This is a genomic window from Paenibacillus sp. FSL R5-0519 (genome assembly GCF_037974275.1).
In the GTDB taxonomy this organism is placed as follows: domain Bacteria; phylum Bacillota; class Bacilli; order Paenibacillales; family Paenibacillaceae; genus Paenibacillus.
In genome coordinates this window covers 2824145-2939487 of sequence record NZ_CP150234.1, presented here as the reverse complement: position 1 = coordinate 2939487, position 115343 = coordinate 2824145, and the positions used below count along the sequence as shown (strand labels likewise).

The 115343-nt window shown below is 45.6% G+C and carries 94 protein-coding genes, 1 pseudogene and 1 riboswitch (1 of these 96 cut by a window edge); of the genes and pseudogenes, 29 read left to right on the top strand and 66 right to left on the bottom strand.

Annotated features, from left to right (window positions below):
- Positions 1-22 precede the first annotated feature (22 nt).
- The gene (locus MKY73_RS13475; protein ID WP_339308019.1) at positions 23-373 is read left to right on the top strand and encodes a helix-turn-helix domain-containing protein; all 351 of its coding nucleotides are present in this window, start codon (positions 23-25) and stop codon (positions 371-373) included.
- A gap of 248 nt (positions 374-621) precedes the next feature.
- Here MKY73_RS13475 and MKY73_RS13470 read toward each other — a convergent pair whose 3' ends face one another.
- Positions 622-1128, bottom strand: a complete 507-nt coding sequence (locus MKY73_RS13470) for a TetR/AcrR family transcriptional regulator (RefSeq protein ID WP_339308017.1) — start codon at positions 1126-1128, stop codon at positions 622-624.
- A gap of 128 nt (positions 1129-1256) precedes the next feature.
- Here MKY73_RS13470 and MKY73_RS13465 point away from each other — a divergent pair, with 128 nt between their 5' ends.
- Positions 1257-1388: a hypothetical protein gene (locus MKY73_RS13465; protein WP_339308016.1), complete on the top strand. Its 132-nt coding sequence runs from the start codon at positions 1257-1259 to the stop codon at positions 1386-1388.
- Positions 1385-2377: an alpha/beta hydrolase gene (locus MKY73_RS13460; protein ID WP_339308015.1), complete on the top strand. Its 993-nt coding sequence runs from the start codon at positions 1385-1387 to the stop codon at positions 2375-2377. The genes MKY73_RS13465 and MKY73_RS13460 overlap by 4 nt, the downstream gene beginning before the upstream one ends.
- 78 nt (positions 2378-2455) lie before the next feature.
- Here MKY73_RS13460 and MKY73_RS13455 read toward each other — a convergent pair whose 3' ends face one another.
- Together MKY73_RS13455 and MKY73_RS13450 are read right to left on the bottom strand one after the other, a co-directional pair.
- Positions 2456-3538: a HAMP domain-containing sensor histidine kinase gene (locus MKY73_RS13455; protein WP_339308014.1), complete on the bottom strand. Its 1083-nt coding sequence runs from the start codon at positions 3536-3538 to the stop codon at positions 2456-2458.
- Positions 3531-4207, bottom strand: a pseudogene (locus MKY73_RS13450) (response regulator transcription factor). The gene MKY73_RS13455 and the pseudogene MKY73_RS13450 overlap by 8 nt, the downstream one beginning before the upstream one ends.
- 402 nt (positions 4208-4609) lie before the next feature.
- On the opposite strand from MKY73_RS13450, the gene MKY73_RS13445 reads away from it, so the two are divergent.
- Positions 4610-6229 carry a pectate lyase gene (locus MKY73_RS13445; protein ID WP_339308013.1) on the top strand — a complete coding sequence of 540 codons (1620 nt, stop codon included), beginning with the start codon at positions 4610-4612 and terminating at the stop codon, positions 6227-6229.
- Positions 6230-7021: 792 nt separating this feature from the next.
- On the opposite strand, the gene MKY73_RS13440 is transcribed toward MKY73_RS13445, so the two are convergent.
- The 3 genes from MKY73_RS13440 to MKY73_RS13430 all read right to left on the bottom strand — a co-directional run bounded on the left by MKY73_RS13440 (position 7022) and on the right by MKY73_RS13430 (position 8810).
- A complete protein-coding gene (locus tag MKY73_RS13440; RefSeq protein WP_339308012.1) occupies positions 7022-7873 on the bottom strand; it encodes an oxidoreductase in 852 nt (283 codons plus the stop codon).
- A gap of 82 nt (positions 7874-7955) precedes the next feature.
- A complete protein-coding gene (locus tag MKY73_RS13435) occupies positions 7956-8324 on the bottom strand; it encodes a MerR family transcriptional regulator (RefSeq protein ID WP_339308010.1) in 369 nt (122 codons plus the stop codon).
- A 96-nt stretch (positions 8325-8420) separates the two neighbouring features.
- Positions 8421-8810, bottom strand: coding sequence for a helix-turn-helix domain-containing protein (locus MKY73_RS13430; protein ID WP_339308008.1), 390 nt, complete (start codon positions 8808-8810; stop codon positions 8421-8423).
- Positions 8811-8975: 165 nt separating this feature from the next.
- On the opposite strand from MKY73_RS13430, the gene MKY73_RS13425 reads away from it, so the two are divergent.
- Positions 8976-9935 (top strand): nitronate monooxygenase, encoded by a 960-nt coding sequence (locus MKY73_RS13425; RefSeq protein WP_339308006.1) that lies wholly within the window; start codon positions 8976-8978, stop codon positions 9933-9935.
- Positions 9936-10015: 80 nt separating this feature from the next.
- Here the strand turns inward: MKY73_RS13425 and MKY73_RS13420 are convergent, their stop codons facing one another.
- Entirely contained in the window at positions 10016-10810 is a 795-nt protein-coding gene (locus MKY73_RS13420; RefSeq protein ID WP_339308004.1) for an AraC family transcriptional regulator, read from the bottom strand.
- Positions 10811-11028: 218 nt separating this feature from the next.
- On the opposite strand from MKY73_RS13420, the gene MKY73_RS13415 reads away from it, so the two are divergent.
- On the top strand, positions 11029-13269 hold the full coding sequence (locus tag MKY73_RS13415; protein ID WP_339308002.1) for an AraC family transcriptional regulator: 2241 nt from the start codon (positions 11029-11031) through the stop codon (positions 13267-13269).
- 127 nt (positions 13270-13396) lie between these two features.
- Here the strand turns inward: MKY73_RS13415 and MKY73_RS13410 are convergent, their stop codons facing one another.
- Positions 13397-14281 carry a carbohydrate ABC transporter permease gene (locus tag MKY73_RS13410; RefSeq protein WP_339308001.1) on the bottom strand — a complete coding sequence of 295 codons (885 nt, stop codon included), beginning with the start codon at positions 14279-14281 and terminating at the stop codon, positions 13397-13399.
- Between the two features lie 420 nt (positions 14282-14701).
- Between MKY73_RS13410 and MKY73_RS13405 the strand changes: the two genes are divergently transcribed.
- The 6 genes from MKY73_RS13405 to MKY73_RS13380 all read left to right on the top strand — a co-directional run bounded on the left by MKY73_RS13405 (position 14702) and on the right by MKY73_RS13380 (position 25930).
- Positions 14702-15559 carry an ABC transporter permease subunit gene (locus MKY73_RS13405; RefSeq protein WP_339308582.1) on the top strand — a complete coding sequence of 286 codons (858 nt, stop codon included), beginning with the start codon at positions 14702-14704 and terminating at the stop codon, positions 15557-15559.
- Between the two features lie 44 nt (positions 15560-15603).
- Positions 15604-17109, top strand: coding sequence for an extracellular solute-binding protein (locus MKY73_RS13400; RefSeq protein WP_339308000.1), 1506 nt, complete (start codon positions 15604-15606; stop codon positions 17107-17109).
- A gap of 33 nt (positions 17110-17142) precedes the next feature.
- Entirely contained in the window at positions 17143-18285 is a 1143-nt protein-coding gene (locus tag MKY73_RS13395; RefSeq protein ID WP_339307998.1) for a glycoside hydrolase family 88 protein, read from the top strand.
- Positions 18286-18518: 233 nt separating this feature from the next.
- Positions 18519-23603 carry a pectinesterase family protein gene (locus MKY73_RS13390; RefSeq protein ID WP_339308581.1) on the top strand — a complete coding sequence of 1695 codons (5085 nt, stop codon included), beginning with the start codon at positions 18519-18521 and terminating at the stop codon, positions 23601-23603.
- A gap of 34 nt (positions 23604-23637) precedes the next feature.
- A complete protein-coding gene (locus tag MKY73_RS13385) occupies positions 23638-25251 on the top strand; it encodes a glycoside hydrolase family 43 protein (protein ID WP_339307997.1) in 1614 nt (537 codons plus the stop codon).
- Positions 25252-25669: 418 nt separating this feature from the next.
- Positions 25670-25930 (top strand): hypothetical protein, encoded by a 261-nt coding sequence (locus tag MKY73_RS13380; RefSeq protein ID WP_339308580.1) that lies wholly within the window; start codon positions 25670-25672, stop codon positions 25928-25930.
- Positions 25931-26003: 73 nt separating this feature from the next.
- Here the strand turns inward: MKY73_RS13380 and MKY73_RS13375 are convergent, their stop codons facing one another.
- The 12 genes from MKY73_RS13375 to MKY73_RS13320 form a co-directional block, all read right to left on the bottom strand.
- Positions 26004-26402: an RDD family protein gene (locus MKY73_RS13375; RefSeq protein ID WP_339307996.1), complete on the bottom strand. Its 399-nt coding sequence runs from the start codon at positions 26400-26402 to the stop codon at positions 26004-26006.
- 281 nt (positions 26403-26683) lie between these two features.
- A complete protein-coding gene (locus MKY73_RS13370; RefSeq protein WP_339307994.1) occupies positions 26684-27127 on the bottom strand; it encodes a hypothetical protein in 444 nt (147 codons plus the stop codon).
- 365 nt (positions 27128-27492) lie between these two features.
- Positions 27493-30000, bottom strand: a complete 2508-nt coding sequence (locus MKY73_RS13365) for a WG repeat-containing protein (RefSeq protein WP_339307992.1) — start codon at positions 29998-30000, stop codon at positions 27493-27495.
- Between the two features lie 161 nt (positions 30001-30161).
- Positions 30162-31562, bottom strand: a complete 1401-nt coding sequence (locus MKY73_RS13360; protein ID WP_339307990.1) for a hypothetical protein — start codon at positions 31560-31562, stop codon at positions 30162-30164.
- A 13-nt stretch (positions 31563-31575) separates the two neighbouring features.
- Positions 31576-32118, bottom strand: coding sequence for a sigma-70 family RNA polymerase sigma factor (locus MKY73_RS13355; protein WP_339307989.1), 543 nt, complete (start codon positions 32116-32118; stop codon positions 31576-31578).
- Positions 32119-32342: 224 nt separating this feature from the next.
- The gene (locus MKY73_RS13350; protein ID WP_339307987.1) at positions 32343-32621 is read right to left on the bottom strand and encodes a hypothetical protein; all 279 of its coding nucleotides are present in this window, start codon (positions 32619-32621) and stop codon (positions 32343-32345) included.
- Positions 32608-34440 (bottom strand): hypothetical protein, encoded by a 1833-nt coding sequence (locus tag MKY73_RS13345; protein ID WP_339307986.1) that lies wholly within the window; start codon positions 34438-34440, stop codon positions 32608-32610. The genes MKY73_RS13350 and MKY73_RS13345 overlap by 14 nt, the downstream gene beginning before the upstream one ends.
- Before the next feature lie 4 nt (positions 34441-34444).
- Entirely contained in the window at positions 34445-37999 is a 3555-nt protein-coding gene (locus MKY73_RS13340) for a DUF4132 domain-containing protein (RefSeq protein WP_339307985.1), read from the bottom strand.
- Positions 38000-38018: 19 nt separating this feature from the next.
- Positions 38019-39242 (bottom strand): VWA domain-containing protein, encoded by a 1224-nt coding sequence (locus tag MKY73_RS13335; RefSeq protein ID WP_339307983.1) that lies wholly within the window; start codon positions 39240-39242, stop codon positions 38019-38021.
- Positions 39227-41704 carry a DUF5682 family protein gene (locus MKY73_RS13330; RefSeq protein WP_339307981.1) on the bottom strand — a complete coding sequence of 826 codons (2478 nt, stop codon included), beginning with the start codon at positions 41702-41704 and terminating at the stop codon, positions 39227-39229. Before MKY73_RS13330 ends, MKY73_RS13335 begins: the two co-directional genes overlap by 16 nt.
- Positions 41692-42792: an AAA family ATPase gene (locus tag MKY73_RS13325; RefSeq protein WP_339307979.1), complete on the bottom strand. Its 1101-nt coding sequence runs from the start codon at positions 42790-42792 to the stop codon at positions 41692-41694. Before MKY73_RS13325 ends, MKY73_RS13330 begins: the two co-directional genes overlap by 13 nt.
- A gap of 428 nt (positions 42793-43220) precedes the next feature.
- Positions 43221-44198 carry an aldo/keto reductase gene (locus tag MKY73_RS13320; protein WP_339308578.1) on the bottom strand — a complete coding sequence of 326 codons (978 nt, stop codon included), beginning with the start codon at positions 44196-44198 and terminating at the stop codon, positions 43221-43223.
- Positions 44199-44386: 188 nt separating this feature from the next.
- Here MKY73_RS13320 and MKY73_RS13315 point away from each other — a divergent pair, with 188 nt between their 5' ends.
- The 4 genes from MKY73_RS13315 (at position 44387) to MKY73_RS13300 (ending at position 47813) form a co-directional block, all read left to right on the top strand.
- Complete coding sequence (locus MKY73_RS13315) at positions 44387-45586, top strand: cytochrome P450 (RefSeq protein WP_339307978.1); 1200 nt, start codon at positions 44387-44389, stop codon at positions 45584-45586.
- Positions 45587-45626: 40 nt separating this feature from the next.
- Positions 45627-45974, top strand: a complete 348-nt coding sequence (locus MKY73_RS13310) for a ribosomal protein L7/L12 (RefSeq protein ID WP_339307977.1) — start codon at positions 45627-45629, stop codon at positions 45972-45974.
- 120 nt (positions 45975-46094) lie between these two features.
- Entirely contained in the window at positions 46095-46382 is a 288-nt protein-coding gene (locus MKY73_RS13305) for a metalloregulator ArsR/SmtB family transcription factor (protein ID WP_339308576.1), read from the top strand.
- Between the two features lie 246 nt (positions 46383-46628).
- Positions 46629-47813 carry an MFS transporter gene (locus MKY73_RS13300; protein WP_339307975.1) on the top strand — a complete coding sequence of 395 codons (1185 nt, stop codon included), beginning with the start codon at positions 46629-46631 and terminating at the stop codon, positions 47811-47813.
- Positions 47814-47932: 119 nt separating this feature from the next.
- Here MKY73_RS13300 and MKY73_RS13295 read toward each other — a convergent pair whose 3' ends face one another.
- The 9 genes from MKY73_RS13295 to MKY73_RS13255 all read right to left on the bottom strand — a co-directional run bounded on the left by MKY73_RS13295 (position 47933) and on the right by MKY73_RS13255 (position 58906).
- Positions 47933-48688: an SDR family NAD(P)-dependent oxidoreductase gene (locus tag MKY73_RS13295; protein WP_339307973.1), complete on the bottom strand. Its 756-nt coding sequence runs from the start codon at positions 48686-48688 to the stop codon at positions 47933-47935.
- Positions 48689-49010: 322 nt separating this feature from the next.
- A complete protein-coding gene (gene poxB, locus MKY73_RS13290; protein WP_339307972.1) occupies positions 49011-50738 on the bottom strand; it encodes a ubiquinone-dependent pyruvate dehydrogenase in 1728 nt (575 codons plus the stop codon).
- A gap of 490 nt (positions 50739-51228) precedes the next feature.
- The gene (locus tag MKY73_RS13285) at positions 51229-51990 is read right to left on the bottom strand and encodes an SDR family oxidoreductase (protein WP_339307971.1); all 762 of its coding nucleotides are present in this window, start codon (positions 51988-51990) and stop codon (positions 51229-51231) included.
- 150 nt (positions 51991-52140) lie between these two features.
- Complete coding sequence (locus MKY73_RS13280; RefSeq protein ID WP_339307970.1) at positions 52141-52446, bottom strand: Dabb family protein; 306 nt, start codon at positions 52444-52446, stop codon at positions 52141-52143.
- Between the two features lie 150 nt (positions 52447-52596).
- The gene (locus MKY73_RS13275; RefSeq protein WP_278294759.1) at positions 52597-52848 is read right to left on the bottom strand and encodes a type B 50S ribosomal protein L31; all 252 of its coding nucleotides are present in this window, start codon (positions 52846-52848) and stop codon (positions 52597-52599) included.
- 144 nt (positions 52849-52992) lie between these two features.
- On the bottom strand, positions 52993-53259 hold the full coding sequence (locus MKY73_RS13270; protein ID WP_026081056.1) for an HPr family phosphocarrier protein: 267 nt from the start codon (positions 53257-53259) through the stop codon (positions 52993-52995).
- A 165-nt stretch (positions 53260-53424) separates the two neighbouring features.
- Positions 53425-54492, bottom strand: coding sequence for an NAD(P)-dependent alcohol dehydrogenase (locus MKY73_RS13265; protein WP_339307969.1), 1068 nt, complete (start codon positions 54490-54492; stop codon positions 53425-53427).
- An 86-nt stretch (positions 54493-54578) separates the two neighbouring features.
- A complete protein-coding gene (locus MKY73_RS13260; protein WP_339307968.1) occupies positions 54579-56720 on the bottom strand; it encodes an alpha-glucuronidase family glycosyl hydrolase in 2142 nt (713 codons plus the stop codon).
- On the bottom strand, positions 56717-58906 hold the full coding sequence (locus MKY73_RS13255; protein WP_339307967.1) for a glycoside hydrolase family 52 protein: 2190 nt from the start codon (positions 58904-58906) through the stop codon (positions 56717-56719). Before MKY73_RS13255 ends, MKY73_RS13260 begins: the two co-directional genes overlap by 4 nt.
- A 219-nt stretch (positions 58907-59125) precedes the next feature.
- On the opposite strand from MKY73_RS13255, the gene MKY73_RS13250 reads away from it, so the two are divergent.
- Positions 59126-60037, top strand: a complete 912-nt coding sequence (locus MKY73_RS13250; RefSeq protein ID WP_339307966.1) for an AraC family transcriptional regulator — start codon at positions 59126-59128, stop codon at positions 60035-60037.
- A 30-nt stretch (positions 60038-60067) separates the two neighbouring features.
- On the opposite strand, the gene MKY73_RS13245 is transcribed toward MKY73_RS13250, so the two are convergent.
- Entirely contained in the window at positions 60068-61471 is a 1404-nt protein-coding gene (locus tag MKY73_RS13245) for an aldehyde dehydrogenase (RefSeq protein ID WP_339307964.1), read from the bottom strand.
- Between the two features lie 90 nt (positions 61472-61561).
- Positions 61562-61864, bottom strand: a complete 303-nt coding sequence (locus MKY73_RS13240; protein WP_076331658.1) for a metalloregulator ArsR/SmtB family transcription factor — start codon at positions 61862-61864, stop codon at positions 61562-61564.
- A 284-nt stretch (positions 61865-62148) separates the two neighbouring features.
- On the opposite strand from MKY73_RS13240, the gene MKY73_RS13235 reads away from it, so the two are divergent.
- The 5 genes from MKY73_RS13235 (at position 62149) to MKY73_RS13215 (ending at position 66131) form a co-directional block, all read left to right on the top strand.
- The gene (locus MKY73_RS13235; protein WP_339308575.1) at positions 62149-62823 is read left to right on the top strand and encodes a GntR family transcriptional regulator; all 675 of its coding nucleotides are present in this window, start codon (positions 62149-62151) and stop codon (positions 62821-62823) included.
- 40 nt (positions 62824-62863) lie between these two features.
- A complete protein-coding gene (uxuA, locus tag MKY73_RS13230; protein WP_036673719.1) occupies positions 62864-63931 on the top strand; it encodes a mannonate dehydratase in 1068 nt (355 codons plus the stop codon).
- Positions 63928-64791 carry an SDR family oxidoreductase gene (locus MKY73_RS13225; RefSeq protein WP_339307963.1) on the top strand — a complete coding sequence of 288 codons (864 nt, stop codon included), beginning with the start codon at positions 63928-63930 and terminating at the stop codon, positions 64789-64791. The genes uxuA and MKY73_RS13225 overlap by 4 nt, the downstream gene beginning before the upstream one ends.
- A 213-nt stretch (positions 64792-65004) precedes the next feature.
- The gene (locus MKY73_RS13220; RefSeq protein ID WP_339234224.1) at positions 65005-65733 is read left to right on the top strand and encodes a DUF421 domain-containing protein; all 729 of its coding nucleotides are present in this window, start codon (positions 65005-65007) and stop codon (positions 65731-65733) included.
- 26 nt (positions 65734-65759) lie between these two features.
- A complete protein-coding gene (locus MKY73_RS13215; RefSeq protein ID WP_339307962.1) occupies positions 65760-66131 on the top strand; it encodes a DUF4363 family protein in 372 nt (123 codons plus the stop codon).
- A 101-nt stretch (positions 66132-66232) separates the two neighbouring features.
- Here MKY73_RS13215 and MKY73_RS13210 read toward each other — a convergent pair whose 3' ends face one another.
- The 7 genes from MKY73_RS13210 to MKY73_RS13180 all read right to left on the bottom strand — a co-directional run bounded on the left by MKY73_RS13210 (position 66233) and on the right by MKY73_RS13180 (position 71754).
- The gene (locus MKY73_RS13210; RefSeq protein ID WP_339234226.1) at positions 66233-66934 is read right to left on the bottom strand and encodes a M50 family metallopeptidase; all 702 of its coding nucleotides are present in this window, start codon (positions 66932-66934) and stop codon (positions 66233-66235) included.
- Positions 66935-66977: 43 nt separating this feature from the next.
- Positions 66978-67460 carry a hypothetical protein gene (locus tag MKY73_RS13205; RefSeq protein ID WP_339307960.1) on the bottom strand — a complete coding sequence of 161 codons (483 nt, stop codon included), beginning with the start codon at positions 67458-67460 and terminating at the stop codon, positions 66978-66980.
- Between the two features lie 164 nt (positions 67461-67624).
- A complete protein-coding gene (locus MKY73_RS13200; protein ID WP_339307958.1) occupies positions 67625-68752 on the bottom strand; it encodes a zinc ABC transporter substrate-binding protein in 1128 nt (375 codons plus the stop codon).
- Positions 68739-69632, bottom strand: a complete 894-nt coding sequence (locus MKY73_RS13195; protein ID WP_339307956.1) for a metal ABC transporter permease — start codon at positions 69630-69632, stop codon at positions 68739-68741. Before MKY73_RS13195 ends, MKY73_RS13200 begins: the two co-directional genes overlap by 14 nt.
- Positions 69578-70285 carry a metal ABC transporter ATP-binding protein gene (locus MKY73_RS13190; RefSeq protein ID WP_339307954.1) on the bottom strand — a complete coding sequence of 236 codons (708 nt, stop codon included), beginning with the start codon at positions 70283-70285 and terminating at the stop codon, positions 69578-69580. The genes MKY73_RS13195 and MKY73_RS13190 overlap by 55 nt, the downstream gene beginning before the upstream one ends.
- Before the next feature lie 49 nt (positions 70286-70334).
- A complete protein-coding gene (gene rpmG / locus MKY73_RS13185) occupies positions 70335-70484 on the bottom strand; it encodes a 50S ribosomal protein L33 (RefSeq protein ID WP_036613813.1) in 150 nt (49 codons plus the stop codon).
- Positions 70485-70554: 70 nt separating this feature from the next.
- On the bottom strand, positions 70555-71754 hold the full coding sequence (locus MKY73_RS13180; RefSeq protein ID WP_339307952.1) for a GTP-binding protein: 1200 nt from the start codon (positions 71752-71754) through the stop codon (positions 70555-70557).
- A gap of 223 nt (positions 71755-71977) precedes the next feature.
- Here MKY73_RS13180 and MKY73_RS13175 point away from each other — a divergent pair, with 223 nt between their 5' ends.
- Together MKY73_RS13175 and MKY73_RS13170 are read left to right on the top strand one after the other, a co-directional pair.
- Entirely contained in the window at positions 71978-73018 is a 1041-nt protein-coding gene (locus MKY73_RS13175) for a permease (RefSeq protein WP_339307950.1), read from the top strand.
- Positions 73019-73100: 82 nt separating this feature from the next.
- A complete protein-coding gene (locus MKY73_RS13170; RefSeq protein ID WP_339307948.1) occupies positions 73101-74084 on the top strand; it encodes a TIGR03943 family protein in 984 nt (327 codons plus the stop codon).
- Between the two features lie 319 nt (positions 74085-74403).
- On the opposite strand, the gene MKY73_RS13165 is transcribed toward MKY73_RS13170, so the two are convergent.
- A complete protein-coding gene (locus tag MKY73_RS13165) occupies positions 74404-78495 on the bottom strand; it encodes an AAA domain-containing protein (RefSeq protein ID WP_339307946.1) in 4092 nt (1363 codons plus the stop codon).
- Between the two features lie 5 nt (positions 78496-78500).
- Positions 78501-78734: a hypothetical protein gene (locus MKY73_RS13160; RefSeq protein ID WP_339307944.1), complete on the bottom strand. Its 234-nt coding sequence runs from the start codon at positions 78732-78734 to the stop codon at positions 78501-78503.
- A 1045-nt stretch (positions 78735-79779) separates the two neighbouring features.
- On the opposite strand from MKY73_RS13160, the gene MKY73_RS13155 reads away from it, so the two are divergent.
- Positions 79780-81339: an IS1182 family transposase gene (locus MKY73_RS13155; RefSeq protein ID WP_339307942.1), complete on the top strand. Its 1560-nt coding sequence runs from the start codon at positions 79780-79782 to the stop codon at positions 81337-81339.
- A gap of 68 nt (positions 81340-81407) precedes the next feature.
- Positions 81408-81496: riboswitch (ZMP/ZTP riboswitch) on the bottom strand.
- Between the two features lie 3 nt (positions 81497-81499).
- On the opposite strand, the gene MKY73_RS13150 is transcribed toward MKY73_RS13155, so the two are convergent.
- From MKY73_RS13150 to MKY73_RS13125, 6 genes are all read right to left on the bottom strand, one after another.
- Positions 81500-82801, bottom strand: a complete 1302-nt coding sequence (locus tag MKY73_RS13150; protein ID WP_339307940.1) for a pyrimidine-nucleoside phosphorylase — start codon at positions 82799-82801, stop codon at positions 81500-81502.
- A gap of 510 nt (positions 82802-83311) precedes the next feature.
- Complete coding sequence (deoD, locus tag MKY73_RS13145) at positions 83312-84019, bottom strand: purine-nucleoside phosphorylase (protein ID WP_017688193.1); 708 nt, start codon at positions 84017-84019, stop codon at positions 83312-83314.
- 96 nt (positions 84020-84115) lie between these two features.
- Positions 84116-85294, bottom strand: coding sequence for a phosphopentomutase (gene deoB, locus MKY73_RS13140; RefSeq protein WP_017688192.1), 1179 nt, complete (start codon positions 85292-85294; stop codon positions 84116-84118).
- Positions 85295-85323: 29 nt separating this feature from the next.
- A complete protein-coding gene (locus tag MKY73_RS13135; protein WP_339307938.1) occupies positions 85324-86514 on the bottom strand; it encodes a NupC/NupG family nucleoside CNT transporter in 1191 nt (396 codons plus the stop codon).
- Between the two features lie 229 nt (positions 86515-86743).
- The gene (deoC, locus tag MKY73_RS13130) at positions 86744-87394 is read right to left on the bottom strand and encodes a deoxyribose-phosphate aldolase (protein ID WP_339308574.1); all 651 of its coding nucleotides are present in this window, start codon (positions 87392-87394) and stop codon (positions 86744-86746) included.
- Between the two features lie 214 nt (positions 87395-87608).
- The gene (locus MKY73_RS13125) at positions 87609-88547 is read right to left on the bottom strand and encodes a sugar-binding transcriptional regulator (protein WP_062836066.1); all 939 of its coding nucleotides are present in this window, start codon (positions 88545-88547) and stop codon (positions 87609-87611) included.
- Between the two features lie 234 nt (positions 88548-88781).
- Between MKY73_RS13125 and MKY73_RS13120 the strand changes: the two genes are divergently transcribed.
- Complete coding sequence (locus tag MKY73_RS13120) at positions 88782-89408, top strand: FMN-dependent NADH-azoreductase (RefSeq protein ID WP_339307937.1); 627 nt, start codon at positions 88782-88784, stop codon at positions 89406-89408.
- A gap of 153 nt (positions 89409-89561) precedes the next feature.
- Here the strand turns inward: MKY73_RS13120 and MKY73_RS13115 are convergent, their stop codons facing one another.
- The 13 genes from MKY73_RS13115 to MKY73_RS13055 form a co-directional block, all read right to left on the bottom strand.
- Complete coding sequence (locus MKY73_RS13115; protein ID WP_282321162.1) at positions 89562-89912, bottom strand: hypothetical protein; 351 nt, start codon at positions 89910-89912, stop codon at positions 89562-89564.
- Positions 89913-89997: 85 nt separating this feature from the next.
- Positions 89998-91185 (bottom strand): MFS transporter, encoded by a 1188-nt coding sequence (locus MKY73_RS13110; protein WP_339307935.1) that lies wholly within the window; start codon positions 91183-91185, stop codon positions 89998-90000.
- 82 nt (positions 91186-91267) lie between these two features.
- Positions 91268-92485 (bottom strand): Xaa-Pro peptidase family protein, encoded by a 1218-nt coding sequence (locus MKY73_RS13105; protein WP_339307934.1) that lies wholly within the window; start codon positions 92483-92485, stop codon positions 91268-91270.
- Positions 92478-93323 carry an ABC transporter permease subunit gene (locus tag MKY73_RS13100; protein WP_339307933.1) on the bottom strand — a complete coding sequence of 282 codons (846 nt, stop codon included), beginning with the start codon at positions 93321-93323 and terminating at the stop codon, positions 92478-92480. The genes MKY73_RS13105 and MKY73_RS13100 overlap by 8 nt, the downstream gene beginning before the upstream one ends.
- Complete coding sequence (locus tag MKY73_RS13095) at positions 93316-94233, bottom strand: ABC transporter permease (RefSeq protein WP_339307932.1); 918 nt, start codon at positions 94231-94233, stop codon at positions 93316-93318. Before MKY73_RS13095 ends, MKY73_RS13100 begins: the two co-directional genes overlap by 8 nt.
- Complete coding sequence (locus MKY73_RS13090; protein WP_339307931.1) at positions 94230-95360, bottom strand: ABC transporter ATP-binding protein; 1131 nt, start codon at positions 95358-95360, stop codon at positions 94230-94232. The genes MKY73_RS13095 and MKY73_RS13090 overlap by 4 nt, the downstream gene beginning before the upstream one ends.
- A 72-nt stretch (positions 95361-95432) precedes the next feature.
- Positions 95433-96566: an extracellular solute-binding protein gene (locus MKY73_RS13085; RefSeq protein WP_339307930.1), complete on the bottom strand. Its 1134-nt coding sequence runs from the start codon at positions 96564-96566 to the stop codon at positions 95433-95435.
- 68 nt (positions 96567-96634) lie between these two features.
- Positions 96635-98608 carry a hydantoinase B/oxoprolinase family protein gene (locus tag MKY73_RS13080; protein WP_339307928.1) on the bottom strand — a complete coding sequence of 658 codons (1974 nt, stop codon included), beginning with the start codon at positions 98606-98608 and terminating at the stop codon, positions 96635-96637.
- The gene (locus tag MKY73_RS13075) at positions 98605-100653 is read right to left on the bottom strand and encodes a hydantoinase/oxoprolinase family protein (RefSeq protein ID WP_339307927.1); all 2049 of its coding nucleotides are present in this window, start codon (positions 100651-100653) and stop codon (positions 98605-98607) included. The genes MKY73_RS13080 and MKY73_RS13075 overlap by 4 nt, the downstream gene beginning before the upstream one ends.
- Before the next feature lie 41 nt (positions 100654-100694).
- Entirely contained in the window at positions 100695-101423 is a 729-nt protein-coding gene (locus tag MKY73_RS13070) for an FCD domain-containing protein (RefSeq protein WP_339307926.1), read from the bottom strand.
- 293 nt (positions 101424-101716) lie between these two features.
- Complete coding sequence (locus MKY73_RS13065; protein ID WP_339307924.1) at positions 101717-102379, bottom strand: class II aldolase/adducin family protein; 663 nt, start codon at positions 102377-102379, stop codon at positions 101717-101719.
- Positions 102380-102451: 72 nt separating this feature from the next.
- On the bottom strand, positions 102452-103942 hold the full coding sequence (locus MKY73_RS13060) for a rhamnulokinase family protein (protein ID WP_339307923.1): 1491 nt from the start codon (positions 103940-103942) through the stop codon (positions 102452-102454).
- Between the two features lie 125 nt (positions 103943-104067).
- The gene (locus MKY73_RS13055; protein ID WP_339307922.1) at positions 104068-105858 is read right to left on the bottom strand and encodes an L-fucose isomerase; all 1791 of its coding nucleotides are present in this window, start codon (positions 105856-105858) and stop codon (positions 104068-104070) included.
- Between the two features lie 414 nt (positions 105859-106272).
- On the opposite strand from MKY73_RS13055, the gene MKY73_RS13050 reads away from it, so the two are divergent.
- Positions 106273-107286, top strand: a complete 1014-nt coding sequence (locus MKY73_RS13050; RefSeq protein ID WP_339307921.1) for a LacI family DNA-binding transcriptional regulator — start codon at positions 106273-106275, stop codon at positions 107284-107286.
- A gap of 321 nt (positions 107287-107607) precedes the next feature.
- Here MKY73_RS13050 and MKY73_RS13045 read toward each other — a convergent pair whose 3' ends face one another.
- The 3 genes from MKY73_RS13045 to MKY73_RS13035 are packed head-to-tail and all read right to left on the bottom strand — an operon-like array spanning position 107608 to position 110298.
- Entirely contained in the window at positions 107608-108501 is an 894-nt protein-coding gene (locus MKY73_RS13045; protein WP_339307919.1) for an NAD-dependent epimerase/dehydratase family protein, read from the bottom strand.
- A gap of 21 nt (positions 108502-108522) precedes the next feature.
- Entirely contained in the window at positions 108523-109287 is a 765-nt protein-coding gene (locus MKY73_RS13040) for an SAM-dependent methyltransferase (RefSeq protein WP_339307917.1), read from the bottom strand.
- A 30-nt stretch (positions 109288-109317) separates the two neighbouring features.
- Positions 109318-110298, bottom strand: a complete 981-nt coding sequence (locus MKY73_RS13035; protein WP_339307916.1) for a Gfo/Idh/MocA family oxidoreductase — start codon at positions 110296-110298, stop codon at positions 109318-109320.
- Positions 110299-110487: 189 nt separating this feature from the next.
- Here MKY73_RS13035 and MKY73_RS13030 point away from each other — a divergent pair, with 189 nt between their 5' ends.
- Together MKY73_RS13030 and MKY73_RS13025 are read left to right on the top strand one after the other, a co-directional pair.
- Positions 110488-111072: a bifunctional transcriptional activator/DNA repair enzyme AdaA gene (locus MKY73_RS13030; protein WP_339307915.1), complete on the top strand. Its 585-nt coding sequence runs from the start codon at positions 110488-110490 to the stop codon at positions 111070-111072.
- Positions 111069-111887 (top strand): radical SAM protein, encoded by an 819-nt coding sequence (locus MKY73_RS13025; RefSeq protein ID WP_339307914.1) that lies wholly within the window; start codon positions 111069-111071, stop codon positions 111885-111887. Before MKY73_RS13030 ends, MKY73_RS13025 begins: the two co-directional genes overlap by 4 nt.
- A gap of 169 nt (positions 111888-112056) precedes the next feature.
- Here the strand turns inward: MKY73_RS13025 and MKY73_RS13020 are convergent, their stop codons facing one another.
- From MKY73_RS13020 to MKY73_RS13005, 4 genes are all read right to left on the bottom strand, one after another.
- Positions 112057-113163: a Gfo/Idh/MocA family oxidoreductase gene (locus MKY73_RS13020; protein WP_339307913.1), complete on the bottom strand. Its 1107-nt coding sequence runs from the start codon at positions 113161-113163 to the stop codon at positions 112057-112059.
- A 95-nt stretch (positions 113164-113258) separates the two neighbouring features.
- Positions 113259-113984, bottom strand: coding sequence for a ThuA domain-containing protein (locus MKY73_RS13015; RefSeq protein WP_074095386.1), 726 nt, complete (start codon positions 113982-113984; stop codon positions 113259-113261).
- 79 nt (positions 113985-114063) lie between these two features.
- Positions 114064-115236 (bottom strand): Gfo/Idh/MocA family oxidoreductase, encoded by a 1173-nt coding sequence (locus tag MKY73_RS13010; RefSeq protein WP_339307912.1) that lies wholly within the window; start codon positions 115234-115236, stop codon positions 114064-114066.
- Between the two features lie 53 nt (positions 115237-115289).
- On the bottom strand, positions 115290-115343 hold the final stretch of the coding sequence (locus MKY73_RS13005; protein ID WP_339307910.1) for a LacI family DNA-binding transcriptional regulator. The gene runs 996 nt beyond the window's last position; the window shows 54 of its 1050 coding nt (coding positions 997-1050); its start codon lies off the right edge, out of view; its stop codon occupies positions 115290-115292.

Below are 115343 nucleotides of genomic sequence, written 5' to 3'. Positions count from 1 at the left end.
AGATACTATGGAGGTATGATGAATGAATACAGATATAAAAAATACGGATTCCAGGTGTCCGGTCGAGGCTACAGTAAGTCTGATTGAAGGTAAGTGGAAAATACTCATTCTTTACCAATTAAGTACACATGAAGTAAGAAGGTTCAATGAATTAATTAAAATTTTCCCAGATATTACGCACCGAACTCTGACCCGTCAATTACGTGAGCTAGAACAAGATGCCCTTGTACACAGGAAGGTGTATCCAGTAGTTCCTCCCAAAGTAGAGTATAGCTTAACAGATATCGGTAAGAGCCTTGTCCCCATTTTAATCCAATTACAAGATTGGGGTACCGACTACATGCTTAATCCCCAAGAACCAAATACAGACTAACTTGAGGCGACAGAGTCTTTTTTCTGCCTTAACGTATGAAATTTCGAATCCGTTGATCTAAAAAGATCAGCGGTTTTTTCTTTAATTGTTCATCAACAAAAGGCTAATATAGAATAACAAAAATTGAGCTTATTCGGGTAATAACCAGAATAGCTCTAAGTATATCTCTTAGGACTTAGGTAGCCAAAATAGGGACAACAAACCTATTTGAGATCCAATTCTCTTTTCTTATACAGTCGCTTAATCAGCTATTTCATTCCATGTGTGCTGAGAAGAATGCTCATGACTTCCGCAGATTCCTGCATTCCACGCGCGATCCATTCTTCAATCCACCCAAGCACCCCGCCTGCGACAAAGGACATTGTATAGGCCACCATATTATCTGTATCCTTAGGAGGGGCATTGAGTTCAAGATATGCTTCGCGAAAGAGGTAAAACAGATTCCTCTTTTCTAAGAGCAGAAATAGAGGAGCTCTACTCTTTAATTCGGCAAAGAGATTCCCGAAGAGTTCTGCATTGGAATCTGAATTTTTTGATTCCCATTCTACCTGCCAGTTCGACAACATGAATTTCAGATACTGGCGGAGAATATCATCCTTATCCGTATAATTGCGGTAAAACGAATTACGGCTGACCTCAGCCGTTGTTGTGATTTCGTGAATCGCTATTTCTGTTAATTCTCTTCTCTCCAGTAACTGAAGCAGGGCATCTGTAATCTGTTGTTTTACAAAACTGTTTCTGTCCTTATTTCCCATGATGGAACAATTCCTCCTTATTTGTACCATTTTTCTTGAAAGCTTGATTTGAGATCACGATGGATGGTACATTTGTCACACCAAAAATGGTATAAAAGTTACATTAAGAAGTCAAGGAGGAAAAACTGATGATGACAAAACAGAGATGGACCACTCTGGCAATCATAATTATTGTCGGCTTTGTTTTAGGAAGACTGACCGTCCGAGCTGTACTGAACTTTATGCTTGGAGGAACGTTATTTGGAGGTAATTTCCTATGAATCAAAAAAGTGAGACGCTAGAAAAGAGAGGAAAAAAAACTGTGAAGTTTGTATTTTTGTGTATATTGACATTCATTGTATCTTTCGCAGGATCTGTAGTCTTTAAGATGTCATACGAGCCAGCATCATTTAAGAAATATTCGGTTGCCTGGAATGAAGAAATCGGAACCGTGCATAAAGACCTTGCCTATGGTGAAGAGGACGCGCAGAAGTTTGATCTCTATGTACCAGCAGACAAGACAAAGAACAACTATGGTTTGGTAGTCTATCTTCATGCAGGTGGATTTACTGGCGGCGATAAAGCTGATGATGCAAAGATGTTACAATGGCTTGCTTCAAAAGGCTATGTCGCCGCCGGTATTAATTACACGTTATTCGGTGAAAATAATCCGGATGCGAACATTTATACACAGTCCATGGAGATCAAGGACAGCATGCCGTATGTAATTGAAGAAGCGAAGAAGCTCGGATACAATATCGATGAAATGGCAATTTCCGGTGGTTCTGCAGGAGGCACTCTGGCTCTTCTCTATGGCTATCGTGATGCGAATACTTCGCCGGTTCCTGTCCGTATGGTATTTGAGGCTGTAGGACCGTCGAGCTTTTATCCGGAAGACTGGAAGAGCTATGGCTTTGACCAGAACAAGGAAGGGGCAGCAAGCCTGTTCAGCGTAATGTCCGGCAAGCAGATCACACCGGAAATGTTCGGAACAGCAGCATACGATGAAACGATAAAGGATATCTCAGCACTTCAATGGGTAGATAAGAATACTGTACCTACAGTTATGGCATACGGAGCTCACGATAAATTCCAGCCGTATGATGGATCGGTTCGGCTCAATGATGCACTCAATCAGTATAATGTACCTCATGAATACAGCGTTTTAGAGCATTCCGGTCATGGATTGCAAAATGATAATAAAAAGTATTTGGAATATATGCAAAATGTAGAGACATATCTAGAAAAATATATGCCTGTTAAAAATTAAGTGCATATAATAAATATTAAAAAGATCAAACATGCTGGTTCCATACATTATGGAACCAGCATGTTTGATCTTTTTTTCTTAACTAACAGGAAGAGTTACTTCAAAAGTTGTACCTGTGTCATCAGAGCTCGCAACTTGAATCGTCCCACTATGCAGCAAAACAATCTTATGTGCAATACTCAGACCCAATCCATTACCCGGGGATGAATGAGAAGAATCTCCTTGATAGAATTTATCAAAAATGTTTTTTTGCTGACTTTTATTAATCTCTGGTCCATTGTTGTGAATCGTTATACTGACTTGTTGAACATTTAAGTCCATAACGATTGTGATCTCAGAATTTGAAGGTGAATACTTAATGGCATTGTCCAGAAGATTGATCCAAACTTGACTAAGCATGTCCTCATTTGCCGAAACAATCAGTTCAGAAGAATCAAATTGAAAGCTTATATGCTTTGCGGACCATTTCGGCTCCAACAATACAATCACCGTTCGGATGTGTTCAGTTAAGTTAAATGTCGTTTTCTCCGTAATGATGGCTTGGCTTTCGACCTTCGATAACTGAAGCACATTAGTAGCAAGTTCAGCCAACCGTTCAGATTCATTGATGATGATATCCAAATAATCATTACGTTCCTCATCGGTTAAGTTTTTCCTTTTCAGTACTTTTGCGTAGCCTCGTAAGGAAACAATCGGTGTTTTGAATTCATGCGAGAAATTATTAATGAAATCGGAACGTAACATTTCAAGACTACCGAGTTCTTCAGCCATGTGATTAAAACTTCTGTTCAGTTTTCTAAGCTCTTTCGGCCCTTTAAGCTGAATACGAACGGAAAAATTTCCTTTGGCCAATTCTTCAGAGGCACGTATGACTTTTCGAATCGGAGAGAGCGGTATTCGGCTGAAAATCAACGAGGCAAGGATACTGACGAGAATACTCACTATTCCAAAATATGTAATAAGAACCAAAGCACCACCTGAATCTGGATCTCCGGGTGGAGGAGAAGGGTACAGTCCGATATATACAAAAAATATGACGATGACCAACGAAAGAAAAATAGAGATGAGCAAAATAAATAACACAATGAACGTAAACACAAACGTTAGTCCAAATCCACGTAAAGATCTCTCTTTAATAAAATTCATTATTTTTCTACTCACTATGTTTTACCGCCTTATAGCCAATTCCTCGAATAGATATAATCTCAAATTCCGGATAATCGCCAAATCGCTTGCGTAAACGGTTAATGTGAACATTTAACGTGATATCGCTAGTTTCGGAGTCCATACCCCAAATTTCGTCCATTAATTGAATGCGGGTAAAAATTTTGTCCGGGTACGACAGTAATTTGTACATAAGTAAAATTCCTTCTGCGGCAGTGTCTGCACTATATTCTCTCTAGACACCGACAATTCATCGTATTGCAGAGTAACCCTACCTAGTTTAAGCATCCGTTCGTTCTGGATCTTGGCTCGTCGCAACAAAGCTTTCATTCGCAGAAGCATTTCGTCCTCGTCCACGGGTTTGACCATATAATCATCTGTACCTGCCATGAAGCCTCTACGTTTGTCAGCGGGTAGATGTTTGGCGCTAATCATCAGTATAGGGATATCATTTTTACCGTCACGGATCGTCTGAGCCAATTCGAATCCATCCATTTGGGGCATCATGATATCTAGAATAATTAAATCAATATGTTGCCTGTCCATTAATTCCAATGCCACGATGCCATTCTCCGCCAGAAACACCTCGTATCCTACAGATCCGATAATTGTTTTCATTAATTTGGCAGTATTATTATCGTCTTCTACAATGAGGATTTGAAACATTCCGCTCATTCCTTCCTGATATATCAGTAATAACTGAACTGCATTTTATCACAAATCAGTAAAAATAACCGAGTTCATAGTAAAAAGGACTCATCACATTCATGCAAATTTCAAGAATAATTGAAAACTTTTCATTCCAGCACTTATTTTGTTAGTTCTATAGATTGATACTGAATTATTCGACAATTTTCTTCTTTATTTATATGGTAAACCAACTGAGATTTGAATACATATTTTAGTTATATAGTACTATTTCGAGTCAAAAGGTATGCATTTTAGATCAGATATCATTCCAAAGGCACTGGCTCATTATGCAATATGCATACTATATTCCTATGGACAAAAAATGACAATATCATTAAATTGTTACTATTCTATTACTTTTGGAGGTTGATGATTAACATGAAACACCAGCGTTCGTTTTTACTCTTATGGATAGGTTGCTTATTCTTAAGTGCTGTATCGATACTGAGTTACGTCCCATTGAATACCGCTGAGGCTCTTGGTACCCAATCCGGTGAAAATTCAAGTGAAGTACAGTATCCTGTTCAAGAAGTATTAATTATGGGGGAAACAGACCGAAATTTAGCAATTCAGAATCATGACAACCGTCGCATACATACTGAATTTTCAACTGGTGAAAGTAATGAACGATGGAGACTATCAACTTCAGATGGTATCTATTTTCAGATCATTAACATGAAAACAAATAAACCGCTATCACAAAATGATCTGACGGACACAATTGTCCCGCATGATGCTACTCTCGCCGACACCAATGAAAATTCGCAATTATGGCAATTCGTTGGTGCAGATAAGGATGCCTATGGTGACTTTTACAACTACACCATTGTCAGTAAAAATGACTCCAACCTGGTTTTGACTGAAGAAAAATCTAACAACATGTTGACACTCTCCCATTACATAGGTTCAGCTAATCAGAAATGGAAACTCAACTCGTCTGGTATCGTTGGTTATGCAGGGTTTGTTGAACATAACGGCAAAATTAAAACAGGAACAATAGGTGGCTTACTTGGTGAGACAGTTGAAGTAAGGGACTACCCATCATTGAAAAAAGCACTGGATGATGATCTGCCAAGAACGATTATCGTAGCCGCTAATATTGATCTTGGTGTTGAGCCTGTGGTTACCAAAATAGGTTCAAACAAAACACTCATAGGTTCATATTCCACGCACACATTAACGAATCCTCGATTCATAACAGATGACCCGTATGGTGTGACAGGAGTAAGTAATAATATTATTTTGAAAAATCTTAGTATAGAAGTGGACAATCGTCCTGGTTTGATCAACCTCTCTGTATATGGTTCCAGAAATGTGTGGGTGGATCATTGTACGTTTAATTCCAATATGCCTGTTGACGTTAATGAAGTAGGTAAATATATTTGGGTAAATTACAGTGGAAATCAGGATTTAGATCCGGATTATTACACCATCTCCTATTCAAAATTCTCTAATCGCTACTGGGCTGTTACGTTTGGAGCAAATTCAATCGATCAAAATAATGCTACAGTTGCGTATAATTATTTTGACTCCTGTGTTCGAAGAACACCGGAAACGGGGAATGGCCGATTACATGCTTTAAATAACTTCATTGAGCGGGATCATATGTATGAAGATCGTCCCTATGCTGCAATTCTTGGCGCATATGAAGCACATACGTATTCTGAAGCAAACCGCTTTGAGAATTTCCACAAATTAAGTACCGGTTATTGGGATAAAGAGTTAATGTCAACCTATGTCATGGATGTAGATTCTTACACAGATAGTGGTGTAACATCGACAGCCACACCGTATCCATACAAAATGTATGCGACGGATGTAATCACATCGTATAATCCTTCTGTAGATTACAGCTATAAAGTCATCCAAGCTTATGACGGAGTAAATGGAAATGATGTGAAGAATTTTAATATGGCACACGCTGGCAGTATAAGCAGCTATAAGGATCTCAAGTACATTGAGTATCCCGAATTTGCTCATTACTTGCTGCAAAAATAAAATTAAGCGATATGCAGATATACTTTCTAGATGAGTATTACATGGAAAGGTCCTTATGCTAATAGAGATCTTTCTTTTTTTACCCTTTCGTTTATTTTCAGTTTGATGAATCCGCCATAGTACTTTAAGAGCCAAGGTCAACACGTATTGAATTGAATCAACTCTGAAGGAACATATAATGAAGCTTCCATTAATGGATATTAAAAATATCATATACGAGCGGTGAACATGTAATAGCCGTAAAGAGAGTAAGTGTGGATTTCCGTCAAAACGGCAATTATTCTCCAAATAACAGGAATTTTGAGCGAAAAAGAACGGATCAAAAGTTATTTAGATCACTATAATGATAAAAAATCAAATACAGATACTCGGATGGCTGCCGCTAAAAATCCGGTTGAAGCATTGCGTAATGATTAAATTGGATCTGGCATCGGGTTCAGTAAATGGGGAGTAGAGTAATGAAATTTATCAAATAGGATCTATTCTTCCTCGGACCGTTGGTTCTCAGCTTTATCATTATGAAGTGCATTCAAGTCGGGATATTTGTTCAGTATAAAAATATTTTTAATGCTAGAAGCTTAACCAAAATCGACAAGACAGTGAATTCCGGACTAATGAGGCTATACATTCCGAACGTTTCAGAGCACGCCAATGCCCATAATATACAGACAAATGGAAAGAGATACAGGGTAAATCATTAAAATATAAATCAGGAATGGCAGCATTCTGTTCATTTTTGAACAGAATGCTGCCATCTTGAATTTTTTAGCTGACTCCGGTGAATGTTGGTTTTTATTTGTTGTAATCAGCGTTTATCGTTGTTTCTTTCCATTCTTCTATGCTCTCAAGCATGTTATTAAATTTATAGGTTGCTGCATCATAGGCTTGTTGTCCAAGTAACAAACGAAGAGGTGGTTCTGTAGTTTCTACAACTTTAATAACGGCTTCAGCAGCCTTTAGAGGATCTCCAGCTTCTTGACCAGCACCTAGTTGAATACCTTGCAGCATCTGTCCAACAATGGATTCTTTAAGCTCAGGTATACTTGTCTCAGTTTTGGCAGAAGAACGGCCCCCCCAATCCGTGCGGAAGCTACTTGGCTCTATTAAAGTCACGTGAATATTAAAAGGCGCTAATTCTTGAGAGAGGCTCTCGGATATTCCCTCAACAGCATATTTTGTAGCATGATAATACCCGAGAGTTGGGAAGGAAGTTAAGCCGCCAATGGAAGAGAAGTTTATAATGTGTCCGTTTTTTTGAGAACGCATATGAGGGAGTACCGCATTCGTAACATGCATGAGCCCCCAGAAGTTAATCTCGAACATTTTACGTGTTTCTTCCTCTACACTTTCTTCAACAGAACTGAAATAACCGATACCTGCATTGTTCACGAGCACATCAATGCGATTAAACTTCTCTATTGTACGGTCAACCACATATCGAATCTGCTCCGAATTAGTAACGTCGAGTGGGAGAGCAAGCACATGATCTTCATGCCCAGCTGTAAGATCGGTTATCTGATCAACATTACGGGCTGTTACTACAACCTTATAACCTGCATCAATCGCTTGCTCCGCAATGTGTCGACCAAATCCGGTTGAACATCCTGTGATAAGCCATACTTTTGGTTCTGACAAAGTAATCACTCCTTCAAGTTGATAATCACACTTTACATCTTAAAGTTAACTTGAAGTCAATACTGATCTTAGATACTTCTTTTGCAGGAACTTATTTCATTTTCTTATACATCAAAACATCGTAGATCGCTATTTTGCGTATGATCTTCTCCAGATGGAATTGCGTCTGTGCTACTGTACGTTCCACTCTAGTTTTATGCATAAGCAAAAATTCTTTTCTGGCATCCAGAGAAGGATCGCCTTGTCGAATCAGCTCCGTGTAGGCCTTAATATCTTCAATAGACATTCCCGTATCTTTTAAAGCGATAACCAGTTCAAGCCACTCTAGAACTTCGTTCGAGTATTCTCTTCTACCTGAAGCATTCCGATCAACGTGTGGTAAGATTCCTTCTTGCTCATAATAGCGGAGGGTGGAGGGGCGTACACCTGTAATTTTCTCAATTTCACTAATACTATACATAATAAACGATCCTTTCCTTGTTAAAGTTAACTTGAACTTAATTGTACCTTTATTAAAAACTGAAAGCGAATTGAGTCTCATTACATCGTATGATTATTATTTCTTCTCAGTCGGATCAGTCGTATGTGTCTCTTTAATCTCCCCATGCTTCAGTCCAAACTTCTCCATCATATCTAAGATAGGCAGGAAATCCCGTCCTTTCTCTGACAGAGAATACTCTACGCGTGGTGGAACTTCTGGAAATACTTCTCTTGATATGAGCCCGTTTTCTTCTAACTCTCTCAATTGTTTCGTTAAAGAGCCTTGCGGTATATCATTCAGAAATGATCTGATCTCATGAAATCGTCGTGCTTGATCTTTCAAGAACCAGATAATGAGAAACTTCCAGCGTCCTGATAGTACGTGCTGAGTGTAAGCCATCCCAAAAATCATAGGGTAATCTTCCTTAAATTCTTCATGAAATCCATCCAAACATATCCGACTCATATATTTCTTCCTCTCACTGATCAATCTAATCGTCATATAGTACTATAAAAGTGACTATGTTCATTATTATTGCCTACTTCTCTAATATGAAGGTCTCATCTAGTATAGAAGACATTGAAGCGTTCCTCAATCAACACATCAAACATATATAAAGGAGCTTATCCAATGAATAAGATTACTGAGTTATTAAATATAGAATATCCCATTATGTCTGCGGCTATGAATTGGGTCACTTCAGCAGAGCTGGTAGCAGCTGTGTGTAATGCTGGAGGCATGGGGGTACTGGGGCCAAATGCAGGACAAACTCTTAATCCAACTAGTTTGGAAGAGTACGCTGACAACGTACGAAACGAGATTCGGAAAGTGAAGCTGTTAACGAATAAGAACTTTGCTGTAAATTATATTTTTCCGTTTGATGACAGTGGTACTCAACCGTTTACTACAATGCTTTTCAACATCCTGATCGAAGAAGAGGTGAAATATGTAGTAGCCATTGGAAACCAGATGATTGCAAGCGAAATGGTTAAGTTAAAAAAGCACGGCATCACGGTTCTGTATCGACCAATCACACCTACAGTTCAGAACATCAGAGAAGCAGAGAAACATGGAGCTGACGCTGTTATTGTCACCGGTAGCGAAGCAGGAGGTCATATTAGTCAGTACAATGTTAGTCTTTTTACCTTGCTACCCCAAGTAACCGAAGCTGTTAGTATACCTGTAATCGCGGCTGGCGGTATCATTGATGGACGAGGAGCTAAAGCAGCCTTCACGATGGGCGCACAAGGCGTGTATATGGGAACAAGATTCATAGCTACAGTGGAAAATCCCGCGAGTCAGGCGGCAAAACGCGCAATTGTTCAGGTCAACAGTGAAGAAATCATTGAACTTGAAGGAGTTCATGAGCGAACAATTCCAACACTAGGAGGAATAACAGCTTATCAGCTCATTAAGGAAGGGAAAGCTCAAGAGGCTGTTCCGTATCATAAAAACGGATATAAAGAAGCGCTCCTATTAGGGAACTTAGATCAAGGAACCATTAGTGTTTCTCCATCAGCAGGAGGAATCCACGAGATTCTGACTTGTCGGGAAGTTATAGACGACATTGTAAACCATATTAATCATTGACGAGTCATCGATAATTGACTTATTTCCATTTCTGGAGCCAGAGAGCCATTGTAGTCAATGGTACTCTGGTTATTCTTCATTCATTTCAGATAGTTACTAACATTGTTCTTAAAATCTCGTGGTGTCATGCCGTAAATCGCTTGGAACACCCGATTGAATGTACGCTGACTATCGAATCCTGCATTCATCCACACCGTTGTAAGTGATGCATCTGTTGTACGAATTAGCATGGAAGCATATTCTACCCGAAGCATCGATAGATAGTTTCGCAGGTTCATCTTGAACCGCTTAGAGAAAATGCGAGAAATATAATATTTACTTACGTTAAACTCGTAGGCAAGAGTGTCTAGGGTGATGGGCTCAGTGAAATGTGTTGCTAAGTATTCCATCAGCTTCTTGGATAAATCCTGTACGGGGAGTTGCTGTACTTGTTCAAATTCAATTTCGCGTAATAGATGTGCGATGATAATGTGAGTCCAACCAAGCTTAATGGCATAATCATCATCACGCTTCACTTTCTCAAAAGCGACAGCAACATCTTCATGAACATATGGTTTAGTGATAATGGGATTCTTGGGATGGAAGCGAGTCAGATCAGGAAACAGACCGCCTAAGAGCTTGGGATGCACAATAATCAACACCTCGTTCGTTGAGGAATGTCCAGTTGTTTCGTAACGGTGAACCATATCAGGGAATATCATTGCTGCGTCACCTTCGTGCAAATTATACGTTTGATCATTCACTTCAATCCGTTGAGACCCTGAAATAACATATAGAATTTCAAGATATCCATGCATATGTGGAGGGAATGAAATCTCCTTCAAATTCCGGATAACCGAAATTTCATCCTTACGAATCTCATAAAAAGGCAACATCCATCTTAACCTCCAGTGCAATTTTTGGCTAGTTTTAAATTCTTTATGTCTATATTCTTATTCATTGCCATGATAAACTCTAGTGTAACGAGATCTACCAAGGCTTACAGTTTTTATAGTGCAGAAAAATGCAAGCGATTACATATCTGCCGTGAAGGGTTTCATGACAAATGAACTCAGATCTGATGTACCAATTCAAACAGATGGAGGAGCAGGACATGCGAAAGAGTAAAACGTTTACGAATATCTTTGTCTCGATCCTACTCCTTAGCATTGGACTCGTTGTAGGTTTTGGGAGTTATATCTATGTTTCAACTACAAAATCTGTTATAGAGCGTGTAAGCGAAGGGCACCAAAGCTTAATTCTGCAGGTGAGAAATACACTGGAACAAAAAATTCAAACCATTGAATACGCATTCGCCACGTACAGCACAACGCCATCGTTTCGTAAGGTCATTAACAGTCCATTAAGCGGGCAAGATTATGAAGCTTACCGAGAACTCAATTCCCAGTTAGGGTATATTGCGACGATGGGGCTTGATGGCGTACAGTATTCGCTTGTGAGTCTGAAGCAGAATTGGAGCCTGTCTAACGGGTCGTTAAAAAGAATTACAGATGAAGAGAAGCAAAGGATGCAAGCCTTATTCGCTGACCCGGAAGGCAATAATCTCTATTGGACCAAAACAAAGGAAGGTCTTCGATTGCTACATGCTTTACCAATGTATTCGAAGGACAAGGAAGCCATTGCGATGTCGGACATTTCTTTGCGAACAATGAATCAATCCCTGCAGACGCAATCCGATGCTCCGATCTACATTTTGAACAAACAGGGTGAATTGCTCTACGCAGCTTTAACCGAACAAAGCCCTATATCTGCTGAGCAAATGAACTTAATCAGCAAAAAAATAGTTAGTGAGCCTCCTTCAGGACAGATTACAATTCCTGCTGCATCGGGTGATTCAATGATGGGCTTGTACGCCCGTTCTACTTATAATGGATGGACTTATATCACAATTCCCAACCAAAAAGAAGTCAGCATAGCTCTATCATCGACCCGCTTGGGTTTGATTGTAATGGGTGCCGTCATTATGGCTCTGATGATCATTCTTGCATACATTATAGCTTTGAGGCTTGCCAAGCCCGTTCTTCAAATTCAGCATAGTCTTGGTGGACGTGCTGAGAGAACGGTCAGGGACGAGGTCGGTTGGATCATTCAGTCGATCCATTCTATTGTTTCAGAGAAACAACATCTCGAACAACTTATCCACCTTGAAAAGCCTAAACTTGAAACACAATTCGTTCTAAATGTACTACAGAATAGGTTAACCAGGGAAGAGATCCATAGCTATCTCGAACGATTCGAATATACGAAGATACACAACGAGAAATATTCGACCATGTTGATTCAGATTGACCGTCCCGGGAAAGGCCCGCTGGCTGATAAAGATACACTGCTGTTGGCCGTTAATCAGTTAGTGCAGGAGATCATCCCCCCGTCCCAACGGATGTTACCCGTCGTGTTGAATGAACGGACACAAGCAACGATATTGTCCTTTGCTTCCAGTTCTTCCGACAATCGAGAAGTGATGATGCACTATGCCAAAAGAGTTATCCAATTGTCGCGAGAGTATTGGTCTGCTTCAGTCAGTGTGGGCTTCAGTGGTCCATATGGAGACCTGATGAATACACGAGAAGCCTGTGATATGAGTCTTGAAGCATTGTACCAGCGTCTTAAGCTAGGCAAAGAGTCCGTTATTTTCTATGAGGATATCATACGCGGTAGCAGCGGACCTACCTTACTTCACTACCCTACAGAATTGGAGAGTCGGCTGTTCGATGCCATACGTCTAGGAGACAGAGAAGAGGTGACGCGCACGTTATACCCGCTGTTAGCGGATATGATGAAACATAGCCTTAATCCAATGAATCTGGAGATCACATTGATTCGATTCGTGAACAATTTGATTCAGTTGGAGCAGCTCATTGGTACGGACGTGTTGCTTACACAGAGTAACGGCACATTGTATCATCGACTGCTGCACACGTTGAATCCGGAAGAAGTTGAGCACATTCTTGTTCACGAGGTCATCTATCCTATGGTAGATAGTATGCAGGAGAGAGCGAGTCAACAGTTCCGCACACTTGCAGATCGTATGGCGTCTATTGTACGCACGGAATACGATCAGGACTTGTCACTTGAATCCATAAGTGAACGATTGCATTATACGCCGAACTATCTAAGTAGCATTTTCCGTAAAGAGTACAATATGACCTTTAGCGAGTACTTAATGAATATCAGACTAGATGTAGCAAGGAAATGGTTGGTGGACACGAACATGCCCATCAAAGATATAGCCGAACGACTGGGATATCAGAATTCCCAGAACTTTATACGTACTTTTCGGAAAAAAGAGAATCTCACCCCTGGTGCATATCGAAGGTTGCGGATGGATAGCTGAGCATTCCCGTAAACGTTAGATTTATCTGGTAATCCGTAAGCACCTTCAAAATTAAACTCCATTCCATATAAGTGTATATCCCCTCAGGTTGATCCCGAGGGGATTTATTTTCAATATGTGGTTCAGCTCACCCTTTCACTGAACCAAGTAAAGCCCCTTTGGTAAAGTGCTTCTGCACGAAAGGATACGCAAGCAGCATCGGTACAGTAGCCACAACAATGACACTCATCTTAATGGTCTGAGATGGAGGAACAATGTCTACAACCGAGCTGTTGCCATCCATGCCACTGGATACAATGACAATCTGGCGGAGCAATACTTGCAGCGGCCACATGGTGGACTCGTTGAGATATAGGATCGCATTCATATACGTGTTCCAATAGGATACCCCGTAGAACAGAGATAAGGTAGCGATGGAAGGTAGAGCCAGCGGGATCATAATTTGCAGCAAAATGCGAAAGTCGTTGGCACCATCAATTTTGGCAGATTCCTCTAGACTATCCGGTAGCGCCTGGAAGAAATTGCGCATGATGATCAGATTGAATGCATTGATCGCAGTAGGGATAATCATGGACCAGTACGAGTCGATTAACCCAACAGCCTTCACAACCAGGAAGGTAGGAATCATCCCCCCGCTGAACAACATCGAGAAGACGACCAAGAAATTGATAAAGTTCCGTCCCATGAGATATCTCCTGGATAACCCGTAAGCCATAAGTGCCGTTAGCGTCATACTGACAACGGTTCCTGCCAGCGTGATGAAGATGGATACGCCGAGTCCTTTGAAGATGGTAGGTGTGGAGAAGATGTAACGATAAGCATCAAGTGAGAAGGAGGTCGGAAACAGAATAAACTTCTTCTGCACAATCTCCTGCGTGGAAGCGAAGGAACTGGCAACGACGTTTACGAAGGGTAAAAGACAGGCGAGAGAGAAAAGAAGCAAGAACGTATAATTCATTACATTGAATATGACGCCACCGAGTTGTTCCTTTTTAACATTGTGTTTGGACATCTGATATGTTCCTCCTTGTTAAGTAGTGATTCTTCCTTACCTTAACAAGCGAAGAATATTACGTACATAATCCTGACCTACTGACTTGAACTGGAACGTTATAGTGATGCAAAAGCATTGAAATTCCATGATAATCCATAGTACCAATAATAATCATGATCTACGATCTGCACCTGTTCATCTGGCCTCAAGCCGCGCTGCACGGGGAATCCTTCAACTACAATAGCTAATGATTATGTACGGAATCGCTTACATCTCATATGCTTAGGAAGCAATCAACTACACCATCCCAAACAAGGAGGTCAGCAAGCAGTGAGAGAATCTGAGCCCTCAGTCGTTTCGTTACAACACAAAGCACATCGGAATAAAGGATTAGGTCACTATTTGAGAAACGCTGCATCCAACAAGCTTCTTTATTTAATGATTCTTCCCGGTTTTATCTACTTTGTGATCTTCAAGTATTTTCCGATGGGCGGACTTATTATTTCATTTCAGGATTATCAGCCGTATCTAGGGATTAGAGATAGTCCATGGGTGGGTTTCAAACATTTTGTCCGTCTGTTCACGGAACCAACCTTCGCCATGCTACTTAGTAATACATTGATCTTGTTCGCGCTTGAATTAGTGATTTTCTTCCCGATTCCGATCATCCTTGCGCTCATGATGAATGAAGTACGACACAGATTATTCCGAAATTCTATCCAGACGATCGTGTATATTCCACATTTCATGTCATGGGTGATTATTGTCTCCATTACGTATGTATTTCTTAGTGTGGATGGGGGCGTCGTCAATGAAATTATAGCTGCATTTGGTGGTAGCAAGATCAGCTTCTTAACCTCTCCAGAATGGCTTCGTCCGATGTACATTTTGCAGATTATATGGAAGGAAGCCGGTTGGTCAACCATCATCTACCTCGCAGCCATTACCGTTGTAGATACCCAGCTGTATGAAGCTGCCGAGATGGACGGTGCGTCTAGATTGCGTAAAATGTGGCACGTAACGTTACCCGCAATTCGCCCGGTCATTATTACATTATTGATTCTCAAAATCGGAAACACGCTAGAACTTGGCTTTGAACATATGTACTTGCTATTGAATTCGCTTAACCGGGAGGTCGGTGAGATATTTGATACGTATATCTTCACGGCAGGTTTGAAGAATGGACAATTGAGCTTTAGTACAACGGTTGGGTTGTTCAAAGGTCTGGTAGGTTTGGTGCTGGTTATGTTCGCTAATCGTCTCGCCAAAAAATTAGGAGAAGACGGCGTGTACTAGTAGCTATCCAGAATGACGATAATTCGTGAAAAGGGGATTGAACGATGAGATCTAGAACTGCCAAATTGTTAGCGCTTACGTTAAGTGGAGCTTTACTGTTATCTGCCTGTGCGGGAGGAAGTGGGGATTCAGGAACCAATGCTGATGGCAAAACGACGATTAGTTGGTTGAATATCATGCATACCGCTTCACCACCTACGGATACCGTACTCAACAAAATTGAAGAGATTACGGATGTGGATATACAGTTTTCCTGGATTCCGGATGCTTCCAAGGAAGAACGGCTCAATACTTCACTTGCTTCCGGTTCTCTCGCTGACATCGTATCCTTGACGATTCTGGAGAATTCTTCCGTTCGCAATGCGCTCAAAGCAGGCGTCTTCTGGGAGATTGGACCGTATCTCGATGAATTCCCGAACCTGAAAAGCATATCTCAGGATATGCGCAATTCGGCATCCATTGAAGGAAAGTTATACGGTATTCCGATGCAAAAGCAGGTAGCGCGCAATGGTGTTATTTTACGTAAAGACTGGCTCGACAAGGTTGGTTTGCCTGTGCCCAAAACAACGGCAGAACTCATGGAAGTAGCAAAAGCATTTACAGAACAAGATCCCGATGGCAATGGCGTGAAAGACACAACCGGATTCATTGATCGCAGTGATTTGGTATTCGGTGCGTTTAAGACTCTAGGATCTTACTTTGGTACACCAAGTGGTTGGGCGATTAGTGAGGATGGCAAAGTGACACCTGAGTTTGAGTCCGAAGGTTATATTCAGGCGATGGATTATATGAAAGAGCTGTACACCAATGGATACATTAATCAGGATTTTGCCGTAACAGCCAAGAAGGATCAACAGGAAGGTTACGCACAGGGTAAGGCAGGGATCTATGTAGGAGCTCTATTTGATAGTAAAGGGCTGTTCAATCTTGCCAAAGGTGTCCAAGATGATATGGAGCTTGTCATGGTCAATGATATTACGTCCACAGGAAATGAGAGCGATCGAGCGATCTGGTCGACATCCAATGGTGTAGGTGGACTGCTTGCTTTTCCTAAATCGGAGGTCAAAGACGAAGCCGAGTTGAAACGTGTGCTGAAATTCATGGATGATCTGATGAGTGAAGAGGTATTTACCTTAATGACGTACGGTATCAAAGATGTACATTATAGCCTTGACGAGAACAATGGCGCCACTATTATCGATACCAAACTATGGGAACAAGAGGTACAACCGTTTTCTTCCTCTCGTCCTAACGAGAACGGGTATGCCATTATGGATGCTGACCCACTCCGTATTGAATCTACACGGTTAATTGAGGAAAATACAACCTTTGCCGTGCTGAACCCGGTGTATTCGCTGGAATCACCAACGTTCTCAGAACAAGGCTCTGAGTTGCAGAAGATCATCACGGATGCAACGTACAAGTATATCCTGGGTAAGTTGGATCGTGCAGGCTTCCAGAGTGCAATTGATACCTGGAGGAAGTCGGGCGGCGACAAAATCATTACCGAATACGAGGCAGCTCATCAAACCGTTTTAAACAATAAATAAACAGCAAATACGTGTGGAGGAGGAAATCTACAGATGCTTGAGAAGAAATCTGCTAAAGATCTATGGGCAGCCAAAACAGCCGCATCCATTATGGAGCGAACCCCTAAGCTGTATGAAGAGAATGGGCATCACGGCAAGTGGTCTTATGATTATGGGGTAGTGCTAAAAGGATTTGAACGGTTATGGCAAGCGACTGGTGATGAGCAATATGCACAATACATCCAGCACAATATGGATTATTTTATTCAAGGTGATGGATCGATTCGGGGATACCGGATGGAAGAACATAATATTGATCATTTGAATAACGGCAAGCTGATGTTCGGCCTGTATGACAGAACAGGGAACATAAAATATAAGCTTGCGACAGGTCTGTTACGTGAACAGCTTGTGACTCACCCGCGTACGTCAGAAGGAGCTTTCTGGCACAAGCAAGTATATCCCTATCAGATCTGGTTGGACGGTCTCTATATGGGCGCGCCTTTCTATCTGGAGTACTTGCTTCGCTGGGAGCCCGAAGAGGGCTTGTTGAACGATGTAACTAAGCAATTTATATTGTGTGCCCAACATACCCGAGACGATGCTACAGGACTGCTCTATCATGCTTGGGATGAACAACGCGTTCAGCCTTGGAGCCATTCAGTAACAGGACAATCACCCAACTTCTGGGGCAGATCTATCGGTTGGTTTGTTATGGCTTTAGTGGATGTTCTGGATTTATTACCAAGCCATCATCCCGATTATCGCAAGTTGGTTGATATCTTCACAGATACGATGACTGCGCTGCGCACTTATCAGGATACAGTTAGTGGGGTATGGTACCAGGTGGTGAATGAGGGAGGTCGCAAAGGAAATTACCTCGAAGCATCAGCATCCAGCATGATTGTCTACGCGATGGCCAAAGGGGTTCGCCTTGGATGGTTATCAGAGGAATGGGAACCAGTACTGCATCATGCTTATGCAGGATTAATCTCTGAATTCGTAATGGAAACCAATCAGGGCTGGGTGAATCTCTACAAAAACTGCCAGGTTGCAGGGCTCGGTGGAGATGCAAGGCGTGACGGAAGTTACGCGTATTATATAAGTGAACCGATTATAACGAATGATCAAAAAGGAATGGGCGCTTTCTTGCTCGCATGTACCGAATACGAGTACCTGCTGCATGCCAAAGTTTAATGAACTATGACCGAGACCCGTTGGATCGGAAACCTAGAACGTGATCGCAGGAAGAGTACGGATAGGTTTCGGATTACAACGGGTTTTCGCATCCTTAAGCTGATAACGCTTACATTATTTTGAGGAGGTGATGCCAGATCACAGATAGGTTTATTGCATAATATCTGGATTTCAGTGAGGTAACATTCTGCACAAGTACAAGTAAACCGAAGGAGGAAGATTCGTTGAAAAGAATGGTATCATTCGTATTGGTCGTTGCGATGTTATTCAGTTTGCTGCCAGGTATGGTTGCTGCAGAAGATGAAGCTGCTCCATTATTGCCCGCATTTCCCGGTGCTGAAGGCGGCGGTAAGTACGTGACAGGTGGTAGGGGAGGTTCAGTATATGAAGTGACCACCCTTGCGGATTCCGGCCCTGGATCACTTCGAGATGGCGTTAGTCACAGCGATACCACGGTAGTATTCAGAGTGGGGGGAACGATTCATCTGGAATCACCTCTGGCGATTACCGGTTCTAATATCACCATTGCCGGACAGACAGCTCCAGGAGAAGGAATCACTGTATCGGATTATTGGACTACTTTCCAAGCGGACAACATTATCATCAGGCATATGCGCTTCCGGCTCGGGGATAAACACCCAAGTGAGGATGATGTATTTGGTGGGCGATATCACAAAAACATTATGGTCGACCACTCTTCATTTACCTGGTCTGTTGATGAAGTGCTAAGTATGTACGCCAACGAGAATACAACTGTGCAGTGGTCTGTTATCGCGGAGAGCATGCTGATGACTACACATCAGAAGGGGCGGCATGGATACGCAGGCATCTGGGGCGGGAACAACACCTCCTTCCATCATAACATCATTGCTCATAACGTAAGCCGTAACCCGAGATTTGCAGGAGCTCCTGGTTTTAATACCGAGTCCTACAACAATATTGTCTATAATTGGGGGTTCTTCTCTGCTTATGGCGGTGAGGAAGGCAACTATAATCTAATGAATAACTACTATAAATACGGACCGAATACGTATCGTAACGCCCGGGATCAGATTTTCCTTGATGTTGCAACTGATACACGATTACATGTGAGTGGCAATGTCGTGGACAGTTATCCCGACGTCACAGCGGACAACTGGTTAGGTGTGGGAGAACTTGCGAATCCAGATTCCAAACTGCTCTCTCCTGTGCAGATGGCTAATCCCGCATCCATGGACGAAGCTGAAACAGCCTATGAGCAAGTTCTGGCAAAAGCAGGTGCAAGTCTGCCTAGACGTGACGCCATCGATGCCCGAATCGTGAATGACGTGAAGAATCGTACTGGACAACATATTAATTCACAAAAGGAAGTCGGGGGTTACCTTGAGTTCGAGGAGACTGCTTCAGTTCTGGTTGACTCGGATCATGACGGTATGCCTGACGAATGGGAGATTAGCAAGGGACTCGATCCTAATGATCCTGCTGACCGCAATGAAATACATGAATCAGGTTATACCTATCTCGAAGTATATTTGAACAGCATAGCTGGCAATGGATCTATGAATCCTACGGTTGAAATTCAATCACCTGCCAACCATACCGTTCAGACTGAAGGGTCTTCCGTTGAGATCACCGCTTCTGCCTCTGATGTTGATGGTAGCATTGCCAAAGTGGAATTTTACCAAAACGATGTGAAACTGGGGGAAGATGATACAGCGCCTTATACGTTCACATGGGGAGATGTGCAGGATGGCACGCATTATCTCACCGTGCGAGCGATTGATGACTCAGGGACTTCAACGCAGTCCAACAATGTCACGGTACACGTTCACAAGCAGAGTAGTATTTCCCCTTGGTCATCCAACGATATTGGAGAACCGGGCATTACGGGTCATACCCAATTGGGGGCTGACCATACTGACGTTACGGTAAAATCAGCTGGAGATATTAGTGGAGAGACGGATCATTTCCACTATGCTTACCAGACCTTAGAGGGTAATGGTGAGATTGTAGCTAGAGTTGATCAGGTGACAGCTACCGATAATGGAGCCCAAGCAGGTGTCATGATTCGTAAAAGCCTAGATGCGTCATCTCCGTTTATTGCCGCCATGGTCGCTTATGTGAAGGGAGGACAACAAGCGGTCAGCCTCGTTCGTGATGCAGCGGGCAACGAAGTTGTGCATCAGGAACGAGGCAGCATGGTCACACTTCCGTATTGGGTAAGGCTTGTACGACTCGGTGATCAAGTGACTTCACTCGTATCCAAGGACGGCTACGATTGGTTTGTTATTGATTCACAATCATTACCAGCTGACGAAACGGTCTACATCGGATTAGCAGCCGATGCTTCCAAACCGGATGATGAAGTTGATAAGCTCAATACATCAGTTTTCTCCAATGCATCTGTTCAGGAGTTGCCTACTGATTTCCCGACAGCACCTACTGAACTTATAGCTGAGCCAGACCTCAAGTCGATTCAGTTACATTGGGATGAAGTGCAAAGTGCGGACTCTTATTCGATATATAGAGCAGAGATTCCTGGTGGTCCATACACTCTGCAGCAAGAAGGGATTACGACCACCACCTACACAGATCCCAATCTTACTGTAGGTAAATCCTATTATTATGCAATGAAGGCTACGAATAATCATGGCACAAGCTTCTATTCCAATGAGGCTAGTGCAGCAGCGGAAGGAGAGCCAGAGACCATCTATTACATGGATGATGACTTTGAGGATAATGAGATCAATACAACACCAGCAAATTACATTGTACAACCTGACCCACAGACGAACGACCTTAAAGTCGTTGTTACCCCGATTCCCATAGGAACTACAGGAAACTCGTCTACTAAAGCACTCATGTTATATGACAATGGGGCTGGGATCGCCCAATTCGTAAGATCATTTCCACCACAGCGGGGAAGTTTTGTGTTTGAGGCTGATATCATGTCTCAAGGCTGGCCTGGCACATCAACCGTTCTGCAATTGCAAAATGGAACGGGCAGTCGCTCCGCACTCTCCATTGAGCTACGCAAACCTTCTGCTCCGGTAGCAGAGGATCAATATACGCTAATATACAAAAAAGACGGCAAAGATCACAAATTAATGGATGCACCGGTCAATAATCAATGGTACAACTTCAAGATCGTTGGCAATGTAGCCTCACAAAAAGCGGATATATACGTTGATGATGTGCGCGTCGCAGATGATGTGCCGTTCCAGGCCGATGTGACTGCCGAAGGTGTAGGACGAATGTTTGCCAGAACACCAGGCACGGGTAAAGGCACATTGTTCTATGACAATGTCAAACTCTATGTTGAACCTGTTAGTTCTCCTAAAGGTCTCCGTACCGAACCAGGCAATGGTATGGTGAGATTGCACTGGGAGGAAGCGGACGGAGCTTCTACGTACAATGTAAAGCGTAGTATCCAGTCCGCGAACGACTATGAATTGATTGCTACTGAATTAACGGAGACAACCTACATTGACGAAGAGGTCAACAATGGAACGACCTACACATATGTCGTGACGGCCGTTGGCCCTTTGGGCGAGAGCGGTAATTCCAATACGTCTTCAGTGACACCTTCAGAGGATGCTGTACGACCAGAAATGCCTGAGAATCTGATGGCTGTTGCGAGAAATGCACAGGCAGATTTAACGTGGGAAGAAGTTGAAGCAGCTAACTACTACACGGTAAAACGCAGTTTGCAGACTGAAGGCTCGTATACAACGGTGTCATCTCGTACGGCTGTTCCTACGTTTCGGGATGGGGGACTGGATAACGGTACGACCTACTATTACGTTGTGTCTGCGACTGGTATTGGAGGAGAGGGGGCAGATTCTACCCCTGTTGCTGTAACACCGACCATGGCTTTATCTACTCCCCAAGTCACAGTAGAGTCTCTTCCTGAATCCGTTTCAATCACGTGGGAAGCGATAGAAGGAGCTTCGACTTATGTGATCAAGCGTGCAACGTCCCTGACTGGAACTTATGATGTCATTGCTGATCAGGAATCTGGAACTTCCTACTTGGACACAGGACTCGTAAACGGTAAGCCCTATTATTATAAAGTGACCGCACTATCTCAAGGCACACGAAGCCTTGACTCCGCAGCCGCTGGCACACGACCAGCAGTGGATGATGGTAGACCTCAGACCCCGTTAGAGATTCGTGCCGAGCCAGGAGAGAGTGCAATCACTCTTGCTTGGCAAGAAGCCGAGGGGGCTGAGGAATATGCAGTGAAACGAAGTGAATCACCCGAAGGACCATTCGTTACTGTAGCTTCCAATGTAAATGATACTTCATTCTCTGATACACAGTTAATCAATGGCACCACCTATTATTATGTCATTACGGCATTAAATCAAGTTGGCGAGAGTATGTCATCCGCTCCAATATCTGAAATTCCTGCACCGGTTCTAACCGTGTCATCTGATGGAAGTGCACAATATGAACAGGTTCAGGAAGCTATTCATGCTGTTCCAGACAATAGCACGCTTCCTACCATCATACGAATCAAGGACGGAATTTACCGTGAGAAGCTGGACGTACCGTCCAGCAAAAAACATCTGCGTATCATTGGAGAGAGCCGGGAGGGCACTGTGCTGATCTACGGTGATTCTGCCAGCACATTGGATTCTTCCGGCAATGCACTCGGTACCTCTGGTAGCTATAGCTTCCGGGTGCAGACAAACGATTTTACAGCTGAGCATCTGACGATACAAAATGATGCTGGCGACAATGCAGGTCAAGCGGTTGCTCTGCTCGCTCGCGGCGATCGTTTGGTATTCCGGGACGTTAGCTTGAAAGGGTGGCAGGACACACTTTATGTGAATGATGGAAGGCAATATTATGTGGACAGTTATATTGAAGGTGATGTCGACTTTATATTTGGCAATGCAACGGCATTGTTTGAGAACAGCGTCATTCACAGTTTAAGCAATGGTTACGTTACTGCAGCATCCACTGCGGAAGAGAAGTCTGGTTATGTATTCCTGAATAGTCGCATTACTGGCGATTCAAGTCTTGCTGGTACCATACCTCTTGGCAGACCGTGGAGACCTTATGCCAATGTAGTCTATATCAACAGCTATATGGATAGTCACATTAGTGCATCTGGATGGAATAACTGGAGTAATCCGGATAATGAACGTACAGCACGTTTTGCCGAATTTGCCAGTTACGGGCCTGGAGCGAATCCCAAAGCACGTTTTAACTGGACGACTCAGTTGACGACGGAAGAGGCAGAGAAATATATGCCTGCCCAGCTCTTTGCCGGAGCGGATAATTGGAATCCGGCCGCAGAACTTTCACTCGTGCAAGAGAGCGCTGATTAATGATCCATAACATTTGAATGAAGGAGAACTTGACGTGAAAACATTTCGCAACCCCGTGTTGCCGGGATTCCATCCAGATCCGTCGGCCATTCGTGTAGGAGAAGACTATTATCTCGTTACGTCCAGTTTCGAATACTTTCCCGGCGTACCGTTATTCCACAGTAAAGATCTGGTTCATTGGCAACAGCTAGGTCATGTTCTTGACCGTACTTCACAGCTTAATTTGGATGGAATTATGCCTTCTCGGGGCATTTGGGCTCCAACAATTCGGTATTATAACGGCACATTCTATATGATTACTACATTCGTTGATAACGAAAAGAAGGAACATAACTTCTATGTAACCACTACTGATCCGTCAGGTGATTGGTCTGATCCCATCTGGTTGGACGATGCCCCAGGTATTGATCCATCCCTATTTTTCGACGAAGATGGCAGAGCGTATTATACAGGAAACCGGATTCCACCTGACGGTCAGGAATACCCCAAACATATGGATATCTGGCTTCAAGAAATTGATCTGGAGCAAGGCAAGCTCATCGGCGAAAAAGTAAGCATATGGCAGGGCGCGCTTAAGGTGGCTCATGCTCAGGAAGGACCGCATATCTATAAGAAGGATGATTGGTATTACTTGTTGATTGCGGAGGGGGGAACTGGACATACGCATGCCGTGACCATCGCGCGTAGCCGTAACATTACAGGTTCTTACGAGGGGCACCGATCCAATCCGATTTTGACGCATAGACATCTGGGAAGAACGTATCCGATTGTTAATGTAGGACATGCAGAACTGATTGAAACACAGCAAGGTGAGTGGTGGTTACTATGTCTGGCATCCAGAACAGCCGGAGGTTACTACCGAAATCTGGGGCGGGAAACATTCATGGCACCCGTAAAGTGGGAACAGGAATGGCCTGTTGTTAGTCCAGGAGTGGGCAGATTGGAGCTGGAAACGAGATCACCTAACTTGCCTGAAGTGCGGTGGCCAAGTGAACCGATTCGGGACGACTTCGAAGAGAGTTCTCTATCTCCTACATGGAATTTTCTGAGAACGCCGCGCGGAGAATTTTGGAGTATGACAGAACGACCTGGGCATTTGCGTCTGCGATTGAAGGAGGAGCAGCTGACGGAACTGAGCAATCCTGCTTTTGTTGGTCGGCGGCAGCAGCACCTGACGTTCAGTGCATCTACAAATATGGAGTTTAAGCCTCAAAATGAGGGTGAAACCGCAGGTCTGACCTTATTTCACAATCAGGATTATCACTTCCGAATGGAGCTGGGATTGGAGCAAGGAAAACCTGTTATTCGTCTTGTAAAGAGGGAGGTAGGGGTGGATAAACTTCTGATCTCTCATCCATGGAGCGATCCTCATATTCAATTCAAGGTTGTTGGACATGAACAGGAGTACAGCTTTTATTATCGTTCCAATGAGTGTGCTTCGTGGGGTGTGTTATTCGAAAAAGCCGATGGTCGATTGCTTAGTACTGATCGTGCTGGTGGTTTTACTGGAACCTACATTGGTCTTTATGGAAGTAAGCAAGCCAAACTAGATTTAAATGAAGCGTTAAATCAAGATGGCAACCATCATCATGATCTTTCATATGTTGATTTTGATTGGTTTGACTATAAAGAAATTGCAAAACAGTAGAAACTTCAATTAAGCGATCTAGAAGATGTTGGTCTGATAGAGATCAACTTGGATAAATTACCTTGGGTTGGGGAAAGACCCTCGTGTCGGACAGCGGGGGTCTTAAAATTGGTATTCCAACTATGCGTTTGTCGAGGGACAAGAACATAGTCCGATTGCCGATTAGGCGTATATCTAACTAGCTTTTTAAACTACGTGTTTAGAGTAACTCCTATCGTTCTATGGTAAAATTAGATTGGGAAAGACGAAATATTATCTACATTAATTATATAGAAAGTGAAGGAGATCGCTAATCTCATGAGTAATGATCCTAATAATTATAAATTTTCAAAAGTTAATTCCCATAGGAAATGCAGACATAAAAGTGTATAGAGAAGCCTTAGACTTTGTATTTGACGAACCCAATGGTTAAAGAAATATAGCTATAACAGGTGCTTACAGTGCCGGAAAAAGCAGCGTTATTGAGACATACAAGAAAGAGAGAAGTAATCATAAATTTCTACATATCTCACTCGCTCACTTTGAAAAAACGAATGTAGTTAAAGACGGGAACGAAGATGGAAATACGATAAAAGATTCAGAATTAGAGGGAAAGAAAATAAATCAGTTAATTCATCAAATTCCATCTGAGAAGACTTATACATATGTACAAAATACGAGTTTTGTGAAACAGTACTAATGATTAAAAGCTGCACAGTTGATTTAAACCCTGTACAGCCATTTCTTCAATTCTTTATAGTTCTCCGATTTTTTTAATCCCAGACTACTTCTGTTCCTGCAATAAAATCATGAATCGCACGTCGATCCTCACGCAAACCAACCATAAAAGCACTCACAATAACTCCGATACCCAAAGTTATTACATACACGAGTCCAGCCACAACAACTCGCATTAGCATTGTACCAATTTTGGGCGGTTCGTGTGTATCGTAGCTACGGATTCGAATTCCACATATACGTTTTCCAATGGTTCGACCATACCAGTAAACTGGTAATAAAATTGAGTATAACGCACTAAGTAGTTTCGCAATCGGCTCATCCGCATCAAAGTTGCCGGTAAGAACACCCGCAATAATCACTAAAGGAATTGAAATAATAAGACTATCCAGAATGCTTGCTCCTAATCTAATCCAAAAACCTGCTTTATACAAAATACTTTCCTCCAAACTAAAATTTTAAACTAAGCGGCTAAATTTCTTCATAAACTCCCTTCATTAGAAAACATCTAAATTTATGTACACAACTCAAATAGTATAACACCTATTTACGATATAACTCCTATTTTTCTCATTTACCTTTGTGAATTTTATTACAAACTATTAAATTTCATAACTGATGTCGTCCATGTAGCTTCTGTCTCATAATAACAAAATAATAATTATGTAAACCAAGTAAGGATATCTAACAGAAGTTAAGTACTATTCTGTTCACTCTACATCTGCCCTCTTCGCCAAACCTTATACTCCACAATGGCATAAATTACACCGGCGATGGCAAAGATCCAGACAGATGTCATTCGATTAAGTTCATATCCATTAACGAAATATGGATTGTACATTTGATTAAAAACCCACAACCCTCCCCAACCAAACCCAATCATATATATGATAGTTCTCACTGTAAGAGAGCGTACACATTTCCACATCAGCCATGAGATCGGGCTTAGAATCACAACATAAAAAGCGAGTATATATTGACCGAACCCAAGCATAAGCGACAAAATATATATCAGGACTCCTAGATTACGTAACCCGTAGTACTCTGTTGTTGTTATTTGATACCCTTCAATCCTTTCAAGAACGATAAGTGCTGTGAAAAAAATTCCGATAAATATAAGTCCTAATACCACAAATCGTTGAATCGCGTTCACCAACATCTGATCACCACCTCAATGTATAAACGCAGCCGGAACCGCTCAAATTACATGATTTCGAACAAACAACACAAACAAACAAGCGGCGACTTGTTTCTATTAACGTGAACTCATAGCGATGGCTCTGATTCAACTACTTTTGTTCTTCTAGAATCATCGTACCCATGCAAAAGAAGTGTTGTGGGAGAAATTGTTTTTACTTGTATAGATAAATATGACTTTTCTATTCTCTAACTCCCGCAATATCTTTCATTTAATATAGATAAATATGAGAATTGGCTACTTACATCATTAATCAGTAAAAGCCGCCATCGTTGATGGCGACAGAGTTCAATCGATCATGGTGGGTCATGCAATTAGAATGGCACTCAACTATGAAAAGCTCTCCAGAACGAACCTCCTGTATTAATGATATCTTTGATCTGCACAAAAGGAATCGTAAACGTTGGAAATCCCGCCGCATACGGTGCAATATCATATGGATTGAAATAAAGATGCAACGCATCCGCTGTAACAAAAAACTGCTGATCCGCACTAATACCCTTGTAAGTGTCTGGAAACACATAAGAGTATTGAGGATCATTTTTGATCTGATCCCCCACAATCTGGCTTAACACTTTGACATAGTCACTATTCGGTTTAAATAAATCTTTCAGCTCATACAACTGACCGTTCGTCAGATTAATAATCGCATAGATCATCGTAGGCATACCATGCGCTGCACCAGCCGGGTAGTTATAACCTGTGAGTTGCAATTGCAATAATTGCTGCTGATAGAACGTGATATCAAAATCCCCTGTATACGTGTAATCTAGCTGCTGATCGGCAGGAATCGGTTTAACCTGAGAGAGCTCCTTCAACTTGGCATTCAGCGCAAGTTGCTCCGCTTGGTTCGTGAATCCTTCCACTTGCGGATAATATACGAGATAGTCCCTGTTCGGTTTGTACTTCTCTTCGCGTACACGGTACGGCGGATGAAGTGGAACGATTGTATTTTGCCGCCAGATGATCTGTCCTGCCCGGTTCACATAAGATAAGCGCTGGTCTACATAGGCTTTAATCAGATCTGGTGCCACGACCTCCAGCGTACCCGAACCTTCTACATAAGGATACCCAGCGGCAGGCCTACCACTCAGATCCAGCAGATAGGTCTGTCTTCCGTCAGAAGCTGATGCAAGACCGTTTGTATAATTGCCTACATCACGATAGAAGAACTCCGTAAGCCTTCTACCGTTCGTCTCTGCAATCGCATATACAGAGCCAATATAAGGCTGCTCCGAATTAATGGCTTGCCCGAGCGCGTAACGATGCTCACCTAGTTCACGGATGTCATTATAAGCGGGTTGAATGATAAATGATCCTTGCGTATTAATGACACCATAGTTCGATTTGTAATCCTCCGCTGTATTGACAATCGCTTGCCCGCCACTAAAAGGAAATGCCGATGAAAACTTGGGCTGAATGCGAATATTCCCCCGTTCGTCGATATACCCATATTTGCCAGAAGCCTCTTTTTGAAAAGCAAGCAGTCCATCCCCCAGTGGTCCCACATAGGCATAGGGATAAGTAGCGAGTCGTTGTCCATTGCGATTAATAAGCGCATATTCATTATCTTTGATCTGCACAACCGCTTTGCCATCTTGAAAATCATTCCCTGATGTGAACTGTGCCGGTATCACCTCATTGCCCGAAGCATCCAGATAACCATACAGACTCACCGTTCCATCTGTCTGACCAGGGTTGGAATCGTAAAACAACGCTCGGCCGTCCTTCATATTCGAGATATACGGGTATGCCCGTTTGGTCAGAACTGTGCCTTGTTCATTAATCATCTTAAATCCTTGAGAATCAATGGTTATCGCCCGTTCTTCAGAAAAGGAATTGATGGAATCGTATACAGGTTGAACGACATACTGCCCCTGAAGATTAATTACGCCAGCATGACCATCCTTCACAACCACAGCCAATCCATTGGGCTGGAACGCTTGCGCGTCATCCAGAACTGGCTCAAGCCGAATGTGACCTTGGGCATCCATATATCCCCAACGCGTCCCATTCGTGGTTCGAACGGAGATGGGGTATAACCATGTTGTTACCCGAGCATGGCTTATGGGGACCATCGCCTGCTTAATTTTCTTTTCCAGTTCCTGTAGTACTTCCCTGGAAGGATACGCTTCCGGGAAACGGAGTGCCTTCTGAACTGAAACGAGTCCTGCCGGATACTGACCTGCATGGTACTGAGCATCCGCAAGGTAATACCAGTAGAAGATATAATCAGGGTATTGTTGGGTTAGTTGCTCGTAATATTGCACCACTTTGGGATAATAGGCTACATATACGTCCGGTGCAGGAACCCATTTCCCATTCTGCCATCGGATAATCTCCGCACGATAAGCTTCACCTGTGTCATGTATCCAGAGTGCAATCTCCACCTTGCCATCTCGACCATGTGAACCAGGCATATCTATAATCTCCGCATAGCTATAATATAGATCGTCAGGCGCCAGATCTTTGAGCCCTGATTCAGTCCACTCATATACGGCCAGCTTAGACCAGATCGATCCAATCCGCCAACCAATGATGAGATTGTTCCTTGCCGTTGAAGTTACAGGGGCAGCAGTCATTAAAGTCACCCCATAACCCAATCCCTTAATTAGTGCCATCTTGATCCAATGCCCTTGAACAAATTTCAGAATGAGCAAATACAGCTCACCATTCAACTGATAGACTGCAGCAATCTCCGGCATACCGTCACCGGTAAGATCTGCCGCATAGATTGCTTGATGTTGAACAGGTTTATCAATAGTGACGACCGTTGCACCAGCCGGAATATGTTGATTCACAATCTGCGTTAACAGCGGTTCGCTCATGGACATCTCAGTTTCCTCCCTTATGACCGCATTCGCCTAATGGTATGCGTCATAAATCGGGATATGACATGTAATTCATTTTATATAAGTTGGACTTAAAAATATTCACACTTACAACTCCGGTGACAAAACCGCCTTCCGATCACTGCTATCCACTTTTAAATTATTTATCTATCTTGCAAAGTCACTTTCTTTCCATTGAGTAACAGGTAGCTCACATCGTTCACCGGAATGGTCTTAGGGGATATCCACTTAATGAGATCCTGATCAAGCTGGAGGAAACCGGATTTGCCAGTCAACTTGGTACCATCCTTCAGGTGAACTTCAATACTCAGATTCTCCATGTGAATCTTGCTGAGTGCCTCACCTGTAAGTGTGACGCCAACCGAGGAAAGAGTTACATTTGCCTGTGAGGCTCCATTTGCATCAAGCTGAATGTTTCCTTTTTTACTCAAAGCATTTTGACCCAGGTTGAAAGTAGTTTTCCAATTCCCTTGTACAACTTCACTAATGCTCGTAAAGCTACCTTGAAGTCTCAACGGATCTAATTTGTCAACAGCGGACAGATCATACACATACTCAATGTAATCCCCACCAATGTCTACTCCATTTTTCATGAATCTCCCGTAGCTAATGGAATATTGGGGAATATCGAGCTTTTGACCTTGCTCATCCGTGAAGTAGAAATATCCATGATTATATTCGCCAATCTCATTATCTGGATTAATCTGAATGTGTAACTTGCCATCCACAAAACCCATATTGGAAATATGCATCCATGCGATGCCCTCAATAGGGATATTCGTTACATCCTGATGCAATACCGGAATTGGATCGGTTTCCATCTGAATATCGGTTTTACCTCCCAAGCCACTTATACGATCTTGATTCAGAATATCATAGTCATTAATTTTCTTATCTTGTAACAATCGATCCCAGTCTACTTGGACATTGTAACCATCTTGACGAGAGGTACCTGACATCAGCGTATTTACCTGAACTGTAATTCGATTTTTGCTGACTTTTCCTTGAATGAGGAATCGGACAATAGCCGTTTTATTAGCATCATCGTAATGAATAATCTGAGCGTTGTTTGCATTACCTCCGGTTACCCTGTAATCATATACATCCAATGTATCGTCAATGCGATGACCCGTCAGATCTGATAATGAAACATAGATTTCCGTTGTATCTCCGTCTCTGACAGCACCTATAACCTCCATTCGAATCCCTTGATCTTCACTCACCTGATGAACAGGCTGAAGAATGCCAATCCGATCTGCACCTAGAAAATGAAGAATAGAAGGCAGATCAATGATGCCCACAGATGCAGCTGCACCTGTAACAAGAAATAACGATAACGCAGCGGTTACAGGAATATAGATGGCTTTGCGATACTTTCTTCCCCTATTCATGGACTTCTTAGTCTGTGCAGATGGAGCGGATGGATATAATGATGAATCTGATCTCGTAACGGTTGGTGGTTCATTCATCGCCAATTTATCATAGAACAACTTTTTAATATTAAAGAGGTTCTGCTCAGTGAATTCTTTCTCGGATTTTCGCATTTGATCGCCTCCTTTATTTCCTGTTCATCCACCATGTCCTCAATCGTTGCCTGGAGCGATAAAGCTTGTTATGGACTTGCCTAACGTGTAGGGACAATGCTTCCGATATCTCATGGGGTCTCTGTCCTTCGTAAAACCGACGTTTCATAATCTCCCGTTCCGGTTCTGGAAAAGATTCAATCATGTGATTAAGTTCCGTATATGTCTCTTTACTGATCATCTGAACCAACAAATCATCCGTTTGCACCGAATGAATCTCCTCTACATATGTAAGCTCAGTTCTTCGATTAAGTTTCCGGTAGCGATCAATCGCTTTATGTTTTGTGATCGTTGCAAGGTGATTTTTCAAGCTACTTCGCCCAGATTGGAATGCATCCGGATTCTGCCAAAAAGCAAAAAATGTATCTGCTACGCATTCTTCAATCTCTTCTGCCGATGCATGATGTAGGATAGAATGAGCAATCTTCCATAACAAACCTGCGTAGTGGTTCATCACCCATTCCATGGCTTCAGGATCACGATTCACTACTACCTTCCGTATCTGTTCTTCTTCCACGATTATATACCCCTCCCTTCCATGCGCATATGAGTAACAAATGCTGGTGTTGATCCGTGCTTCCTACTTATATTCGTTTGAGAAATGACTTTTACTTACTCCACGATAAAAAAAGATTTGCAGTGACCTTGTGGCCTTCTGCAAATCTTCTTATTTCTATGCTATATCTTATTTTCTACATCATATCACTTCATGTGCCTTCGCTTCGCGGTTATTATCCAGTATCACGTCTCTTCTTGCACACTAAGCTGCACATATTGCGTGAGACGGCAATACTGAAATAACAGCATCTCTTCATTACCTTGTCCCAGAGCCACGCTACGCCCTTCCTTGATCATGTGATTCAACAACTCATGCAGGAAACTCATATGCAACCGCATGGATTCAGCTACGAGCTGCTCAAGAACTTCAATATCTCGGATCGCAAACTGGGATAACCCCCGCAGGAGCAGCTCTTCAGACCAGCTGCTGATTCTTTGCATGAACTGATTATGCTCTTCCAAGTATTCCCATCCTTCCATTCCCGATATCCAGTTTCAGACTGAGCACCGTTTGACCCTTCAGGAAACTGATTGGGCTAATCCGTTTTGGTTCCACACGCACAAAGGCATAGAAGTGTTCAAGCGATTGGGAACCATATCCTGATTCCAGTCTTTGGATCATTGTCTGCCAATCCGTTGAATACGGGAGAGTGAGAGTCAATAGTTCTCCATCGGCACTCTCAACCTTGAGGACAAGATCTTGCGTTTGTTTGACAAAGTCATGCTCCACAATCCGAGCAACTTTGATCACAGCCAGCCGTTCTCTTGGCGCAGCGAATAAGTCAAATGTTCGCGATTCCTCGTGAAGTACAGACGATGCATTTTGCATGGTTTTGCCCATTTGCAGTGTCTCCACCCCCGAACGCGGCAAAATGGTAAGCTTGGCACCTTCCCCGGAAGATATCCGGCGTTCTTCATTCACTTTCACGGATTGCAATTGAACTTCTTCACCCGCCAGCTCACGAAAGGTCAGATGAGGCAGCCATGGGGTGAATGCTCCATAATGCTCAGTATATGAGAACTGCTGATCATCATAATACACAGCACGTACATCACTATAGGTGTAGATCTCCTCATCATCGAAACCATAGAAATAATAGGTGATACCACGGAAACCGGATCGCGTCTCCCATGCATCGGCTCCCAGTCCATATAGGTGAAGTGAAGGAACCGTATAGTATTTACTTCGAAAACTGCCAATGAGCTGACTCTGTTGAATGGCTGACACCTGTTTCTCTTCAAGAACCTGGAGTGCAAGATACAGCTTGCTTACCCGATCCAGCATGGATTGCATGGAGAAACGGATATGTCTGTTGAAAAACAACTGTAGTTCGCCTTGAATCCCTCGCAGACTGCGTTCGATGTCGGGCAGGTTGCCACTATGGGCTGCAATGGCCAGTGTCTCCAGTTGTGCCATATAGGACTGCGGAAGACGGGCCAGTCCCGTCTTCAACAATCCTGCCAGCATCACGCGACATTCCTGCACCGTCTGCAAAGAGAACTTGGCTTCGTACACCCGTCCGCTTAGTGCACCCGTATCATCCAGCCCTTTTAGTGCACGATATCGCAACAACGCTTCAAGTTTGGCCATCTTTCCGGCTGTCTGCGGTACCTTGCATAACGCTTTTGCAAGGCTGGCTTCCTCGGTAAAAGACACCTCCATATTATGACTTGTCAGCTGTACCGTAAGAAGTGAATCTTCAATGATCTTGACCTCTTCAGGGTATCTTAAACGGAATACTACTTCCTCTATCATGGAAGAACTATACGACTTCATTAACACGGTAAGGTCAGACTCCGTCATCCAGCGAAAGCGAGACTCGACCGCACGAGATGCTTCATGCGCAACTTCGCCTGGATCGTCCAAGTTTGATCCTGCGTTTGGTACAGAGTCTGTTACTGTTACACCTTTTGTTACGTCCAACGAATCATGTTCCGTTATCCCTGTGTCTTTATCCGGCATTTGCTTCTCGTCAACACGGATGGAATCCTCTAACGAATGTTCCCTTTGATCATATAGTATGGCGATCAGCACGTGCTTGCAGATATGCTCTGATGGACAGGAACATTCCCAATGATCCAGCGTATTCTCAAGCGTACAGTGTGTCCCATCACTTAACTGGCAACTCACGGATGATGCATTCCATTTGTACGTGACACTTACTCCATTGTCCAACTCTTTTATAGACCTTTTGTACAATCCCTTGTTTGCGTAACGGATCAGATAATCCTCTGTGCAGAGCCTCGAAAAAATCCGGAATTTCTCCTTGAATGCACTCACGTCATCAACGCCCCGTTGCTCTCAAAATATCGTAGATCGTTTCACTGAATACGCGACCTGGAACATTACCCAGCGCAATCGGTTTATTATCACCGTAGTAATAATATTGCTTGTTATTAGGTTTGAAGAAATGTAGCGATTCCAGGGTAATGTCATCCAATCCCTCGTAATACGAGATACTCGTACCGCTGAATTGCAATTCGGCAACAAGATCTCCGTACTCTTTATAAAATTCATGATACCAGCCGCCGTCCTGTGCCTGCCCTTTGATCCAACCGTATTTCTCCAGCGCTTTGGGGAAAGACGTTGGTGAGAAATCAGACTCAGGCAGTCGATCGTATTCATTCTTCGTCTTGTCCTCATCTTCTGGCTGATGGATTTCACGACTTAGTTGTTCAAACGGCTGCTTGATCTCGTAATCCTCCAACTGCGTTGTCCAACCTTCAAGCGTCGCCTGATCCAGTTCCAATGGGTGTACAAGTCCCACTTGTGCACCTGAAGGCAGATCAACCTCATCCTCATCCACGGAATTAAAGGTACCGTCCTCCATATAGCGGAACGTACTAATCAGAGCGCCATCCTCATACGTCCCCCAGATCAGACCAACAGCAAATTTTTGCATGATGACATTATCGACAAACAGGGATTTCCACTCATCGGCAGACCACAGACGTTGCTTGGACAATGACTCTTCCAGACGCTGCGCCTGAATGTTAACCATGGTTTTGAGATCTTTTTTCAGCTGCGTGAAACGCGCCTTGGACTGTGCTGCGAGTTCAGCATCGTCTTTCTGTGCAGGAGCAGGCAGACTCTTCACGGATTTGCCCGTTTCTTCATTGAGTACAACCACTTGCAGGTCTCCATTCACCTTAACCAGGAAGGAACGCTCTCCGTAACTTAGCTGCATCGTTCCTTTTTCATCAAAACCAAGCGTAGTGACCAGCCGATCCTCCAATTGTTCCGAGGTAAGTCCCATATTATCGGCTGCAAGCTGCAAGGCTTCTTCTGCTGCACCTTTCACTTGGCGGTTCTTCACGCTACGTTTGATCTTGTCAATCGCCATAAGAGCGGACGGATCTTTCAGATAAGCGAGCACTTTTACAGCATCCGCTGCAATCGCACCACGACTGTTCTCGGTCCATTCCTTGATTTGCGGAGCCAGAATGTTCACAATCTGAATATCACCAAAGAGTGCTGAAACATACATCACCCACTTTTCTTTCGCGGGAGCACCTTCCTGAATCCAGACCTGAAGCAATTCACTTGCAAAACGAGCAAGCGATGCCTCACTTACGTAGTCCCGTAATTCATTTAACCTTTCATTGGGACCAGATGTATGATCCAGCGATTGCACCAAAACATAAAGTTTGATTCGGTCATCTACCGGCTGATTATCCTCTGTTCGTATCAGGGAAGGGATATCTTTCAGGGACAACCAGCTTAGTCTGGACAGCTTTTTGCTATCTGCCTGATCAGCGAGCGCAGCATGAGCATACTCCGGACTCAGATCTGCGGTATCGAGCAGAATTTGAATCAGGTTCTTCCAATCGGCTGCCTTCTCTTTCTTCAGGAGCTCGCCGTACAGCTCTTTGCTGTTTTCCAAACTGCGGATTGCGGTCAGAGCCATCTCTTTAATTCCCGCTTTTTTCTCCGAAAGGTATACGAGCGTATACAAGTCCTCATCAGGAATCCGATTGAATTCGGCTAACGCCACACCATTGGCCTTCTTGGACGAATCCTGCAATCCAGCACGAATCGCTTCGGCCAGTTGTTTCTTCGAGAGCTCATCACGCTGTTCAAAGGTAATCTCCAGAATTAAAATGCGCGTATCCGTTGGCAGTTTCTTGTACTGTGTCAGTGCATAGTCCAGATTCTGCTGGATGATTCGGCGGTATTCGTCATGTGGCATGGTTTTGTATCTGTAGTCGGTCATGCCATTGAGAGAGATCAGGCTGGTCAGCAATTTCTCACGTTGTACCTCAGGATCTTGCCCATAACGTTGAAGCAGTTTCTCTCCACTAAACGCGTATGAGTTATACATGTCTGAGACAATATCCAGCGTCCAATCGGGATGAGTGGTTAATATTGCGAATCTGCGCATCGCTTCCGACTCCATCGGCAGAAAACTAATACTAATGAGATTATGAACACGCTTCTTGTCCCGATTCAGTTGATTAAACAACGCGCGACTATTCGAGTCTTGCCAATATTCCTCAAGGGTGTTTTCCCCACTTAAATATCTTGCAATCGCAAGTCCCTGCCGTCCCCCGTCCAAAGGATGCCGCAGAGCGCTGAATACGGCTTGCTCCAATGACTCCTCCGCATTGGGCAGCTCCAATCCCTGATCCTCCATGAATTTTTGAATGCAAAGTTTGAGGAATGGCGTTTTGATCAACTCGTAAGCTCGAATTGCTTGTTCAGGATGATTCGTGACCGCGGATCGTAACATGTTCCAGGATATGGTATACATATTAAGCTCGTCCCGCAGCATTTCAACCAACTGATAAGGCTCATCCAGAGGTACAAGTCCAGCAAGCAGATCATTGGGACTCTTTGCTCTCGGGTCCATACTCAGCAAGTAACTTCGAACTTCAAGTGGATAAATCTCATGTAACTGATGCAGGGTATGCAGCAAAACATTCCCGATCTCACTCTTTGCATCAAGAAACCGTTGTTTGCCTCCACTAATATTAATCAGGTACAACAAGGCACTGCTCACCAGTACCATCGTTTGATGGAATACAGCGTGTGAACATTGCTCTTTTGGCGAGAAAGATGTATTGGGATACAGCTCAGCTATGAGCTGACTACGCTTTTGCTTGAGGAATTCATCCTTCAATTCTTGGGAAGATCCGTTATGCTTCCCTTGAATGTTACTGACCACTATAGGTTCGATCAACGTATGTAGCTCATTCCGCAACTGATCAGGATCATTCGCCATCACATGTTGAAACAACATTGGCAACGATTGAGCAGAAGATTCAACCTCTGCATTAGAAGAGGTATCATTCAGCTTCGAATATAGTTGCAGGAGCATTAATGCATTAATAACATCCCGATAATCCCCCTGACTGTCCGCTTTTTTGGAATCAAAAAGCCACTGGGCACGTTTTAATTTGCTCTTCAATTCAGCCAGAATTTCGTTCTCGCCTGCAAACTGTTTGATTTTCTCCAACCGGGCCAACAACCCGCCCATGCGATCAGAACTTTTGCTCTTCCCGCTTAAGCCGTAGGCTTCTGAATCATTTCCCATACAGATGGTAAAGGCATCCGTTCTCCATGTATTTCTTTTGGAATAAGTCGATTCCAGATATATCACAATAGCCCCGGCACGGTAAAAGATGTCTCCGTCCTCTTTTTTGGCGAGCTTCATGAGCAGATCAATCGTTTGATATACATAATGACTCGAATTTCCCAACATATCCGGGAACTTGTCTGTCGTTCCCAAGACATAATCAATAATTTCGGAGCTTCGATCTGTTTTTAATGAATACTCGTTTGAACACGTTACTGCGAATTTCTCCACCAAAGTTTCTACTGCACGATCTGTGGTTAGCATTACACATTCCTCCTTGAATTTAAGTGATGATCTCGCCAATCCAATCCGCAAGCTCGTTTGGGGTAATTGCTGCTACATGTGCGCCCATATTGGTCAACGTCTGTGCTGCATGTTGGTTATAGACTGAATCTCCGTTAAAATCGAGCGCAGTGAGAACCAGCAATTTGCAGCCCGCGTCGATGATATCTTTACAGGCTTTGTACATCTGCGCGATTGGGTAGCCTTCCTCCAGGTCACTGACCAGAATAAAGATCGTTTTGCCTGGATTATCGATCAGCGTCTCGCCATAACGCAACGCTTTGGTAATATGTGTCCCCCCACCGAGCTGTACATTCATAAGCACGTCTACGGGGTCTTCCAGCCTGTCGCTCAGGTCAACCACCTGTGTATCAAAAATGAATAATTTCGTGCGCAGCGCATTCAAGCGATAGAAGATGCTGGCCATCACCGAACTGTAGATAACTGAATCCAGCATACTGCCACTTTCATCCACCCCAATAATGATGTTCCACTTGTTATAAGGTTGTATATTCCCGTCGAAATAGAGGCGATCAATCACAAATCTGCGCTTATTTTTATTATAATTTTTCAAATTTTTGGTGATGGTTCTTTTGAAATTCAGATTGCGCAAGGATCGTACTGAACTCGAAGTATAACGACTGCGCTTACCCATGATACTGGCTCGAGTCTGAGATTCCAGCTTGCTGCGGAGTTCTTCAACCACCGTTCGCACGATCTCTTTGGCGCTCTTCAAGACCTCACCTTTCATCCGTCCTTTGAACTGCATAATGTTCTTGAGCAGATTCATATTGGGTTCAAGGGATTCAAGCAGCTTTTTGTCTGTTAACAATTCAGTCAGTCCATAGCGGTCGAGTGCCTGCTTCTCCAATATTTCTACCGTTGATTTGGGGAATAGCTCCCTGACCTTGTGTAACCATTTCGGTACAGTCAGGTTAGACGCACCGCGTCCTCCCTCTTTTCGGTAACCTTGTTCTTCACCGTATTCACGGTTATAGAGATACCCCAGAATCTCATCCATTTCCGTATATTGAAATTCACTCGAAGTGTATTGATCTGTATTGCACAGCCCTTCCTCAGCCGATTCACCGAGAATCAGGCGCCAGCGATTTAACGTTTCAGCAGAAGGATGCTCGCCTCGTTTGCTTCCATCCAGATTGGAACTTTCATGGTTATCCCTGGATTCGCCAGCGCTCCGATTCGCTTCATTCATATTAGCTTCCATGCGGCAAACTCCTTTCGAAGCGCTTCGTCCCATGCTTTGGACTGGATCAGCATCTGTTCATCAACCGCAGGTCTTGACATCTCCTCTGGTTCAACCTGATGCAGACTTGCCACCCGTTCAGCAATCAAGCCTGTTTCCATTGGTGTAAAGTACGTGAATGCCAGCCGCAATTCCGGTACCATGCTGATGAAGTCGTCGTATGACAGCTTTTCAATCAACACATTCAACTCGGATAAGAGCTGATCTTCATATAGAAAAGCATCACGTGCTACCGTAAATACACCCTGTAAAAAAAGTGCCGTTTGACGGGTCTGATCCGGTGTGCCATGGATATACCCGCGAGCACGATCAACAATCTCATCCCTTGGCCTGTCACCGAGCCCTGAGGAAATAGCCACACACACACCCTCCAATTGAGCCGGAAGCTGATGATCGGACAGAAGCTCATTCAGATGGATTCGGAATGTCTCATCCCGAAAATACGACTCAGATGACTCCGCGAGCATGGCTAACAGCTTCAATCCCTGAATAATGGCTTCATGTTCATCCGGATTGGCTCTGGAGAGCTGCAGCAGCTTGTCCACGGCGTTCCTATACGCTTCGGATACAAGGTCAGGGAGATGTTGCTCTTCCGATAGTCCCAGTAGCCTGCGGTGCTGGTGAATTCGGTTTAAGATCTGCAGGCTATTACATAAGGATAGGAAATTCCCGTCGGTTCTCAGCGCCGAGCGCACCTGTTCATAGAGCTTCATTGCTGTGTCTTGAAGTCCCATGAGCAGTGCTTGAAGCATGAGTCGGGCAAGTTCACCGCTATGATGATCCGGGATCTCCTGCATCTGTTCTTCCATTTTGCGTGTAGCTGCTCCAGCAAGTGTTCCGCCATAGAGGGAGTTCTCTATCAATCTGGCCTCAATGCGGGAAGAGTACATATAAACCCAGGTTTCGCGAACCAAATTCATGTCACGCTCTGCGATCCAGTCCGGCCCCGATTGCCGTTTCGCAAATTCCGGAACCAGATAGGTGATGCATTGAATCAATTGGCTGATCTGACGATGCTCCGGTTTCGCATACAGATCCAGCACCTTCTTGTGTTGTCCTGTTGTGCGAATCTGCAATTTGTACTCTGTACAACGCGCCTTGAAATCCTCCACGATGGGGATACTGAATGAATTGGGAGCCACGCTGCCTATGGCGTCTCCTGTCAATAACTGCTGCAGCTCCTGCAACGGTTTATCGGTAGCCAAGGTAAGCTCCCCCTTCACAAAGGAAGAGAGTGCTGCATCCATCAACTCGTACACGCCGCCTTCGCTCTTACCCCGAAGACCGGCAAGTCCCTGAATCATACTGTACGCCTCAATCGCATCACTGGTTGATACATGTTCGTGACCATCCCGTAATTTGCACATCAGCCGAGATAACAAGTCCAGAGCCGTTAGATTGTATGGTTTACTCTTCTTGCGGAGCAGCTGGTTCCAGATCTGATCGTAATAATTCACATAAGGCATGCCGCTTACATATCCATTAAGCCGATCTGCTTCAGCAAAGGTATAGACCATCGGGTACATTTGCTGGTGAACCGTAGCTGGTTCAACAGCACTTTGTGGAGAACGTGGAAATGTACCGGTTTTACCTTGTTCATCTGAACATTGATCCGCCTGCTGTGTATCCATCTTCGGCTGGTTCAAGTCGGATTCATGTTTCTCCGGCTGTAAAAGTCCATACGTATGAAATCCACCGGTAATGACTAGCACACGGTCATGCTCAAGTACCGCTTGTTGAATACGTTGTCTCATATGTGCTTCTCTTGCCAGATCACCAGTAGACTGTAATCGTTCCGCGGAATAGCACATTCGGGAAAGTGTACAATACGTGAATACATCCTGTACGAATTCCGGGGTGGATTTTTCCAGACCACCAATCTCAAACACCTTTTCCCACAATTCATCAAAACTGCGACAGTTTGTTTTTTGGCACAATCGGTTGATAAATTCCGACCCTGCAAGCAAGGTTTCGTCTTGGATGGAGATCTCCTTTTGTTCTATCTGACCGGATTTGGATGCACGAGTGGAGAAATGTTGATAGTCCAGATCAATAAACTTCGCCGGAATCTCCAGTCGTTTTGCTTCTTTCAAAGCCACATATTCAGGCGAATAAAGAAGCATCGGATAATAGCAGGCTTCTCTCTCCAATTCGCTCTCATAGGTGTAGTACAGGCTGACAGGAGGTAAGGTTGCCTCATCACTCAGAACCGAAATGAATGGATTACCACTCTCTGGTCCTTCGATCAGGATGATATCCGGCTTGTACTCTTCGATTAAACGTAACAAGTGATATGAACATGCAGGACTATGGTGTCGTATGGGATAATAGACCGTAGGATTACTCAGGTTATACACCTGGGATTCAAACAAGGATTGCAACTGATCAACATCAGGGTCCAGTACTGCTGTTAACCGATCCATTTTCTCTCCTCATAATAGTCCTTCCACATTCCCTCTTCCCTGGAACGCTCTTTAACAACCTTGGAGAAGTAGGTTTTGAGAATGGACAGATCCTTGTCGTTTTCCTTTGCAATGGTCCCCAGCATGTTCTGCACCAACCGATCCAGCGCAATAGCTTTATCTTCGTAATAATAGGAAGTCATCGCACTCTGGACATAGACGGACACCGCTTCCGCCGTACTCATGGATGCTTGAGGTGTATCCAGCTTGTAGCCTTCACGTGTCATGCCGGTGCGCAGTTCCATAAATGTTGTAGCCAGCAATTCAACCACATCCGGGTTAATTTCAATATCAATTCCACTATGTAATAACAGGTTTCGTGCCTGGGATTCAATAATTTTGGCTTCCATCTTCACGTTATGAATGGGCTTGATCGTTTCAAAATTAAACCGCCGTTTCAAGGCACCGCTCATTTCGTTAACACCTTTATCCCGAATATTGGCTGTAGCAATAACGTTAAATCCCGGCTGAGCAAATAGTACACCGCCATCCAGTTCAGGAATGCTCATAACCTTGTCACTGAGAATACTGATCAGACTATCCTGCGCTTCAGCGGGACAACGTGTAATCTCTTCAAATCGGGTAAGAATGCCTTTCTTCATTCCGTTATATAACGGCGATGGTACAAGTGCAGCTTCCGAAGGGCCTTTATCCAGCAACATGGCGTAATTCCATGAATACTTGATCATGTCTTCCGTCGTACCCGCTGTACCTTGAATCGTGTTCAGACTCGTACCGGAGATCGCAGCCGTCAGAAGTTCACTAAGCATGGTCTTCGCTGTACCGGGTTCTCCCACGAGCATTAATCCCCGATTGCCTGCCAAAGTGACTACTGCGCGTTCAATCAGCACGTCGTTACCATAAAATTTGCGGGTAATCGGAATCTCTTCTCCATTTAATAACGCAGGCTTGTCCCTGCCAATAATAAAATCGCGCACATAGGCGGGAGATAACAGCCAGTTCGGGGGACGTTTCCCCTGATCCTCTTCTCGCAGTGCACGTAATTCAACTTCGTATAGTATCTCGGCGGGTGGTTTAAGCATCTCCATCGTCAAGGTGTCTCCTCTCACATAAACAGATCGTATGTTCTTATTCCTATCATTTTATCACAGCACTCCAGCATCTACCCGGTAAAACGATAAAAATGGTTGAAACGTCCTTCTTATCAGCACTCTTCCTAAGTCCATGGACATAGCCTCTAGCACAATTATGAAGGTGAAATATCCTTACAGTCGTGCCAAGATACTCGTTTCAGATCTGCAGAGCCTACTAATTACATATGCATTCGCATTGTAGGCCATATGGCCTTAGAATAATTACACTCCCCATATTGGATTTCAACCAAATGAGGACGAAAATTACAAAGAAGACACAGGTCAACAACCAATGCCTTCTTATACATTCATATTTCACCTGAATATTTCACCCGATATCTATTAATCTTGATCGTAAAGAATCGATATCTCCGATGTCCCTACTACATTCTACGCCCGCATGAAGCGGAATAAAGTTCGTACCACTCATAACGGGTAAGCTCGATCTGCGTTGCATCACGACAGGCCAGAATACGTTCTGGTCGAATCGAACCAATGACAGGCTGAATCCCTGCTGGATGCTTCATTAACCAAGCCAGTACAATAGACTCCGGCGTTACCCCACGCTCCTTGGCCATTCGATCAACCAATTGAGCCGTATGCTCAATCTCCGGGCGTTGCCCTTCGACGATCCTGCCCGTAAATCGCCCTTGGGCAAGTGGCCCCCATGCCTGTAGTTGAATATGTTCTGCCTGACAATATTCCATCGTGCCATAGGGAAATACGTTGTCTCTGGCTTGGGGCCGATTCACCGTCACACCAGCTTCTACGAATCCGATTTTGTCCAGACTCATCTCCAGTTGGTTCACTATCAGGGGTACTTTACTATGAAGCTGAAGAAGGCGAATCTGTTCAGAACCCATATTGGACACGCCAAAATGGCGTACTTTACCGGAATGATGCAGATCAGCCAGTGCTTCTCCAATCTCTTGTGGATGGGCGAGTGGATCAGGGCGGTGTAACAGCAAAATATCCAGATATTCGATCCCGAGCCGTTCCAGAATACCGTCTACACTCGTCAGGATGTGTGCACCTGAGGTGTCATAACGCTGCGGTCCTTCATCATCGCCCACAAGACGGATACCACATTTCGACTGTATGATGATCTGTTCACGCAAGCCAGAAGTTTCGGATAAAACTCGTCCCAATACATGCTCTGCCTTACCACGTGTGTATATATCCGCCAGGTCAAAATGGTTAATGCCTATTTCGATTGCAGCTTCTACTGCCCGATGACCTTCCACGACAAGATCAGAAGTAATGGGAAGACCATCCCATTCACCCCCAAATCGCATACAGCCAAGTACCATTCGACTTGCCGGAATCTGGTGGTGATGCAAAGGAAGTTGTGCGTAGGACATGTCAGCGTTCACCTCTTTTTTAATTTTACCAAGCATGGGTACTGATCCTCTCTACCATGACTTCTTCCATCTTCCTCTATTTTCCTGCTCAATCATCCAGATGAACTAAAAACAAGGTTTCAAAGCTTACGTATTGAATATATAGAAGGTGCAGGTATTAAGCAGGAAAATGAGAGGAGATTTTGCATTTGAAACCGAATGAACCGAACGAATCCTCAAGGCCAGCGTTTTTTACCAAAGAATTCACGCATAACCCTTACCCAGTGTATGAAAAGTTAAGAAAAGATGAGCCCGTTTTCAGAGTCATGTTCCCACATGGAGAATTTGGCTGGATTATTACCCGTTACGAGGATGCAGTCCAGATTCTGAAAGATCCTCGCTTCAGCAAAGACATGGTCCGACGTTACGGCCCTGACAATCAAAGCATTTTCTCAAATAATATGTTGTTCTCCGATCCGCCAGATCATAAACGTCTTCGCGGACTGGTGCAGAAAGCGTTCACGCCCAAACTGGTCGCAAACATGCGAAGCCATATTCAGGACATTGCTGATGATCTGCTGGACAACCTCCCGTCACAGGAAAAAATGAATCTAATCGATGACTTCGCCTTCCCGCTTCCCATCATTGTTATTAGTGAAATTCTGGGGGTCCCTGCCGAGGATCGTGATCAATTCCGCATATGGTCCAATACGGTAATTGATGCCTCCACAGCCGAGAGTGCCGAGCTGTTTGAGCAGCATTCCAGGGAGTTTACGGATTACCTTACGGCCTGGTTCGCCAAAGTACGTCAAGACCCGGGCACAGATCTGATCAGCCAGCTCGTCATTGCAGAAGAATCAGGGCAGCAGTTAACTGAACAAGAACTGCTTGGCGTGGTCTCTTTATTAATCATTGCCGGTCATGAAACCACTGTTAATCTCATCGGCAACGGCATTCTCGCCCTGCTGGAGCATCCGGAGCAACGTGAACTGCTGATCAAGCAACCCGAGCTTATTCACAATGCCATTGAAGAAATGCTGCGTTATAACGGACCGGTGGAGTTCAGTACATCCCGTTGGGCTCTAGAAGATATTGAATTTCGTGGACAGCATATTGCTCAAGGTGAACTTGTCATCGTTGCGCTTGATTCCGCCAACCGGGACGAACAGCATTTTAAAGATGCTGATATCTTCGACATTACCCGCGAAAAAAGTTCACACCTGGCTTTTGGCAAAGGCATTCATCTCTGCCTCGGAGCCCCGCTTGCTCGTCTGGAAGGTGAGATTGCAGTCAGCACACTTCTGAATCGTTTTCCAAATATGCAGCTTCAGGCAGATGTGAATGAACTGGAATGGAGACCTGGCATGATTGTTCGTGGTGTCAAGGAAATCCCGGTTCAACTTAAATAATGGCTAATAAGGAATACATGAAAGCGAGGCACATGACATCATGGAAATGAACACCTTGGTATGGATCGTTCTGTCGCTTCTGATCCTGGTATTATTGGTCAGAGTCAGCAGCCTGCAACGCCAATTGAATGAATTGAAAAGAGATGTGGAGCGTCTGGAGAATGGTTCAACCGCAATCGCCAGCCCACGCTCCGACTACAATTACACCTTGTCGCCGAAGGAAGCATCTGCTTCACACACAAGCCCACCGGGTCAAACTGATCTGGATTTGGAGCTGCTTGCACTTATACAACAAGGGAAAAAAATTATGGCGATCAAACGACTGCGCGAGGCCAGAGGTCTTTCGTTGAAGGAAGCCAAAGACTATGTTGATTCCCTGGAACGGTAATATACAACTCACATCACTCTCGGGGGAAGAATCTTCGTCCGAGAGTTTACTTTTTAAAGGGCATATGATACTGTATTTCTATATTACTAGAAATAAGAAATAAAGACGAAAGGACGGATGATGATGCAACCAAACCCAAATGAACTTGAACAAGTGGTCAAAATTCATAAAGCACTGGGTGAGCATACACGCTATAAAATCATTCAGATTCTATCGGGCGAAAGCAACCTGTGTCCTGCCGATCTGGAGAGTCGCCTTGTTACCGTTGCCCTATCAACTCTGTCTCATCACCTGAAACAGCTGTCCGATTGCGGCTTGCTCACATCGCAGAAGAAAGGTACGTATATCTACTACAGTCTGAACACGGAGACCGCACAGAAGTTTGTTCCCTATTTGCTAAATAAATAAAAAAATTTAAGTTATATTTCTATATAATTAGAAATATAAAAACAGTGAACAATTATCATTGTAGAATGAGGTCACATAAGTTTACGCTTAAGCCAATCTTCATGATCTCAATTGTTACATCACCATTCGCAGATGGGTTACATTTCACATATGATTTGCATTCACAGATTCATGCCTTGTTCTCTCGTCTTTATTTCTATATTTCTAGAATTATAATAATTATAAACGAAAAGAGGTTATGTTTCCATGTCTTCTACGCTCAAAATTTATGTTCTTGCCTTGGTCAGTTTCCTTGTAGGAACGTCCGAATATGTCATTGCCGGCATTTTGGATCGCATTGCAGATACCATGAATATCTCTTTGATCGCTGCCGGGCAGCTCATTACGATTTTTTCGCTCGTATATGCGCTTGGTACACCTGTCATTATTGCACTGACTTCGCGCTGGGATCGTCGCAGGCTGTTGCTGTACTTCCTTGGTCTGTTCGTTCTAGCTAATGTACTTGCTTATCTGTTGCCGGGCTATGGCCTGTTCGTCGCAGCACGTGTCTTGATGGCTCTGGGTGCAGGCGTCGTTGTTGTCACGGCGTTAACCGTTGCTTCCCAAATAGCTGCCGAGGGCAAACAAGCTAGCGCAATCGCTACAGTAATCACTGGCTTTACCGCTTCATTGATTGTTGGCGTCCCGCTCGGAAGGCTTGTGGCTGCATCTTGGGATTGGAAGCTTGTTTTTGCAGGCATAGCCGTTCTCGGCATTCTCTCCATGCTGGTTATTGCAGCCGCCATTCCGCCTTCCAAAGCGGAAGCGTCTGTTCCGCTGAAGAAACAACTGTCTCTGCTCAAACAGCCACGAATTGGTTTGGCACTGCTGGTGACATTTTTCTGGTTAGGTGGTTATTCCATTGCTTACACGTATATCTCACCTTATCTCGTAACCGTTGCAGGAATGAGCGAAGCACTACTCAGTTCAGCTTTACTGGCATTTGGCATAGCTAGTCTGATCGGTTCAAAAGTAGGAGGATTCAGTGCTGACAGATGGGGTGTCAAACGGACGTTGATCACCGGCATGACACTGCATATCGTGAGTCTGGTCCTGCTGAATATAACGGCAAGCTCTTATCTCGCTGTCTTGCTTGTTCTGATTTTGTGGTCTTTTGCCGCATGGTCTTCGGGTCCAACTCAGCAATATAACCTCGTGACGATGGCTCCCGAATCCTCAGGTATTATGCTTAGTCTGAATAGTTCGGTCATGCAATTAGCCATGGCCGCTGGAGCAGGTATTGGTGGTATCGCGGTCAGTAGTGTATCATTGTCATCCATTACCTGGATTGGGGCTGTCGGGGTCGTTGTGGCCATCATCATTGTTATTGGCTCGTATCGTTCATCATCTAATAAAAGTACACAAACTGATGCATCACACAACGTTGCCTGATATGGATTCGCAGTACCATTCGTAGTATAAAAGAGGAATCAAAAAGAGAGGCACTGTACACATACAGTGACCTCTCTTTGACCATCTTAACGACTATTTATTGCCGATAAGCTTAACGCTTATTGGGCTGTAACTGCACCATCGATCGGATATACTGCACCATTGATATACGGCGCTTCATCTCCCAGAAGGAAGGAAACCAGGTTCGCGATCTCTTCCGGTCTGCCAAGGCGTCCAGATGGAATGCTATCCACCGTTGCTTTGAACACTTCAGGGTTATCTTTACCAAACTGAACAACCATCGGTGTCTCAATCGTGCCTGGCGCAATCGCGTTCACACGAATATTGTCCTTGCCATATTCAATTGCAGCTGTACGGGTCAAGCCGACCACGCCATGTTTGGTTGCTGCGTAGGGTGCAACCGCAAGTACACCAACAATACCGGCTGTAGAGGCTGTGTTCAGAATGGAACCCCCACCTGTCTTGAGCATTTCCGTAATCACATACTTCAACCCGTAGAACACACTTCTCAGGTTAATATCAATAATCTGGTCAAACTGCTCGATCGTATGTTCAATCAGCTTGATCCCAGGACCCGCAATACCTGCATTATTAAAGAACATGTCGATTCGTCCGAACTCTTCGACTGCTTTTTTTACATAATTCTCAACTTCAGGTGCTTTACTCACATCTGCTTGTACAAAAATAGCTTTACTTCCCAGCTTCTCAATCTGCTTAACCGTTTCACGACCTGTCTCTTCGACAAGATCCACAACGACAATGGATGCGCCCTTCTCAGCCAGCTTTAGCGCTGCTGCTTGGCCCAATCCACTTCCTGCTCCAGTGATAATGGCTACTTTTCCTGCGTGACTCATGTTGATCTCCTCCATGTGTGTGTGTCATCTTGTGATTGGATCGATGAAACCGATATGAAACGTACGTACATGCAATGATGCAATATGTAGGTCAAAAATGGCATAAAACCTTCCTGACTTTACCTATTCTAATAGACTTTCGACATAAAAACAAATCATATAATATGTATCCATACTATATGACATGTCACATTTTCATCATTTCATGGAAGGAGCACGCAACTAGAATGTCTTGTTGCATGCTCTCTTTATTACATAAATAACCCTATTAAAGTTAGTGATTCCACACCTTCAAACGTGCATATCCACTTTAACGTAGCGCCTATCTCAACAAATTGGTTTTTGCCAATTCAATGATCTCGTCACCGCGTCCGTTCAGCACGGCTTTCATCATCCATAAGGTGAATCCTTCCGCCTGTTTGAACTCAATCTTCGGTGGTAAGGACAATTCCTGACGGTTCACCACCACATCAATCAGTACAGGACCATCATGCTGAAGTGCACGCTGTAGAGCCCCTTCCAGTTCACCCGGGTCCTCAACCCGAATGCCTTCCATGCCCATCGCCTGAGCAACCATCGCAAAGTTGGGATTGACAAGCTCTGTTCCCGATTCGAGGAATCCGGCAGCCTTCATCTCCAGCTCAACAAAACCAAGGGCTCCATTATTAAACACCACAACCTTGATCGGCAGATTATGCTGTTTCAATGTCAACAGATCACCCATCAGCATCGTAATACCACCATCACCCGACAACGAGATGACTTGTCTGCCGGGATCAGCAACCTGGGCACCAATCGCTTGTGGCAAGGCATTCGCCATCGTACCGTGACTGAATGAACCGAGCAGTCTGCGGTTGCGGCTCATCTCAATATAACGGGCCGCCCATACTGTCGGTGTACCGACATCACATGTGAAGATGGCATTTTCTGCGGCGGCATTACTAATGACCTTGGTCAGGTACTGCGGATGGATGGGCTTTTTACCCGGTTTTCCAACGGCCAGCTCGTCCAGTTCTTTACGTACTTTCACATAACGATCCACACTTTTACGCAAATGTTTGTCACTGTGTTCTTCTGTTAGATATGGAAGCAAGGTTTCAATGGTCGATTTTACATCCCCACACACGCCGTAATCCAGCTTCGTACGACGGCCGAGATGGGAAGATTGTATGTCGACCTGAAGTACTTTTGCATCTTCGGGATAGAATTGACGATATGGGAAATCCGTTCCCAGCATCAATAATACATCACAGTCCATCATGGCATGATAACCGGATGAATACCCGATTAGGCCGGTAAGGCCGACGGAATAGGGGTTGTCATACTCCAAATATTCCTTGCCTCTTAACGCAATAACCATGGGGGATTTCAACCGATCACAGAGCTGCATCAGGGGTTCCCGAGCGCCCGCGCAGCCTGCACCGCACAACAATGTAATTTTTTTGCCTTGATTCAGATATTCCGCCAATTTCACGAGTTCCGGCTCAGAAGGATGGACCACAGGATGGGTCGCGTGATATACATGCTCTGGCACAGGCAGGTCCGCCGCATCCAGTCCAGCTACATCCCCCGGCAATACAACGACAGATACACCTGAACGTGCGACTGCTGTCTGTATCGCCATCGTAAGGGAACGTGGCATCTGTTTTGCTGTTGTAATCACTTCACAATAATCGCTGCATTCCTGAAACAGATACTCCGGATGAGTCGCCTGAAAATATTCGCTACCAATCTCGTCACTTGGGATATGTGCAGCGATGGCGAGTACAGGCACACGATTGCGATGACAATCGTACAGACCGTTAATCAGATGCATGTTACCCGGACCGCTGCTACCTGCGCAGACAGCGATACTTCCACTGACCTCAGCGTCTGCCCCGGCAGCAAAAGCAGCCACTTCCTCATGCCGCACATGAATCCACTCGATCTTGCCTGAACGACGGATGGAGTCAAGCACCGCATTCAAAGAGTCTCCAACAATGCCATATATTCGTTTGATGCCAGCGTTCAATAAAGATTCAACCAGAACGTCCGCGACTGTTTTTTTCATAAGTGATGGGTCTCCTTTGATAGCTCATTTTGATTATGTTTCCACTCTGTTAATATACCTATTCTTATACCCCAATCTTCTGAAATCCGAACCAAATCATATGTATATCTGGATATATGAAAAGTTATGCGCCTTAAGACTGTTATTTCGTCGTTAGCAAAATGCAAAAAAATGTGACTGTCTCAAAAGGAATTCGACTTCGGTCCAATGGCTAACGAACCTAACGCACCTTAAAAGGCAGACCATCAACGGTTGCAAGATTTAACGAACCTCAGTAACGCTATTTCGTCATACAAGGGCTTCAAAACCTAAAAAATCAAGTGAATCGACGAAATTGCCTCTCTTTGATTCGTGTGATCGCAGATCTCGGCAAATGGGGGCGAATAACGTGTGTCAGGTTCATTACAACAAAAAACACAGCAAAGAGGATGTCCCCGTCATATTCATGACTTATGGGACACCCTCATTAAGGTTGAACTCTTATTCGTATTTAGATGGCAGGCATCACATTTCCACCACTTACCGGGATATAGGCACCTGTGATAAATGAGGACAGATCCGAAGCGAGAAAAGCAACTGCATTGGCAATTTCCTGATCTTCACCCCTGCGCTTCAGTGGCACGGTACGCGTGTATGCTTCATCGTGTCCAGGCTCACTGGAGCGATCACGTTCACTAATTGTCCATCCAGGTGCAACCTGGTTTACGGTAATCTGATACTCGCCAACCTCCTTGGCCAGCACGCGATATACGCCATCCATTCCACGCTTACCAGCAGTGTAGGCCGATTGGTGAGCGAAGTTTTGCATCGCACATTCGGTATTAATGCCAATAAAGCGACCTGCTTTGACGTTTTGCATATGTGGGATGAAAGCTTTGGCAAGATACACACTCTGCATAACACAGGACTCGAACTGACTCAAATAATCTTCAGGAGACTGTTCCAACACCGTCGTCCATTCATATTGAATGACCGCATTGGCAACGACGATATCCACTCCGCCGAGGACAGGCTGAATTTCATCACGAATCCGAAATGCCGTATCCTGCTTCGTCATATCTCCCTGTACAATTACAGCCTTACGACCAAGTGCTTCAATCTCACCCTGGAGCTCCCGAGCTTTGGTATCATTATTGATGTAATGTAAAGCCAGATTGGCGCCACAGTTGGCCAACGTGCGTGCGATGACTCTCCCCAGTTGTCCGGTTGCGCCTGTAACAAGAGCCGTTTTACCTGTGAGATCCAATTGCATAACAGCGAAAACCTCCTTTAATTTATTTTTCGAAAACGGTTTCGAAAAAGGTTGTATTCTCTCTACAATTACGCATTATGAAGAGAAGAATACAGCATTGTACAATGCTGTATATGGTAAGTCAGCTTTCTTCCCTATATGTAGAGAATATTAATGATTATGCTGGATCAGATCAATTTCCTGGAAGCGACTGACTTCCTTTTCCCAACGCTGTTCTACATATTGACGGTGAACCGGGTGATTGTTGTATGCATCATACGCAGCCTGATCCGCAAAGACCATCGAGAAGCTGTAGTCAAACTCATTCTTCTCACTTACCTGTCTCAGAACCCGAAATTGCTCTACCCCAGGAATGGCTGCCAATGCATCCGAACTTTCCTTCAAAAAGGCTTCTGCCTCCGGTGTATCTTTACCTGCGTATAGTGTAAACGTTACCATATGTGTGATGCTGCTCATCTCTATTTCCTCCTTCATATGTTCTTGCTCTGTTTTCTAGTTTACATCCGAATGTGTTGTAAGCGCAATAATTGGTTGAATTAATTTTTATTGAGACACAAAAAAACCTCAGGACGAATCCCGAGGTTTTCTTGTAATGTATGGACAAACTTATTTGTTGATGTTGTATTTACGGTTAAATTTATCAACACGACCACCGATATCCACGTTTCTTTGTTTACCAGTGAAGAACGGGTGGGATGCGGAGCTAGTGTCCACACGGATTACCGGGTAAGAGTTACCATCTTCCCATTCCATAGTTTCGTTAGAGGACTTCGTGGAAGAACTCAGGAATTTGTAATCAGCACTTGCATCGTAAAAAATTACGATTTGTGTCTTTGGATGGATGTCAACTTTTGGCATAATCTATTTACACTCCTTTAATATGGGTACTTCTTTAGAATCAAACTAAATTTTATTATACTCTTTTTTTGGACAAAGTACCAGCAGGATTTGAGGAATAGCCAAAAAAAATATGATATCTGTGATTTTGCAACTAATCAGGTGTTACGCCGTCCCTTTCTCCAGTACATTCAACATGTACTCCAAAGCCTCCAGTTCATCCCTGCCCCTTGTCTGTAATCTGACAACACTACCATATCGAATGGGAAGTAACGCCATTCCAAGCAGGCTTTTGACATCTACACGATGCTCATGCTCAGACTCCATATACGACAAAATAATATCCGAGGAAAAACGTGACGCTTGAGAAGATACCGACATCAGATCATCCCGATGAAAATCAGCGTGAATCATAAATTCATGTACTCTCACAACCTTCAGTTCCTTTCGCTAAGTACTTATTCACCGTTATGGTGTGTATCGTTTTATATATTAAAATCTTCATGAATTATACCATGTTATGGGAGCTTGACCCATACTTTTTTTGCAAAAAAACAAAAAAAGAGTCCTAAACTGCCGGACTCTTTCACGTTGTTCTTATCTGCCGTTCGGATATACCATGACCTTCAGACTGCCGCTCTTATTGTGTAATGCGCGCTCCATCGCCTGCTGTGTCTCTTCGAGTGAATAACGATCTGTAATCAGAGACATCACGTCATGCTGGCCAGAGCTCAGGAACTCAATCCCTGCCGGATACGTGTTGGCATAACGGAATATGCCATAGATATCAACTTCATTGTCCGCGATAAATGGAACATTGAGTGCGATCTCATCCTGTGCAGGCAGGCCCACAATTGCAAGTTTTCCTCCACGTCGAAGTGAATACAAAGCGGATTGCAGCGCCTTCGGATTGCCCGCTGTTTCCCATGCGGTATCGACACCCACACCACCTGTTAACTCGCGAATCACAGCCAGCGCATCTTCATTCCGCACATTAATGGCATGAGTGGCCCCCATGCGGCGAGCCGCTTCCAGCCTAACTTCTTCCAGATCCGTTACAATGATCTTCTCTACACCAAAAGATTTGGCAGCAGCCACGGCCATGAGTCCAACTGGACCCATGCCCATAATCGCCAGGGTTGTACCCGGAGCCAATTTGCTCCGGCGTGCAGCGTGAATCCCAACGGAGAATGGCTCGTTCATTACGGCTTCTTCATAAGACAGATGATCTGGAATCGGGAATACCATATCTTCACGCATCACCATGTATTGTACAAATGCGCCATCCACGGGAGGGGTCGCCAGAAATTGTACATCCGGACACAGGTTATAGCGACCTTCCTTGCATGCCGTGCAACGTCCGCAAGTCACCCCAGGCTCAATAGCAACCCGATCCCCTTTTTTCAGGCGTGATACGTTCGAGCCCACAGCAGCAATGATCCCGGCACACTCATGACCCAGAATGATCGGTTTTTCCACGACAAATCTGCCTATGCGCCCATGTTCGAAATAGTGCACATCCGAGCCACACACCCCGACAGCCATCACCTGGATTAACACCTCATCTGCTGCGGGCTGCGGAACGGGTTGTTCCTCAATGATAATGTGTCCTGGCTCTGTCATGACAGCGGCCTTCATGTTCTCGGGCAGTTGATGTTGTCCCATACGTATCTCCTCCTCAGGTATATCCATGCTGTCTATTCTACATCACATCAAAGAAAACAAGGTATCTTCCCTCTTCACATCACCAATCAATAGATTGTTCGACCTTGTTCATCCGCAATACCGCTCTTGCGATAGAAATACGTATTGATCATGTCCCGCCATTCCTTGGCATGTTCGGCCTGGTTATCCTGTAATGAAGCAACTTTGCTGAAAATGTCCGGGTCGATTTTGCCCTCCAGCTGTCTCCATGTCTCGGCTAACGCCTCCGCCTGCGCTACACCTTCAAAGTGGGTATCATAAATATGCTGAATGACCGTCTTGCCCGAATGCAGAACATGGGTATATGGCACGTGATGGAAAAATAAAATCAATTCATCCGGACAGGTGTCCAAGGACTCATAGCGATCCGCATTCTCAGGGTGATACTGTGAGGTGTATCCTGTACCGCTCTTCACGGTTCGATCTACACCAATGCCATGACAATCGGCAAAGTGATACGTTCCCCATTTGGAATACTCGTACCCATCTACATTCGGCCCATAATGATGCTCGGGATTAACCATCCAGCCCACACCGAGAGGCGCCGTGTAATTCTCATAGATATCTAGTGAAGTCAAAAGCATACCCGTAACCTGCCGTACAACTTCGTCTCCATGTCCAAATGTGAGTCTTACCCACTCATCGGCAATCTCTTCCGCGGACAGCTCCGGATTCCACGCCAGTCTTCCGTATCCATACAGATTCGCCTGCGCGAGTGGGTGTCCTGTCCAACAGGCATCGGCACCAATGTTGGAGACTGCCGCGAAGCCGCTGTGAGGTCGTTTATACAGAGAACCATCCGCGATTCTCTTGATCTCTGAACCTTTGCCTTTGGCGTAGGTGTCAAAGTCCAATACTTCTTTCCACTGGGGAACCAGATAACAGAGATGACGCTGTTGTCCGGTATACTCCTGTGTGATCTGAAATTCAATTACCTGATTCGTATGTTCCATAGCGCCGAACAGCGGGGATACCGCCTCCCTCACCTGAAAGTCCATCGGCCCGTTCTTGATCTGCAAAATGACATTTTCGGCAAAACGCCCATCCAGCGGGGTAAAGTGGTCATATGCTGCACGTGCACGGTCAGTGGAACGATCCCGCCAGTCCTGCTTGCAGTTATAGACGAAGCAACGCCAGATCACCAATCCACCGAATGGCCGAAGAGCTTCAGCGAGCATGTTTGCACCATCAGCATGGTCACGGTTATACGTGAACGGTCCCGGCCGATTCTCGGAGTCTGCCTTGATCAGGTAACCGCCAAAATCCGGAATGGCTGCGTACACCTTGGCCGTTTGAATGTTCCACCATTCCCGTACCTGCGCATCCAGCGGATCTGCCGTACGTAACCCACCAATCTCGATTGGACTCGCGTAGTTGGCGCTCAGGAACAATCGAATACCATACGCTCTGAATTCAGCAGCAACCTTCGCCACATCGCTAAGATAACGTTCCGTCAAAAACAAGCTCTCACGGCGGTGTACATTGACATTATTGATCGATATGGCATTGATGCCCGTCGAAGCAAGCAAACGTGCGTAGTCCCTGATGCGGTCCAAGTCTAGTGTGAATTCCCCGTTATCATAGAAAATGGAGTCTCCTGCGTAACCACGTTCAATGCTGCCGTCCACGTTATCCCACTGATTGATCATCCGTAGCGCATTGATAGGCTGCTCTGTAATGAAGCTCCATTTACTCACAGCGCCATCCGCCTCACTTGCACTTCCTTGATCCATTGTCAGTTCCCGAAGCAGATGGAATGCACCATACAATAATCCTTGGGGAGTCTCTGAACCAATGACCAGCACACCCTCGCTCTCACGAATGATGTACCCTTCTCCTTGAACAGCAGAACGCTCTGTCTCACTGAACGACGCAGCCACCGAATCGCTCCCTGTCCAAGTACCGATTCGTATGGCGGGAGCGGAATCGTGATTGTGCCGCTCACTTTGCTGAGCATCAGACAGCTGACTGACTGTCGGTTTCACGCCATACAGCTTCTCCAGTCCCCGTGAAAGTTCGGTCAGCGCTGTGGTGATTACTCCATGCTTCTCTTCCGCCAGTATCAGCTTGCTCCACGCCGGAGCCTTCTTACGGGCAATTCCATTCGCTTTTGGCAATTCGGAGTGATACCCTAGCCATGCATCATACTGTGGACCTGACAAAGCAGATTGAACGATAGATTGGTTCATTGTACCGCCTCCTTGGTAGCATAGATCTGTGCAAGGTGATTCCCTTTTCCTTCGAGTAGCCATAGAATCGACGTCACACCACGCGGATAGTACTTGCTGCCAACCGCTACACCAGACAGGATCTGGTCACTCCAACACCAGTACGATTCCTCCGGATGCAACAGCCAGTTGACATGAGCCGCGTCTGCTGCCTTGCCTGTCTCATTCCATTCCACATCCAGCAGCTCTCTAGCGATGAACTGGGACAGATAGATTTTGCTCAGCCACGAGTTATTGCTTGTTGAGGACAGTTTCCAGCCTCCATCTTCGAACAGGCATGTTCCTGGTACAAGAACCGTCTTCAGATGAGTTTGGAGTGCTTTCAGATAAGGTCCAAAACGACCATTGACATCCAATGCTGCTTCACAGCCTGTAAAGTAAGGGAATACAAGACCTTCAATCGCCGGAATGATTCGAGAATCATTATTTTCTGCAATAACAGCTGGAATGTAGCCGCCATCCGTCAACTGTGCAGCAATACTGGCTGCGCAGCGATCCGCCTGAAGCCCTGCTTGATGTGACAGATCCGCCAACTTCTCCGTTGCGAACAGCTTCTCCAATGCAACGTAGACCGCCCAACATTTACCGGCCAGATAGATATTATTGCGAGACTGACCCAGTGACACATCCAGGCTGTCGTAAGTTGTAATTTCCGCTCCACCTTGGGTACGGCTGCTATCGAGGCCCATCAGACCGTTACGCTGCTCCGCGATAGGATGGTCACGATTAAGCATACTTTCGAAGCAATTTTGGATAACAGGCAGCATGTTTTTCACAAATGCTTGATCCTGTGTCTGTTCAATGTATACTGTCGCGCAGCAGAGCCAGTTCACCAGTTCCTCGTGGCTCATCTGTGAAAAGCAGTCGTCAATGCCAACCAGCTCATATGCCGAGTGTCCGGGGCGTGAGAATACGTTGGCAACACCCATATCATGGGTAAAGGTAATTCCACCCGGATGTAACTTTTCTTCCCCCGGGAAACGAACCTGATCGGTATAACTGTATCGTTTGACAAACCACTCCAGCTCATTACGCACCGTCCATGGATTCAAGGCAAGCTCGAAGTACAACTGATCGGCCGTCAGATCAAGTGTGTTCATCATCCGATACTCCCCTTCGTTCACCACCCAGAGTGGCTCGCCATCGGCATCCAGCAATTGAGTACTGGCATAATAACTGTGAATGGAATGAGCAAGCATGAATGATTGATCTTCGGTCAAAGCAGCCGTTCCAAGTCGCTGTTCAACCTCTCCACAGGAAGCGGTCAACTCACTGAATCGTTGGAGTGCATACGCTCCTGCTGCCTGAATATCGGAGAAGTAGCGCGTATACCAATACGTTGTGTCCATTCCGGTTGTCACAATGCCCCCGCGATAGAAACATACGGCGAATTGATACGTACGTTTCTCTCCAGCCGGCACCTCCATCAGTAGTGCAGCGGTTGAGCCAAGTCCAAATGCCAGATTATCCCGATGTTTCTCCTGCAAGAGCTTCTCCAGCGTGAATCCGCGTGCTGGCCACAGTCCGTCATCTGCCGACATAATTGCGGTAAGTCGACCTTGTCCCACACCTGTGATGGAGCCGCCCTCAGGTCCCCCAATTAGACGCATTGCAGAGTACGGATCATTGCCCTGATAGCCAAAATAGGCTTTACGTGCTTGTTGACCTTGCGTATTGTCAATCGTCATCTCGACCAATACGGCAGGTACGAGTGTATCCATTAAGGCTTCACGTTCTCCACTCGTTGGATCAGGTACTGGACGTACAGGCGAGTAGATACGAAATGTCAGATCCCCTGCAGTCCATGTATCCGTACCTGAGGTGAATTCACGGGTAATCTCTTCATCACGAAAAGCCGCAATCAGAGGTTGCGGAACTTTGGACGCTGTGGTCAGCGCCGTGTCCCCATTTTCCAACTTCTCTACATCATAACGGCTGCTCTCATCCTCGGAAGCTTCATAAAAAGGAAGCGCCTGATAATTCTCTCCATCACGAGATTGTAATCCAATATATACATTCTGGTCTGCCGGTTTGCCGAGCTCAAGACCCAGCCCGCCTTTGGCTCCTTTGTATCCCAGTGTGAAACTCGCAAAAGCACCGATCGGTGCGTGATGTGCATTATAAAAGATGGATTTCGATGTGCTCACGAATCATAACCCCTCCCAAAATAGTTTGCATACGTTTTCATTAGCCCCATCCTAACACGTGGTTCCACCTCAGACCATGATCAAATCAATCTGATATTTACCCAAATCAAGCTGATAGACTATAATGGATTAAAGCGGTTACAAAAAAGTATTCCATTTGAGATAAGTGCGTAATCAAAAGCGCTTTTTTTGAACAATCTCTATAAAGGGGGATCTTCCATGTCGTCAACGTTCTTGCCTCCTGCTTTGGGAGAAAGTGTCCATGAAGTTTTTTATCCAGATGTGCAAACAACCGTCAATCTGTTCGCCATCCATTTACGAAGAGTTGATACGGACTGGGATTATCCGGCGCATGAGCACCCTCAATATGAACTGAATTATGTTACCGAAGGCGAGCAAAGGATGATGGTGAACGGTACCCTATATATTCAAAAGGCTGGCGAACTGCTCCTGATTCCACCGGGAAGCATTCATTCCAGTCAGAGCCATAACGGCAAGGGATTCACGTATTTTTGTATGCACTTTGATATTGATGATCAGTTGTTCCTATCGTTGTTGGCACGCATCAAGCAAATACGATTCAGCGCGGATAGTCCGGTTACACAGCAGATTGAGCCGGTTTTACACAAATTGATGTCATCTGCGGATGATGAAACTGCAAATACGATGGTGCAGCGTATGCAGTTGCAATCTGCGGTATTCGAATTATTTGGTCATCTGTGGGAGGCGGTCTCGCAAGAGGCAGCGCAATGGTTTACCGACAGACATGAAAAGATCGAACTCGCCCACCAGATTCGGAATCGACTGCAGGGCCTGATGAGTCAGCAATTCAAACAGGGACACGAATCGAGTGGTCACTATGGCATTGATGATATTGCAGCCGAGCTGGGTATCAGTTCTTCTCATTGTAATCGCGTGTTCAAGCAGGTATTCGGTCAGTCTCCCCGTGCTGTATTGTCCCAGTTGGTTTTGCATGAAGCGAAGCTACTTCTGGGCAATCCGAAGCTATCCGTTCAAAATATTGCCGTCATGCTTGGTTACAAGGATATTGCCCATTTCAGTCGTCAATTCAAGCGCTGGTCCGGCATGTCACCATCCCGTTACCGACAGGAAAAGCCTGCTCTGGAATAAGGTCCAGTAGCAGGCTTTCGTCTTTCTTATTTATTTCAACAAACGTTTAATCAGCTTCAGCTTGTTATCATACGGGGGATACAGAATCGGCAGATTCAGTTTGGTGCTTTTTTTCAGTACACTTTTGAGATGGGAGAACGTTTCGAAGCTGTACTTTCCATGATATGAACCAACACCGGAATGACCAACACCGCCAAATGGCAAACGCGGATTCGCAACATGTGTGATGGTATCGTTAATGCAGCCGCCTCCAAAAGAAACTTCACGCAACACCTTGTCCTGAATCCGTGTGTCGGAAGTAAACAGATACAAGGCGAGGGGTTTCGGCCGCTTTACGATCTCTACAATGGCGTCATCGAGCTTACGGTAGCTAATGATGGGCAGAATCGGTCCAAAAATCTCATCTTCCATCGTCGCTGCATCCCAAGATTCAGCATCAATTAATGTAGGTTCAATGAAACGGTCTTCCTCATCCGATGCGCCACCATATATCACTTTGGCCTGATCCCGTTCAATTAACGTCGTCAGACGTTTAAAATGACCCTTGTTCACGATTCGCCCATAGTCCTTGTTGTGCTGGATATCCGACCCAAAGAAGGACACGATCGCTGCTTTCATCTCTGTAATTAACGGTTCCTTCACGCGCTCATGCACGAGCAAATAATCGGGTGCGATACAGGTCTGTCCTGTATTGAGCAGTTTGCCCCAAATAATGCGCTGCGCAGCTACTTTGATATCCGCCTGTTCATCAACGATGACCGGACTCTTGCCTCCCAGTTCTAACGTAACGGGAACGAGATTTTTGGCAGCTGCCTCCATCACAATCTTGCCTACCGGTACACTGCCGGTAAAAAAAATATAGTCAAATGGCGCATTAATCAGCGCTGTCGTTGTGTCTTTGGCACCTTCAAGCACTTGTACGTATGCCGGTTCGAACACACTCGCAATCATTTCACGTACAACCGCGGACACCGTAGGTGTATTCTCTGACGCTTTGAGCACGGCTGTGTTACCTGCCGCAATCGCCCCTACCAATGGTTCGATTAAGAGTTGAAATGGATAATTGAACGGTCCGATGATCAGAACAGACCCATAGGGTTCAGGTATAATTACACTTTTGGACCCCAAGAGTGCCATTTGCGTTTTCACTTTAACGGGTTTCACCCATTTTTTCACTTTACGAATGGTGTGTGTGATGCTGTCCATCATAAATCCAATCTCGGTCGTGTAGGATTCGAATTCACTTTTGCCCAAATCCTGATATAGAGCTTCTGTCAGTCTGGTCTCATACTTTTGAATCGCCTGCTTGAGTTGGGTCAGACGGGCAATTCGAGCTTCTGCTGATCGTGTGGCCCCGGAATGAAAGAATTGTCGTTGGTGCTCCAAAATCAGTTCAACTTCCTGACTGGTTACTTCCTGCATAGTCGTTGTCATATATACATACTCCTCTGTTTAGTTTTGATTAAGCGTTTAAACTTACGAACCTATTAGGTACATGCAAAAGCATGTTACAGCACTATTCCTCTACAGGCACTCTTCTTCCAAAGCAGCTACCAGTTCCTTCAGAAGTTCCACCGATGCATTCAATGAAGCCGAATAATATCGCTGTGTGCCCTTCTGTTCCACGGATATGAGTCCCTTCTCTAACAAAAGCTTGAGATGATGAGATATGGCTGGCCGGGATAGACTGGATTGCTCAGTAATTTCATTCACGGTCATTCTGCCCTTCTCGGTGAGTGTCAGCAGAATGGCTTGACGGTGATTGTCACTTAACACCTGAAATAACGGGATACAGGTTTGAAAAACGCTGATTGCTTTTTGTCCCATGGTTTCACCTCTATACGATTTCTTTATATTTCTTTATCAATAGTCCAACGTGTAATTTCTCGTTATTTGCGTCTGTTGGTTTAAACATTCGAACCCAATAAACTGAATTGTACTCTGCATTTCCTTGAACTGCAAGTGAATCGTCAACTAAATTTAATATAATGCCGATAAAGCGCTTCCATACTACCATACAAGTATGGTAGTATGTCAATGAAGGAGTTGAATTTGTGGAATATACCCCAAAGTGTTCATCCAAAGCCGGTTTGTTACCTGTTGCGAGCAGCATGTCTTCCATGAATAAACAATCTTACTCAACGCGAGATGTCGTTTACTTCACGCTGAAACAACTCATTTTAAGTCTGAAATTGCCTCCAGGAACAGCTATTTCTGAGAAGGAAATTTCACTGGAGTTTCAGGTCAGCCGGACACCTGTTCGAGAGAGTTTTGTAAGACTTGCTCAGGAAGGTCTGCTGGAAGTGTACCCACAGCGTGGCACATACGTCTCTCTGATTCAGGTCGATCTCGTTGAGGAAGCACGGTTCATGCGTGAACAGCTCGAACGAGCCGTAATCAGGATCGCCTGCGAGAACTTTCCAAACGAACAAATGGTAACTCTTGAACAGAACCTTGCGTGGCAGCAGGAATGCAGGATCAAACCGGATGATGAACGAATGTTTCAATTGGATGAGGAATTCCATAGCACTCTTTTTGCAGGCTGCAATAAAAGCAACATCTGGACTGTTATCCAGCAGATGAATGTACATTTGAATCGAAGTCGCATGTTACGCCTGTCCTCGGATCATCAGTGGGATCATTTAATTGAACAACACCTGTCGATGGTCAAGGCCATTCAACAGCATGATGCCGACACAGCAGAGCGACTGATGCAGGAACACTTGCATTTAACTGTTACCGATTTGGCTGTCCTGCAGGATACATATCCTACCTATTTTCAATGACTGCATTTTTCTTACTACTATTCATGATGAGGTGAACGTGATGAGAATGGTTTTTCGCTGGTTCGGCGAAGGCAATGATACGGTAACGCTGGATCATATCCGGCAGATTCCGGGTGTTGAAGGTATTGTGTGGGCACTGCACGATGTTCCTGCTGGCGAGGAATGGCCGATGGATAAGATACTCGCTGTCAAAACGGCAGCGGATAAGGCCGGGTTACATCTGGATGTCGTTGAGAGTGTGAACATCCACGAAGATATCAAGTTGGGTCTGCCATCAAGGGATAAATACATTGCGAACTATATTAAAACGATGGAGAAACTGGCTCAGGTGGGTGTGAAGGTCATCTGTTACAACTTCATGCCGATCTTCGACTGGCTTCGCACGGATATGCATAAGGAAATGGAGGATGGTTCAACTGCCCTCTTCTATGAGCACAGTAAACTCGCAGATATAGAACCTCTAGAACTCGTTCGACGCATTACGGAAAACTCCGCACTCACCATGCCAGGTTGGGAACCGGAACGATTGCAGTATTTAACAGGACTGTTCGAAGCCTACAAGGATGTAACCGAGGATCATATGTGGGAGCACGCACGTTATTTCCTGCAAGAGATTATGCCTACAGCCGAACGGCTGGGGATTCGAATGGCCATCCATCCGGATGACCCGCCTTGGCCAATCTTTGGATTGCCGAAGATTATTACAAGTCAGGAGAATGTTCGGAAATATTTGAATCTTTATGATAGCCCTTACAACAGCGTGACACTATGCAGTGGCTCTTTGGGAGCAAATGCGGATAATGACATTATCGGCATGATACACGAGTTCAAGGATCGGATTCCATTTGCCCACATTCGTAATGTCAAAATCTACGATAATGGCGACTTTATCGAAACCTCACATCGCAGTCAGGATGGCAGTGTTGATATTGCAGGGGTTGTTGAGGCTTATCACGATATCGGTTATGAAGGATATGCAAGACCCGACCACGGACGTCATCTCTGGGGAGAACAGTGCCGACCTGGCTATGGACTCTATGACCGGGCTTTGGGAATCATGTATCTCTGGGGCGTCTGGGATTCCCTGCAAAGGAGGGCAAAAGCATGAGTGAACACCAATATGAACGCTCAACTCGTCTCGAAGGCAGAACAGTTGTAATCACCGGAGGTGCTGGGGTATTATGCCGCTCCATGGCGGAAGAACTCGCTCGACATGGTGCAAGCGTAGCCATTCTGAACCGTACCGTGTCCAAGGGACAAGAAGTTGTAGCTGCAATTGAAGCTGAGGGTGGCAGAGCGATTGCTGTTGCCTGTGACGTAACCCAGGCCGAGAGTGTGCAAGCAGCGGCAGATGCTGTGCTGGAGCAACTTGGACCCTGTGATATTCTTATTAATGGCGCGGGTGGCAATAACGCCAGTGCCAACACCACGAATGAAATTTTCAGATTGGAAGATCTGGCGCAGAATGATGTCACAACATTTTTCGATGTAAGCGTAGAGGGATTTCGTCAGGTGATGGATCTGAATTTTGTCGGTTCTCTCATCCCCACTCAGATCTTTGCAAAACATATGATAGAGCGCGATGTTCCTGCCACTGTCATTAACATTTCTTCCATGAGCGCCCCATCTCCCATGACGAAAGTGCCAGCGTATAGTGCTGCGAAGGCCGCAATTAACAACTTCACGCAGTGGCTTGCCGTTCATCTGGCCGAATCCGGTATTCGTGTCAATGCTATTGCACCCGGGTTTTTCCTGACCGAGCAGAACCGTAATCTATTACTGCAACCAGACGGCTCACCTACGGAGCGTTCCAGTAAAATTATTGCACATACACCCATGCGCCGCTTCGGCAAACCGGAAGATCTGCTTGGCACATTGATGTGGCTTGCGGATGAAAGACAGTCAGGCTTCGTGACGGGTACAGTCATTCCTGTAGATGGCGGATTTATGGCGTACTCCGGTGTATAACGATAGAGGCGAATGCTTCCTTTTCAAAGTTTTTTCTTGTAACTTCGTTACGTGTAAATGATTCAGTTCAACTCATATAGGTCATTGCTGAAACCGATACTTGGAATACTTATCCATGTGTCGGTTTTTTGCGTTTAAGCATAAGATCACCCAACCTAGGAAATGCTTGTCATAGAGAATTGGAGAAGTGAAGTAAAGGAAGGTGATACATATATGATGGAAGAAACATGGGTTGTTGCAGTAAGGTCTATTATTGCCTTCCTGACCCTCATCATCTACACAAGGGTGCTGGGCAAACAGCAAATGGGTAACTTAACGTATTTTGATTACATTAACGGCATCACAATCGGTTCCATTGCGGGTACGTTTGCAACCGATCTCTCCTCCAAGGCGTGGATTCATTTTGTGGCATTGACCATTTTCACAATCATTACGATCATCTTTCAGTATATTACACTGAAGAATCGTACCATCTCCAAACTAATGGACTCTGACCCCACATTGATCATCCAGAACGGTAAAATTCTCGAACAGAACCTGAGTAAAATGCGAGTCAAATTCGACGAGTTGACCATGATGCTTAGGCAAAAGGATGTATTTGATATTACGACGCTAGACTATGCCATTCTTGAACCGGATGGTAGCCTCTCCGTTGTTTTGAAACCTGAGAATCAGCCCGTAACCGCAAAAGACATGCATATGCACCCGCCCAAGAGCAAGCTGATGACCGAGATTATCATTGATGGCCTGCTGATTAAGCAGAATCTGGAGGAACGAAACAAGGATATCAATTGGCTCAGCGAGCAGCTGAAAAAGCAAAAGATCACGATACAGGATATTGCTTTTGCCGCGATATTGCCCAATGACAAATTGTATGTTGATCTGTTCAAGGACAAGATCACCGATAAAATTGATATGGGCGATTATGAGGGGCCTTTCTAAACTCTTTACATCAAGGAGGCGGTTGAATGAAAACGCGTTTCTGGCTGTTATATGTGCTTCCGATCTTCCTCATTCTTGTGTTCGTTGCAATTATGGCTAGCGGATCCTTTCTTAAAAAGCCATTTGGCACCGATGATCGCTTGCTTGAATCTATACAAACATTAGAGAAACAGGTTGAGGGTAAAAAATGGACTGAAGCCAAGTCTCAAGTTAATTACGCCATGAAGGCCTGGGATAAAATTGTCAACCGCATTCAGTTCAGTGTGGAACGTGAAACCATATATGATATTCTGGGCACCCTTGCGCGGATCAAGGGCGGCGTTGCGGCAGAAGATGATAAGGCGATTATGGAAGAGATTTATTACTTTTATGTGTTATGGGAAAATCTCGGAGATTAATTTCCGTGTAATCTATATCCGATGTAAATCCAAAAGCAAAAGGCACTCTCCCTTCAGGCAGAAAGGAGGTGCCTTCTTTGCTTGGTATATCTTCATATTCGTTACGCTCTTCGTAATCCCCGAGAACGTGATGATCGTGAAGTACTTTCTTTGCGGAAAAAGAGTGTCAGCGCACCTTTGGCGCACCACAGTGCAAACAAAGCAAACAGTGTTCCCCAGAATAGTGCCGGAAGGAATGTCTGCTGAGCGAGATTCGCCGCATCGCCTGCCCGAGAAGGTTGAGTCCAGGACATCAGTCCAACGTAAACGGCACTAACGACTGACTCTTCCAGCGTAAGAAACGCCAGTAACAGATAATAGTACTTCACAATCTTGGCACCAAAAATCATAATGACAACGTTAAGTACGATGAACCCGGTCAGCCATAACATGCCGAACTCTCCTCTTACATATAACAGGAGCGACACCAGAGCGACAGCCGTCATAATCCCCAGTCCCCACATATGCAAGCCTTTACGGTATAAGTAAAACAGCAGCCAGGCGAACAAGGATGCACTGATATATCCTGCGAGAGAAACCAGGATCGATCTTCCTGGTGTCAGCATGGACGAATACGTTACACCACTGTGATCAGCGTACAATTCAATCCGCAGCACTTTACCGGACAATATCAGCGTCATTAGTGCATGGCCGAATTCGTGAATCATCGTATCCAGGTTGCGGAACAAGGACGAGAATGGGATGAATCGTGTAAGAAAGACGGAGCCTAATAGAAAAAGTATCGTTTTGACCCACTTATTCAATCGTGTCATACCTCCTTTACCGTCAAATAAACAAGCCTATCCTTTATACTACGCTTTTTTCACTCGATTCGTTTCGGCTTCCGAACTGTAATGCGCAGTGCTCCATCCACCAGCAGAAGCTCCGATTGTGTCCAATGAAAAAAGAAGACAGATCATAGCGGCCTTTTTCGGCCTCTAGCGTAACGAGCAATCGATTCCGCATCCGATGGAGCGCGTAGTGCACGAATTGATCGGCAACTTCACTTTGCACAAGGGTAACATAAGCGTATAGGGAATGATCGACAGGTTCATCAAGCGGACTCACCCCTGCACATGAAAATTCCGTCGTTAACCCCGACTTCTGAAGGATGGACAATGCGTTCACGAGCTCGGCATCAACTTCAACACCGTTCCACATCTCCGTTTTCTTCGGGGATACCGTATGTTTGTCACGTTCCGTCCAGTGCATCAGCTCCAGCTTGCGCCGTCTCCACAGATGGGCAGGCTGTTCACTTAGTAGCACTTCATGTTCTTCATTTAAATTCATCCAATGCGTCCTCCTGTTCTCCTTGATCCGGTCACCTCATCAACAAAGAGAGAGCACATCCCTGTGCTCTCTGCTTCGCAAAAAGGCAAAGGAATGGCACTCCATTCCTCAGCATGTTGTATTATTGTACCTTTTTAAGTGAAAGGCATCAAACTGATCTTTTATTATTCGTTCAATGCCAGTTTCAGAGCCTCCAGATTTTGTCTCATCACACTAATGTAGTCCATTCCCGACGCGATCTCTTTCTCGGTGAGTCCCTCAATCGGGTTCAGTACTGCCGTCTTGGCTCCCACTTCACTTGCAATCGTCTCAGACACTTTGGAGGACACCAGTGTTTCGAAGAAAATCGTCTTCACCTGATGCTCTTTTGCAAAGTCAATAACGGATGCCATCTGCGCTGCCGAAGGTTCTTGTTCCGGAGACAATCCTGCGATGGGCACCTGTTGCAATCCATATTCCTGTGCAAGGTAGCCAAATGCAGCGTGTTGTGTGATGAAATCCTTGCGTTTGCTATCCGCCACAGCCTCCTTGAAGTCTTGATCCAGTGCCTCCAGCTGAGCAACGTAGGCATCTGCATTCTTCTTGAACTGTTCTGCATGTTCCGGGGCAGCCTGTGCCAATCCCGCTTCAATATTACGTACTTCTTTGACAGCCAGTGCAGGTGACAGCCATACGTGGGGATCCAGTCCACCGTGATCGTGATCATGTCCTTCTTCCGCCTCAGCATCATGATCATGGTCGTGTTCTTCCGTAGTCACTTCAACCGCGTGATCGTGGTCGTGTTCCTCTGTAGTCGCTTGATTCGTTTGGTTATGGTCGTGGTTATGGTCATCTTCTGTTGCCTCAGAATCTCCATGATGGTGATCATGCTCCCCGCCTTCAAGCAAATTAATGCCTTTGCTCGCTTCTACCTGAATGAGCGAAGCATTGCTCAAACTTCCAGTGACCTGATCCATCCATGTTTCCATACCCGCACCGTTGTATACAAGTACATCCGCTTTTTCAATGCTGGCAATGTCCTGTGGTGTGGGCTCCCAATCATGAGGCTCCATACCTGCTGGAACAAGTGTATGTACATCAGCCAGATCCCCTGCCACATTTTTGGTGAACTCGTACATCGGGTAGAAGCTGACCTGTACGTTTAGTTTGGCAGCTTCACTCTCTGTGGGGGCCGTATTACCGGTACCTGCAGAACTTGCATTTGTATTCGAAGCGGATTGTTGGCCGCAGCCTGCAACGATAAGTGTAAGACTGAACAATAATCCGAGCGTAGTTTTTTTACTGAATTTCATGTGATGGTTTCCTCCTTGAATGGGTGACCCGAATGACGTGCTGTGATTTTGTTTCTGTGCGGTGACGCTTGCGATTGTATCGTGCAATCAGCTTTTGCGCTGATATTCCAGTCAATAGAAAGACCAGCAGGATAAGAGCAATCGTTCCTCCTGGAGGTGTATTTAGATGGTAAGATGTTGTGAGTCCGCTAAAAATACCGATTAATCCTGTAATTACCGCGATAATAATCGCTGCTGTAAAACTACGAGACACTCTCAGTGCCAAGGCAGCGGGCAGTACTATGAGAGCTGATACCAACAACACACCGACAATTGGCATGGCTGAAGCTACAGTCATTCCTGTCAGAATGGCAAAGGCAAACGATAATCCTTTCACCTGAACACCCCCTATGGAAGCTGTCTCTTCATCAAAGGTAAAGCTGTACAAAGGTCTGCGTAACAGAATGAAAAAAAGTAAACCAAACACACATACGCCTGCCATCATCCACAACTGTATATCGCTAACTGCGACAATTGATCCGAATAAGTATGAGCTGAATGCCTTCGACAGATTAGTTTGGAGACTCATTAACACCACAGCAAGGGCCAGCCCCGAAGTCATGATGATCGCTACGGGTACCTCGCTGTAGGTTCGGTAACTTCGCCGCAGTTGTTCAACCAATAATGCACCGATCAATGCGACAGCGAATCCACAGATGACCGGGTTAAGATTCATGACCGAACCGAGCGCAACCCCTGCGAGTGAGACGTGGGATAACGTGTCTGCCATTAGTACCTGCCGCCTGAGCATCAGATAGACTCCGAGAATTGGAGCGATGACTCCAATCAGTCCCCCTGCCCAGAAGGCACGTTGCATGAATTCGTACTCAAACACTGCCATTCCTCACTTTCTTGCCGCTCCAGAGTTATCGTTCGGTCCAATCGATCTCCCATTTCTTCCAGCCCGTGAGTAACCATAATAATGGTGATCCCATGGACGTCAGCATAGTGGCGCATCAGATTGTAGAATCCTTCACGACTGTGGCGGTCCATTCCTGTTGTAGGCTCATCCAGTACCAGAACCTGGGGTTGTCCAGCCATAGCTCTCGCGATACAGATCCTCTGCTTTTGTCCACCGGACAGTTCACCAACTCGTGTATTCCGATACTCCCACATGCCAACTTCACGCAAACTGCGTTCAACGATGGCATCCTGCTCTGCTGTGAATCTGCGGAATAGTCCCAGCCTGGTGTAACACCCTGACCGAACCAGTTCAATTACGGTGCTGGGAAATCCACTATTAAACGATGCCACCTGCTGGGGCACATAACCGATATTGGAGTTGTTCCCACGTTTCAACTGTGGATTCATATGTATCATGCCGCTCCAGGGCTTGAGCAGCCCCAGCAGCAGCTTTAACAGGGTCGTTTTGGCAGAACCATTGGGACCTGTGATGCCAATGAACTCTCCCACATGGATATCCAGCGACAGTTGATCAATGACTGGCTCTTTGCCATATCCAAATACAACATCACGCATGGAAGATAGGATCATGCCGCTCCCTCTTTTCGTAAATATTACGATTTAAAAATAACAAAAAAATTTATCTGGTTTCCCGGTGGATCGTCATTTTCTTCAAACGTGGGGAGTACTTTTTCATCTCAAGTCTCTCCGGATGGTTACGCTTGTTTTTGGTTGTTGTGTAGTTGCGATCGCCGCACTCGGTGCAGGCTAAGGTTACAATGACTCTCATGGTTGTTGCCTCCTCTTATTTAATCGTAATAATTACTATTTAATGATATTAGCCTATGCTTTTTCTTTTGTCAACTCCACGCCGGAAAAGGATCTTTCAATTCACGCCAGTTCAATTTCATCTCCTCCTCCGTAAGAAGAGTCTCATCCAAAGTACGTTCAATCGCCGCCCGATCCATATCAATGCCGATAAATACTAATTTCGTCACCCGGTCACCCCACTCATCATCCCAATCCGGTATGCTTGGCAAGGTGTCGCCAAAATGAAGTTGTCGTTCCTCCTCACTCATCGCCCCTACCCATATTCCTGCAGGCGCAAGCTGCTTTGATGTCCCTGCATGACTGAAAGAGATCGCCATATGGTTCCTTGTTGCCATCCACATCAGACCTTTGGATCGCACGATGCTATCTGGCCATTTCGCAATCCAACGCAGCAACCGTTCCGGATGGAATGGGCGTTTACGATGATAGACAAATGAATGAATTCCATATTCTTCAGTCTCCGGGGTATGCTCCTCTTTCATCAATTCGCGGATCCAGCCCGCGGACTGGCTTGCTTTTTCAAAATCAAAACGTCCTGTATTCAATATCTCTCTGGGATCAATCTGCCCATGTGTTGTGCAAATAAGCTTGGCTTCCGGTTGCATGGCGTGTAACGCCTTTTCAAGCTTCGTCAGTTCTTCCTCCGACACCAGATCACATTTATTCAAAATCAGCACATCACAGAATTCCACCTGATCCGTCAGCAGATGAACAATGCCTCGAACATCGTCCTCCCCGGCTTCCTGTCCACGATCTTTCAACGTTTCTTTGGAATAAAAATCACGCCAGAACTGGGCAGCATCAACAACCGTGACCATCGTGTCGAGACGGGTGAATTTCGTCAAATCAATGCCGAGTTCCTCATCAATATAGGTAAACGTCTGCGCAACAGGCACCGGTTCACCAATACCCGTGGATTCAATCAATATGTAATCAAAAGAACCATCCAGCGCCAGCCGCTCCACTTCTTTCAGCAGATCCTCCCGCAACGTGCAGCAAATGCAACCATTCGACATCTCTACCAGCTTCTCATCAATGCGCGATAATCCGCCACCATCTCGTATTAAGCCTGCATCGATGTTAACCTCACTAAGATCATTCACGATGACAGCAACTCTCATTCCCTCGCGGTTATGAAGCACATGATTGAGCAGTGTCGTTTTGCCTGCACCCAAATATCCACTAAGTACGGTTACTGGAACCCTATTTTGAACCTGTTGATCTGACATTTCTGCTTCCTCCACTCTGTTTAAGTTTCAATTTTAATCGTAATAATTACTATTAAAGGTAATCATTCCGAACTATACCTCAGTTTTCTTTGGGTTGTCAACTCTACTATGATAAAGAATCTTGATTAATCGTAAAAATGTTGATTAGAACACAGGAATGATGTATGTTGCCGCACGTACAAGCATATATTTTAGTAAAGTCCTAGTTGTGGAGGTCTGTTTCATGAAAATGGCAGCCAATCTGAAGCTACTGTCCTTCCTGATCCCTTGTGCATTTCTTGTTCCCGTGTTGATCACGATGGCTCCAGATCTGAAGGAAGCATGGAACAGTGAAGCTTTGCAAAATATGAAAACCGTATTCATAGGTATTTTCCTTGAAGCCGCACCGTTTCTGCTCATGGGTGTGCTATTGTCTTCGCTCCTGCAGTGGTTCGTATCCGAAGAAATGGTCCGCAGACTTACGCCTAAGAACCCGATCGGCGGTGTGCTGGTTGCGGGGCTACTTGGTATTATTTTTCCTATCTGTGAATGTGGCATGATCCCGGTCGTAAGAAGGTTGATGCACAAAGGCATGCCTGCCTATATCGCAGTTACGTTCATCTTGAGTGGGCCTGTAGTGAATCCCATCGTATTTACCGCAACCTTGCTCGCCTTTCCCTCCCATCCTGAGATTACCATTGCCCGCATGGGACTGGCCTTTGCCGTGGCAGCTTCCATAGGTGGATTGGTATATGTGTTCGTTCGTCGAAATCCCCTTCGATTGCCGAAAGTCGCTGCGACAGAGGTTAAGACACATCCCGGATTCAAAATGGCTCAACCTCATGCTCATGCACACGCAAATGCTCATGACCATAACCATGTGAAAAATTGGCGCAGCTTCTTCATTCATGCCGGAGATGAATTCGTTGATATGAGCAAATATTTGGTGATCGGTGCCCTGATTACAGCCTGCATCCAGACATTCATTAGCCGCAGCGATCTGATCTCACTTGGCAATGGTCCTGTCGCCTCTTACGTGTTCATGATGGGCTTTGCTTATGTACTGTCTCTCTGCTCCACTTCGGATGCTTTTGTGGCTTCTGCGTTCTCTCATACGTTTGCACTAGGGCCACTGGTATCCTTCCTTGTGTTAGGTCCGATGCTGGATTTCAAAAGCACGCTTATGCTGCTCTCGACCTTCCGTACCCGGTTTGTTATCGGTCTAAGTCTGGCGATTATCATACTCGTCTTTGTCGGCTCTTGGTTGATTAACCTGCTGGTATAAACGTTGAGCAACATATTTCATGATCTGAATGGTTAACCCCATGAACTTTCATCCTGACTATGAATAGAAATGAGGTGATGATATGAACAACACTGTTTATACGATGACCAAATCTCCTGTTCCAAGATCACACATCTTCCAATGGCATAACCTGATCCGTGCGGTATGGATCGGCGGGCTCGCGGTGTACATTATTCACTTGAATTCAAGTGACTCGCTTCATTATTATTTGGCTCCTACCATGCAAAAACTGCTGTTATGCTGCCCTGTTCCCTTATTGTTTATTGCTGTTATCATGACCTGGCATGGACTGTTCGGTAGAAACGAGATTCATTGCGACTGTGAACATCCACCGCCCTCGGGCTTCCTTCGTAGCTCAATGGTATATGGTCTGATTGCCATACCCTTGTTGCTAGGATTTTTGTTACCTGATCGGGCGCTCGGCAGCTCCATGGCCAGTCAGAAAGGCATGTCTCTCACTTATGCACCTCCCGAGATTCGTCGGAAAGAATCTTTACCAGATCCGGCAACGCAATTGAATGTACAAGATCTTACACAAAAACCAACGACCGTTCAGCCTGCATCGGCCACCAAAGTACAATTCGTTCCTCCGGACGAGTACAGCCGCGAATTCGCTGAACTGGCGGAGAAGTTGTATGCAGAACAGGTCATCCGAGTCTATCCTGAGATCTTCTCTGAAACCCTCGGCACGATTGATATGTTCCAGCGACAATTTGCAGGCAAAGATATCTCGTTAACCGGGTTCGTCTATCGTGACAAAAGCATGGATCATGAATCACATTTTGCACTGGGACGATTTCTCGTCATGTGCTGCCCCGCGGATGCAGCTCCCTTCGGTGTGATGATTCACATCCCAGAAGCGGATAACTTCCCTACAGACAGCTGGGTGCAAATCGATGGCAGCATCGGTTCAGCACAGGTGAACGGTAAGGATACCATTGAGATTCGGGCTACAAAGGTGACACCTGTATTCGAGCCATCCACGCCTTATATTTATACAAGTGCTGATTCGGTGATGGCGTATGAGAAAATAAAGAAGAACTAATCATTTGCCCGAACAAAGCCACGAAACTTCGATCGTACCCCTGGCTCTGATCGAATGGAGCACAGCTTCCAAAATTCCCGTTAATTGTGTCCATTGTTCCATCGTGTCCAATAAGTGCTGGACATCGTTCCAGTTATATTAGAACTCTTAGGTATACGTCTGAAATGTTTGCCCTTTATTCACCATAAAAATATCCTCTCCAAGAAATACTTGTACCCCATGATCACATGAAGGTTTTTAGGTGTCTTCTTAAAGGGGTAAATATATTTACTTAAAATAAAGGACTATCACGTTAGATAGTCCTTTATTTTATGAAATTTCAAACTGGAGAAGACAGATAACGAATTTTTCTGGTATCAGTAACCTGAAATTCTTCAGAGCAATATTCAACAAATTCACCTAAAATATAATGGTGCTGGAACAACGAAGGATGGTCGCTTTCAGAAGAGTTTGTCCATTGATATGCATTTTTTGTGCAGAAAATTATAATTTTCTTTTTAGCACGAGAAATTGCTACATTAAGTAGATGAGGATTTAATAATAACTTATCATTGATCTTTTCCTTTTCTCCTGTTGGTAATGTAAGAATAACAACATCGCGCTCACTTCCCTGAAACCGATGTACCGTGTCAACGGAATCAGAAACAATTTCCTGTAGTTCTTCATCAAAGTCGATTCCCTCTGAATGACAAAGTTCTTGTACATATTGTAACAATTTTCTTTGAATTAGTTGGTACTGCAGTCTATAGGGTGCAATAATTGCGACCCCTTCAGTAAAGAAGGATTTAAGACTATATGGGTTATTGTTTTTATCCTGTAGTTGTGATTCCCAAAGTGTCTTAATAATATCAATCGATTCATTGGCTTGTACCGTATTGAGCTTTTCACTTCTACTATCATCATCCACAATAACAACACATGCAGAGTCAAAGTACCGGTCGTAAAAAGCTTTTGCATCTTTGTGAAAATCCATTTTACGTAAATCTCTTGTATTTACAGGTGTAAATCCTGAATATCCTACCTTGGCAAGGAAGTTTACGATATCAGGATGTGAACGAAAACTTTCTTTTAACATGATAGGCGCTACTTTATGGATGTTCTTATAAAACGAATAAACTGACGATACGTATTGCTCTTGCCCATCTGGGTGAACGTATTGATGAATTGGTGGCAGTTGAAGATCATCACCAGCTAGTATAACACGCGCTCCGTTCCGAATAGCCATCATGACTAAAGCAGCTTGTGCAGGAGGCATCTGACCGGCTTCATCGATGATAATAACATCAATTTGATGTGCATTTAGTTTCCAGTTACTTTTGAAGTATAGCCCCCAAACTTTCTGAGGAGTTGTTGCAAAAACACTGTGTTTTGAATATTCAATCGCTTTTACTTCTCTATAGTTATTAATTCTTAAAACGTCGACTGTACTTGGGATCTTTTCCAGAAGACCATCGACAGCTGAATTATTAGAGGCGCTGAATAAAATTTTCTGATCCCCGAAATGTTTAACCCATAATTCAATAAACTTTCGAATAATATGTGATTTCCCGCTACCTGGTGGCCCCCAAAGGATTGAGACGGGTTGATCAACAAACCCTCTAAGAGCTTCAATTTGAGAATTAGTAAAATCAGAACTTAAATTATCTATATCCGAATGGATTCCTGAAGTATCCAACTGATTATCACAGAAATTATTAGGAGGTGAAAGTAAATATTGTGCACAGAATGTATGCAAACTCGAACCAAGATGTCCTCTACCTTCTGGAGTCGTGACCGCAAAATGCGAATAAAAGTGTATTCTACAGCCAATGTCATCAATATTACTCACAAATTTTTTTTCCATGTCATTCAATGCCGTTTTCTCCGCTGTAGAAATCAACAGTGACAAAGAATCATGAAAATAATCTACATGTTCTTTTGTTAAATTGCTGTCTAACTGTTCTAGATCTTCCTTCAAATTTTCTAAAATACTTTTAATCTCGCGTTTTTCTCTGGCCTTCTCCACCAGCTGCATTAATTGCTGTATATACGTTTTTAAAGTTCCGTTTAACTCGCCCATATTCAAATCAGCTGGGAATACCTGAGGAAGTGAGGCTGAAAGTCGTTCTACTAAAAAGTCTGTAGCAGTTTTCTCAAGTGTAAACCATTCAGCATGGTTACAGTGCGTTGCCCAAAATGCTTTTTTCCTGTTATCCCATCTACCCCATTGATACCCTCTAAACTTAGTAGGGTTATCTTCTGGAGACCATACTTTAACTACTGCGATTCCTTCACGGTATCGAATAACTTTACAACTTAGCAACTCATAATAATACTCAATTCCACTGTTTGGATGAGTACGTGCATGATAATTTGGTGCTCCCCTTGGTATATCGACATCTAATAAACTAAGGGCATCACCGTTAGGGGCAATGCTCCAGTTTATTTGCCCTTCCTGTACATCTAAGGCATTATTTAGCATGTCGTATGTAAATAATAGAGTGCCTTGAGGATAGTCTCTTTCGAAACCTCTACGAATCCATATAACAGGATTTTCATCGAACATAAGTTTCCATTTTTCGGGTGATATTTGAACTAATTGAGCACTCTTCCCAGATACTACTCTTTCGTGAATTGGCAATTGCCATGTTCTTAAAATATCTTGCGCTCCCTCACAGAAATTTAAGGTGGATTGTAACAGCCAGGCATGAGCTTCTTTTGCTAAGTTTGGCGGATAGTTATAATTATAACCAAACTCTTTGCTATAAAAAGCAATCCTTTGAAAAGGGAATGTTTCTCTTAAATGGGCAACGCAAGTTCTTAAGACATTTAATTTATGTTCCACAATCCTTTTTAGCTTACTGCTACCACCACTACTCACTATAAACCAATTATGATGAACTCCCGCAGCAGGTACTGCATCGGATAAAATACTTAACATATCTGGATACTCGTCTGTTTGGAAATGTTCGTATGATAAATTTAACAATCGGCCTGTCTCTAGAATTGAGTAAGCATATAAACTAGGTAAATGGAACGCTCGTCCCATTTCACTATCAAGTACTGTAACAGGCGAGAGTACTTTCTTTGAACCTTTAGCAAATTCTGACTGGATGAGAGTAGGTGAGTGAAAATGTGTAGGAACTATAAATAGTCCGGATAGAGCTGCAAACTGTTCACTTGTATACTGATAGCGTTCCAATAATTCTCTAATAAAGCTAAGTTCGCGTTTACTCCAAATATAAAAGTGAATTTGTTCAGATTCAATAATTATTGAATTAAGTACTTCGGACACGGCTATCAAGATTCTTATCTCTTCTTCAGCTGTAGGGAGAATATCATCAGCAAGCCGTAGAGATTCCTGATAAAATATAGTTTGGTTATCATCTACCCGATTTAGGGCTATTGATCCTAAACGATGGGATGATGAATCAAACTCTACGTTTATAACATATTCCTGTAATTTCTCATTTTTATAGGGAATGGAAATACTTCTAAAGTGCTCTGAAGCTTCGACCTTTAAAGGTAAACGACCGTCATCTAATGACTCATTTATTTCTTTCGAAAGCACAGAAATTTTATCGATACCATATCCATATATAGCTTTATATAAATGATCTTCTTTTGATCCGAGGTCATCAAGCTTTAACCCATTAATATCTTTCAAATTATAAAAACCCTTAACAAACATTTCTTCAATAGTGCTTCGTGATAATCCTGGGATTAATTCGAGATGCTTCTCTTCCATTGCCTGTGCGTGACAATTATGATCTGGTATATCCGAAGAAATTGGATATCCAAGGTATCTACAAGCAGAACATCTATTCATTCCGATATACCAGTCAGCCATATCCCATGTCTTTTTACTTGCTGCAGGTAATGCAGTTGAAAAAAAGTCGTTAAGTTTATTCATCCAGGGTTTTAAGTCTATCCAACTTGTGTAATCGTACATTTTAGTAAATACATCTTCCTTATCTTGAGATATTGTATCGATGATTCCTGCCCCAGCCTCCGGCAGAATACCCGCACTGCAAACGACAAATTTTTTATCATATCCTAATTGGTGAATCGTTTTAGTTAAAGTCCAGGCATAGTAAGCGGCCTCAGGGTGGTAAGGCCCCACACTATAGGCCATTTTCAGGTCGATAATAAACAATCTAGTACGATTATCCTCTTGTCTCATTTCATATGCTATAACCTGATCTCCATCATCAACTGTAAGGCCGAAAGTTATTTTGTTATTCAAATGGTTCGGTTGTTTAACAGCCAGAACTAAATCCGGTTTGCACGTTTCAAATTCAATGTCAATGTCCTCAGAATTCAAATTTGGTGCTTTGTAACTGGGTTCCCACCAAAATTCATAGTCATCACGGTTTTGTTCTAGTCTATCTAAAAACCACTTTAAATTTCTTTTGTCAGTAGTATACAACATAAGACTCACTCTCCATCATCAAAGTGCTCTTCTGGGGCATGAAGGAATAGATGGTTACTTAATAACTTTTGTTTGAATATTTGCTCTAAAGAACTCCCAGCAGCAGCAAGTTCGGTACTCTTATTTTCTGCTATTGCCTGTTCATTTGATAAGTCACCTACTAATTGTCGTTCACATTCACTGATAAAAAAAGATTTGATAATGCCTTTTTTCATTTTAATTGTTTGAGTTACATTCATATGAATTACTCCCATCTACTTTAGGCTTAACAAATATAAAGTGTTTATAGTACTTTTGGATTATGACAGGGAATATTATACTACACTATACTATTAAAGGGAATAATACCATTTTATCTTTACGGTCGAAGTATTTGTTGCTACTAACCGTTAGCATTACTGATGAAAAGAAGCGAAAAATACCATTTGCAAGCAACCAGAATAACCGACTGCCATTTGCGCTGAACAGATCAACTATTGGTACAATAGACCCTATCAACCGAATGAAAAAGGTGAATTTTTTTTCCTACTGCCGCAAAGCATGCATGTAGACATCTTTTAAGTTACCAGCTTTATAATAGGTTTCTGTTTAACTTGAAGAACGATCTCCGTACTCATCAACATTTCGACCAAGTCTAGTCCTAAGTCAATGGAAACCATAACCCTCGCCACCAATTATCGTATTACCGTCACGCGCTACACTCGCAAATATTACTTCCTCACAATAAAAAGCCAGTAAATCATAAGCTAATGAGTTACTAGTAGCCTTTTTTCATTCAGGAACCCGCTGAGCCCAAGAGTAAAGCCCCCGTACAAATAGAAATCTTATAAGGCACGTTCTCTGCCGTTCAAACCCAGCTAATGAAATTCTCATCAAATCGAAGGGTTCTAGTTGATAATCCACCGGGAAAAACACTAGATCATAATCTCCTAGATTAGGTAACACTGCATCAGACTTCATTTTCAGCCCTCGATTATCTGTAATTTCATCCTTGTCTGCACAGAATGTCTACGAGACGTTTTCCTTCGCTTTCAGGATAGCTAAACCAAGTCACTGCTTCATAAACTCCAGCTAAGTCCACACTTGTCATTCCATCGAAAAATACAAACGCCAGTTTCTTCGGCGCCACCATTCCTATTGTTTTCTGGATAATAAATAAAGGGGCTGTCCCATAAGTCGTAAAAAGACTCGGGATAGCCCCGTTTTCCAAATTTACACAACAAAAAGAAGCCTTTCCTTGGTAAAATGGAAGTGTCGAGCTACCACTTTTAAGGAGGGCTTCTTTTGTACATTCAATATACCATGGATCAACTTTTCTTGCCAATGGATTTGGAGACAGATATCCCCGAAAATCACCTCGTGCGTGTCGTGAATGAGGCCGTTCATCGCCTGAGCGACTCCATTTTCTCCGCGGCATACCCTGGTGGTAGCCGTCACAGCTATCATCCCAAAATGCTCACCAAAATCATCATCTATGCCTACACCCAGCGCATCTATTCTTCCCGGCAAATCGCCAAGGCGGTTCGCGAAAATATCATGTTCATGTGGCTCGCCGCGCGCCAACAGCCGGACTTCCGTACCATCAATCGCTTTCGTTCCGAGCGGATGAAAGAGGTACTGGAAACCGTATTTACCCATGTACTGGAGTTGCTGGTTCAGGAGCAATATGTATCATTGGATCACTATTTTCTAGACGGAACCAAGCTCGAAGCGAATGCCAATCGCTACACCTTTGTGTGGAAAAAAGCCGTCGTCAAGCACCAGGCCAAGCTGCAAGAAAAAGTACATACCCTGTTTCAAGCCATCGAAGAGGCGGAAAACGACGAAGATGCCCTTCACACCAGAACCGACCTGCCGGAGCTTGGCGAAGCCTCGGCTCTCACGGCAGACAAGCTGGAGCAAGCCGTCCAGCAATTGGAGAAAAAACTGCTCGAAAAACCCAAGGACAAAACGCTCAAGAAAGCTGTGTGCCAGTTGCGGAAGGACTTGCTGCCGCGGCTGCAAAAATATGAATATCAGCTTCAAACCGCCGGTGAGCGGAACAGCTACAGCAAAACCGACCCGGATGCGACATTCATGCGAATGAAAGGGGATCACATGCGAAATGGTCAATTGAAGCCCGGATACAATGTGCAGATCGGAACGGAAAATCAGTTTGTTTTGGGCTACAGCGTACACCAACGACCTACGGATACCAAATGTCTGAAACCCCATCTGAATCATCTGGAAGAAACGCTTGGCCAAAGACCGAAGACCATCATTGCCGATGCCGGGTATGGAAGCGAAGAAAACTACAGCTATTTAGAAGAACAAAACATTCAGGCTATCGTCAAATATGGGACATATCACAAGGAAAAGACTCGTGCTTTTCGGCAAGCCATCGGTAAAGTGGACAACTGGAGTTACAACGAAACGTCAGATACGTGGACCTGTGCGGCTGGACAAACGTTACCTTTTCGGTATGAAAGCCGGACGATGACGGAAAGCGGCTACACGATTCAGACACGTCACTATCGAAGTGAGGATTGTAGTCAGTGTCCCTTGAAAGCGACGTGCACCAAGGCCCAAGGTGACCGGGAGATTGCGGTCAGCTTGACCTACATGCGGCAAAAAAACGAGATGCGAGAACGCCTACGTAGCGAGGAAGGATACATGCTATCGGTTCGGCGCATGGTTGAGCCGGAAAGTGTGTTTGGGCAAATAAAAAATAATCGGGGATTCCGAAGATTCCTGCTTCGTGGCTTGCAAAAAGTAAGCCTTGAGGTCGGGTGGCTTTGTCTTGCCCACAATCTGCTCAAAAAAGCGACAATAGCGGAAAAACGCAAACGGGACCAAGCAGGATGAACCTCTGCTTGGTCCCGTTTGGCATCTCGGTGTTCATTCACTTCACCGATGTTTGTTTTAAAGGCTTTTGAGACAGCCTCTTTATTCAGGCGTACGGCATATAAAATATGTGCTTCCTTGTGGTTCACTCCACGTTACGTCAGTCACACATACCAAGATATTATTCTGTTACGATATCATGAACCAATACAGGCGCATCGGCATGATCTGCAATCGTAATGTTTTCTTTGATCTTCGCGATGACGTCTGCTACGTCTTCACGATTGGCATGAATCGTTACGAGGGACTCACCAGCTTTAACTGGGTCACCGACTTTTTTGTTCAGCATCAGACCAACCGCAAGATCAATCTCAGATTCTTTTGTTGCACGGCCTGCGCCGAGCAGCATTGCTGCCGTTCCGATTTCGTCAGCGACGATTCCGGCAACATAGCCGTCCTTGTCTGCCGGGACTTCTACCAGGTATTGTGCTTGTGGCAAACGATCTGGATGATCCACAACCGAAGCGTCTCCGCCTTGGTTAGCCAGGAAATCTTTGAACTTCTCCAGTGCTTTACCGTTCTGGATCACTTCTTTCAATTTCTCCTCGGCTTGTTCCAAGGAATCTGCCTTGCCAGCAAGGAATACCATCTGACGTCCAAGCGCCAGACACAATTCTTCCAGATCTTTCGGGCCTTTACCTTGCAGGGTGAGGATAGCTTCTTTTACTTCAAGCGCGTTACCAATCGCCAGACCCAGTGGTTGGGACATATCGGAGATAACCGCCATCGTTTTACGTCCAACGTTGTTACCGATGCTTACCATGGCATGTGCCAATTCTTTAGCATCTTCCGTTGTTTTCATGAATGCACCGGCACCCGTTTTCACATCCAATACGATTGCATCAGCACCAGCTGCAATTTTCTTGCTCATGATGGAGCTGGCGATCAGTGGAATGGAGTTAACAGTTGCTGTTACATCACGCAGTGCATAGAGCTTTTTGTCTGCTGGCGTAAGGTTACCACTTTGTCCAATAACCGCAACCTTGTGTTCGTTTACGAGACGAATGAACTCTTCTTTTTCAAGCTCTACGTGGAAACCGGCAACGGATTCCAGCTTGTCTGTTGTACCACCCGTGTGACCAAGTCCACGTCCGGACATTTTGGCAACAGGAACATCCAGCGCAGCAACGAGCGGAGCGAGTACCAGTGTTGTTGTATCGCCCACTCCTCCTGTGGAGTGCTTGTCTACTTTGATACCTTCGATGGCAGACAGGTCAATCGTTTCACCGGAATTCACCATGGACATTGTGAGATCGGCACGTTCCTTGTCTGTCATATCTTTGAAGAATACCGCCATCGCCCATGCGCTGACTTGATAGTCCGGGATCTCTCCTTGTGTGTATCCTTGAACAACAAAGTCAATCTCAGCTGTTGTGAGTTCTTTACCGTCGCGTTTCTTGGCAATAATGTCTACCATTCTCATGATGATCTCTCCTTGTGTGTGAAATTGATTGTATAGAACACTTTGTAGTTAATCCGTTCCGGCCCCGGATCGTTCTTTTGATCGCTGTTGTCTCCAAGTTTTTTTGATCCATTTTACAATGGAGAAAACTCGTAGACAAAGGCGAACGCTTCGCTTCTTCAGAATCGATTCCGGTTCCTTCACTCCGTGCTTAAAACAAAAGTTTCGATTAAAATCAAATGATGGTTGAATATAATATGCAACAACATCTGTTGTCATCTTAATGAACACTTTGTAGTTACACCGCTCCGGCCCCGGATCGTTCTTATGATCGCTGTTGTCTCCAAGTTTTTTTGATCCATTTTACAATGGGAAAACTCGGAGACAGCGTATCCTTCCGAAGCAGCTTTCTTTCAGAAAGCTTTTAGGCGAACGCTTCGCTTCTTCAGAATCGATTCCAGGTCCTTCACTCCATGCTTAAAACAAAAGTTTCGATTAAAATCAAATGATGATGAATATAAAATACAACAATTACAGTGTGATTGCTGTGTCCAGAGCCACTACCATCATGTCGTTGAATGTTTTTTGGCGCTCTTCGGCAGATGTTTCTTCGCCTGTCAGCAAGTGGTCACTTACTGTCAGGATGGTCAGTGCGTTAACACCGAACTTGGCAGCGATGGTGTACAGTGCTGTTGTTTCCATCTCTACGCCGAGTACGCCGTGCTTCATCAACTTCTCAGTGACGGAACGGTCATCACGGTAGAAAGAATCGGAGCTGAACACGTTACCGACATGAATCTTCATGCCTTTAGCTGTTGCACGGTCATATGCTTCTTTCAGCAGAGAGAACGTAGCGATTGGCGAGAAGTCATATCCACCAAATACATGTTTGTTCATGCTGGAATCCGTACATGCTGCTTGTGCAAGGATAACGTCACGTACACGGACATGCTCTTGCATACCGCCACAAGTACCTACACGAATCAGGTTTTTCACGCCATATTCACTGATTAACTCGTTAGCATAGATTGCAAAAGACGGAATGCCCATCCCTGAACCTTGTACCGAAATCCGGTGTCCTTGATATGTACCTGTGTAACCGAGCATTCCACGAACCTCGTTGTAACATACAACATCTTCAAGGTACGTATCTGCAATATACTTCGCGCGCAAAGGGTCTCCTGGCAAAAGGATCGTTTCTGCGATATCTCCGGGTTTTGCTCCAATATGTGTACTCATGAATGAATCTCCTCCAGTTATACATTTAGTCTATTATGATGACAGGACCGGAGCAGCACAGCTACTCCGACATCCCCTATCCCGTTTCAGAAAAACTTATTTCAAATCCTTCAGGAAGCTGGTGCCGTATTCCGGCATTTTCACTCCAAAGTTCTCGGCTACGGTTGCGCCAAGATCAGCAAATGTGCTGCGCAGATCAAGCTTTTTGCCCTCGCTGAAGCGCGGAGAGTAAGCAAGTAGCGGAACATATTCACGTGTATGATCTGTACCACGATAAGTTGGATCATTACCATGGTCAGCTGTAATCAGCAGCAGATCATCGTTGGTCATTTTGGCAAAAATCTCTGGCAGCCTTGCATCATAGTCTTCAAGCGCCTGAGCATACCCTTGCGGATCACGACGGTGACCGTACAGGGCATCAAAATCAACCAGGTTCAGGAAGCTGAGTCCAGTGAACTCTTCATCCATCGTTTCAGACAACTTGTCCATGCCATCCATGTTAGACACGGTACGAACAGCCTTGGTTACACCTTCGCCATCATAGATATCTGCGATTTTACCGAGGGCAATCACATCAAATCCGCCATCTTGCAGTTCATTCATTACCGTACGACCAAACGGTTTGAGCGCGTAGTCATGACGATTCGCAGTACGTTTCCAGTTACCCGCTTCACCGACAAATGGACGGGCAATAATGCGGCCGAGCATGTACGGATCTTCAAGTGTTATTTCACGGCAGAACTCACAGATCTCATACAGTTCTTTCAATGGAACAACATCCTCATGTGCTGCAATTTGCAGTACGGAATCCGCGGATGTATATACGATGAGCGCGCCAGTTTCGACATGCTCTGCACCCAGTTCATCGAGAATTTCCGTGCCACTAGCCGGTTTATTACCGATGACCTTCCGGCCCGTTTTCTCTTCAATGCGCTGAATCAACTCATCGGGAAAACCATTCTCGAACACACGGAAAGGTGTATCAATGTAAAGGCCCATCAGCTCCCAATGACCTGTCATGGTGTCTTTGCCTCTGGAGGCTTCCTGCATCTTGGTGTAATACGCTTTAGGTGCATCCGCTACAGGAACACCTTCGATTTCTTTGATGTTGGACAGTCCGAGACTGGCCATGTGAGGCATTTTCAGACCTCCGCGTTCACGTGCAATGTGACCAAAGGTATCTACATCAAAATCATCGAATTCTGCTGCATCCGGCGCTTCGCCGATCCCTACAGAATCCATAACAATCAGATGTACTCTTTTAAAAGTTGACATAATCTAAGCACTCCTTCCAATAATCCGGTTTACAAGAACAGTCCGGCGATGATCGCTGACAATACACTAACAAGCGATGCACCGTAAAGCAGTTTCAGACCGAAGCGGGCCACCACATTACCTTGTTTCTCATGAAGTCCCTTCACCGCACCAGCAATGATTCCGATGGAGGAGAAGTTAGCGAACGATACGAGGAAGACGGATACGATCCCTGTTGTTCTGGCAGACAACGTTGTCTGCTTCGTCAGATCAAGCATGGCTACGAATTCATTGGATACCATTTTGGTAGCCATAATACTTCCCGCTTGAACAGCTTCCTTCCATGGAACACCCATAATAAAGGCAAATGGTGCAAACACATAACCTAGCAGCTCCTGGAATGAAATACCGAGTATTGCGCTAAACATTCCGTTAACAAGTGCAATTAAGGCAACAAAACCGATTAACATCGCAGCTACGATGATGGCGACTTTGAATCCATCCAGGATGTACTCACCCAGCATTTCGAAGAAGGACTGTTTCTCTTCTTCCTGTACTTCCAATATATCTTCTTCCTCTGTAACCTCATACGGATTCACAATGGAAGCAATGATAAAACCGCCAAACAGGTTGAGCACGAGTGCCGTAACCACATATTTCGGATCAATCATGGACATATAGGCACCGACAATCGACATCGAGACCGTGGACATCGCCGAAGCACACAAGGTGTACAGCCGATGTTTTGGCAACAACCCAATTTGTTTTTTCACAGAAATGAACACTTCAGATTGCCCCAATACAGCCGAAGCAACCGCGTTATATGATTCCAGTTTGCCCATTCCGTTGATTTTGCTTAATACCAGACCAATATATTTTATAACAAAAGGTAAGATTCGGATATACTGCAATATCCCAATAAGTGCAGAGATAACAACAATCGGCATCAACACGCTGAGGAAAAACGGTGTGCCTACGGTATCTGCACCTACGGTGGTCAGATCACCAAATACAAATGCAATTCCTTCATTCGCATAATCAAGCAAACTTTTAAATACGGACGCGAAGCCGCCAATTAACCATGTCCCGACTCCTGTATTCAGCAAGGCATACGCCAGGATCACCTGTAAAACAACCATAACAACCAGTGGTCGGTAACGAATCTTCTTTTTACTGTTGCTTGCGATATAAGCCAGTCCAAAAACAACGAGTAAACCAAGAAGGGCAATTAGAAATTTCATTTGATCTCTCCTTTGAAGGTAGTTAAGCCGGATGTGGAATTCAGCTCAAAGGGTGATTACAAGCATTTTTAACAGTAATCTTTCAGAAAACTTATGAAGCGCTTACAATAAGTTCCGTTAATTAAAATATAAGTGTAAATTGTATTCCCTGTACCTGAGACGAACGCTCAAGTACAGAGAACATAACATTACTTTTGTTTGATAAGCTTGTGCTTATTAAACTTTTTGCTTAATAAGAAGATGTAGATTGACCGCCCTGCATGATCTTCACGCCAGAGCTTGCACCGATCCGAGTCGCACCCGCTTCAATCATTTTTTGCATATCTTCCAGGCTACGTACGCCACCGGAAGCTTTAACGCCAACATCAGGACCTACAGTACGACGCATCAAAGCGATATCTTCTGGCGTTGCTCCACCTGTGGAGAATCCTGTAGAAGTTTTAACAAAATCAGCCCCAGCTCGTACAGCTGCCTGACAAGCACGTACTTTCTCTTCATCCGTCAACAGACAAGTTTCAATAATGACTTTCACCAAAGCTTTACCCGCAGCCGCTTCAACGACAGCACGAATATCTTGTTCAACGAAATCATCTTTGCCATCTTTCAAAGCACTGATGTTGATGACCATATCGACTTCAGTTGCACCTTTAGCAATTGCATCCTTGGTTTCAAAAGCTTTTGTCTCCGATGTGGATGCTCCCAGAGGGAAACCGATAACGGTACAGATATCTACGCCAGTACCCTGCAACTGCCCAGCAGCATAAGCTACCCAGCCTGGGTTAACACATACGGAAGCAAACTGGTATTGCTTCGCTTCTTCGGTTAACTTGGCCATTTCACTTTGCGTTGCGTCCGCACGAAGCAACGTATGGTCGATCATTTTAGCTAATTGTGGTGTAGTCAATTGAATCTCTCCCTTATCTGAACTAGTTATTTTCTATACCCTTACACTAACATGAACATATGTAAAAATCAACTTGAACTTTTGTTCACAACTTAACTTACCGTTCTTGCTACGTTATATTTTCTGCCTAACAAAGCAAAACATCCGCCCTTTTTACGTGGCAGATGTTGTCATCCATATCCATTTGAAATTAGAACCGCAGTAATGCCTGGGCTGTGTACTGATCCGTAACCAAAATATTCGCATAATGACCTTTAAGCGCGGCGTGAATCGCTTCAATTTTTCGTTGACCCCCGGCGACCAGTATTGATTTTTCCTTATTTCTCAACTCGGCCAGATCAATTCCGACGGTTCTGCTGTTGATCTCTTCACTGATCAACTGACCTTCCGCATCGAAAAAGCGTGAACAAATGTCACCTGCACCAGAGTTCATTAATAATTGTTGCTCTTCTTCATTGAAGTAGCCAAGCCTGAACAATAACGCATCTTCTTTTACAGTACCCACGGTGAACAAAGCGATGTTGGCCTGTCTGCCAAGTTCTACGATTCTGCCGATATGCCGATCGGCCTCCACCATATTCTTCACTTCGATGTTGTCGAAAATAACGGGCAGTGGCAAATACCTTGGTACCGTGTGGAAAGCTTCAGCGAATAAATGTACAATCTCAGCGGCATACGTATTGACATGGGAGTGGCTTACGCCCCCCTTCAATTGTACAACTTCGACACCTTTAACCTGCTTGGGACGGAGCTGACGTGCTACGGCATGCATGGTTGTTCCCCAAGTCACCCCGATAATATCCGCATCCTGAACCGTCTCCTGAAGGTAGTCTGCTGCTCGTTTGCTGATATGCTTCTGTATTTCCTCATCACTCTTCAACGGGGCAAAACACACGAGTGCCGTATCTAAATCATATTTCGACTTGAGTTCTCCGGCAATGATATCGATATCCTCCAGCGGGTCCATAATTTCAATCCGGACGTATCCCCGATCTTTCGCGTACTGAAGTAACCTTGATACGGTTGGACGCGACACGCCCAATCTTGCGGCAATATCCTGCTGGCTGTAATCGGACTGATAATACAATTTCGCTGCTTCAATGCTTAATCGTTGCTTCTCCAGGTCCATTCCCATGTGCGCTCATCTCACTCATCCCTATTATCGTTGGAACATAAATACTCGTCCTGTATATTATACATGGATTTAGTATCCGGTTACTACATAGCATCCAATTCAGTATTGTCTCCATCCATTCAATTCCTTTCTGACGTATAAAACGGTAGGAACGATGCATACTACTGCGGTCGCTTCATTATTGCCAAGATTGGTTCAACCATTAATCGCACAGAGAGGAAGAACTGCATGTCTACCTTATTGTATATTACTGCCCATCCTCATGATCATGAAACCTCCTTCAGTATGGCTACGGGCAAAGCATTTATTGATGCGTATCGTGAAAGTCACCCTTCCGATGAGGTTGTTCACCTCGATCTGTACCGCTCGGATATTCCGCATATCGATGCGGATGTCTTCAGTGGCTGGGGCAAACTGCAATCGGGCAGTGATCTGACTTCCGAAGAGCAGGCAAAAGTAAGCCGTTTGAATGAACTGTCGGATCAATTTGCATCAGCAGATAAATATGTTTTTGTAACACCGATGTGGAACTTCTCATTCCCTCCCATCCTGAAGGCATATGTGGACTCCATCTGTGTAGCTGGCAAAACATTCCGTTACACCGAACAAGGTCCTGTCGGACTGTTGTCTGACAAAAAAGCGCTGCATATTCAGGCCCGCGGCGGCATTTATTCCGAAGGCCCAGCGGCTCAGATGGAATCCGGTCATCGTTATCTGAGCATTATCATGTCTTTCCTTGGCGTGCCAAAGCTTGATGGTATTTTTGTTGAGGGGCATAATCAGTATAAAGATCGAGCGGATGAGATCAAGCAACAGGCGATAGAACAAGCGCGCACTTTGGCAAAACAATTTTAGAAAGGTAGTTCAAAAGTCCGCTTTTGATTACGAATCATGCCTAGTGACATCATCAGCAGTGTAGTAAACAATCAAAGCAAAAATAAAACCCGCATGTTTCCTAGGATATTCCCAGGAAACATGCGGGTTTCAATGTATATTTCAACCTAGAGCTTATTGATATCCAGCGCTGGCACGGCTCATGGTTTCAAGTTTACGTGTGATCGCATGACGGTCCACTTTCAATCCCCAGATCATCTCAATAATCTGCTCTTTCTCCTCAGGACTGTCGGCATGTTTCAGTTGCATTAACAGATCATGCATTTGTTCATTAATGCCTTCGAATTGAATCCATAAATCCTGTCTTACCTCTTTTGAATCCAGATGATGATTCGCATCGACTTCTTCCTTCAATGCTTGCAGAATAGCATCTTTCCATTCGTCATCACCTAGCTGTTTCGCAATGTTCAGGAGATCCAGATAATCGTCAACAAGAAGTGAGTTCAATTCAGCATGTGTTTTCATCGTTTATTGCATCCCCTTTCCGTCTATTTACCAAGTATTATACTCGGTATTTCAGGATATGCAATACCTGTCGGAAAAAGTTGCTTTATGTAGCCTGTCCCTTCAACCTGTGAACAAGCAAATTACACAAGACAAAACCGATCAAAACATACACACCAATCAACCCCACAATGCCGATCCATCCTAAATGGCTGTATAACAATCCGCCCCCTGTTCCACTTACGCTTGAACCAAGGTAGTAGAAAAACAAATATAACGCATTGGCCTGAGATTTATGCTGATTGGCCACGAGTCCAACCCAGCTGCTTGCGATGGAATGACCACCAAAGAAACCAAAAGCAAACAGGGCAAGTCCGATAATTTTGACCCCAATCGCTGGATGAACGGTACATACTGCACCAGCCAGAATAATGCCCAGCGTGATCCCAAGTACATGTGATCTGCCGTACCGATCTGCCAGCCTGCCCATCCAGGTGCTGCTAAGTGTGCCCATCAGATACACCACAAAAAGACTTCCAACAATGGACTGGCTGAGATGATAGGGTTCACCCATTAATTCAAAACCTATATAGTTGAACAGGGTCACGAAGCCTCCCATCAGGAGAAAACCAAGCCCGTACAGGCACAGCAGCCTTGGATTACGACATTGTGACCACAAAAGAGGTATTGGGTTTTTGAATCCAGGTGCAGCTTTGACAAAATGACGGGATGGCGGGATAACAAGCCAAAAAATAACGGCTGCACATAGTCCAAGAATACCAATAAAACCCACAGCGGTGCGCCAACTGAACCAGTCTGTCACCACACCGCTGATAAAACGACCGGCCATGCCTCCTATCGAATTCCCGCTGATATATAGACCCATGGCATAACCAAGACTTCTAGGTTCAATTTCTTCTGACAGATATGTCATGGCTATCGCAGGCAACCCTGCGAGTGCCACCCCCTGGAGAATACGAAGCAGAAGAAGTTCCGTATATCCCGAGCTGAACGCACTCAGCAAAGCAATCACAGCGGATATCACCAGCGCCGCTGTCATAATAAAACGTCTGCCCACAGAATCAGACAAAGACCCGATGAACAGCATCGTCAGTGCCATGGCGATCGTTGTTACCGATAACGTAAGACTGGCGTGTGCCGGCGTAATGGAAAATGTATCGCTAATGTCAGGCATCAGGGGTTGCAGACTGTAGAGCAAAGCAAAAGTGACAAAACCTCCGGCGAACAGTGCAAGGCTAATGTTATGAAACGTCTTAGTTCCCTGCTGAATCATGGATGTTCCAACTTTCTCAGTAAGAAAGCTTCTTGGATCGACTTTGGTCTGGTCGCCGGTCAGTGAAGCCTTCCATTTATCGTTATTTAGTGAACAGTTTCCGCTCCATATGGGTCAGAAACTCATAACCATCTGCCGTTACAACAACGGTGTCCTCGATTTGGAATCCACCTGCACCAAGCTCGTAATAAGGCACCTCCACACATAACACCATACCGGGCTCCAGTACGCGATGGTCACCAGGAGAGAGCGTCATATCATCGTACAGTTCCAAACCAATCGCATGTCCGACATGCTGACGTCGATAATGCGGAATTCCCTCACGCTGCACACGAGACACTGCCGCATGGAATACTTCCGATGCCTTGACGCCAGGGCGCACGGTTTCAAGTGCTGTCTCCCATCCACTTTTGACCGCATCAAAATGTTTTTTCATCCAGGCGGTAGACTCACCTGCAACAACTGTGCGACCCGTATCTCCCCAGTATCCTTCCAGCTGGAGGCAGAGGTCGAAACGAACCTGATCACCAACTTCAATCGTATGAAAATAATTTTCGATGAGGGGCAACGCACTGCGTGGCCCTGCCCCTACCGCTGTCATTGCAGGAGTTCCACCTGCTCTCATCACAGCCAGACGATAATGATCGGCAAGTTGCTTCTCATGAACACCTGCGGCAATTAGATCAATGAGTTCCTGTTCAATCCGTTCATTTAATTGGGCAGCCTGACGAAGTTGCTCGATTTCGAAAGGTGTCTTGACCAGACGGATATGTCGGAACAGCTTATATGCGGGTATTACCGTTCTGTCAGGAACCTCCTCCTTGATTCTCATCAGAATATCGGGAGCGATCCGCATCTCATCGATGCCAATCGGCTGATCTTCGATCTCAAGCTGTTGTAACGCTGCCTTGAGGGCTTCAACAGGACCTGGATGAATAATCGTCGTTTGCAGGAGAGAATAGAACAGATCAATGTCGTCAGTGGAAGGTTTGCCTTCGATCGAACCTTCTACGAAGAAATCACTGTAGGCAAATATGTCCACACCCGTGATACCAAACTGAGCCACAACACCCAACCGATTCGTCGGAATGATGATGCATGGCTTAGCAGATCTGTCGGCAGGTAGAACCGCATAAATCTGCATGGTCCAGTTGCTTGCACGCAGCTGGGACCCGATGACATAGTGAATGTTCTCCGGAGTCGTTGCGATCAGGGCGCTTAGCCCCTGTGCTTTCATCACTTCTTCCGCCCGACCCCGGTTCAGACCTGCGCTATGGGATAGATGCTGTGAATTATTCATTTTGATCCAGACCTCCTTTTGTTTTCCTGCGACCAAACAAACTTTCAAGTCCTGGTACAGAGCGCAGCACTAGTTTAATCGTCATAAACAGGGCCAGCGCAAAAGCGATCAGAACTACAGACACCACGGCAATCGTTGGGTCCTGCCATTTCTCCATATACAGGAATAGCTGTATGGGCAACGTGTAGCTATCTTGACGAAGCAGCAGCAGTGCAGCCTCGACCTGATCGAAAGTGAAGACAAAAGCGATTGACCCTGACAGAAGCAGGGATAGTCGGAGTTGTGGCAGCGTAATTGTGAAAAAAATACGTATCGGCCCTGCGCCAAGGTCCGCGGCTGCTTCCCGGTGAGCCGGGTGCAGATTGGCTAATGCACTGCCCACAAGAGTAAGCACGAATGGAAGCACAATGACCGCTTCACCCAAAATAAGTGCAAACAGTCCGCCAGCAATATGCATTTTCGAGAACAAAATCAGATATGCGATACCCAGCGTAATTTTCGGCATAACCATCGGAGATACAAAAAATGCCCTTAAGATACCAGAACCCGGGAAAGGGTACTGCACGATCGCTAGCGCAGCAAGTGTACCCGTAATCAAAGCAAGCAGAACAGCTCCTGTGGAAGCAATAAGGCTGTTCTTGAACGCATCAAGAAACTGGGTCTGCTCACTCAAATTGGCATACCATTTCAAGGTGAGACCTTCCGGCGGGAATTTGCTGGCTGAACCAGAGCCTACAGATGTCAACATAATCATCAGCAATGGCAGCAGCAAATACATGGCTACGGCACCCACAAAGATATAGAGCAACAGCTTGGTGCCCCTGTTCGACTTAACCATATGCCTGACCTCCCTTATGGGAACGACGGAACATCAATATTTCTGCTCCTTTATTCACAAGCAACGAGACAACGATGGAAGACACAAGCAAGAACAGACTGGCAACCGCAGCCATCGGCCAGTTGGTGTCCAGAGTACGCTGGTATATAAATACCGGGAGTGTCATGACTCTTCCCCCGCCGATCAGCTGTGGTGTGGTGAAAGCAGTGAGACATAACGTGAACACAATCTGTACCCCGCTTGCAATGCCTCTTGCCGATAAAGGCAAAGTAATGGTCAGGAACGTTCGCCAGCTGCCTGCCCCCAAGTCCTGAGCAGCTGCCTTTAAAGAAGCATCACTTTGGGACAAGACATTCAGAATTGGAAAGACCATAAATGGCAGGAATATATGGACAAGTGCAACAACAACACCTGTCTCGTTATAGATCATACTGAATCCTTCGTCGGTAAGCCCCAGCCGGATGAACAACCAGTTCATGAAGCCCTGTTTGGACAGTAAGAGCTGCCATCCGTAAGAACGCACAACCGCGCTGACCAGTAGCGGAAGAAACGTGAGCAGCAACAACAACTGCTTCATGCCAGGCTTCTTGAGACCTGCTATGCAGTAGGCCAGCGGATAGGCAAGCAAAAGACTCCACAATGTAACCTTAAAGGCAATCCGAAATGTCGTGCCAATCAGTTTCCAATAGTAAGGATCAGATAGAAAAGCACGATAGGTCCCCCAATCCCAGGCTCGAATAAGCTTTCCATTTTCATAGATATCGAAGCTATATCTGCCAAAGATCATCAACCCGCCAAGATACACGATGCCCATCAGAGCAAGTGCAGGCACTAGAAGCAACAGCCGGGTTACCCATGTGCGATTTCCAAAGGAATACAAATTCACGATCCGTTCCGCGATCCGGTTCATATTCTTGCACCTTTTACATGGCCATACACGGGTTCAGATAACAAGAGCGCGTCCTCTGGATCAAAGCCAATTTCTATCGGCTCGCCTGGACTATAACGTGTAGCTCCCCGTTGATGCAGCACACTGGCCTGAATCAGAAAACCCTCAGCAATCTGCACGTTATATCGAATATTTGCTCCGCCGTATACCGCTTCAATCACATGTCCATCCAGCTTATTCACGCATTGAGTTGCATCTTCTCCGAGTCGAATATACTCATTGCGGATCGATAAGGAATGTTGGGCTCCGGCTTTCGGTACGGCTTTGCCATCACTGACGTTCACCAGTAATGACTTGCCGAAGCATTCCACCCGGATTTCATTTACATCCTGTCCTAACACTTCCGTCTCCAAGAGGTTGGTATCTCCAATGAACTTGGCTACAAAGCTATCGGTCGGTCTTTCATAGATTTCATCAGGGGTTGCATATTGCAGCAGCTTTCCGGCTCGCATGACGCCAATTCGGTCAGACATGTTCATGGCTTCGCTCTGATCATGCGTTACAAAGATAAACGTTCCGCCGAATTCGCGCTGGATACGTTTCAGTTCACGCTGCATATCGAGACGCAGCTGCATGTCCAATGCAGAGAGAGGTTCGTCAAGCAGCAGCACTTCGGGTCTGTTAATCAGTGCGCGAGCAATAGCGACGCGTTGTGCCTGCCCGCCGGACAGCTCAGATACAGCACGCGTGCCATAGTCTCCGAGCTGGACGAGATCAAGCATTTCACCTACCTGCCGCTTGATATCGGCTTTGGGTAACTTCTTCACCTTTAGCCCGTAGGCAATGTTGTTGAATACGTCCATATGAGGGAACAGCGCAAGCTGCTGAAAAATCATATTGCTATTGCGCCCATGGGCTGGAATGCCGGTAACATCCCGGCCTCCCAGCATAATGGTGCCCTGATTCGGCTGCTCAAGTCCGCCAAGCATGCGCAGCAGTGTTGTTTTGCCACAGCCACTCGGACCAAGCAAGGAAACGAATTCTCCCTTTTTCACTTGGAGTGTGACTTGATCAACGGCAGCTCGTTCACCATAGGTCTTCGTGACTTCCCTTGTTTCAATGGATATGGTCTCTTGTACGCTGCTCATCTCTGATTCCCTCCCGTCCATTCCGGGTTCATAACAGAACACGGAATTGTTGTTTGCCTGGCAATAATCCTTTTATTGAAGCTTGGTTTTCACGAGTCGGTCCCATAGTTCCTTCCAGGAAGAACTGTTCTGTGCAAGCACATACCAGTCTGGATTAATGCCGTTACTTTGCGTTTCCACGGAGAAAGAAGGATCATCCTTATACTTGTCCGGAACTGCAGCTGTTGTACTGGTGACTGGCGTACCCGTTGCTTCTGCATATTTAGACAGCGCCTCTGCGCTCAACAATTCGTTAATAATTTCATTTGCAACACGGGCCTGCTCAGGTGTTGAGCCTTTCACGACCTGGAGTGTGTACGGGAAGGAGATCACTCCTTCGCTCGGATACGCTACGGCAAGTGGAGAACCCCCATCAATCCATGTCTGTGCAACCTGTGCGCTGAATGGGGCAATAAGAGCATCACCTGACTCCAGCAGTGCTTTCAGCTGATCATTGGATGAAACCAATGTGCCAATCTGGTCACTGCGATCTGCCCAGTATTGGAAGGCTGGCTCGGGATTTTCATAGGATGCACCAATCTCTTGTCCTTTGGTAGCAATAAGTGGGGAGATATAGGAATAGAACATGTAATCCCAGAGCGCCGTTTTTCCTTTGAACTCCTCGTTATCCCACAGATCGTTCCAGCTGGTAGGCGGCGTTTTCACAAGGTCTTTGTTATACACCAAGGCGAAGCTCGAAACGCCCCAGACCACGCCTTTGTTGTCTGGCTTGTGGAAGGACTCTGGAATATCCTTAATATTCGTCACAATGCTTGTATCCAGTGGTTCCCACATGTCGTCATTTAAGCCTTTAGCCGTCGCATCTGCATTGAAGTAACCGAAATTGACGACCGGATTGTTCGCATCAGCCTGCTTGCCAGCGACCATCTTGGGGTACATTACCGAATTGGAGGATTCCTCAAAGGTGACTTCAACATTGGGATGTGCTTTCACATACTCGGCAACCACTTCTTTTGGAACGACATCCTGATTGGAACCAGCCCAGATAAACATGGTCAGCTTAACTTTGTCCCCGCTTGCTCCTGAAGCGTCAGTCTCTCCGGCAGTATTTGAGCTGTTTGTTCCACCGCAGGCGGAAAGCGCCAATGCACCGGCCAGTGTCAGAGAAGCAAGGCTGAGAAAGCGTTTTTTGTTTGATTTGAACATGCGAATTCCCCCATCAATTGAATTGGTTTTATCGATAAGACAGAACTACATAGTCTCCTTGCACTTGATCAATGCAACCCTATTTTCTGGCGTAACCCTTCCATTATGTCGGATATTTCCCGTGGGTCTACAGATAGGGAATCCTTATATTTCTCCTCTACAACGCCCATGGTCTGACGCTTGAGGTAGTCTCTCAGTGCAAGCGGAGCACTCAGCAATGCCTGATTCAGTGATACCTGCATCTCATCGCTCCAGATGCTTTCAAATTGCTCACGCGCCTTGCCGTATGCGAATTCTTCCTGCTGTCGTGATCGCTTGGCGCGCAGTTGTTCTGTATCGCTCTCGTTCAGCTCCAGACCATTAATCACAACACCGTATAACTCAAGGGCTTTCTCCGGGGATACCAGCCCACTTCTTACATCCTCCAGAACCAGACGTGAATCACGCTCATATGGATCGCCATATCCGCCTCCACCTTGCGACAGGAACGTAACCGTTTCTCCAGGCTGAAGTAGTAACTCATCAATTCTGCCCAGATGATCCTCACTTGCACGTCCAGCATTGAGAATCGCTTCGCCATGTGAACCTACACCGCCACCAAGCCTGCCCCAGGGCTGAAACTCCATACGCTCCATGTTTCTGGCCGTCATCACGGTATCCGGTGTTAGAATTCTGACGCACAGGTCAATTCCACTTCCACCACGGAAGGTTCCCGCACCTGCCGAATCGGCACGAAGACCATAATGCTCGATCAACACAGGCATCTCGGATTCCACCGTTTCCGCAGGGATATTCCGAAGATGACCAACCGCAAAATCCATACCATCAATTCCGTCTTTCATCGGCCTTGCTCCCGAACCTCCGCAGATCGGCTGAATCACGCCCACCTTTTTCTTGCCATCAGATGCGTCTGTCATCGCCATCATGATAATGCAGGCTTGTCCAGCTCCTGCTGCGGGAACCATACTGCCCTGTGCTTTCCCCAGAGCTCCCGTGATAACGTCCATCAGCCGGATAAAGGTTGCCGCACGGGCCCCCACAGCTGCCATCGGCTCCGGGTTGAGTACGGAAGCAGGGGGCGCGTAATTTCGTACCATGCGGATCATGCCCGAATTCCACGGAATGGTCGGATCGAGTGTACGGAAATAACGAATGAGTGCAGGTACCAGCATGTAATGTCCCTGTTGGTTGTGGGTAGGAATATTGAATGAAGCCCTGACCTGAGGATCGGTGCCGCTAAAGTCCAGATGAATGTCACTGTCTTCAATCGTCATTGTGCAGCGCAAGCGGATGGGATATCCTCCTGGACCTTTCTCCAGGTAGTCCCAGAAGTCATAGGAACCGTCAGGGATATCCTGCACAATAGCGCGAGCTTTCAGTTCGGCATACTCCAGCAAATGCTCGATGCCCTGCTCGATTTTCTCCACGCCATATCGTGCAATGAGTTCCGCAAGTCGCTGCTCTCCCCGATTCAATGCAGCCATAAGCGCTTTGAGATCACCGAGATTTTGCTCTGGAATGCGGCTGTTGTCCAGAAACATGCGGAGAATCTGATCGTTCAGAACACCGGCTTCATACAGCTTGACTGGTGCAATTCGAATGCCTTCCATGTGAATATCGTAGGCGCTGGGAGATACGCTCCCCGGTACCTTGCCGCCTACATCGGATGAATGGACGAAGCACATGCCGTAAGCGATGATTCTCCCTTCGTGAAAATAAGGCTTGATGAGATGAATGTCTGGAAGGTGTGTGACCATGCCTTTGGTGGAATAAGGATCATTACATATGACGAGATCCCCTTCTTTCCAGTCTTCTATGCTGTTAATGGTCGCAGCAGCAGGGATGCCCAGAGACAGATTGTACCCTGTCTCCAAGGGCGACCCGAACGTTTCCCCGGATGGAGATAAGAGGTAGGTTCCGAAGTCGCCCGTTTCTTTGACAAAAGCGGTGAAGCCTGTCCGTAAAACCACATTTGCCATTTCTTCCACCGCGGCTTGAATCCGGTTGTTGAAAATCTCAAGAAAGACTTTGTCGCCGATCATGCTTCCACCTCCCCAATCACGTTCCCATGTATATCCCGGTATACCTTATATCCAGGCGGGATAAAGATCGTTGTATCATACTCCTCCACAATAACGGGTCCGGGGATGGGAGCATCCGCGAATGGAATCTGTCCTCTTTTCAGTACCTTTGCAGTCTGCTGTATATGGTCAAAGGTAATGATCCGTTCCTCAACTTCACTCTCGCAGAATGGTGAATCTATTGGATTCACCGTGTTATGGGTAGGCAAAACACCAACAATGGTCGCCCTAAGACTTACAAACATCACCTCAGCCTCTGGCTGACTGATGCCAAACACATTTTGGTAGGACGCATGGAATTTAACCCCTGCTTTCTTGGGATCTTCAATTTCTTCCAATGTCAGCGTGACCTCAAGATCAAAGGCCTGTCCTTCATAGCGCATATCCGCACTATATAGACAATAGATATTATCCAGCTTGACACCACCACGGGCTTCCTCATCGACCCAGCCACGTCCCTGGTTTTCCAATTCAGTGAAAAGGAAACTTAACTCACCGGGCTCCAGAGTCTGGATGCTTTTGTGTAACGTATGAACGAAGTCATTGCGAAGATTGGCCACCGTGCAGCCCATCGCACACAGCGTTCCCGGAGATGGCGGGATCAGCACTCTGCCAATGCCTACCTCGCGTGCCATCAGAAAAGCATGCATCGGGCCAGCTCCGCCATATGCCAGCAACGTAAAATCGCGGGGATCGACGCCCTTGCGAGCCATGAGGGGAGAAAACTGGGCATACATATTGGCGGTTGCCACATCTAGGATCGCTTGCGCAGTCTGTTCAGCATTCAGACCAAGCTTCTCTCCCAGACTGCCCAGCGTACGCTCTGCAAGTTCTGGATACAGACGCATTTGTCCACCCAGGAAACGGTCAGCATGCAGGATACCAAGCTGTAGATAGGCATCTGTTGTTGTCGGCTCTTCTCCCCCGCGCTGATAACAGGCCGGACCGGGGTTGGCTCCCGCACTGTGTGGCCCCACCTTGAGTACGCCTACGGAATCAAGCCAGGCAATGGAACCACCACCTGCTCCTATAGCCGTTACATCAACAGCAGGAATGATTACAGGAAAATCCCCCACCTTGTTCTCGGACGAATAAGTTGGTTCTTTGTCAATGAGAGCAACATCAACGCTTGTCCCGCCCATGTCAAATGTGATGACCTGATGAATACCCGCTCGTTCAGCAATATGGGTCGCGGCGATTACACCGGAAGCAGGTCCGGACAGAAGCGTACGCACCGGCTCATTGGCCGCTCTGGCAGCCGTCATAATTCCACCGTTGGACATGGTCGACAGCAAGTTGGCTTTGAGGCCATACGCCTGAATCCCTTCTTGCAGACGCAGGAAGTAAGACCCCATTCGTTCACCTACATAAGCATTCATTGCTGTTGCGAGTGTTCGTTCGAACTCACGCTGTTGTGGCCAGATGGCACTGCTCCGACAGATGAACAGGTGCGGATAACGTTCCCTGATCAGATCTTCCGCAAGCTGTTCATGGACCGGATTTACATAAGCATGTAGAAAACTGATCGCCAGAGCAGTAACGCCATCCTCCACCAGCTCATGCACAGCTTGCAGCAGCTGTTCCTGATTCAACGGCTGGAGTATGCCCCCACCCGCAATCACACGTTCATCAACTTCCTTGACATGTTGTCTCGGTACCAGCGCCTCGGTCTTGTCACCATACAGATTGGTTGTATCCTCAAGTCGCAATCGGCGGATTTCAAGAATGTCACGGAATCCTTTGGTCACCAGCAGACCTGTAACCGCACCATTTCGTTCGATTAATGTGTTTACGCCAAGTGTTGTTCCATGCACAAACAGATCAATCTCACGAATGTTTACACCATTCTCTTTGAGTTGATCAAGGGCGTTAAAAATGGCCTGTTCCGGAGCTGTTGCAATCGATGGCGTCTTGAGCGCCGAAATCACCCTGCCCTGATCGTCCATCACCAGTGCATCCGTAAAAGTACCTCCGATATCTATGCCTAAACGGTAGATTGTGTCCACAAGCTCAACTCCTTTATCACCGGGTCTCTTTCCAAGGGATGTTATTCGTTTTGCATGGCGAAATAACGTTTGACATCATCGATCATTTGGTTGATATGATTCACCATTGCCGCTTCAGCCTGCTCCGAAGAGCCCGCTACTATAGCATCCAAAATCTGTTGATGATCCACCACTAATTCACTTCCTACTCTCCGGCGAATATACGCTGTTTCCAGAAAATCACGGCTTGTCTCCCATACCAGTTCAACCGCATGAAGAAGAATTTGGTTTTGCGCCGCATAAGCCAGCAATCTGTGAAACTCCCGGTCCTCCTCGTATGGTATGATATTCTTGGAAAGCAATTCATGCTGGTTCGCAATCGATGCTTGCAACAGTGCTATGTATTCTTTCGAGGCACGCTGTGCTGCGAGGGAAGCGATCTCCCGTTCAAGAGCCCTTCTGGCAACAAGAACATCTAACAGAGCCTTTTCCCCAGAATGGTTCAGCATCTGAATTAACTGTGAATTCACGCTTTTTTGCTGCAAATCTTTCTCCAAACTCTGGATTCGCTCAAGTCCCTGTTCAGTCAAAGTTCTTCCCTTGCGACCTTCCAGAACCGTAAAACCTTCAACATCCATCTCCATAAGCCTTCTTCCGATGGTTGCCTGACTCAGACCATACGTTTTGCCCAAAGTGTGAACCAACGTACTGGCCCCGATGGGAGCGCTCGCTTCTCGAAGCTGCTTCAGCAGTTCGTATTCCAACTCCATTTCGTTTAGCTCAGGACCCACTACTTTCCCCCCTCTTAGTTACTTCATTATGATTTTATCGACTCTTTCGTAGTTATTACTCATTGATGATTAACGATAGTATACCTTCTAAGCTTCTCTTTTTCAACAATTCTCATCAAATTAGTATGAATTATTTCTTCCAACTACATTTTTTGTCTTTCTATTCCATATCAAAATAAAAAAAAGAGCATTTCACATCCTGTATTCCAGCGTTTATCTGGAGGATGCAATCTGCTCTTAACATAGCAATTTTTTAAAATCACGAATACAATCAATTATGAACAAATAATGTATCAGGACTTGAGTTGTTGCAGCAGCTGCACACGGTAGGCTTCACTTTCAAGGGATTGAATTTCCTTATATTCTTCAGCAGTTAACACTTTGGGTTCTCCGGCTGCCTTGGCGATCATATATACCTTCGCGCTTTCTTCCACCACTTGGGTGCGGTAATAGGCTTCACGGAGATTTTTCCCCGTTGTGACCAATCCGTGATTGACGAGAATGAGTGCCGTATGTTCTTCTACCTTTGCTGAGACTGCATCGGCAAGTTGTTTCGTCGTTGGTAGAACGTATGGAACAAATCCGATATCGCCCACCAAGGCCGACTGATCAGGGAACAAGTGTGGCAATTCATCAAAAACGAGACTAAGTGCGATCGTATATGCCGGATGCGTATGCACAATGGCTTGGATATCAGGATTCACACGATAGCTATACAGATGCATTAATACTTCGGAAGATGGACGTGTTGATCCTGCGCTAGTTTCCCCTGTCTCGATATCAATGGCGATCCATTCTTCAGGCTCCAGATCTTCAAGCGCGTAACCACTCGGAGACAACAACATCGTCCCCTCCGAACGGGCGCTCAGATTACCACCTGGGCCTACGACCAGTCCTTGGGCAACTGCTCTGCGGGCATATTTCGTCAGCTCTTCCCTTATTTGCTGTTCAGACATGTTCCTCACCACTCCTCGAACTTTTCTTTTTTTAGTATTTTGCGTCCATGCTCATTGATTTGAATCTGTTCATTACCTTTTGATGTGATTCAGACTTTGGTAGTTTTCATAAGCTTCTTGCCAAAGCTCTGTATCCTCAGGTTCATAGGTATCGGGGGAAAAGGAAGCAGCCATGACCTCCCGAACATCGGCCAAGCTACTCACTTCTCCATGAGCAAGGAATTGCAGCATGCAATTCCCGGCTGAAGTCGCCTCTGCGGGGCCTGCCACCACCGGTACACCGGCTGCATTGGCTGTAAACTGACACAATAGTCGATTGTGCACACCGCCACCAACCATATGAATCACATCAGGTCTTGTACCTGTAATCAACTGCAGTTCATCCAGCGTCTGTCTGAATTCCAGAGCAAGACTTTCCAGAATGCAGCGTACAACCGCTCCAGTCGTTTCGGGTACAGTCTGTCCGCTGGCGCTGCATTGTTGTCGTATTCGCTCAGCCATATTCCCTGGCGCCAAAAATACGCTATCTCCCGGCGATACGTAACTTTGATGCGGCGCTGCCAAGGCAGCCAGCTGAACCAGTTCTTCATGTGTGAAACGTTGATTCTCCCGTTCCCATTGCCGCTTGCATTCCTGTAGCAGCCACAGACCTGAACGATTTTTCAGGGTGCGTACCTTTCCACTTACGGTGCCTTCATTGGTGAATCCCAATGCACGGCTTCGGTCATCCAATACAGGTGTATCACGCTCCACACCCATAAGAGACCAGGTTCCACAGCTGATAAAAGCGAAATTCGAATCCATCGCAGGGATGGCTGCCAAGGCAGATGCGGTATCATGTGAGCCCACAGAGACCACCTGCATCGGTCCAGTCCGTAATTCAGCGCACAACTCAGGTGTTAAATTGCCCAGTATGGTGCCAGGCTGAACGAGTTTTGGAAATAATGTTTCCGGTAGACCGAGATGCTCGAACAGATGCTTATTCCATCGCGCCTCACCTGCATGCAACAGCCCGCTGGTACTTGCAATCGTATATTCACAAGCCTGCTGACCGGATAGATAATAGTGAAACAAATCCGGCATAAATAACATGCGCACATCCTGACGCAAACCTTCGGCCTGCTCTCGTACACTACCTAGCAGTTGAAATACGGTATTGATCTGCTGCGGCAGAACGCCAGACATGGCATACAGTTCTTCTTCTTTCACCATTTGCAGCGCTTCTGCCATCCACTGTGCGTTGCGTGCTTCCCGATAATGCCGTGGATTCGAGCATAATCTTCCCACCCCATCGACCAGTCCATAGTCCACTCCCCACGTATCCACAGCTATAGAACGGACCGATGGAGAGATGCCTTGCGTCCCTTTCACAATGCCTTGTTTTAATTCATGAAAAAGTCGCAGGAAATCCCAATACAATCCGTCCCCCAGCTGCACGGGTTCATTGTTGAATCGATGCACTTCTCGTAACGAAAGTCTGCTCCCATCAAAAGAACCCCGGACTACACGTCCACTACCGGCGCCGTAATCGGCAGCAAGCACATGTGTTGCTTGATCGCCCAATCTACCCAGCCTCCTTAACGCTACGCGATGAGCCGTATTCAGGTTCTGAACACAGCTTTCAAGAGAACGCCATGGTACCTTCATTTCACAAGGAACATGGCGTTTGACAGGAATGGAACTTTATTTTAGCGATATAACGGGCCAAACACACTGCAAGCACGGTAGTCTGCACTTTCGGGTTCACTTGTGCCGAATAATCCCCATGCACGCGGACGGAAAATCTCCGATTCTGGTACATTATGCATATTTACCGGAATGCGAAGCATGGAAGCGAGCGTAATCAGATCAGCACCGATGTGTCCATACGAGATGGAGCCATGGTTCGCACCCCACTGATTCATGACCTCGTATACAGAAGTAAACGCTCCTGCCCCGGTTAGAACAGGTGCAAACCAGGTGGATGGCCAGGTTGGATCTGTCCGTTGATCCAGCGTATCATGCACGTCTTCAGGCAGATCGACCGTGTAACCCTGAGCGATTTGCAGCACCGGGCCCAGCCCTTTGACCAGATTCAGACGTGTCATCGTTACAGGCATTCCGCCTTTGGTCAGGAAATCCGCTGAATAGCCACCTCCGCGGAAGTATTCTACGGATGCCGGTCTCCACGATGTTGCTTTCAGACAATCCTGAACTTCCTTATCTGAAATTTCCCAAAACGGCTTGAGGACAGGCTTCCCGTCTTTGGTCTGTTGTCCTGTGCCATCCAAAGCTGCGGAACCGGAGTTAATCAGATGCAGAATGCCATCCTTCGCGTTTCCTTCCAACTGGTGCCCCGTCACGCGCTGTACCGAATCCGGACTCCAATACGTACGTACATCAGCGAAGATCTGAGCCGTATGTGTGAGCAACGAACCAAACAACATCGATACGCCATTCAAGCTATCATTTTCTGTTGCAACCAGATAAGGCGCGCGTTTGCCGTTCCAGTCAAAGGAAGAGTTTAATATGGATTCCAGAAAATCTCCGTTCGGAGAATGATCCGTCCACTGCCGTTGTCCCTGGAAGCCGGATACAATGGCATGGTGCCCCATCGATTCCTCTGTGAAACCCATCTCTGCCAATCTTGGATTGCCCGCCATCAAGTCACGTACGATTTGGGTCATTTTCACAACCGTTTCCCATTCGTACGCTTTGCGTTTGCGATCCGTTTGCAGATGGGCAGCGTTGTTGTCCGGACCTTCGGTACAGTTCTCCTTCACCCAGGCCAGCGCAAGCTTATACTCCTCGGGGTCGTAGATTTCTTCTTCGATACGGCGAGTAAGTTCGCTCATATCCACGTATTCATTGCGCATACCCAAATACTCCTGGAAAAATGAATCATTCACAATCGAACCCGCAATTCCCATGGATACAGAACCAATGGACAGATACGCTTGCCCTTTCAAGGTAGCGGCTGCAAGACCCGCACGGCTGAACCGGAGCAATTTCTCACGCACATCATCAGGAATCGTTGTATCCCCGCCGTCTTGCACATCCTCTCCATAGATCCCAAAGGCCGGAATGCCCTTCTGTGCGTGGGCAGAGAGTACCGCTGCCAGATATACTGCACCCGGACGTTCAGTCCCGTTAAACCCCCAGATGGCAGTAGGGATGGATGGCGACATATCCATCGTTTCCGTACCATAACACCAGCATGGTGTCACGGTGATCGTTACGCCCACATTGGAACGACTGAACAGTTCAGATGCTGCGGCCGCCTCGGCCACACCGCCAATACAAGTCTCAGCGACAACACATTCCACCGCGGAACCGTCCGGATAACGCAGTTCGGCTGCAAGCAGCTCGGCAACGGTTGTCGCCATCCGCATCGTCTGCTCTTCCAGTGACTCACGGACCCCTTTGCGTCTTCCATCAATCGTTGGACGAATACCAATCTTGGGGAAAGCCTGCTTATAACGATAATCCTGATGTGTCATACTAAAGTGTCCTCCTTCAATTCGTTTCATAGAATTTGGGTTGAATTGAGAAATCTTTTGTCTGATTCAAATGCACTTGATTAGAATGAGATAATGACGGACATACAACCGATACCCGGGTGGCACGCAAGAGCTGCAAATACAGATGATCAAGGTCTCACTTGAGATTGAATGCGTTTACATATTTTTAAGAAATACCAATAAACCATTTCATAAATCGTTCTTGTATGTAGTTCCCCTTTTCAAGAAAATGGAACGTGCATAAGCGAATTCAACGAAATGGTTGGTGTAGTATAGGCGTTCAGAACCCATTAGGGTTATCGGTAACCCTAACATAGCATGAGCCTATCTTGCTGTCAATTGGCATTATCCTATAGAATGGTAAGACTATGTTGCGGAAAGGTTAGATCTCTTATGATTACCATTTACGATATTGCCAAAAAAGCCAACGTCTCCGCCATGACGGTCTCCAAGGTCATTAACCATACAGGCCGCATCAGTTCCGCTACACGTGAACGAGTGCAACAGGTGATCGACGAACTTGGCTACATCCCGAACTCGAATGCGCGCAGCCTTGTGCTTCAACGAACCCAGATGCTCTCGCTGCTTATTACGGATATTACCAACCCTTTTTATACAACACTCGCCCGTGGTGCTGAGGATGCAGCCCATCTTCGAGGGTACCGTCTTTTATTTGGCAACAGTGATGAGGATTACAATAAGGAAAAGGATTACGTAGATGCGATTCTGTCAACTCGTGTGGATGGTGTACTCTTTGCCCCGGCTGGAGATCGTTCTCTCCCTCATCTGAAACAGCTGCAGGAACGTCACATTCCGTTTGTCTTTCTGGACCGGACCGTCCCTGGCATTACGTCCGATATCATTGCTGGAGATAGCCGGGAAGGCGCAATTGAGCTAATCCGCTATCTGGTGCAATTGGGGCACCGGCGCATTGCTCTGGTTAATGGCTCTTCCGAGGTTTCTACCGCCAGACTGCGGGAGGAAGGTTATATAGAGGGTATACGTGAGGTCGGAGCTGAGATCGATCCCGAGCTTGTGCTTCGAACAGGGTACCGGAATTTCACCGATGAAGAGGGACTGGATCGACTACTCTCACAACCGGAGCAACCAACCGCCATTTTTGCCGCCAACAACATGCTGGCGATTGGGGTCATCCGGCTTTTACGCAAACGGGGACTTCGTGTGCCAGAAGACATATCTGTCGTGTGCTTCGACGATCTGGATCTGGCTTCTGCCTTTGATCCATTTCTGACCGTAGCGGCACAGCCGGCATATGACTTTGGGTTTCAGGGGGTACAGATGCTGATTGACAGGATTGAGGGAAAAGCCCCTTCCGAGCCCCAAACCATCATTTTACCGTCAGAAATGCGCATAAGGGCTTCTGCCTCTGCCCCACGAGAGTCATAATAGAGTTAAGCACGTGAGTTGACTAAATAAGTGAACCAAAAATTATTTACACTGACACTACGATAACAGAACAACCTTCCAATCGCTGTTATCCCCAGATTTTTTCATTCCCTTTTAAAGGGGAAATCCGGAGATAAAGGCGAACGCTTCGCTTTTTCAGGTTTTTTCTGTCCTCTCCGTTATTGTGTAAATGATTCGTCCCACTTATCTGGATTAGGTCACGTCTACTTCGAAAAAAACGACAACATAAACAGGGTACACCGGAGATTACGCTCTGGTTGCACCCTGTTTATGTCTATACCGTTTTATGTCAGTTCCATTCTACCTCTCCGATTGTAATGCGAGAGCGACCTCGCGAACGAGTCCCGGGAACCAGTCCATCAGAGGTTCAAACGTATATCCAGCTTGTTCTGCCTTCGTTGTCTCCATCGTCCATGATTGCTCAATTCCAAAGGGTGACATATCCTCTTTCACCGTTTCTGTGAGGATTTGGGACTGCATGCCCGTGACCGTCTCGATCAGATGTATCATGGCTGACAACGTAATCGCGCCCTTGGAGGCTGCATTCACCGGCCCGGTAATGGAAGAATGTCCAAGCCAGGCAAGGAATCTTGCCGCTTCGGTGGAATTGATAAATCCAATCTCCGCATCCGGATTTGGCATGCCAATCGGTTTTCCTTTTTGCACATGTTCAATATGAAAATGGAGTCTTCTCGTATAATCATCAATTCCGAGTACAATGGGAATGCGCATCGCTACAACCGGGAAATCCGCTCCCTGGAAAAAGACAGCCTCTGCAAGCCGTTTGCCTTCTCCGTACGAAAAATCCTCCGCACTCCCATACTGTAATGGATATGTATACGGGTCAAAATCCGTTTCCTTAAATCCAGGTCTGGGATCACCGTACACCGAGAGTGTGGATGTCAAAACGTATCTTTTGGTTCGCCCAGCGAATGCCTCGCATGCCGATTTTGCCGCATCTGGTGAATAACAGATATTGTCGTACACGACATCCCACATGTTTGTCTGCGCAACCTCTGCCAGAGATTCCGGGTCTTCACGATCCATCTTGATCCGGTTCACTTCGGGTCCGAAGTCGACATCCGTTTTACCACGAGTGGCGACTGTGATCTGCGACTTCCCTTCCCACAGTAAGTGATCCACGAGACGTTTGCCAAAAAAGCGTGTACCCCCAAGTATAAGGACTTTATTCATCCGAAAAACCTCCTATCTTTTTCAATTCTGTTTAACAATGTGAAGCATGGTGTGAGCATTCCGTTGAAACTCATATGACGTTGGTTCTTCGGAAACGGCGTATCCACGCTGTTCGAGTATTAATTTTAATTCATCCATGTGCTTGTAACGTTCGCCAGACAGATCCACTGTTGGGAAAATGCGAACCTCTCGTTTGCTCACACGCAGCAGCTCCATTACGGTTGCAACATGAAAATCAACATGCAATCGATCCGCATACGTAAACAGGAAATGAGCGGATAACGTCAGATCGAATTGTTCATCGGCAAAAGGAAGATCCGGGAGGACAGACGTCACATAACGATCAGGAAACATTCTCATATCTGAGATGCAATCTGTGATGGCACGAGTTCGCTCTTCCTTTAACCCCTGGATTGATCCAAATTGATCCCACACATATATGCCTTGCACGGGTTCCATCTGTTTCATCGTATGCTCAATATCCTGATATCCCTTTACTTCAAGCTCGTCGATCCCGTATTCGTAGGCAATATCTACCGCTATGGGGTCTGCACCCAACTTGCGCGCCTGACTACTGAACGAACATGCTCCACCGGGACAATCCAGAATCGACTTGCCAGTAATCTCCTCTACCGTTAAGTTGAACATTTTCATATATTCCTCAAAGGTTCTTCCTATAAAGACAATCTGTGACAATTCCAAACCACCAGAATCATTGGCACGATTATCTTCTCTGCTGTTATTCTTCTGATCATCTCTAATGTTGCTCTGCTCATCTCTGCTCATCTCGTCTCAGCTACCTTTCCTGTTTTTGAATCAATCGTTAGGGAACACAAGCCCAATCTGCTTCCGAATCTGATCCATGACCTGCATCGTAACATAAGAGCGTTCATACGTGTTCATACTGGACTCCATCTGGCCTTCCTGAACCAGATTCACGAACTCCTCCACTTCATAATACATCGCCGGATGGTTTTGTTCGATTGTGAGTTGCTCCACCGTACCGTCATTGTATCGTATCTCTGCATGTTCTGGTGAACCAATCTTGTCAATGATGATGCTGCCCAGTTCCCCCATGATTTCGCTTGGTACATGAGAGTTGGAGATTTTGGAATAGGTAACGACCGCATCCATCCCATTATAATCCAGAAGCACACTCCCTTGTCCATCCACGCCAGATTCCAGCATCATCGCTTGGGACTGGACACGGTTAGGTGCACCAAACAATGTAATCAACGGATAGAGACAATATACACCGAGATCCATTAACGCCCCATTGGCGAGTTCAGGCTTGAACGCGTTCAGGACAATCCCTTCTTTGTACTTGTCGTAACGCGAAGAATACTGAGAGTAGCCTGCTACGTATTTGCGGACAGGACCGATTTTATGCAGGTTTTCCTGCACCATTTTGAACTGGGGAACAAGGGTAGATTTCATCGCTTCCATGAGCAGAACCTCATGTTCTCGTGCTGTGTCTATCATACTCCGAACTTCGGTGCTATTTGCAGCCAGAGGTTTCTCGCACAATACATGTTTGCCATTTCTCAGAAAAAGTTCAGCCTGCTCTGCATGAACCGTATTCGGTGTTGCAATGTAGACTGCATCGATCACATCACTTGCCGCCAACTCTTCCAGATCGGTGAAGCGATGCTCAACATCATATTTATCTGCGAATGCATTAGCCTTATCTTCAGTTCTTGAATACACGGCGGTTAATTTGAATCCTTCAACCTGTGCTGCGGCTTCAAGAAGCCTTTCTGTAATCCAGTTGGTACCCACTACGCCAAAACGAACCATGCCTACCTACCTCTTTCATCTATAAATTTCATTTGAGATATAACCTTTATACCATCTTGTATATTGTAGCTCATATTTCATTCAGATTGAAGGAAGGTAAGGCATCCCGGTATTGATATCTTGCTTTTTAAGCTAAAACTTCGTCAATCCCTTGGAATCAGGGGTATAATTAGAGATGAGGTGATCACCATGGAAAGTCCGGATCAAGATCGTATACTGCCCAAATCGATAGATGAAAAATACTGGCGTGCCATCATCCACAACGATAATTCTTATGATGGAACGTTCTTTTACGGTGTGCAGACAACAGGCATTTTCTGCCGCCCTTCCTGTAAGTCCAGAGCACCCAAAGCTGAAAATGTGCTGATATTTCAACGTGTTGAAGAAGCGTTGGCACGAAAGTTCAGGCCCTGCAAACGTTGCAAACCTACAGGAGAGCGGGTACCTGATCAGGAGTGGATATATGGGATTACCGATTACATTGAACATCATTACGCCGAACCGCTAACCCTGGATGTCCTTGCCACCGTGAGTCATGGCAGCCCTTATCATCTGCATCGTGTATTCAAGCGGATTACAGGCCGCACACCGGTTCAATACATTCAGGATAAACGAATGACCGAAGCCCGAAAGTTGCTTGAACATACCAGACTAACCGTCACGGATATTGGACGCGAGGTCGGTATACCTAACTCGGCTTATTTCATTACTGTATTTCGCAAACACACAGGTCTTACACCTGCACATTACCGCGAAAGGTATGACAACTCATGAAAACCAACCTTTCTTACAAAGTACCCAAAACGTTACTGAACAAAGGAACAGGTTTCCTTAATGGATATACACATACGTTGAATCCTTACACAGGCTGTGCCTTCGGTTGTTCCTATTGTTATGTCAGACAGATGCCAGTCTCTCTATTTCGCAAAGAGGATTGGGGGAGCTGGGTTGATGTGAAACAGGAGGCTTCCCGGGTGTTCGCCAAAGAATTGCAGCGTGCCCTGGCGAAAGGAAAAGTCACTCTGTTCATGTCATCCAGTACCGACCCATATCAACCCGCCGAATACAAGGAGTGTATCACGCGTTCATTGCTTGAAACGATGGTACAGTATCCGCCCGATTTTGTATTGGTCCAAACCCGCAGTCCCCTCGTTACCCGGGATATAGATCTCTTACTACAGTTAGGAGACCGGGTTCGGGTCAGTATGACTGTGGAGACGGATTTGGACGATATGCGCAAACATTTCAGTCCTTCTGCTCCACCGATTGCAGGCCGATTACGTGCATTGGAACAGTTGCGGGATGCCGGAATACCCACACAGGTTGCGATTGCTCCCGTATTACCCAGCAGTGAGGAGTTTGCAGCCATCTTGAGACCTCTCGTTCAGCGTGTATGCATTGACGACTATTTCATGGGCGATGGCAGTGAGGGCAAGCGCACCCGGCGACTCGGCATGGAGTCGCTCTACCAGCAAGTGGGGATGGCGGACTGGTATCATCCAGATGCATATCAGATCGTCGTTGAGCGGATGAAAGATTATTTTTCCGAGGATGAAATCTGGATCAGTCAGGCTGGATTCGAACCGTAAATGACTATATAAGTTGTACCAAAGAATATTTACACTGGACACTCCGATGACAGAACAACCTTCCGATCGCTGTTAAACCCAGAATTTTTTGACTTAATAATAAAACAGCCCCTTTCTGTTTTGCAGGAAAAGGGGCTGTTCGTTCATGATATAAAGGATAATGGCTATCTTACTTATCCAACGTATACAATGGCAGATCCACAGGCAATGCAGCCGGGCGATGACACGAGCTTTTCATCTGATAGAATGTCTGTTCATCGGATGAATCATGGAATGCCCACATGGCCTCAAGAACATGGTATGCCAGTTCCCCACTCGCCCGATGTGCACGTCCGCTATGTGCTGCATAGGCCATATCTGCCACACCGATACCGCGTGTATTCTCCTGATATCCTGGGAGAAGCGGAACTTCTGTCCATTCATGTTCACCTAACAAACGGTAACGAACGGGACCGCCGAAGGTATTCGGGTCAGGCACCTGCAATGTGCCGTGCGTGCCATATATCTCAATCGGTGGTAGTGCACTTCCGCCAAATACGTCAAAGCTCGTAATCAGGGTGCCAATGGCTCCCTGTTCAAACTGTAACAGACCGGTAACGTGAGTCGGAATTTCGACGGGAACTACCTGGCCTCTCTTTTTCTCACTCGTTATCGTGCGCTCTTCCATGGCTTTACCTGTCATACCAGCAATCGACTTAATCGGGCCCATCAGTTGCACCAATGCCGTGAGGTAGTACGGACCCATGTCAAACATTGGCCCACCGCCTGATGCGTAATAAAACTCCGGATCGGGATGCCAGTGCTCATGACCACGGCTCATCATAAATGCAGTCGCCGCCACCGGCTTACCGATGACCCCTTCCTCCACCAATTGAAGTGAAGTCTGGATGCCTGAACCAAAGAACGTTTCTGGTGCACAACCCACGAGCAGTCCTTTACGCTTTGCTGTCTCGAGCACGGCCTGACCCTCTTCACGGGTAACAGCAAGTGGTTTTTCCACATAGACATGTTTGCCCGCTTCAAGTGCCCGCAAGCATACATCCGCATGAACGGAAGGAATCGTCAGGTTGATAATCAGCTCAATCTCGGGATCAGCCAAGATTTCGTCGACGCTGTATACGTTAGGCACGTTATAGGCAGCAGCCTGCTCTTTGGCACGTTTCCGATCAAGATCCGCTACAGCAACAAGTTCCAGCACCTCGAACCGGTGACAGTTTTCCATATAAATACCGCTGATTTTACCGCAGCCAATAATGCCTACTTTCATTGTTTTCATGCCTGGGGCTCCCTTCGCCGTGGATCAGTAATGGTTTATCCATTGAGGATGAATGGTTGACACTGACTTACGTTTGCAATCAAACTACAATTTCATTAATTCTGGTTGTCCGCCATACCTGTGTACACTTCGGTTGCTGCACTTACTCGGCTCTTGGCAAGCTCTTTGCCTGCTGCTGTCCATTTGAAGCCACTGCGCATCATTTCCGTCACGGGTTTCATGTCTACAATGTCTGCATGGTGTCCCAGTGAGTTATAAAATACCCGTCCTGCGCCCCATCGTTTCGTCCAGACAACAGGCATATCTACCGGTCCATTTGCTGCATGAGGACCAGTCACCACTGGGAAACGAGTTGTTGCCAGGACTTCCACTGCCGGGTCTACGTGCAGGTAGTACTGTTCGCTTTTCACCTGAAAATCTTCAATATGATCCAATAACGGGCTAGAGCCACGCTTCATGTTCACCATATACTCCACACCATCGTTACCTGGATGAGCAACCCATTGTCCACCCGTCATAAACTGCCAGTCTACGTTATTTCGGAAGGCATCACACATCCCGCCATGAAGACCAGCCAAGCCCACACCGCTCTGAACAGCCGCTGATACGTTATTGACCAGTTCCTGCTCAATCTGTCCCATCGTCCACAACGGCACGATCAGATCCAGACCCAGCAGTTTCTCTGCATCCGCATAAGACTCCAACGTATTCGAGACTTCAACCTCGAACTGCTCTTCCTTCAAAATGCGTTCAAAAATCGCCGCTACCTGCTCCGGTTCATGTCCATCCCAGCCGCCCCAGACAATCAGTGCTTTACTCATCGTTTCATCACTCGCTTTCGAATAGTTTAGTAGTGTTCATCTCTAATCCTGACGTCTCTGTCTCGCTGTCCATCTTTGCTTACATTTCTTCAAGCGTCACCCAGCGCCGCTCCGTCACCGAACGTTCCACGGCTTCCAGTACAGCCTGACAGGCAACCCCATCATGGAAACTTGGGGATGGTTGTCGGCCTTCAGAAATCGCAGTCACCAGCTCCAACATCTCATGGGTGAACGTGTGCTCGAATCCAATCATATGGCCGGCAGGCCACCAAGCTTCGGCATATTTATGCGCAGGATCGGTTGCCAGTACACGGCGGAATCCCTGCACGTCCTCTTCATCTTTTGTAAAGTAAACTTCAAGTTCGTTCATCCGTTCAAAATCAAAGCGTACACTGCCGAGACTGCCGTTAATTTCAAACGAGTTCGTACTGCGATGACCCGCTGCAAAACGTGTAGCCTCGAAGCTGCCCAGCGCACCTCCTGCGAATCGTGCCAGGAACAGTGTAGCGTCGTCGACAGTCACTTCTCCTTTGGGAGCATCCGCATTTGAACTGCCTTTTGCACTCAGCCCCGTCATTTCAGCTGCAAGCGGTCGCTCTTTGATAAACGTTTCGCTCATACCGATGACTTCCTGGAATTCACCAACAAGGAAACGAGCCAGATCGATTAAGTGCGCACCCAGATCCCCATGGGAACCGGAGCCAGCCACTTCTTTTTGCAAACGCCATACCAGCGGGAACGATGGGTCCATGATCCAGTCCTGAAGGAAAAACGCACGGAAATGATAGATTTTACCCAGTCGCCCGCTCTCCACCAGATCTTTCGCTAACTGCACCGCTGGTGAGAAACGATAGTTGAACCCGACCATATGGGCGACCCCGGCATCCTCTGCGGCCTGAAGCATCTCACGCGAATCCGCGAGGGACAGGGCCAATGGTTTCTCACAAAACAGATGTTTGCCCTGACGAGCTGCTTCCAACGCAATTTCCTTATGGGCATCACTTGGCGCGTTAATATCAATCAGATCGATATCATCCCGCTTCACCAGTTCGCGCCAATCCGTTACACTTTCGGACCAGCCGAACTGATTCGCTGCCTCCTGCACTCCCTGCTCGTTACGTCCACAGATCACAGACATCTCAGGCTGCAGCGGAGCAGACGGGAAAAACATCGGCAGACTGCGATAGGCATTACTGTGAGCCTTCCCCATAAATTTGTATCCAACCATTCCGACACGAAGACGATTTGACATGGTCATTTCCTCCTTTGGAATATTAAAAGTCTTTCAGTATGTGTACCAATAAACTATTGACGGATAGAAGAAGCACGGATGATCAGTTCGGTAGGCAACAACGCTCT

Coding starts and splice junctions, on each gene's coding strand:
- MKY73_RS13170 (WP_339307948.1), top strand. CDS start 73,101: ATGAACAACACTGTTTATACGATGACCAAATCTCCTGTTCCAAGATCA.
- deoC (WP_339308574.1), bottom strand. CDS start 87,394: ATGATCGACCATACGTTGCTTCGTGCGGACGCAACGCAAAGTGAAATG.
- MKY73_RS13460 (WP_339308015.1), top strand. CDS start 1,385: ATGAATCAAAAAAGTGAGACGCTAGAAAAGAGAGGAAAAAAAACTGTG.
- MKY73_RS13405 (WP_339308582.1), top strand. CDS start 14,702: ATGATTCTTCCCGGTTTTATCTACTTTGTGATCTTCAAGTATTTTCCG.
- MKY73_RS13300 (WP_339307975.1), top strand. CDS start 46,629: ATGTCTTCTACGCTCAAAATTTATGTTCTTGCCTTGGTCAGTTTCCTT.
- MKY73_RS13235 (WP_339308575.1), top strand. CDS start 62,149: ATGTCTTCCATGAATAAACAATCTTACTCAACGCGAGATGTCGTTTAC.
- MKY73_RS13105 (WP_339307934.1), bottom strand. CDS start 92,485: ATGAATAATTCACAGCATCTATCCCATAGCGCAGGTCTGAACCGGGGT.
- MKY73_RS13470 (WP_339308017.1), bottom strand. CDS start 1,128: ATGGGAAATAAGGACAGAAACAGTTTTGTAAAACAACAGATTACAGAT.
- MKY73_RS13310 (WP_339307977.1), top strand. CDS start 45,627: ATGGAAATGAACACCTTGGTATGGATCGTTCTGTCGCTTCTGATCCTG.
- MKY73_RS13055 (WP_339307922.1), bottom strand. CDS start 105,858: ATGACACATCAGGATTATCGTTATAAGCAGGCTTTCCCCAAGATTGGT.
- MKY73_RS13260 (WP_339307968.1), bottom strand. CDS start 56,720: ATGAACCAATCTATCGTTCAATCTGCTTTGTCAGGTCCACAGTATGAT.
- MKY73_RS13295 (WP_339307973.1), bottom strand. CDS start 48,688: ATGAGTCACGCAGGAAAAGTAGCCATTATCACTGGAGCAGGAAGTGGA.
- MKY73_RS13245 (WP_339307964.1), bottom strand. CDS start 61,471: ATGACAACGACTATGCAGGAAGTAACCAGTCAGGAAGTTGAACTGATT.
- MKY73_RS13275 (WP_278294759.1), bottom strand. CDS start 52,848: ATGCCAAAAGTTGACATCCATCCAAAGACACAAATCGTAATTTTTTAC.
- MKY73_RS13195 (WP_339307956.1), bottom strand. CDS start 69,632: ATGGCAGTGTTTGAGTACGAATTCATGCAACGTGCCTTCTGGGCAGGG.
- MKY73_RS13410 (WP_339308001.1), bottom strand. CDS start 14,281: ATGTCCAAACACAATGTTAAAAAGGAACAACTCGGTGGCGTCATATTC.
- MKY73_RS13400 (WP_339308000.1), top strand. CDS start 15,604: ATGAGATCTAGAACTGCCAAATTGTTAGCGCTTACGTTAAGTGGAGCT.
- MKY73_RS13190 (WP_339307954.1), bottom strand. CDS start 70,285: ATGATCCTATCTTCCATGCGTGATGTTGTATTTGGATATGGCAAAGAG.
- MKY73_RS13120 (WP_339307937.1), top strand. CDS start 88,782: ATGTCTACCTTATTGTATATTACTGCCCATCCTCATGATCATGAAACC.
- MKY73_RS13110 (WP_339307935.1), bottom strand. CDS start 91,185: ATGATTCAGCAGGGAACTAAGACGTTTCATAACATTAGCCTTGCACTG.
- MKY73_RS13150 (WP_339307940.1), bottom strand. CDS start 82,801: ATGAGAATGGTAGACATTATTGCCAAGAAACGCGACGGTAAAGAACTC.
- MKY73_RS13090 (WP_339307931.1), bottom strand. CDS start 95,360: ATGAGCAGCGTACAAGAGACCATATCCATTGAAACAAGGGAAGTCACG.
- MKY73_RS13435 (WP_339308010.1), bottom strand. CDS start 8,324: ATGTATAGTATTAGTGAAATTGAGAAAATTACAGGTGTACGCCCCTCC.
- MKY73_RS13215 (WP_339307962.1), top strand. CDS start 65,760: ATGAAAACGCGTTTCTGGCTGTTATATGTGCTTCCGATCTTCCTCATT.
- MKY73_RS13125 (WP_062836066.1), bottom strand. CDS start 88,547: ATGGACCTGGAGAAGCAACGATTAAGCATTGAAGCAGCGAAATTGTAT.
- MKY73_RS13015 (WP_074095386.1), bottom strand. CDS start 113,984: ATGAGTAAAGCACTGATTGTCTGGGGCGGCTGGGATGGACATGAACCG.
- MKY73_RS13085 (WP_339307930.1), bottom strand. CDS start 96,566: ATGTTCAAATCAAACAAAAAACGCTTTCTCAGCCTTGCTTCTCTGACA.
- MKY73_RS13325 (WP_339307979.1), bottom strand. CDS start 42,792: ATGGAGATGCTTAAACCACCCGCCGAGATACTATACGAAGTTGAATTA.
- uxuA (WP_036673719.1), top strand. CDS start 62,864: ATGAGAATGGTTTTTCGCTGGTTCGGCGAAGGCAATGATACGGTAACG.
- MKY73_RS13025 (WP_339307914.1), top strand. CDS start 111,069: ATGAAAACCAACCTTTCTTACAAAGTACCCAAAACGTTACTGAACAAA.
- MKY73_RS13445 (WP_339308013.1), top strand. CDS start 4,610: ATGAAACACCAGCGTTCGTTTTTACTCTTATGGATAGGTTGCTTATTC.
- rpmG (WP_036613813.1), bottom strand. CDS start 70,484: ATGAGAGTCATTGTAACCTTAGCCTGCACCGAGTGCGGCGATCGCAAC.
- MKY73_RS13415 (WP_339308002.1), top strand. CDS start 11,029: ATGCGAAAGAGTAAAACGTTTACGAATATCTTTGTCTCGATCCTACTC.
- MKY73_RS13100 (WP_339307933.1), bottom strand. CDS start 93,323: ATGGTTAAGTCGAACAGGGGCACCAAGCTGTTGCTCTATATCTTTGTG.
- MKY73_RS13335 (WP_339307983.1), bottom strand. CDS start 39,242: ATGGAAGCTAATATGAATGAAGCGAATCGGAGCGCTGGCGAATCCAGG.
- MKY73_RS13065 (WP_339307924.1), bottom strand. CDS start 102,379: ATGTCTGAACAGCAAATAAGGGAAGAGCTGACGAAATATGCCCGCAGA.
- MKY73_RS13330 (WP_339307981.1), bottom strand. CDS start 41,704: ATGGATCGGTTAACAGCAGTACTGGACCCTGATGTTGATCAGTTGCAA.
- MKY73_RS13030 (WP_339307915.1), top strand. CDS start 110,488: ATGGAAAGTCCGGATCAAGATCGTATACTGCCCAAATCGATAGATGAA.
- MKY73_RS13080 (WP_339307928.1), bottom strand. CDS start 98,608: ATGATCGGCGACAAAGTCTTTCTTGAGATTTTCAACAACCGGATTCAA.
- MKY73_RS13240 (WP_076331658.1), bottom strand. CDS start 61,864: ATGGGACAAAAAGCAATCAGCGTTTTTCAAACCTGTATCCCGTTATTT.
- MKY73_RS13040 (WP_339307917.1), bottom strand. CDS start 109,287: ATGAGCAGAGATGAGCAGAGCAACATTAGAGATGATCAGAAGAATAAC.
- MKY73_RS13045 (WP_339307919.1), bottom strand. CDS start 108,501: ATGAATAAAGTCCTTATACTTGGGGGTACACGCTTTTTTGGCAAACGT.
- MKY73_RS13265 (WP_339307969.1), bottom strand. CDS start 54,492: ATGGGACAACATCAACTGCCCGAGAACATGAAGGCCGCTGTCATGACA.
- MKY73_RS13175 (WP_339307950.1), top strand. CDS start 71,978: ATGAAAATGGCAGCCAATCTGAAGCTACTGTCCTTCCTGATCCCTTGT.
- MKY73_RS13205 (WP_339307960.1), bottom strand. CDS start 67,460: ATGAATTTAAATGAAGAACATGAAGTGCTACTAAGTGAACAGCCTGCC.
- MKY73_RS13200 (WP_339307958.1), bottom strand. CDS start 68,752: ATGAAATTCAGTAAAAAAACTACGCTCGGATTATTGTTCAGTCTTACA.
- MKY73_RS13430 (WP_339308008.1), bottom strand. CDS start 8,810: ATGAGTCGGATATGTTTGGATGGATTTCATGAAGAATTTAAGGAAGAT.
- MKY73_RS13165 (WP_339307946.1), bottom strand. CDS start 78,495: ATGTTGTATACTACTGACAAAAGAAATTTAAAGTGGTTTTTAGATAGA.
- poxB (WP_339307972.1), bottom strand. CDS start 50,738: ATGAAAAAAACAGTCGCGGACGTTCTGGTTGAATCTTTATTGAACGCT.
- MKY73_RS13420 (WP_339308004.1), bottom strand. CDS start 10,810: ATGTTGCCTTTTTATGAGATTCGTAAGGATGAAATTTCGGTTATCCGG.
- MKY73_RS13340 (WP_339307985.1), bottom strand. CDS start 37,999: ATGCTAACCACAGATCGTGCAGTAGAAACTTTGGTGGAGAAATTCGCA.
- MKY73_RS13285 (WP_339307971.1), bottom strand. CDS start 51,990: ATGCAATTGGATCTCACAGGTAAAACGGCTCTTGTTACAGGCGCAACC.
- MKY73_RS13050 (WP_339307921.1), top strand. CDS start 106,273: ATGATTACCATTTACGATATTGCCAAAAAAGCCAACGTCTCCGCCATG.
- MKY73_RS13370 (WP_339307994.1), bottom strand. CDS start 27,127: ATGTTGGTGAACGCGATTCAACGATTTGTGGTATTAGGACTTATATTT.
- MKY73_RS13010 (WP_339307912.1), bottom strand. CDS start 115,236: ATGTCAAATCGTCTTCGTGTCGGAATGGTTGGATACAAATTTATGGGG.
- MKY73_RS13225 (WP_339307963.1), top strand. CDS start 63,928: ATGAGTGAACACCAATATGAACGCTCAACTCGTCTCGAAGGCAGAACA.
- MKY73_RS13220 (WP_339234224.1), top strand. CDS start 65,005: ATGATGGAAGAAACATGGGTTGTTGCAGTAAGGTCTATTATTGCCTTC.
- MKY73_RS13095 (WP_339307932.1), bottom strand. CDS start 94,233: ATGAACCGGATCGCGGAACGGATCGTGAATTTGTATTCCTTTGGAAAT.
- MKY73_RS13305 (WP_339308576.1), top strand. CDS start 46,095: ATGATGCAACCAAACCCAAATGAACTTGAACAAGTGGTCAAAATTCAT.
- MKY73_RS13395 (WP_339307998.1), top strand. CDS start 17,143: ATGCTTGAGAAGAAATCTGCTAAAGATCTATGGGCAGCCAAAACAGCC.
- MKY73_RS13020 (WP_339307913.1), bottom strand. CDS start 113,163: ATGAAAACAATGAAAGTAGGCATTATTGGCTGCGGTAAAATCAGCGGT.
- MKY73_RS13465 (WP_339308016.1), top strand. CDS start 1,257: ATGATGACAAAACAGAGATGGACCACTCTGGCAATCATAATTATTGTC.
- MKY73_RS13180 (WP_339307952.1), bottom strand. CDS start 71,754: ATGTCAGATCAACAGGTTCAAAATAGGGTTCCAGTAACCGTACTTAGT.
- MKY73_RS13365 (WP_339307992.1), bottom strand. CDS start 30,000: ATGTCCATGAGCGAACCGCTGTTAACGCAGATTGTGAATCAACATATT.
- MKY73_RS13390 (WP_339308581.1), top strand. CDS start 18,519: ATGGTATCATTCGTATTGGTCGTTGCGATGTTATTCAGTTTGCTGCCA.
- MKY73_RS13280 (WP_339307970.1), bottom strand. CDS start 52,446: ATGAGCAGCATCACACATATGGTAACGTTTACACTATACGCAGGTAAA.
- deoD (WP_017688193.1), bottom strand. CDS start 84,019: ATGAGTACACATATTGGAGCAAAACCCGGAGATATCGCAGAAACGATC.
- MKY73_RS13135 (WP_339307938.1), bottom strand. CDS start 86,514: ATGAAATTTCTAATTGCCCTTCTTGGTTTACTCGTTGTTTTTGGACTG.
- MKY73_RS13360 (WP_339307990.1), bottom strand. CDS start 31,562: ATGCGAAAATCCGAGAAAGAATTCACTGAGCAGAACCTCTTTAATATT.
- MKY73_RS13035 (WP_339307916.1), bottom strand. CDS start 110,298: ATGGTTCGTTTTGGCGTAGTGGGTACCAACTGGATTACAGAAAGGCTT.
- MKY73_RS13320 (WP_339308578.1), bottom strand. CDS start 44,198: ATGTCCTACGCACAACTTCCTTTGCATCACCACCAGATTCCGGCAAGT.
- MKY73_RS13425 (WP_339308006.1), top strand. CDS start 8,976: ATGAATAAGATTACTGAGTTATTAAATATAGAATATCCCATTATGTCT.
- MKY73_RS13160 (WP_339307944.1), bottom strand. CDS start 78,734: ATGAATGTAACTCAAACAATTAAAATGAAAAAAGGCATTATCAAATCT.
- MKY73_RS13475 (WP_339308019.1), top strand. CDS start 23: ATGAATACAGATATAAAAAATACGGATTCCAGGTGTCCGGTCGAGGCT.
- deoB (WP_017688192.1), bottom strand. CDS start 85,294: ATGTCAACTTTTAAAAGAGTACATCTGATTGTTATGGATTCTGTAGGG.
- MKY73_RS13250 (WP_339307966.1), top strand. CDS start 59,126: ATGTCGTCAACGTTCTTGCCTCCTGCTTTGGGAGAAAGTGTCCATGAA.
- MKY73_RS13115 (WP_282321162.1), bottom strand. CDS start 89,912: ATGAAAACACATGCTGAATTGAACTCACTTCTTGTTGACGATTATCTG.